The organism is Lelliottia sp. F153 (assembly GCF_002870005.1).
Lineage (GTDB): Bacteria > Pseudomonadota > Gammaproteobacteria > Enterobacterales > Enterobacteriaceae > Enterobacter > Enterobacter nimipressuralis.
On record NZ_PKFT01000001.1, the window covers coordinates 458,150 to 571,239 of the forward strand.

Annotated in this window: 109 protein-coding genes and 2 pseudogenes (2 of these 111 running past the window's edge); 42 read left to right on the forward strand and 69 right to left on the reverse strand. The window is 56.1% G+C overall.

Annotated features, from left to right (window positions below; genetic code table 11):
- From F153LOC_RS02180 to F153LOC_RS02205, 6 genes are all read left to right on the forward strand, one after another.
- A protein-coding gene (locus F153LOC_RS02180; protein WP_102103776.1) for an ABC transporter ATP-binding protein crosses the window boundary here: on the forward strand, positions 1-280 show its 3' portion. 413 nt of this gene lie to the left of the window's left edge; only the last 280 of its 693 coding nucleotides appear in the window; its start codon lies off the left edge, out of view; it ends in the stop codon at positions 278-280.
- Positions 277-1,245 carry an ABC transporter substrate-binding protein gene (locus F153LOC_RS02185; RefSeq protein WP_100780067.1) on the forward strand — a complete coding sequence of 323 codons (969 nt, stop codon included), beginning with the start codon at positions 277-279 and terminating at the stop codon, positions 1,243-1,245. The genes F153LOC_RS02180 and F153LOC_RS02185 overlap by 4 nt, the downstream gene beginning before the upstream one ends.
- A gap of 39 nt (positions 1,246-1,284) precedes the next feature.
- The gene (locus F153LOC_RS02190) at positions 1,285-2,940 is read left to right on the forward strand and encodes an iron ABC transporter permease (protein ID WP_102103775.1); all 1,656 of its coding nucleotides are present in this window, start codon (positions 1,285-1,287) and stop codon (positions 2,938-2,940) included.
- A gap of 72 nt (positions 2,941-3,012) precedes the next feature.
- Positions 3,013-3,858, forward strand: coding sequence for an N-hydroxyarylamine O-acetyltransferase (gene nhoA / locus F153LOC_RS02195; RefSeq protein WP_100780069.1), 846 nt, complete (start codon positions 3,013-3,015; stop codon positions 3,856-3,858).
- 323 nt (positions 3,859-4,181) lie between these two features.
- Positions 4,182-5,096, forward strand: coding sequence for a LysR substrate-binding domain-containing protein (locus F153LOC_RS02200; RefSeq protein WP_102103774.1), 915 nt, complete (start codon positions 4,182-4,184; stop codon positions 5,094-5,096).
- Positions 5,097-5,377: 281 nt separating this feature from the next.
- Positions 5,378-7,597, forward strand: coding sequence for an autotransporter outer membrane beta-barrel domain-containing protein (locus F153LOC_RS02205; RefSeq protein ID WP_158238449.1), 2,220 nt, complete (start codon positions 5,378-5,380; stop codon positions 7,595-7,597).
- 37 nt (positions 7,598-7,634) lie between these two features.
- Here the strand turns inward: F153LOC_RS02205 and narI are convergent, their stop codons facing one another.
- From narI to F153LOC_RS02235, 6 genes are all read right to left on the reverse strand, one after another.
- On the reverse strand, positions 7,635-8,315 hold the full coding sequence (narI, locus tag F153LOC_RS02210) for a respiratory nitrate reductase subunit gamma (RefSeq protein WP_102103772.1): 681 nt from the start codon (positions 8,313-8,315) through the stop codon (positions 7,635-7,637).
- A complete protein-coding gene (gene narW / locus F153LOC_RS02215) occupies positions 8,312-9,007 on the reverse strand; it encodes a nitrate reductase molybdenum cofactor assembly chaperone (protein ID WP_102103771.1) in 696 nt (231 codons plus the stop codon). The genes narI and narW overlap by 4 nt, the downstream gene beginning before the upstream one ends.
- The gene (gene narH / locus F153LOC_RS02220) at positions 9,007-10,551 is read right to left on the reverse strand and encodes a nitrate reductase subunit beta (RefSeq protein ID WP_100780080.1); all 1,545 of its coding nucleotides are present in this window, start codon (positions 10,549-10,551) and stop codon (positions 9,007-9,009) included. The genes narW and narH overlap by 1 nt, the downstream gene beginning before the upstream one ends.
- Positions 10,548-14,288, reverse strand: a complete 3,741-nt coding sequence (locus F153LOC_RS02225) for a nitrate reductase subunit alpha (RefSeq protein ID WP_102103770.1) — start codon at positions 14,286-14,288, stop codon at positions 10,548-10,550. Before F153LOC_RS02225 ends, narH begins: the two co-directional genes overlap by 4 nt.
- Positions 14,289-14,357: 69 nt before the next feature.
- Positions 14,358-15,749 carry a NarK family nitrate/nitrite MFS transporter gene (locus tag F153LOC_RS02230; protein ID WP_102103769.1) on the reverse strand — a complete coding sequence of 464 codons (1,392 nt, stop codon included), beginning with the start codon at positions 15,747-15,749 and terminating at the stop codon, positions 14,358-14,360.
- Between the two features lie 211 nt (positions 15,750-15,960).
- Positions 15,961-16,527: a TetR family transcriptional regulator gene (locus F153LOC_RS02235; RefSeq protein ID WP_102103768.1), complete on the reverse strand. Its 567-nt coding sequence runs from the start codon at positions 16,525-16,527 to the stop codon at positions 15,961-15,963.
- A gap of 115 nt (positions 16,528-16,642) precedes the next feature.
- Between F153LOC_RS02235 and F153LOC_RS02240 the strand changes: the two genes are divergently transcribed.
- On the forward strand, positions 16,643-18,130 hold the full coding sequence (locus tag F153LOC_RS02240; protein WP_102103767.1) for an MFS transporter: 1,488 nt from the start codon (positions 16,643-16,645) through the stop codon (positions 18,128-18,130).
- A gap of 45 nt (positions 18,131-18,175) precedes the next feature.
- Here F153LOC_RS02240 and F153LOC_RS02245 read toward each other — a convergent pair whose 3' ends face one another.
- The 8 genes and pseudogenes from F153LOC_RS02245 to F153LOC_RS02275 form a co-directional block, all read right to left on the reverse strand.
- Complete coding sequence (locus F153LOC_RS02245) at positions 18,176-19,402, reverse strand: Zn-dependent hydrolase (protein WP_102103766.1); 1,227 nt, start codon at positions 19,400-19,402, stop codon at positions 18,176-18,178.
- Positions 19,399-19,881 carry an L-2-amino-thiazoline-4-carboxylic acid hydrolase gene (locus tag F153LOC_RS02250; protein ID WP_100780087.1) on the reverse strand — a complete coding sequence of 161 codons (483 nt, stop codon included), beginning with the start codon at positions 19,879-19,881 and terminating at the stop codon, positions 19,399-19,401. The genes F153LOC_RS02245 and F153LOC_RS02250 overlap by 4 nt, the downstream gene beginning before the upstream one ends.
- Positions 19,882-19,898: 17 nt before the next feature.
- Positions 19,899-21,056 (reverse strand): branched-chain amino acid ABC transporter substrate-binding protein, encoded by a 1,158-nt coding sequence (locus F153LOC_RS02255; protein WP_102103765.1) that lies wholly within the window; start codon positions 21,054-21,056, stop codon positions 19,899-19,901.
- Positions 21,057-21,083: 27 nt separating this feature from the next.
- Complete coding sequence (locus F153LOC_RS02260) at positions 21,084-21,803, reverse strand: ABC transporter ATP-binding protein (protein WP_102103764.1); 720 nt, start codon at positions 21,801-21,803, stop codon at positions 21,084-21,086.
- Positions 21,796-22,020 (reverse strand): hypothetical protein, encoded by a 225-nt coding sequence (locus tag F153LOC_RS21850; RefSeq protein ID WP_369823756.1) that lies wholly within the window; start codon positions 22,018-22,020, stop codon positions 21,796-21,798. The genes F153LOC_RS02260 and F153LOC_RS21850 overlap by 8 nt, the downstream gene beginning before the upstream one ends.
- 9 nt (positions 22,021-22,029) lie before the next feature.
- Positions 22,030-22,563, reverse strand: a pseudogene (locus F153LOC_RS02265) (ABC transporter ATP-binding protein); the annotation flags it as partial.
- Positions 22,560-23,666: a branched-chain amino acid ABC transporter permease gene (locus F153LOC_RS02270; RefSeq protein WP_102103763.1), complete on the reverse strand. Its 1,107-nt coding sequence runs from the start codon at positions 23,664-23,666 to the stop codon at positions 22,560-22,562. The pseudogene F153LOC_RS02265 and the gene F153LOC_RS02270, both read right to left, overlap by 4 nt.
- Positions 23,667-23,674: 8 nt before the next feature.
- Positions 23,675-24,625, reverse strand: a complete 951-nt coding sequence (locus tag F153LOC_RS02275) for a branched-chain amino acid ABC transporter permease (RefSeq protein ID WP_102103762.1) — start codon at positions 24,623-24,625, stop codon at positions 23,675-23,677.
- Between the two features lie 171 nt (positions 24,626-24,796).
- On the opposite strand from F153LOC_RS02275, the gene F153LOC_RS02280 reads away from it, so the two are divergent.
- Positions 24,797-25,735: a LysR substrate-binding domain-containing protein gene (locus tag F153LOC_RS02280; RefSeq protein WP_102103761.1), complete on the forward strand. Its 939-nt coding sequence runs from the start codon at positions 24,797-24,799 to the stop codon at positions 25,733-25,735.
- Here F153LOC_RS02280 and F153LOC_RS02285 read toward each other — a convergent pair.
- The 3 genes from F153LOC_RS02285 to yddG form a co-directional block, all read right to left on the reverse strand.
- Entirely contained in the window at positions 25,725-26,165 is a 441-nt protein-coding gene (locus tag F153LOC_RS02285) for a GFA family protein (protein WP_100780095.1), read from the reverse strand. The genes F153LOC_RS02280 and F153LOC_RS02285 overlap by 11 nt on opposite strands.
- A 79-nt stretch (positions 26,166-26,244) precedes the next feature.
- Positions 26,245-27,318: a porin OmpC gene (gene ompC / locus F153LOC_RS02290; protein ID WP_100780096.1), complete on the reverse strand. Its 1,074-nt coding sequence runs from the start codon at positions 27,316-27,318 to the stop codon at positions 26,245-26,247.
- A gap of 623 nt (positions 27,319-27,941) precedes the next feature.
- Positions 27,942-28,820, reverse strand: coding sequence for an aromatic amino acid DMT transporter YddG (yddG, locus tag F153LOC_RS02295; RefSeq protein ID WP_102103760.1), 879 nt, complete (start codon positions 28,818-28,820; stop codon positions 27,942-27,944).
- Between the two features lie 222 nt (positions 28,821-29,042).
- Here yddG and fdnG point away from each other — a divergent pair, with 222 nt between their 5' ends.
- Genes fdnG through fdnI form a run of 3 tightly spaced genes read left to right on the forward strand, consistent with a single transcriptional unit; the run spans position 29,043 to position 33,635 of the window.
- Entirely contained in the window at positions 29,043-32,090 is a 3,048-nt protein-coding gene (fdnG, locus tag F153LOC_RS02305) for a formate dehydrogenase-N subunit alpha (protein ID WP_102103759.1), read from the forward strand.
- 11 nt (positions 32,091-32,101) lie between these two features.
- Positions 32,102-32,986, forward strand: a complete 885-nt coding sequence (gene fdxH / locus F153LOC_RS02310; protein ID WP_102103758.1) for a formate dehydrogenase subunit beta — start codon at positions 32,102-32,104, stop codon at positions 32,984-32,986.
- Positions 32,979-33,635 (forward strand): formate dehydrogenase-N subunit gamma, encoded by a 657-nt coding sequence (gene fdnI / locus F153LOC_RS02315; protein ID WP_100780102.1) that lies wholly within the window; start codon positions 32,979-32,981, stop codon positions 33,633-33,635. The genes fdxH and fdnI overlap by 8 nt, the downstream gene beginning before the upstream one ends.
- An 84-nt stretch (positions 33,636-33,719) precedes the next feature.
- On the opposite strand, the gene ppk2 is transcribed toward fdnI, so the two are convergent.
- Positions 33,720-34,538, reverse strand: a complete 819-nt coding sequence (gene ppk2, locus F153LOC_RS02320; protein WP_102103757.1) for a polyphosphate kinase 2 — start codon at positions 34,536-34,538, stop codon at positions 33,720-33,722.
- 143 nt (positions 34,539-34,681) lie between these two features.
- Here ppk2 and F153LOC_RS02325 point away from each other — a divergent pair, with 143 nt between their 5' ends.
- Positions 34,682-35,323 (forward strand): Qnr family pentapeptide repeat protein, encoded by a 642-nt coding sequence (locus F153LOC_RS02325; RefSeq protein ID WP_100780104.1) that lies wholly within the window; start codon positions 34,682-34,684, stop codon positions 35,321-35,323.
- A 120-nt stretch (positions 35,324-35,443) separates the two neighbouring features.
- Positions 35,444-36,619 (forward strand): MFS transporter AraJ, encoded by a 1,176-nt coding sequence (araJ, locus tag F153LOC_RS02330; protein WP_100780105.1) that lies wholly within the window; start codon positions 35,444-35,446, stop codon positions 36,617-36,619.
- Between the two features lie 6 nt (positions 36,620-36,625).
- On the opposite strand, the gene F153LOC_RS02335 is transcribed toward araJ, so the two are convergent.
- The 7 genes from F153LOC_RS02335 to F153LOC_RS02365 form a co-directional block, all read right to left on the reverse strand.
- Positions 36,626-37,717, reverse strand: a complete 1,092-nt coding sequence (locus F153LOC_RS02335; RefSeq protein ID WP_102103756.1) for an alkylhydroperoxidase domain protein — start codon at positions 37,715-37,717, stop codon at positions 36,626-36,628.
- A 9-nt stretch (positions 37,718-37,726) separates the two neighbouring features.
- Complete coding sequence (locus tag F153LOC_RS02340) at positions 37,727-38,716, reverse strand: putative FMN-dependent luciferase-like monooxygenase (protein WP_102103755.1); 990 nt, start codon at positions 38,714-38,716, stop codon at positions 37,727-37,729.
- Complete coding sequence (locus F153LOC_RS02345; protein WP_102103754.1) at positions 38,713-40,320, reverse strand: ABC transporter ATP-binding protein; 1,608 nt, start codon at positions 40,318-40,320, stop codon at positions 38,713-38,715. The genes F153LOC_RS02340 and F153LOC_RS02345 overlap by 4 nt, the downstream gene beginning before the upstream one ends.
- Complete coding sequence (locus F153LOC_RS02350) at positions 40,317-41,168, reverse strand: ABC transporter permease (RefSeq protein ID WP_102103753.1); 852 nt, start codon at positions 41,166-41,168, stop codon at positions 40,317-40,319. The genes F153LOC_RS02345 and F153LOC_RS02350 overlap by 4 nt, the downstream gene beginning before the upstream one ends.
- Positions 41,165-42,109: an ABC transporter permease gene (locus F153LOC_RS02355; RefSeq protein ID WP_102103752.1), complete on the reverse strand. Its 945-nt coding sequence runs from the start codon at positions 42,107-42,109 to the stop codon at positions 41,165-41,167. Before F153LOC_RS02355 ends, F153LOC_RS02350 begins: the two co-directional genes overlap by 4 nt.
- Positions 42,110-42,119: 10 nt before the next feature.
- The gene (locus tag F153LOC_RS02360) at positions 42,120-43,739 is read right to left on the reverse strand and encodes a TIGR04028 family ABC transporter substrate-binding protein (RefSeq protein WP_102103751.1); all 1,620 of its coding nucleotides are present in this window, start codon (positions 43,737-43,739) and stop codon (positions 42,120-42,122) included.
- A gap of 142 nt (positions 43,740-43,881) precedes the next feature.
- Entirely contained in the window at positions 43,882-45,084 is a 1,203-nt protein-coding gene (locus F153LOC_RS02365) for an NAD(P)/FAD-dependent oxidoreductase (protein WP_102103750.1), read from the reverse strand.
- Positions 45,085-45,295: 211 nt separating this feature from the next.
- Between F153LOC_RS02365 and F153LOC_RS02370 the strand changes: the two genes are divergently transcribed.
- The gene (locus F153LOC_RS02370; protein ID WP_100780116.1) at positions 45,296-45,805 is read left to right on the forward strand and encodes an Rrf2 family transcriptional regulator; all 510 of its coding nucleotides are present in this window, start codon (positions 45,296-45,298) and stop codon (positions 45,803-45,805) included.
- Between the two features lie 5 nt (positions 45,806-45,810).
- On the opposite strand, the gene adhP is transcribed toward F153LOC_RS02370, so the two are convergent.
- Positions 45,811-46,821: an alcohol dehydrogenase AdhP gene (adhP, locus tag F153LOC_RS02375; protein ID WP_102103749.1), complete on the reverse strand. Its 1,011-nt coding sequence runs from the start codon at positions 46,819-46,821 to the stop codon at positions 45,811-45,813.
- 272 nt (positions 46,822-47,093) lie between these two features.
- On the opposite strand from adhP, the gene F153LOC_RS02380 reads away from it, so the two are divergent.
- On the forward strand, positions 47,094-47,693 hold the full coding sequence (locus F153LOC_RS02380; RefSeq protein ID WP_102103748.1) for an inorganic diphosphatase: 600 nt from the start codon (positions 47,094-47,096) through the stop codon (positions 47,691-47,693).
- Between the two features lie 37 nt (positions 47,694-47,730).
- Here the strand turns inward: F153LOC_RS02380 and F153LOC_RS02385 are convergent, their stop codons facing one another.
- From F153LOC_RS02385 to F153LOC_RS02410, 6 genes are all read right to left on the reverse strand, one after another.
- Positions 47,731-49,440 carry an ABC-F family ATP-binding cassette domain-containing protein gene (locus tag F153LOC_RS02385; RefSeq protein WP_102103747.1) on the reverse strand — a complete coding sequence of 570 codons (1,710 nt, stop codon included), beginning with the start codon at positions 49,438-49,440 and terminating at the stop codon, positions 47,731-47,733.
- Between the two features lie 338 nt (positions 49,441-49,778).
- A complete protein-coding gene (locus F153LOC_RS02390; RefSeq protein ID WP_102103746.1) occupies positions 49,779-51,476 on the reverse strand; it encodes an NAD-dependent malic enzyme in 1,698 nt (565 codons plus the stop codon).
- Between the two features lie 175 nt (positions 51,477-51,651).
- Positions 51,652-51,789, reverse strand: a complete 138-nt coding sequence (sra, locus tag F153LOC_RS02395) for a stationary-phase-induced ribosome-associated protein (RefSeq protein WP_102103745.1) — start codon at positions 51,787-51,789, stop codon at positions 51,652-51,654.
- A gap of 96 nt (positions 51,790-51,885) precedes the next feature.
- Complete coding sequence (gene bdm, locus F153LOC_RS02400; protein ID WP_100780123.1) at positions 51,886-52,101, reverse strand: biofilm-dependent modulation protein; 216 nt, start codon at positions 52,099-52,101, stop codon at positions 51,886-51,888.
- Positions 52,102-52,240: 139 nt separating this feature from the next.
- Positions 52,241-52,762: a VOC family protein gene (locus tag F153LOC_RS02405; protein WP_102103744.1), complete on the reverse strand. Its 522-nt coding sequence runs from the start codon at positions 52,760-52,762 to the stop codon at positions 52,241-52,243.
- 51 nt (positions 52,763-52,813) lie between these two features.
- Positions 52,814-53,665 (reverse strand): Vmh family MBL fold metallo-hydrolase, encoded by an 852-nt coding sequence (locus F153LOC_RS02410; RefSeq protein ID WP_102103743.1) that lies wholly within the window; start codon positions 53,663-53,665, stop codon positions 52,814-52,816.
- Positions 53,666-53,777: 112 nt separating this feature from the next.
- Between F153LOC_RS02410 and F153LOC_RS02415 the strand changes: the two genes are divergently transcribed.
- The gene (locus F153LOC_RS02415) at positions 53,778-54,659 is read left to right on the forward strand and encodes a LysR family transcriptional regulator (RefSeq protein ID WP_102103742.1); all 882 of its coding nucleotides are present in this window, start codon (positions 53,778-53,780) and stop codon (positions 54,657-54,659) included.
- 87 nt (positions 54,660-54,746) lie between these two features.
- A complete protein-coding gene (locus F153LOC_RS02420; protein WP_100780129.1) occupies positions 54,747-55,175 on the forward strand; it encodes an OsmC family protein in 429 nt (142 codons plus the stop codon).
- Between the two features lie 26 nt (positions 55,176-55,201).
- Here F153LOC_RS02420 and F153LOC_RS02425 read toward each other — a convergent pair whose 3' ends face one another.
- Complete coding sequence (locus F153LOC_RS02425; RefSeq protein ID WP_233210344.1) at positions 55,202-56,020, reverse strand: mannuronate-specific alginate lyase; 819 nt, start codon at positions 56,018-56,020, stop codon at positions 55,202-55,204.
- A 234-nt stretch (positions 56,021-56,254) separates the two neighbouring features.
- Here F153LOC_RS02425 and F153LOC_RS02430 point away from each other — a divergent pair, with 234 nt between their 5' ends.
- From F153LOC_RS02430 to dsbG, 3 genes are all read left to right on the forward strand, one after another.
- Positions 56,255-57,736: a carboxylesterase gene (locus F153LOC_RS02430; RefSeq protein WP_102103740.1), complete on the forward strand. Its 1,482-nt coding sequence runs from the start codon at positions 56,255-56,257 to the stop codon at positions 57,734-57,736.
- A 182-nt stretch (positions 57,737-57,918) separates the two neighbouring features.
- Positions 57,919-59,133 (forward strand): diguanylate phosphodiesterase, encoded by a 1,215-nt coding sequence (locus F153LOC_RS02435; protein ID WP_102103739.1) that lies wholly within the window; start codon positions 57,919-57,921, stop codon positions 59,131-59,133.
- A 184-nt stretch (positions 59,134-59,317) separates the two neighbouring features.
- Complete coding sequence (gene dsbG / locus F153LOC_RS02440; RefSeq protein WP_369804785.1) at positions 59,318-60,061, forward strand: thiol:disulfide interchange protein DsbG; 744 nt, start codon at positions 59,318-59,320, stop codon at positions 60,059-60,061.
- A 7-nt stretch (positions 60,062-60,068) separates the two neighbouring features.
- Here dsbG and F153LOC_RS02445 read toward each other — a convergent pair whose 3' ends face one another.
- A complete protein-coding gene (locus tag F153LOC_RS02445; protein ID WP_102103737.1) occupies positions 60,069-61,373 on the reverse strand; it encodes a glycoside hydrolase family 10 protein in 1,305 nt (434 codons plus the stop codon).
- Between the two features lie 6 nt (positions 61,374-61,379).
- Positions 61,380-61,667 carry a VF530 family DNA-binding protein gene (locus tag F153LOC_RS02450; RefSeq protein ID WP_102103736.1) on the reverse strand — a complete coding sequence of 96 codons (288 nt, stop codon included), beginning with the start codon at positions 61,665-61,667 and terminating at the stop codon, positions 61,380-61,382.
- Positions 61,668-61,952: 285 nt separating this feature from the next.
- Between F153LOC_RS02450 and F153LOC_RS02455 the strand changes: the two genes are divergently transcribed.
- The 4 genes from F153LOC_RS02455 (at position 61,953) to F153LOC_RS02470 (ending at position 66,356) form a co-directional block, all read left to right on the forward strand.
- On the forward strand, positions 61,953-62,948 hold the full coding sequence (locus tag F153LOC_RS02455) for an alpha/beta fold hydrolase (protein WP_102103735.1): 996 nt from the start codon (positions 61,953-61,955) through the stop codon (positions 62,946-62,948).
- 44 nt (positions 62,949-62,992) lie between these two features.
- On the forward strand, positions 62,993-63,733 hold the full coding sequence (locus F153LOC_RS02460; RefSeq protein WP_025204193.1) for a response regulator: 741 nt from the start codon (positions 62,993-62,995) through the stop codon (positions 63,731-63,733).
- Positions 63,730-65,028: an ATP-binding protein gene (locus tag F153LOC_RS02465; RefSeq protein WP_102103734.1), complete on the forward strand. Its 1,299-nt coding sequence runs from the start codon at positions 63,730-63,732 to the stop codon at positions 65,026-65,028. Before F153LOC_RS02460 ends, F153LOC_RS02465 begins: the two co-directional genes overlap by 4 nt.
- A gap of 137 nt (positions 65,029-65,165) precedes the next feature.
- Positions 65,166-66,356, forward strand: coding sequence for a cytochrome c biogenesis protein/redoxin (locus tag F153LOC_RS02470; RefSeq protein WP_102103733.1), 1,191 nt, complete (start codon positions 65,166-65,168; stop codon positions 66,354-66,356).
- Between the two features lie 198 nt (positions 66,357-66,554).
- Here the strand turns inward: F153LOC_RS02470 and F153LOC_RS02480 are convergent, their stop codons facing one another.
- Positions 66,555-67,139: an NUDIX domain-containing protein gene (locus F153LOC_RS02480; RefSeq protein WP_100780147.1), complete on the reverse strand. Its 585-nt coding sequence runs from the start codon at positions 67,137-67,139 to the stop codon at positions 66,555-66,557.
- Positions 67,140-67,225: 86 nt separating this feature from the next.
- Between F153LOC_RS02480 and F153LOC_RS02485 the strand changes: the two genes are divergently transcribed.
- Complete coding sequence (locus F153LOC_RS02485; RefSeq protein WP_100780149.1) at positions 67,226-67,999, forward strand: DeoR/GlpR family DNA-binding transcription regulator; 774 nt, start codon at positions 67,226-67,228, stop codon at positions 67,997-67,999.
- A 53-nt stretch (positions 68,000-68,052) separates the two neighbouring features.
- Here the strand turns inward: F153LOC_RS02485 and F153LOC_RS02490 are convergent.
- Positions 68,053-68,313: pseudogene (locus F153LOC_RS02490) on the reverse strand (DUF4406 domain-containing protein); the annotation flags it as partial.
- A gap of 202 nt (positions 68,314-68,515) precedes the next feature.
- A complete protein-coding gene (gene arsH, locus F153LOC_RS02495; RefSeq protein WP_102103732.1) occupies positions 68,516-69,223 on the reverse strand; it encodes an arsenical resistance protein ArsH in 708 nt (235 codons plus the stop codon).
- Positions 69,224-69,310: 87 nt separating this feature from the next.
- Between arsH and F153LOC_RS02500 the strand changes: the two genes are divergently transcribed.
- The 4 genes from F153LOC_RS02500 (at position 69,311) to F153LOC_RS02515 (ending at position 72,105) form a co-directional block, all read left to right on the forward strand.
- On the forward strand, positions 69,311-69,631 hold the full coding sequence (locus F153LOC_RS02500; RefSeq protein ID WP_102103731.1) for a metalloregulator ArsR/SmtB family transcription factor: 321 nt from the start codon (positions 69,311-69,313) through the stop codon (positions 69,629-69,631).
- Between the two features lie 45 nt (positions 69,632-69,676).
- A complete protein-coding gene (locus F153LOC_RS02505) occupies positions 69,677-70,966 on the forward strand; it encodes an arsenic transporter (RefSeq protein WP_102103730.1) in 1,290 nt (429 codons plus the stop codon).
- A 12-nt stretch (positions 70,967-70,978) separates the two neighbouring features.
- Positions 70,979-71,407: a glutaredoxin-dependent arsenate reductase gene (gene arsC / locus F153LOC_RS02510; protein ID WP_102103729.1), complete on the forward strand. Its 429-nt coding sequence runs from the start codon at positions 70,979-70,981 to the stop codon at positions 71,405-71,407.
- Positions 71,408-71,580: 173 nt separating this feature from the next.
- Positions 71,581-72,105 carry a lipocalin family protein gene (locus F153LOC_RS02515; protein ID WP_102103728.1) on the forward strand — a complete coding sequence of 175 codons (525 nt, stop codon included), beginning with the start codon at positions 71,581-71,583 and terminating at the stop codon, positions 72,103-72,105.
- Positions 72,106-72,199: 94 nt separating this feature from the next.
- Here the strand turns inward: F153LOC_RS02515 and F153LOC_RS02520 are convergent, their stop codons facing one another.
- Genes F153LOC_RS02520 through budA form a run of 3 tightly spaced genes read right to left on the reverse strand, consistent with a single transcriptional unit; the run spans position 72,200 to position 75,462 of the window.
- On the reverse strand, positions 72,200-72,970 hold the full coding sequence (locus F153LOC_RS02520; RefSeq protein ID WP_102103727.1) for a (S)-acetoin forming diacetyl reductase: 771 nt from the start codon (positions 72,968-72,970) through the stop codon (positions 72,200-72,202).
- A gap of 19 nt (positions 72,971-72,989) precedes the next feature.
- The gene (alsS, locus tag F153LOC_RS02525; protein ID WP_369823747.1) at positions 72,990-74,669 is read right to left on the reverse strand and encodes an acetolactate synthase AlsS; all 1,680 of its coding nucleotides are present in this window, start codon (positions 74,667-74,669) and stop codon (positions 72,990-72,992) included.
- A 13-nt stretch (positions 74,670-74,682) separates the two neighbouring features.
- Positions 74,683-75,462 (reverse strand): acetolactate decarboxylase, encoded by a 780-nt coding sequence (gene budA / locus F153LOC_RS02530; protein WP_102103725.1) that lies wholly within the window; start codon positions 75,460-75,462, stop codon positions 74,683-74,685.
- A gap of 105 nt (positions 75,463-75,567) precedes the next feature.
- Between budA and F153LOC_RS02535 the strand changes: the two genes are divergently transcribed.
- A complete protein-coding gene (locus F153LOC_RS02535) occupies positions 75,568-76,449 on the forward strand; it encodes a LysR family transcriptional regulator (RefSeq protein WP_102103724.1) in 882 nt (293 codons plus the stop codon).
- A gap of 15 nt (positions 76,450-76,464) precedes the next feature.
- On the opposite strand, the gene F153LOC_RS02540 is transcribed toward F153LOC_RS02535, so the two are convergent.
- Positions 76,465-77,799 (reverse strand): PLP-dependent aminotransferase family protein, encoded by a 1,335-nt coding sequence (locus F153LOC_RS02540; protein ID WP_102103723.1) that lies wholly within the window; start codon positions 77,797-77,799, stop codon positions 76,465-76,467.
- 104 nt (positions 77,800-77,903) lie between these two features.
- Here F153LOC_RS02540 and F153LOC_RS02545 point away from each other — a divergent pair, with 104 nt between their 5' ends.
- On the forward strand, positions 77,904-78,794 hold the full coding sequence (locus tag F153LOC_RS02545; RefSeq protein WP_102103864.1) for a DMT family transporter: 891 nt from the start codon (positions 77,904-77,906) through the stop codon (positions 78,792-78,794).
- A gap of 38 nt (positions 78,795-78,832) precedes the next feature.
- Here the strand turns inward: F153LOC_RS02545 and F153LOC_RS02550 are convergent, their stop codons facing one another.
- The gene (locus F153LOC_RS02550) at positions 78,833-79,720 is read right to left on the reverse strand and encodes a LysR substrate-binding domain-containing protein (protein WP_102103722.1); all 888 of its coding nucleotides are present in this window, start codon (positions 79,718-79,720) and stop codon (positions 78,833-78,835) included.
- Positions 79,721-79,831: 111 nt separating this feature from the next.
- Between F153LOC_RS02550 and F153LOC_RS02555 the strand changes: the two genes are divergently transcribed.
- Both F153LOC_RS02555 and tam read left to right on the forward strand, forming a co-directional pair.
- Positions 79,832-80,407: a nuclear transport factor 2 family protein gene (locus F153LOC_RS02555; RefSeq protein WP_102103721.1), complete on the forward strand. Its 576-nt coding sequence runs from the start codon at positions 79,832-79,834 to the stop codon at positions 80,405-80,407.
- Between the two features lie 57 nt (positions 80,408-80,464).
- Positions 80,465-81,223 carry a trans-aconitate 2-methyltransferase gene (gene tam, locus F153LOC_RS02560; RefSeq protein WP_102103863.1) on the forward strand — a complete coding sequence of 253 codons (759 nt, stop codon included), beginning with the start codon at positions 80,465-80,467 and terminating at the stop codon, positions 81,221-81,223.
- A gap of 6 nt (positions 81,224-81,229) precedes the next feature.
- Here the strand turns inward: tam and F153LOC_RS02565 are convergent, their stop codons facing one another.
- Complete coding sequence (locus tag F153LOC_RS02565) at positions 81,230-81,670, reverse strand: GNAT family N-acetyltransferase (RefSeq protein WP_102103720.1); 441 nt, start codon at positions 81,668-81,670, stop codon at positions 81,230-81,232.
- Complete coding sequence (locus F153LOC_RS02570; protein WP_102103719.1) at positions 81,667-82,155, reverse strand: GNAT family N-acetyltransferase; 489 nt, start codon at positions 82,153-82,155, stop codon at positions 81,667-81,669. Before F153LOC_RS02570 ends, F153LOC_RS02565 begins: the two co-directional genes overlap by 4 nt.
- Positions 82,156-82,251: 96 nt before the next feature.
- Between F153LOC_RS02570 and F153LOC_RS02575 the strand changes: the two genes are divergently transcribed.
- The gene (locus F153LOC_RS02575; protein WP_100780878.1) at positions 82,252-82,800 is read left to right on the forward strand and encodes a GNAT family N-acetyltransferase; all 549 of its coding nucleotides are present in this window, start codon (positions 82,252-82,254) and stop codon (positions 82,798-82,800) included.
- A gap of 7 nt (positions 82,801-82,807) precedes the next feature.
- On the opposite strand, the gene F153LOC_RS02580 is transcribed toward F153LOC_RS02575, so the two are convergent.
- From F153LOC_RS02580 to sad, 10 genes are all read right to left on the reverse strand, one after another.
- Complete coding sequence (locus tag F153LOC_RS02580; RefSeq protein ID WP_100780169.1) at positions 82,808-83,722, reverse strand: bestrophin family protein; 915 nt, start codon at positions 83,720-83,722, stop codon at positions 82,808-82,810.
- 202 nt (positions 83,723-83,924) lie between these two features.
- Positions 83,925-85,376: a tagaturonate reductase gene (locus tag F153LOC_RS02585; RefSeq protein WP_102103718.1), complete on the reverse strand. Its 1,452-nt coding sequence runs from the start codon at positions 85,374-85,376 to the stop codon at positions 83,925-83,927.
- 116 nt (positions 85,377-85,492) lie between these two features.
- Positions 85,493-86,020: a GNAT family N-acetyltransferase gene (locus F153LOC_RS02590; protein WP_102103717.1), complete on the reverse strand. Its 528-nt coding sequence runs from the start codon at positions 86,018-86,020 to the stop codon at positions 85,493-85,495.
- A 65-nt stretch (positions 86,021-86,085) separates the two neighbouring features.
- Complete coding sequence (locus F153LOC_RS02595; protein WP_102103716.1) at positions 86,086-87,069, reverse strand: sensor domain-containing diguanylate cyclase; 984 nt, start codon at positions 87,067-87,069, stop codon at positions 86,086-86,088.
- A 52-nt stretch (positions 87,070-87,121) separates the two neighbouring features.
- Complete coding sequence (locus F153LOC_RS02600; RefSeq protein ID WP_102103862.1) at positions 87,122-88,114, reverse strand: diguanylate cyclase; 993 nt, start codon at positions 88,112-88,114, stop codon at positions 87,122-87,124.
- Between the two features lie 180 nt (positions 88,115-88,294).
- Positions 88,295-89,743, reverse strand: a complete 1,449-nt coding sequence (locus F153LOC_RS02605) for a diguanylate cyclase (RefSeq protein ID WP_102103715.1) — start codon at positions 89,741-89,743, stop codon at positions 88,295-88,297.
- Between the two features lie 108 nt (positions 89,744-89,851).
- The gene (locus tag F153LOC_RS02610) at positions 89,852-90,214 is read right to left on the reverse strand and encodes a DUF4186 domain-containing protein (protein ID WP_100780174.1); all 363 of its coding nucleotides are present in this window, start codon (positions 90,212-90,214) and stop codon (positions 89,852-89,854) included.
- Positions 90,214-91,140 (reverse strand): glutaminase B, encoded by a 927-nt coding sequence (gene glsB, locus F153LOC_RS02615; protein WP_100780175.1) that lies wholly within the window; start codon positions 91,138-91,140, stop codon positions 90,214-90,216. Before glsB ends, F153LOC_RS02610 begins: the two co-directional genes overlap by 1 nt.
- Before the next feature lie 63 nt (positions 91,141-91,203).
- Positions 91,204-92,781 carry a methyl-accepting chemotaxis protein gene (locus F153LOC_RS02620; protein ID WP_102103714.1) on the reverse strand — a complete coding sequence of 526 codons (1,578 nt, stop codon included), beginning with the start codon at positions 92,779-92,781 and terminating at the stop codon, positions 91,204-91,206.
- A 122-nt stretch (positions 92,782-92,903) separates the two neighbouring features.
- Entirely contained in the window at positions 92,904-94,292 is a 1,389-nt protein-coding gene (gene sad / locus F153LOC_RS02625) for a succinate-semialdehyde dehydrogenase (RefSeq protein WP_102103713.1), read from the reverse strand.
- 99 nt (positions 94,293-94,391) lie between these two features.
- On the opposite strand from sad, the gene F153LOC_RS02630 reads away from it, so the two are divergent.
- A complete protein-coding gene (locus F153LOC_RS02630; protein WP_102103712.1) occupies positions 94,392-95,270 on the forward strand; it encodes a LysR family transcriptional regulator in 879 nt (292 codons plus the stop codon).
- Here the strand turns inward: F153LOC_RS02630 and F153LOC_RS02635 are convergent.
- Both F153LOC_RS02635 and F153LOC_RS02640 read right to left on the reverse strand, forming a co-directional pair.
- Positions 95,224-95,706, reverse strand: a complete 483-nt coding sequence (locus F153LOC_RS02635; protein ID WP_102103711.1) for a GNAT family N-acetyltransferase — start codon at positions 95,704-95,706, stop codon at positions 95,224-95,226. The genes F153LOC_RS02630 and F153LOC_RS02635 overlap by 47 nt on opposite strands.
- 224 nt (positions 95,707-95,930) lie before the next feature.
- Positions 95,931-96,725: a PhzF family phenazine biosynthesis protein gene (locus tag F153LOC_RS02640; RefSeq protein WP_102103710.1), complete on the reverse strand. Its 795-nt coding sequence runs from the start codon at positions 96,723-96,725 to the stop codon at positions 95,931-95,933.
- A 173-nt stretch (positions 96,726-96,898) separates the two neighbouring features.
- Here F153LOC_RS02640 and F153LOC_RS02645 point away from each other — a divergent pair, with 173 nt between their 5' ends.
- Positions 96,899-98,095 carry a sugar transporter gene (locus F153LOC_RS02645; RefSeq protein WP_102103709.1) on the forward strand — a complete coding sequence of 399 codons (1,197 nt, stop codon included), beginning with the start codon at positions 96,899-96,901 and terminating at the stop codon, positions 98,093-98,095.
- Positions 98,096-98,153: 58 nt separating this feature from the next.
- Here F153LOC_RS02645 and F153LOC_RS02650 read toward each other — a convergent pair whose 3' ends face one another.
- Complete coding sequence (locus F153LOC_RS02650; protein ID WP_100780182.1) at positions 98,154-98,819, reverse strand: MarC family NAAT transporter; 666 nt, start codon at positions 98,817-98,819, stop codon at positions 98,154-98,156.
- 257 nt (positions 98,820-99,076) lie between these two features.
- On the opposite strand from F153LOC_RS02650, the gene marR reads away from it, so the two are divergent.
- The 3 genes from marR to marB are packed head-to-tail and all read left to right on the forward strand — an operon-like array spanning position 99,077 to position 100,162.
- Positions 99,077-99,511, forward strand: a complete 435-nt coding sequence (gene marR / locus F153LOC_RS02655) for a multiple antibiotic resistance transcriptional regulator MarR (RefSeq protein ID WP_100780183.1) — start codon at positions 99,077-99,079, stop codon at positions 99,509-99,511.
- A 17-nt stretch (positions 99,512-99,528) separates the two neighbouring features.
- Positions 99,529-99,912 (forward strand): MDR efflux pump AcrAB transcriptional activator MarA, encoded by a 384-nt coding sequence (gene marA, locus F153LOC_RS02660; RefSeq protein ID WP_142503360.1) that lies wholly within the window; start codon positions 99,529-99,531, stop codon positions 99,910-99,912.
- Positions 99,913-99,943: 31 nt separating this feature from the next.
- Positions 99,944-100,162, forward strand: a complete 219-nt coding sequence (marB, locus tag F153LOC_RS02665; protein WP_100780185.1) for a multiple antibiotic resistance protein MarB — start codon at positions 99,944-99,946, stop codon at positions 100,160-100,162.
- Between the two features lie 32 nt (positions 100,163-100,194).
- Here marB and eamA read toward each other — a convergent pair whose 3' ends face one another.
- Positions 100,195-101,094 (reverse strand): O-acetylserine/cysteine exporter, encoded by a 900-nt coding sequence (eamA, locus tag F153LOC_RS02670; protein ID WP_102103708.1) that lies wholly within the window; start codon positions 101,092-101,094, stop codon positions 100,195-100,197.
- A 189-nt stretch (positions 101,095-101,283) separates the two neighbouring features.
- Between eamA and ydeE the strand changes: the two genes are divergently transcribed.
- Positions 101,284-102,477: an efflux MFS transporter YdeE gene (gene ydeE / locus F153LOC_RS02675; RefSeq protein WP_102103707.1), complete on the forward strand. Its 1,194-nt coding sequence runs from the start codon at positions 101,284-101,286 to the stop codon at positions 102,475-102,477.
- A 58-nt stretch (positions 102,478-102,535) separates the two neighbouring features.
- On the opposite strand, the gene zinT is transcribed toward ydeE, so the two are convergent.
- The 8 genes from zinT to F153LOC_RS02715 form a co-directional block, all read right to left on the reverse strand.
- Entirely contained in the window at positions 102,536-103,177 is a 642-nt protein-coding gene (zinT, locus tag F153LOC_RS02680; RefSeq protein WP_102103706.1) for a metal-binding protein ZinT, read from the reverse strand.
- Between the two features lie 69 nt (positions 103,178-103,246).
- The gene (gene urtE / locus F153LOC_RS02685; RefSeq protein WP_100780189.1) at positions 103,247-103,945 is read right to left on the reverse strand and encodes an urea ABC transporter ATP-binding subunit UrtE; all 699 of its coding nucleotides are present in this window, start codon (positions 103,943-103,945) and stop codon (positions 103,247-103,249) included.
- Between the two features lie 10 nt (positions 103,946-103,955).
- Positions 103,956-104,753: an urea ABC transporter ATP-binding protein UrtD gene (urtD, locus tag F153LOC_RS02690; protein ID WP_102103705.1), complete on the reverse strand. Its 798-nt coding sequence runs from the start codon at positions 104,751-104,753 to the stop codon at positions 103,956-103,958.
- Entirely contained in the window at positions 104,753-105,826 is a 1,074-nt protein-coding gene (urtC, locus tag F153LOC_RS02695; RefSeq protein WP_102103704.1) for an urea ABC transporter permease subunit UrtC, read from the reverse strand. Before urtC ends, urtD begins: the two co-directional genes overlap by 1 nt.
- Entirely contained in the window at positions 105,826-107,400 is a 1,575-nt protein-coding gene (gene urtB / locus F153LOC_RS02700; protein WP_102103703.1) for an urea ABC transporter permease subunit UrtB, read from the reverse strand. The genes urtC and urtB overlap by 1 nt, the downstream gene beginning before the upstream one ends.
- A gap of 23 nt (positions 107,401-107,423) precedes the next feature.
- Complete coding sequence (gene urtA / locus F153LOC_RS02705) at positions 107,424-108,695, reverse strand: urea ABC transporter substrate-binding protein (RefSeq protein WP_102103702.1); 1,272 nt, start codon at positions 108,693-108,695, stop codon at positions 107,424-107,426.
- A 203-nt stretch (positions 108,696-108,898) separates the two neighbouring features.
- A complete protein-coding gene (locus F153LOC_RS02710) occupies positions 108,899-110,002 on the reverse strand; it encodes a cobalamin-independent methionine synthase II family protein (protein ID WP_102103701.1) in 1,104 nt (367 codons plus the stop codon).
- Positions 110,003-110,162: 160 nt separating this feature from the next.
- Positions 110,163-110,561, reverse strand: a complete 399-nt coding sequence (locus tag F153LOC_RS02715) for a rhodanese-like domain-containing protein (protein ID WP_102103700.1) — start codon at positions 110,559-110,561, stop codon at positions 110,163-110,165.
- 73 nt (positions 110,562-110,634) lie between these two features.
- Here F153LOC_RS02715 and ftrA point away from each other — a divergent pair, with 73 nt between their 5' ends.
- A complete protein-coding gene (ftrA, locus tag F153LOC_RS02720; protein WP_102103861.1) occupies positions 110,635-111,651 on the forward strand; it encodes a transcriptional regulator FtrA in 1,017 nt (338 codons plus the stop codon).
- A gap of 161 nt (positions 111,652-111,812) precedes the next feature.
- On the opposite strand, the gene F153LOC_RS02725 is transcribed toward ftrA, so the two are convergent.
- Positions 111,813-112,196 carry a hypothetical protein gene (locus F153LOC_RS02725; protein ID WP_102103860.1) on the reverse strand — a complete coding sequence of 128 codons (384 nt, stop codon included), beginning with the start codon at positions 112,194-112,196 and terminating at the stop codon, positions 111,813-111,815.
- Between the two features lie 240 nt (positions 112,197-112,436).
- On the opposite strand from F153LOC_RS02725, the gene F153LOC_RS02730 reads away from it, so the two are divergent.
- Positions 112,437-112,667, forward strand: a complete 231-nt coding sequence (locus tag F153LOC_RS02730) for a DUF2554 family protein (protein ID WP_102103699.1) — start codon at positions 112,437-112,439, stop codon at positions 112,665-112,667.
- On the opposite strand, the gene F153LOC_RS02735 is transcribed toward F153LOC_RS02730, so the two are convergent.
- Positions 112,668-113,090, reverse strand: the final stretch of a protein-coding gene (locus tag F153LOC_RS02735; protein WP_102103698.1) for a U32 family peptidase. The gene runs 1,542 nt beyond the window's last position; only the last 423 of its 1,965 coding nucleotides appear in the window; its start codon lies off the right edge, out of view — the gene reads right to left on this strand; its stop codon occupies positions 112,668-112,670.

Below are 113,090 nucleotides of genomic sequence, written 5' to 3' on the forward strand. Positions count from 1 at the left end.
GTTATCCGGCGGCCAGCAGCAGCGGGTAGCACTCGCCCGGGCGATCGTCGCCGAGCCGCGCGTGCTGCTGTTCGACGAACCGCTCTCCAATCTCGACAGCGAACTGCGCGAATCACTGTGTCATGAGATGGCAACGCTTCTGCGCCAGCTCGGGACGACGGCCATCTATGTTACCCACGACCGCCGGGAGGCTGAACTTCTGGCCGATCGCATCGTGCATTTATCTGCAGGCAGCGTCGCTGCCGATCGTTTGATTTCATCCTCAGGGGAGTTCGCATGAAAAGGTCATTTGCCGTTACTAAAGGAGTTTTTCTCGCCATGGCGCTATCTTCCGTCATGATGTCCAGCGCCCACGCGCTGACCGTCTACACCGCAGGGCCAGGATCGCTGGCCAAGAATCTGGCAACCGGATTTGAAAAGAAAACCGGGGTGAAAGTGGATATTTTCCAGGCGACCACCGGCAAAGTCATGGCGCGTCTGGAGGCCGAACAGGCCAATCCGCAGGCGGATATTTTGATCTCCGCCTCATGGGATACGGCAGAAGATCTGCACCAGCGCGGCTGGCTGTTACCGTACCAGAGCGCGAACGCGCAGCACGTGCCGGCTACTCTGAAATCCACGGATTATGTCGCCCAGGGCGTGTCGGCGCTTGGGATCGTCTGGAACACCAAAAGCGGTACCCCGGAGCCAAAAGAGTGGCAGGATCTGACCACCGATGCGTTCAAGGATAAAGTCACCACGCCCGACCCGGCGCTGTCAGGCGCGTCGCTCGACCTGCTGATCGGGCTGCAAAATGGCATGGGCGACAACGCCTGGACGCTGTTTGATAAGCTGAAAAAGAACGGCATGGTGGTCAGCGGCCCGAACGCACAGGCGGTGACGCCGGTGATGCAGGGGGCGAAAGCGGCGGTATTTGGCGCGGTTGACTATGTCTCTTACGGCAATATCAATCAGGGCGAATCGCTTAAAGTCATTTTCCCGTCCAGCGGCACGGTGATCGCGCCGCGTCCGATGATGATCCTTAAATCCACCGCCCATGCCGATGACGCCAAAGCGTTCGTCGATTACGTGCTGTCGCCGGAAGGCCAGACGATGGTGGCCGATGCCTGGCTGATGCCCGCGCGCGACGATGTTCAGGCTAAACGTCCGCTGCTCAACGAGCTGAAAATACTGCCGACAAAAAGCGAGGGTAGCAGCGAGCGCAGCGATATTCTCAAGCGCTTCAACACGCTTTTCTCCCTGTAATTCATTCGACGGGGGCAACCCCGTCTTCAGGATTGTCTCGTGAATCAACGATTTTTATCCGTGATGACGCTGGCGCTGCTGGTGATTCTGGTGGCGTTTCCGCTCGCGTTTATTCTCCTTCAGGCGGTATTTCCGCAGTTCAGTGCCGGAGCGTTTTCCGGCGCGTTTGGCGGAGTAAAGGCGCTGTTAGCTGAGCCGCAACTCCCCGGCATGCTCGGTGGCACGCTGCAGATTGCGCTCGGCGTGGCGCTGGTGAGCGCGCTTATCGGCTTTCCCCTCGGCGTGGCGCGCGGGCTGTTTAATCTGCCGCTGCCGCGCCTGTGGGATCTGCTGTTTCTGATCCCGTTTTTAACGCCGCCCTATATCGCGGCGCTCTCGTGGATGCTGGTGCTTCAGACCAACGGCTATTTGCAGCAACTCACCGGGATTTCCCTGAACGATCTGCTGTTCAGTAAAACCGGGATTGTGCTGGTGATGGCGCTGAATATTTTCCCGGTGGTTTACTTTGCCGTTTCGCGCAGTCTGCTCGCCAGCGGGCAGCGTCTGGCGCGGGTCGCCCGCGTTCATGGCGCCAGCGCGGGCAGGGCGTTCTGGCACATCACCTTGCCGATGCTTTCCCCGTCCCTGGCAGCCGGAATGCTGCTGGCTTTTGCCCTGGCGATAGAGGAGTTTGGCGTTCCGGCGGCGCTGGGAACGCGCGCGGGCGTAGTGATGCTGACCACCGATATCGAGAAAAAACTGGCCGACTGGCCAATCGATCTTTCGGGGGCGTCGATGCTGTCGGTGGTATTAGTCGCCATCGCCCTGTGCGCCTGGGGATTGCAGAAAAAGCTTACCGGTCAGCATGATGTCACCAGTATCACCGGTAAACCGACGGAAAACATGGGCGCGGAGGCGGGGCGCTGGACGCTGCCGATGGTGGCATTCATGGCGCTGGTAGGAATTATTGCGGTGGTGTTGCCCGGCGCATCGATGGTGTTATCGGGGATGTTGGGCACGTTATCGGGCGGCGTGACGCTCTCTAACGTGACGTTGTCACACTATGCCGCGCTGTTTAGCCAGCAGGGTGACGCCCTGGCAGCGCTGGGAACCAGCCTCTCCCTGGCATTCGGCGCGGCCTGCATCACCGGGCTGCTTGGCTTGTTGGCGTCGTGGCTGGTGGTGGTGCAGAAGATCACCGGGCGCGGCATGATCGATGCGCTCTCTCTGATGCCTGCGGCGCTGCCCGGTGTGGTGGTCGGCGTCGGGTTGATCCTATTGTGGAACCAGCCGTTCTGGGTGATTTCGCCCTACAACAGCTGGGCGATCCTGTTGCTCTCCTACTGCTGTTTACTTCTGCCGTGGCCCGTGCGCTATGTCGGGAGTGCGCTGCGCCAGCTGGGCGGCAATCTTGAATCCGCCGCGCGCGTGCATGGCGCGTCGGCGTTTCAGGCGCTGCGCTTTATCGTGCTGCCGCTGGTCTCCCCGGCGCTGCTGGCGGCGATGCTGATGGTCTTCGCCATTGCCTCGCGGGAGCTGGTAACGTCGCTACTGCTTGCACCAGCCGGTACGCAAACCGTCTCGGTGTTTATCTGGCGTCAGTTTGAACAGGGCTCCGTGGGGCAAGGGATGGCGATGGCGACACTGACGCTAGTGACCGGGCTGGTGCTGATGCTCACGGCGCTTCGCATCATGCAGCGCGGCGCGGCCCGATAAAAAGCACTTTTGCACCAGTGGGCAGGCAAAAATAGTTTATAAACAGGGAATATCTCTACAAGGAACTTCACTATGTCCCCATTTCTGAGCGCCTATTTTGCCCGTATCGGCTGGCAACAGCCGGTTTCCGTGGATATCGACACCCTGCGGGCGCTGCATTTGAGTCACAACTGCGCGATCCCGTTTGAAAATATTGACGTGGTCATGCCGCGTGAAATCCAGCTCGACGATCAGAGCGTCGCAGACAAACTGGTTTCGGCGCGGCGCGGCGGGTACTGCTTTGAGCAGAACGGGCTGTTCGAGCGCGTGCTGCGCGAGGTCGGTTTTGAGGTGCGCAGCGTGCTGGGCCGCGTGGTGCTGGCGAATCCGCCGCAGATGCCGCCGCGCACCCACCGTCTGCTGCTGGTTGAACTCAACGGCGAGCGCTGGATTGCGGACGTCGGATTCGGTGGACAGACGCTGACGGCGCCGATTCGCCTGATCGCCGCAGAAGAGCAGGCCACGCCACACGGCGTCTATCGCCTGATGAACGAGAACAACGACTGGGTGTTGCAGTTCCGCCATCATGAGCACTGGCAATCGATGTACCATTTTGACCTTGCGACGCAGTATTTCACCGATTACGTGATGGGCAATTTCTGGTCTGCTCACTGGCCGCAGTCGCACTTCCGCCACCACCTGCTGATGTGCCGACACCTGCCGGACGGCGGTAAACTGACTTTGACCAATTACCACTTTACCCACTGGCAGGGTACCCGTGTGGCGGAGCAGATTAACCTGCCGGACGCCAAAGCGCTGTATACGCTGATGCAGGAGCGATTTGGGCTGGGCGTGGATGATCCGAAACACGGTTTTTCACTGACCGAACTGACGGCGGTGATGGCCGGGTTTGATACCCATCCCGATGCGGGAAAATAGACTGAAAAGGGGCGAAAGCCCCTTTTATTTTCATTGACGGCGAACGCTATTCGATTATCCGAATAATATTTACGTATGATCAAGCATCCATATTTATTTTTAAATGACTTTAGAGAGTTGGATTAAAAATAAAATAAAGGTATGTCTTTTATGTCATTGCGATGCAAATAAAGCATCACCTGTGCAATTTACACTGCCGCAGAATTAAAATAATATCCCCACTCAATGCAAGGGCGTGAATTTAAAGGCGACGTATCAGCCTATAGCACCATACATCCGCTGCTATAATTTAACGCTTATCCGTTGCTGTGCTGAGGATTCAGATGCGTCATCTGCCGAAAATTAATCAGCTTAAAAATCTTCGTGCGGTTATTCAGCACGGGAGCATACGTTCGGCAGCGGAGGCGAATCATCAGACACAATCTGCGATGACCCGCAGCATACAGGAGCTGGAAAAAACACTGGGTGTGGTGCTGCTGGACAGAACCGCGCGCGGCGCTTTGCTTACCGAGGCTGGCCGCATTTTTGAACCGCGAATGAACCTCGTGCTCAACGAGCTGGAGCGCGCCGTTGATGAGCTTCGCCAGCAGGAGAGTGCGGCCCAGGGCGTGGTGATGTTTGGCTGCTCACATCTGCCAGCCTTCGGGATCATGCCGGGTATCATTGAGCGATTTCAGGCCCGTTACCCGCAGGCGACATTAACGGTGATCGAAGGGCAGCTGTCGGAGCTGTTGGCATCGCTGCGTCTGGGGCGGATGGACTTTTTTCTCGGTATCGTCACCCCCGATATTGCCCTGCAGGAGTTCAGCGAAGAGCTGCTGGGTAGGGCGAAATTTTGTGTTTTTGCCCACAAGGATCATCCCTTGTCACAGGCGCAGTCGCTTGCAGAACTGCGCAATGCGAAATGGTATCTCCCCATTGCCAGCGCCGGTTTTTTTAGCGCCATTGAGAGCGTGGTTTTTCCTGATGGCAAAGGCCCTGAAGCTTCTGTTCTGTATGGCGATTCCACCACCATTGCCGAACAGCTTATTTTGGGCGAGGGCTATCTTTCCGTGGGCCCGCAGGCCATGCTGGCGCTTCCGTGGCTGAAAGATAAGTTATGTCGGATAAATGTCGAGGAGATCCTGCCCGAAGGGAAATACAGTTTGATCTATCGCCAACAACAAACGCTCACACCCATTGCTAAATTACTGATGAATGATATCCGTCACGCATTTATAAAATATTTCCCTGGTTAGCTATAATTACTTCTCCTGCTGGCGTTTTACACCAGCACACTAAAGGTCAGATTATGTTTATTTATTTTCCCCGTCCGCGGTGGGTTAATGCTGCTTCGCGCATGCCGACTCTTTTATCTTTTTCGATAAACCTGCTTCTCCTGCTTATTATTATTCCGATATCGGTTTCTGTTCAGGCGATTGATAATATTACTGAAGGGCAAGTTATTACTGTTCCTGGTGATACAGGTTCACCGGCGACGGCGCTTAATTTTCATATTAACGGAACGTTAAATATAGGCGTGAGCGGGGGTGAAACGGGCATCGTACAAAGCTATAGCGGCTTTGTGGCGTCAACTGCGGATTCGGAAGGTCACGTGGTGGTGACTGGCGACGGTTCTCACTGGGATAACACCAGTTTCCTCTACGTCGGACATACGGGTAACGGAACTTTGCTCATTCGTGATGGCGGTTTGGTGACGAATCTCTCCACCGGCTTTATCGGTTTTAATGCCTTGTCATCGGGTACGGTCGAAGTCACCGGGCCGGGTTCCACCTGGAATACCGCCAATAGCCTGGGGATTGGCCGCGACGGGGCGGGTAGCTTGATCGTCGCTGATGGGGGCGTCGTCAATTCCCGCACGGTCACGCTTGGGCAAAACGCGGGGTCAAGCGGGGTGCTGATTATCGGAGGAGAGGCCTCGCGCGCGCCGGGCACCGTTGTCGGGGATCGGATTACTGCCGGAGAGGGTTCCGGCAACATTATTCTTAATCATAACGCCACGGACTACGTATTCGACAGCACCCTGAATGATGGGCTGGATAATGCTGAAGGCGCGGGCACCGGGTTGGTCGGGAATATCTCGATCGACGCTGTTAACGGCAGAACGCTGTTTAACCACGATCACGGTGATTTTACCGGGCTGCTACAGGCTCAGGAAAATGGCGTGATAAGCGTCAACGGCGATATGTCCGGTGCGACCGTGTCCCTGCTGTCGGGCGGCACGCTTGAGGGCATCGGGCGGGTCGGGAATACCACCAATGCAGGAACGATTTCGCCGGGCAACTCCATCGGCACCCTGACCATTGACGGGGATTATCATGGCGACGGTGGCAGAGTGCTGATGGAAAGTGTCCTAGGCGGCGATGATTCCCCCGCAGATCGGCTGCTGATTACCGGCAGCGCGTCGGGCAATACCACGGTTGAGATCGTGAATCTCGGTGGCGAAGGGGGATTCACGGAAAACGGTATTCCCCTGATTTTTGCCGCGCAGCAATCGGACGGCGAGGCATTTACGCTTCACGGTGATTTCACCACGACCGGCGGTGAACAGGCGGTGGTGCATGGCGCGTATGCCTACACGTTTCGCACGCTGGAGTATGGGCAGGGCCGCTGGTGGTATTTGACCTCGGATCTCGCCGATCCACAGTCACCTGTCGCGCCGGTGCCTGAAGTGCCCGATCCCGAAACCCCTGTGCCCAACCCGGTCACGCCGGGATTACCGGTGTTCCCTGTCATCCCTGAAACGCCGGATGAAAATGTGCCGCAGCGTTACCATCCTGGGGCGGCCCTCTATGAACAGTATCCGCAGATCCTCGCGGAACTGAATCGCGTTCCTACCCTGCAACAGCGCGTGGGGGATCGCTACTGGGTGGACGGCGTTGCGCCGCAAACAGAAAGTGCGCCTGGTTCCTGGGCGCGTATTGAAGGTACGCGTACGCACAGTGAGCCGGTCTCATCCACGACTGATGCTCAGCGTACAACCACGCTCTGGAAACTACAGACCGGGCTGGATGTGCCAGTGCATGAAAACTCGCACGGATTGCTGACGGGCGGCGTGAACTTTAGCTATGGCAAGGCGGATGCGGATATTCGCGCTTACTCTGGCAAAGGCAGTATCAACACCACCGGTTACGGCCCTGGGCTGACGCTGACCTGGTACGGCAATAACGGTTTTTATGTCGACGGGCAGCTGCAAATGATGTTTTTCGACAGCGATCTGGATTCCGATACGGTCGGCAAACCGCTGACATCGTCCAATAAAGGGAACGGCTATGCAGGCTCCGTCGAAACGGGCTGGCGTCTCGATTCCGACACCGGTTTTGCGGTTACGCCGCAGGCACAGCTGATCTGGTCGCGCGTGGATTTCGACAGTTTTGAAGACAGGTTCGACAGCAAGGTGTCACTCAGCGAGGGGAACAGTCTGCTTGCGCGTCTGGGTGTCAGCGGCGATCGTCGTGACGAATGGCAGGCGCAGGACAAAACCCGGACACGCTCGCTGCTGCAAGTTACGCTCGATGTGTATCAGGAGCTGGGCGATGGCCGCTCTGTGGATGTCGCCGAGGTCAACTTCGCATCGCGCGATGCGCGAACGCAAATTGCGACGGGCGTTGGCGGCACGCTGGCGTGGAATGACGGGCGCTATGAGGTGTACGGCAACCTGGGCGTTCAGGCGAGTCCGCATAATCCATCCGATAACTACGGGGCAGGCGGGAATATCGGGGTGCGCGTCAAATGGTAATGTCCCCGTCAGGAGTGACGGGGAGGGTTTAGTTTACTCAGCGGCGCGATCTCACCACCTGATAGCGCCGCGTAAGGTACTCCACCGGCGCGCTCCAGACGTGGACCAGCCGGGTGAACGGGAACAGCAGGAAGATGGTCATCCCAAGCACCAGATGGACGCGGAAGATGTAGGCCACGCCGTCGAGATGCGCGGAAGCACCGCCGTGGAAGGTGACGACCGCCTGCGCCCAGTCGACCAGTTTCAGCATTTCGCTGCCGTCGGGGTGTTGTGCGGAGAACGGAATCGTCGCCAGACCGAGAATACACTGCACCAGCAGCACGCAGAGGATCAGGATATCCGCCGTGGACGAGGTCGCGCGGATACGCGGATTAGTGAGGCGTCGCACCAGCAGTCCCGCGCCGCCGATCAGCGTCAGCACGCCGCAGACGCCGCCGAGGATCATCGCCATCAGCTGTTTTTGCGACATCGGCAGGAACCACGAATAGACCCAGTGCGGCGTCAGCATCCCGAAGGCGTGCCCGAAAAAGATCCCCAGAATGCCGATATGGAACAGATTCGACCACAGCACCATGCCGCGCTTATCGAGCATCTGGCTGGATGACGCGCGCCAGGTGTACTGCCCGTAGTCGTAGCGCAGCCAGCTTCCCAGCAGGAACACGGTCCCGCACAGATACGGGTAGATATCGTAAAAGAAGACGTTCAGAAAGTGCATCATTTCGGGCCTCCGGCGCTGACGTCCACGTACTGAGGCGCGACGTCCTGGCTAAAGCGTCGTTGATATTGCTGCATCGGCGAGCTGTCACACGCCGTGGTGTTGTCCTCGATAAACTTCACCTGTTCCTCTTCCCACACCGCATCCAGCGCCTGGCGGGTGTCATCGCGCTGTTCTGTTGCGACCTGATTAGTGACGCTGTCACTTGTTAGCTTGCTGGCGGCGAGCTGAAGCAGGGCGTCGAACAGCTGATACTGCGGGACATCGCGCTGTTTTAGCCGCCCGCCGATCAGGGCCAGAATCGGCGCAACGTTTTGCAGCCCCTCGCGCGCCTCATCGTCAGGAATAAGACTCAGATACTCCAGATAGAGCGGCAGATAATCCGGCAGTTCGCAGCAGTCGAGCTGTAAACCGGCTTTCTCGTACTGGCTCATCAGATCGACCATCGCCTGACCGCGATCGCGGGATTCGGCGTGAACATGCTCGAACAGCAGCAGCGAGGTGGCCCGTCCGCGCTCAAACACTTCACACCACTGGGCCTGTTTATCCAGCAGCGCCGCGCCAAGATGCTGCTGCGCAAACGGCAGCAGCGGCGGGGTATCTTGTGCGATCAGAGAAAGGGCTTCATCGCGGCTCTCCCATAGCACCTCGTCGGGGTATTCAATGAGCAGGGCGATAATTTTAAGAATTCGCATTACTCTCCCTCCCCGTGTTCACGCACCTCAGAGATATTAATGGCGTCGATGCGCTGGCTGTTGAACAGGTTGAATTTGGTGTCGGAGCCGTGACAGCCGTCACCGAAGGTAAAGCCGCAGCCATTTTTCTCCGGGAAGGCGTCACGCGCCATTTCACGGTGGCTGGTCGGGATCACGAAGCGGTCTTCGTAGTTGGCAATCGCCAGGTAGCGGTACATCTCTTCTACCTGTTCCACGCTCAGGCCCACTTCGTCGATGGCGCGCGTATCGGTCACCCCTTCAACGGTTTGCGAGCGTTTGTAGTGGCGCATCGCCATCATGCGTTTCAGGGCGCGCAGCACCGGGCCGGTATCGCCCGCGCTCAGCATATTCGCCAGATACTGCACCGGAATACGCAGGCTTTCGACGGCAGGCAGAATGCTGTCGGTCTGTGGAAGACCACCCGCATCGGCGTAGGACTGAATCGGTGACAGGGGCGGCACATACCAGACCATCGGCAGGGTACGGTATTCCGGGTGCAGCGGCAGGGCCAGCTTCCAGTCCATCGCCATTTTGTAGACCGGCGAGCGCTGCGCCGCGTCGATCACGTTTTGCGGAATGCCCTGTTTCAGCGCTTCCTCAATCACTGCCGGGTCGTTCGGGTTCAGGAACACGTCGCACTGACGCTCGTAAAGATCCGTTTCGTGCTCGGTGCTTGCCGCTTCTTCGATGCGGTCCGCGTCATACAACAGCACGCCAAGGTAACGAATGCGCCCGACGCAGGTTTCCGAGCACACTGTCGGTTGGCCGGATTCGATACGCGGGTAGCAGAAGATGCATTTTTCAGACTTGCCGCTCTTCCAGTTGAAGTAGATTTTTTTGTACGGACAGCCGCTGATGCACATGCGCCAGCCGCGGCATTTGTCCTGGTCGATCAGGACGATGCCGTCCTCTTCACGCTTGTAGATGGCGCCGCTCGGACAGGTGGCGACACAGCTCGGGTTGAGGCAGTGTTCGCACAGGCGCGGGAGGTACATCATGAAGGTGTTCTCGAACTGGCCGTACATCTCCTTTTGCATCTTGTCGAAGTTACGGTCGCGGGCGCGTTTCTCGAATTCGCCGCCGAGCAGCTCCTCCCAGTTCGGGCCGCCGACGATTTTGTCCATCCGTTTGCCGCTGATCAGTGAGCGCGGGCGAGCGGTAGGGAGATGATCGCCCTCCGGCGCGCGGTGCAGATCCTGATAGTCAAAGGTGAAGGGCTCGTAATAGTCGTCAATGCCCGGCAGCGACGGGTTGGCGAAGATTTTCGACAGCACGCCCACGCGCCCGCCGAGGCGCGGCGTGAGCTTTCCGGTGATGCCACGCACCCAGCCGCCTTGCCACTCCTCCTGATCTTCCCAGTTTTTCGGATAGCCAATGCCCGGTTTGGTTTCGACGTTGTTAAACCACGCGTACTCCATCCCTTCGCGCCCGGTCCAGACGTTTTTGCACGTCACCGAACAGGTATGACAGCCAATGCACTTGTCGAGATTCAGTACCATGCCGACCTGTGAGCGTATTTTCATTTTTTCGCCTCCTGTACCTGATCCCGACCTTCGCCATCCAGCCAGTTAATGTTTTTCATCTTGCGGATCATGATGAATTCGTCGCGGTTCGAGCCGACGGTGCCGTAGTAGTTAAAGCCGTAGGCCAGCTGCGCGTAGCCGCCAATCATGTGCGTGGGTTTTGGGCAGACGCGGGTGACGGAGTTGTGAATGCCGCCGCGACGTCCGGTCACTTCCGATCCCGGTATGTTCAGAATGCGCTCCTGGGCGTGATACATCATGGTCATCCCTGGCGGCACGCGCTGGCTCACCACCGCGCGGGCGGTGAGGGCGCCGTTGGCGTTAAAGGCTTCGATCCAGTCGTTGTCTTCAATGCCTAACTCTCTGGCGTCCGTTTCGCTGATCCAGACGATCGGCCCGCCGCGAGACAGGGTTTGCATCAGCAGGTTTTCGCTGTAGGTGGAGTGGATGCCCCATTTCTGGTGCGGCGTCAGGAAGTTCAGCGCTTTTTCCGGGAAGCCGTTCGGCGGAATTTCTCGCATGTGCGTCACGCTGCGTGTATCAATCGGCGGACGGTAGGCCACCAGGCTTTCACCAAAGGCGCGCATCCACTGATGATCCTGATACAGCTGCTGGCGACCAGAGAGGGTGCGCCACGGGATCAGCTCGTGAACGTTGGTGTACCCGGCATTGTAGGAGACGTGTTCGCTCTCAATGCCAGACCAGGTGGGGCTGGAGATGATTTTGCGCGGCTGGGCCTGGATATCGCGAAAACGAATTTTCTCGTCTTCTTTGTTGATCGCCAGATGAGTGTGAGTGCGCCCGGTAAATTCGCCGAGAGCTTTCCAGGCTTTTACCGCCACATGGCCGTTGGTTTCCGGGGCCAGCGCGAGGATCACCTCCGAGGCGTCAATGGCCGTATCAATCAGCGGTCGCCCTTTGGCCGATCCGTCGAGCTTGACGTAGTTCAGCTTGCCGAGGAAATCGACTTCATCCTGGGTGTTCCACGAAATGCCTTTTCCGCCGTTGCCGAGTTTGTCCATTAATGGCCCCAGCGACGTAAAGCGCTCGTAGGTTTCCGGATAGTTGCGCTCAACGACGGCAATATTCGGCGCGGTTTTGCCGGGAATCAGATCGCATTCGCCTTTGCGCCAGTCCTGAATATCAAAGGGCTGGGACAGCTCCGCCGGGGAGTCGTGCTGCAGAGGCTGCAACACCACGTCGGTTTCAGTGCCCAGATGGCCGACGCAGACGTCGGAAAAGACTTTGGCGATCCCTTTGTAGATTTCCCAGTCGCTGCGGGACTCCCACGCCGGATCGACGGCGGCAGAAAGGGGATGAATAAACGGGTGCATATCCGACGTATTCATGTCGTCTTTTTCATACCAGGTGGCGGTCGGCAGGACGATATCCGAGAAAAGACAGGTGCTGGACATCCGGAAATCGAGCGTCACCAGCAGGTCGAGCTTGCCTTCGATGGCCGCCGTTTGCCACTCCACCTCCTCCGGTTTAACGTCGTCCGTGGAGCCAAGATCGTCGCCCTGAATCCCGCTTTCGGTGCCGAGCAGATACTTGAGCATGTACTCATGGCCTTTCCCGGAGGAGCCGAGCAGGTTCGAGCGCCAGACAAACAAATTGCGTGGATGATTTTTACCGTTGTCCGGCTGTTCGCAGGCAAAGCGCAGATCGCCCGATTTCAGCGCCTGAACGGTGTAATCCTGCGCCGACATCCCGGCAGCATCGGCGCGCGCTTTGATGTGCAGCGGATTAAGCGAAAGCTGCGGCGCAGAGGGCAGCCAGCCCATTCGTTCGGCGCGAACGTTAAAGTCGATCAGGTGGCCGGTGAATTTGGCGCTATCCGCCAGCGGCGAGAGCAATTCCTGAGCGGTGAGTTTTTCATAGCGCCACTGGCTGGCGTGGTTGTAGAAGAAGGAGGTGCTGTTCATCTGACGCGGTGGGCGGTTCCAGTCGAGGGCAAACGCCAGCGGCAGCCAGCCGGTTTGCGGACGCAGCTTCTCCTGGCCGACATAGTGCGACCAGCCGCCGCCGCTTTTGCCGACACAGCCGCAGAAGACCAGCATATTGATCATCCCACGGTAGTTCATGTCCATGTGATACCAGTGGTTCACGCCCGCGCCGAGAATGATCATCGACCGTCCATGGGTTTTATGAGCGGTATCGGCGAATTCACGGGCGATCTGTTCGATATGGCGACGCGGTACGCCGGTGATTTGCTCGCCCCAGGCCGGGGAGTAGGCTTTGATTTCGGCGTAATCTTTTACCGCGTTGTCATCTTCCAGCCCGCGATCCAGTCCGTAGTTCGCCAGGATCAGATCGTAAACGCTGGCGACCTGTTGCTGACGGCCATCGGCGAGGGTGAGGGTTTTCGACGGCACTTTGCGGATCAGCACCGGGTCCTGCTTCACGCTGCGAAAGTGCGGGTTTTCATTGCCGCCGAAATAGGGGAACGCCACATTCGCGACCTGATCGTGGGTGATGAGCAGCGAGAGCGTCAGCTCAGTCTCCTGACCGGCAGCCAGCGGCTCCAGGTTCCATTTGCCTTTTTCACCCCAGCGGAAACCAATTGAGCCGTTAGGCGCTACCAGGCCACCGGCGATATCAAAGGCGACGGTTTTCCATTCCGGGTTATTTTCCTCACCCAGCCCGTCGGCCAGATCCGAGGCGCGCAGCATCCGGCCAGGGACCAGGCTGCCGTCGTCCCGCGCATCCAGCATCACCAGCATCGGCATGTCGGTGTAGCGGCGGCAGTAGTTGAGGAAATATTCGCTCGGGTTATCGAGGTGGAACTCTTTGAGGATCACATGGCCCATCGCCATTGCCAGAGCGCTGTCGGTGCCTTGCTTCGGTGCCAGCCACTGATCGCTCAGCTTGGCGACTTCCGAGAAGTCAGGGGTTATGGCGATGGTTTTGGTGCCTTTGTAACGCACTTCGGTGAAGAAGTGAGCGTCCGGTGTACGCGTCTGCGGCACGTTCGAGCCCCAGGCGATGATGTAGCTGGAGTTGTACCAGTCGGCCGACTCCGGCACATCGGTCTGCTCGCCCCAGGTCATTGGCGAGGCGGGCGGCAAATCGCAATACCAGTCGTAAAAACTCAGGCAGGTGCCGCCGAGGAGTGAGAGATAGCGCGTACCGGCGGCGTAAGAGACCATCGACATTGCCGGGATCGGCGAGAATCCGGCGACGCGATCCGGGCCGTAATGTTTGATTGTCCAGACGTTCGCGGCGGCGATCAGCTGGTTGAGTTCTTTCCAGTTAGAGCGGATAAATCCGCCGTGGCCGCGCGCTTTTTTGTAGCTGCTGGTTTTTTGCGGATCGCTCATGATGGCATTCCACGCCAGTACCGGGTCGCTGTGCTGGCCCAGCGCTTCGCGCCACAGTTCGATCAATTTCCGCCGCACCAGCGGGTATTTCAGGCGGTTGGCGCTGTAGAGATACCAGGAGTAACTCGCGCCGCGCGGGCAGCCGCGGGGTTCATGATTGGGCAGGTCAGGGCGGGTGCGGGGGTAGTCGGTCTGCTGCGTTTCCCAGGTCACCAGGCCGTTTTTGACATAGATTTTCCAGCTGCAGGAGCCGGTACAGTTAACGCCGTGGGTGGATCGCACGATTTTGTCGAACTGCCAGCGCTGGCGATAGCTGTCCTCCCAGTCGCGGTTGGTGTGCATCACCTGCCCATGGCCGTCGGCGAAGGTGTCGCCTTTTTGTTTGAAATAACGAAAGCGATCCAACAATTTACTCATGACGTTTCTCCTGACGGGGCGACGCCCACCCCGTGGTTACACTGCTCACAAAAGTGTTGAACGGAAGAGTTATGATTTGACGTGTTTCTGCCGACGGCCATACACCTGCCAGGTGACAAACACGCAGACGATATAGAACACCAAAAAGACCTTCATCGCGCCGACGGGGGAACCGGTCATCGCCAGCGAGGTACCGAAGGCTTTAGGAATGAAAAAGCCGCCGACCGCGCCGATGGCGGAGATAAACCCGAGCGCCGCCGCGGTATCAGACACCGCTTCCTGCTGGGCTTGCTCTTCCGTGCCGCCGCGCAGTTTGACGTTATAAATTGTGATCTGGCGGAAGATCACCGCGATCATCTGGAAGGTGGAGCCGCTGCCTAAACCGGCGGTCAGGAACAGGCCCATAAACACCAGATAAAAGGCGGTGAAATTGCCGGAACCGGAGCCGGGGAGGGTCAGGAACAGCAGGGCGCTGAAGGCGGCCATCAGGATAAAGTTCACCAGCGTTACGCGCACACCGCCGAGTTTGTCCGACACCACGCCACCCGCCGATCGCGCCAGCGCTCCGATCAACGGGCCAAAGAAGGCGAGGTGGAGAATGTTCACATCTGGAAACTGGGTTTTGGCGAGCATCGCAAAGCCTGCGGAAAAACCGATAAAAGAGCCAAACGTCGCCAGATAGAGCAGGCTTAGCAACCACAGGTGCGGCTGTTTCAGCACCGGCAACTGGCTGGCAATCGAGGCTTTCGAGCTGGCAATATCGTTCATGCCGAAAAAGGCGGCGAGAGTGGCAATAATCAGTAGCGGCACCCAGATCCACGCGGCGTTAGCCAGCGACAGCACAGAACCGTCATCCTGCGGTACGCCATGGACGCCGAGAAACGCAAACATCGGCAGGAAGATCACCGCCGGAGCCACCATCTGCATCACGCTGACGCCGAGATTACCCAGCCCGCCGTTAATGCCCAGCGCGCTGCCTTGCTTTGCTTTCGGGAAGAAAAAGCTGATGTTTCCCATGCTGGAGGCAAAGTTCGCACCGGCAAATCCGCACAGCAGGGCGATGATGATAAACACCCAGTAGGGCGTGGCGCTATTCTGCACGGCGATCCCCAGCCACACGCAGGGAATAATCAGAATAACGGTGCTTAATATTGTCCAGTAACGTCCGCCAAATATCGGCACCATAAAGGAATAGGGCACGCGTAATATTGCGCCAGAAAGAGAAGGTAAAGCGGTTAACATGAAAAGCTGATCGGTGGTGAAATTAAAGCCGACTTTATTGAGATTGACCGCAACCGCGCTGAATAACATCCACACGCAGAAGGCCAGTAGCAGACAAGCGACGGATATATAAAGATTTCGTCGCGCGATGTGTTTTCCTTTATTCTCCCAAAATGCCGCGTTTTCCGGTTTCCAGTTATTTAAAAGATAATGATTATTCTTCTCACTTTGTTGTGACATATCGCCCTCGTACTTACCCGTAAAAAACAGAAAAGAGAAGTGAAAACAGTCAGATGGTTGACGTTATACGATTAAGGTTTTTGGAATTTTTCAGATGCTTCTGAAAGGATAGATAAGAAAGCGAATCCCTGAGTTTACGAGAGGAGAGATGATTCGCTTTATGTGTTACTAATTGTAAAAAATCGCGGTTTTAAATACTCAATTGGGAGTATTAAAACAATTCCAGAGAAATTAATTTATCAAGATGTTTATTAAATGCGTCGTCATCCATTTCGGGCATATTTAACACGTAGATACCGTCCAGTCCGCAGACTAAACCTATCAACCGCCAGGCGATATTTTCGGGGCGGTCTGAGAGTGTAAATACCTTTTCTTCGGCACCCTGACGGATAATGGCGACGGTATCCTGATGCCACATTTCCATGGTCATCACATAGGCGCTTTTAATGTCCGGATCGCGGCTCGCGAGGATCTGCGCTTCCCGCCACAGACGAATATAAGGCTCGAACAGACCCTCATCGCTGCCGAGCATGGCGCGCAGACGATGGCGACAGTCGCCCACCACCTCGGCATCGAGCAGTTCGCGGATCAGACGCACGAAGGCCAATGCTTTCAGCTCTCCGGCGCTGGCGAAATGGTGATGGACCTGGCCGGAGGCAATACCCGCTTCGCCCGCAATGCGCCGCACCGTCATGGCGCTGAACCCTTCGTTTAAGGCGACGCGCATCGCGGCCTGCAGGATATCTTCCCGCCGTTCATCCTTGCTCAAATAGCTCATGTTCTCTCACTCTCAATGGCGACGAAACGAGTGTAACAAAAAGCTGGACACGCGTTCAACTTTCCGTAGGATCGCATCCTGGACACGTGTCCAGATTAGTGTGAAAGGGAAATTTATGTTTCAAAGGTGGTTAGCGTTAGTGATTATCGTGCTGGTGTATATTCCGGTCGCGATTGACGCAACGGTACTGCATGTGGCCGCGCCAACGCTGAGTATGACGCTCGGGGCCAGCGGTAACGAATTGCTGTGGATTATTGATATTTACTCGCTGGTGATGGCGGGCATGGTGCTGCCGATGGGCGCGCTCGGGGATCGTATCGGCTTTAAAAAGCTGCTGATGCTCGGCAGTATCCTGTTCGGACTGTCGTCACTGGCGGCTGCGTTTGCCCCGTCCGCGGCCTGGCTGATTGCCGCCCGTGCGACGCTGGCGATTGGTGCGGCGATGATTATCCCGGCGACGCTTGCGGGGATCCGCACGCTGTTTGTCGAAGCGCGTCATCGCAATATCGCGTTAGGTGTCTGGGCTGCGGTCGGTTCCGGCGGAGCGGCGTTTGGCCCGCTGGTGGGCGGCCTGCTGCTGGAGCACTTCTACTGGGGATCGGTATTTTTGATCAACGTGCCGATCGTGGTGATCGTGGTGGCACTGGCGGCGCGTTTTGTGCCGAAACAGCAGGGACGCCCGGAGCAGACGCTGAACATTTCGCACGCGCTAATGCTGATCGTGGCAATTCTGCTGCTGGTTTACAGCGCGAAAACAGCGCTGAAAGGCACACTTTCACCGGCTATCGTGGCGACAACGTTGCTCACCGGTGCGGTGATGCTGTTCATCTTCGTGCGTATTCAGCTGCGAGCCAGCAAACCGATGATCGACATGCGCCTGTTCTGCCATCGCATTATTTTGAGCGGTGTGGTGATGGCGATGACCGCAATGATCGCGCTGGTGGGCTTTGAACTGCTGATGGCGCAGGAGCTGCAGTTTGTGCACGGTTTTACGCCGTTTGAGGCGGGCATGTTTATGCTGCCGCTGATGGTCGCCAGCGGTTTCAGCGGGCCGATTGCGGGCGTGCTGGTCGGAAAACTCGGGTTGAGGCTGGTCGCGGCAGGCGGCATGGGGCTAAGCGCGGTGAGCTTTATCGGGCTGTCGATGCTCGATTTCAGCACTCAGCAGTGGCAGGCATGGAGCCTGATGGTGCTACTCGGTTTTAGCGCCGCGAGTGCGCTGCTGGCATCGACTTCCGCGATCATGGCCGCCGCGCCGAAGGAAAAAGCGGCCGCGGCAGGGGCTATCGAAACAATGTCTTACGAGTTAGGCGCGGGTCTTGGGATCGCGATTTTTGGCCTGATGCTTACCCGCAGCTTCTCGGCCTCTATCGAGCTGCCGCAAGGACTGAGCGCCACGCTTGCCGACAAAGCCTCTTCGTCGATTGGTGAAGCGGTCAAAGTTGCGCAAGAACTCACGCCGACGCTGGCAGACGCGACGATTGAAGCCGCTAAAGCCGCGTTTATCACCTCGCACAGCGTCGCCCTTGGCAGCGCCGGTGCCATGCTGATGATACTGGCGTGCGGGATATGGTTTAGTCTGGCGAGGGTGGAGCAGGCATAAAAAACACCCGGTAGCGTTGCGCTTACCGGGCTTTTTTTTCGCGAATTATTTCTCCTGTGCCGCACTCAGTACACTGTGCAACAGGACGTTCGCCCCTTTCTCAGACCAATCCGGCAGAATGTTTTCCGCTTCGTTGTGGCTGATGCCTTTTTCGCAGGGAATAAAGATCATGCTGGCCGGGGCGATTTTGCTGATGTAGCAGGAGTCGTGCCCGGCACCGGAGACCATCGGTTTTGATGAATAGCCGAGTGCTTCGACCGCTTTTTCACTGCGCATAAGACACTGCTCGTCGAAGGCGATAGGCGCGTAGTCGAAGATTCGTTCGACCTTTGCCGTAACCCCCCGTGTGGCCAGTCCTTGCGCCGCCTCACGCAGCGCGGCTTCCATCGCTTCCAGCACGTCGCTTTGCGGATGGCGGAACTCAACGCTGCACACCACGCGCGACGGGACGACGTTGCGCGAATTTGGGGTTATCTGCGCCATGCCGATGGTCGCGCGGCCGTCCGGTTTGTGCTGATAGCCAATCTCTTCGACCATCAGCGCCAGTTCAGCGAAGGCGGTTAACGCATCGCGACGGCTGTGCATCGGCGTCGTCCCTGCGTGCGCGGCAAAACCGTCCAGCGTCAGGGTAAACCAGCGCTGGCCCATCGCGGCGCGCACCAGTCCGATATCGATAGCCTCATCTTCAAGAATCGGTCCCTGTTCGATATGCAGCTCGTAGCAGGCGTGAACCGGAAACGCGCGCGCAGGCAGGGTGCCGCGATAGCCGATAGCCTCCAGCGCTTCGCCTACGGTTATGCCTGCGTTATCCGTACGGGCGAGGGCGTATTCTTCGCTAAATTGCCCGGACCAGACGCCGGATGCCAGCATCGCCGGGGCGAAACGCGCCCCTTCTTCGTTCGTCCAGTTCACCAGCACGATGTCGCGCTCGGTTTCCACGTGATGATCGTTGAGGGTGCGCAGAACTTCCAGCCCGGCCAGCACGCCGTAGATCCCGTCGTAATTTCCGCCCAGCGGCTGGGAATCCACATGCGAGCCGGTCATCACCGGTGGCAGGGCGCGGTTTTTCCCGACGCGGCGAATAAACATGTTGCCCATGCTGTCGACGTCGCAGGTAAAACCCGCTTCCCGCGTCCAGTCGCGCAGCAGGTTGCGGGCAATACGATCTTCATCGCTCAGCGCCAGACGCGTTACGCCACCGGCGGGCGTGCCGCCGATCTGCGCCATCATCCCAAGCGTGGACCAAAGCCGCTGCGCATCGATGTGGATCATGCTTTGTCCTTTTTTGTGTGGTAGCGGAAATCACAGCATTTCCCGCCCTGCATGATGGTGGTGGTGCGTGTCAGTTCGACGTCTGGCGCGTAGCCGACGATGAATTTCTCATCGCGGGCGCACGACAGCAGGTGACCGATCTCGCCCAGCCCCATTTCGTGATACATCTCGGCATACCGACAGCGGGTGACGTTATAGTTGTACTGCTGGTCGTCGGCGTCGATCACTTTCACGTCCAGCGCGTTGTCTTTCTCCCAGAGATATTGCAGGGCGATAAAACTCTTCACATCCGCGCCGTTCGGCTCCTGACGGGCAAAATGTGCCCCCGCGTCAATCGCCGCCTGTTCGATGGCTTCCCCAATTACCGCCTGGGCGCGGGCTTTCCCTATCTCGCGCACCAGGATTTCGTAAATGGGTTTAATAATTTCTGCTTCTATTTTGCGGCGGGCGAGAATGCCCAGCTCATTGTTATCACTCATCACATTGCCTCACTGCGTTACTTCGTTTTTGCGCCGCCCAGAACGGTTTGCGGCTGCCATTTGCCATCGACCACTTTGTAGACGGTAAAGGACGGGGATTTCAGGTTGCCCTGTGCGTCAAAGGCGATCTGTCCGGTGACGCCGGAATAGCTGATGGCGCGCAGGGCGGGCAGATATTCAGCCGGATCGACAGAGTTGGCTTTTTCCATGGCGGCAACCAGCACGCGGGTGGCGTCATAGGCGAACGGCGCATGCAGTTCGATATGGGTGTGGTAGCGCGACTGATACGCCTGCTCAAAGGCTTTACCGCCCGGCATCTGATCGACCGGCAGACCTGGCTCCAGCGCGACAACACCTTCGCCTTCTTTCTGTGCCAGCTGCAGGAACGTCTGGCTGACAAAACCGCCTGCGCCCATCAGCGTGGCGTTCATGCCCAGCTGTTTGATACGACGCGCCAGCGGAGCGGCCTGGCTATCGACACCGCCGAAGAACACCAGATCGGCGTTTTTGCTGCGAATGGCGGTTAAAACGGCGCTAAAGTCCACGGTTTTGTCATCAACGTATTGGCGGTCGACGATCTTCACGCCCTGCGCGTCCAGCGATTTGATAAATTCATCCGCCAGCCCCTGGCCGAACGCGGTACGGTCGTCGATCACCGCGATGCGCTTGGCTTTCAGTGTTTTCACCGCGTATTCGCCGGCGAACTGACCACCGTCATCGTCGTGGCCCATCACGCGGAAACTGGTGTCAAAACCCTGTTTGGTATAGGCGTGGCCGGTGGCGACGGGCGCTACCTGGGCGATACCGGCGTCGTGATACACCCGCGCTGCGGGAATACTGGTACCGGTATTCCAGTGGCCGACTACGCCCGCGACGCCGCTATCGACCAGACGCTGAGCGACAGCCACCGCGGTGCGCGGATCGGACTGGTCATCTTCGGACTGCAGTTTGAAGGTCACTGCTTTGCCGCCGATGGTCGGATGCTGTTTGTTGATATCGTCAATCGCCAGCTGCGCGCCGTTCTCCAGATCTTTGCCGATACGTGCCGACGGGCCGGTGAGCGGGCCTGCAAGGCCGATGACCACGGTTTCGCTTTCCGCCGCCCAAGACGCGGAAGAGGCAAAACCACTGAGCAGAAGAGCGGCGCTGAGCGCACTGATTTTTACGGTTTTCATTATATTTCCCTGGTGTTGGTTGGTGTGTTAAACGGGCATTTCGCCCAAATAAATCTGTGCAATCTGATCGTCATTGAGCATCGCTTTCGAGTCGCCGTGATGCACAATGCTGCCGCTGTCCATCACCCAGGCGCTATCCGTCACTTCCAGCGCCAGCCGGGCGTTTTGTTCGATCAGCAGCAGGGCCACGCCGCGCTCACGCAGCCCTTTAATAACCTGAAAAATGTTCTCGACCATCTTCGGCGCCAGTCCCATGGACGGCTCATCAAGAATCAGCAGGCGCGGCTGGCTGAGCAGGGCGCGGTTCAGCGCCAGCAGCTGCTGTTCACCGCCCGAAAGCAGCCCGGCGAGCTGATGTTGACGCTCACCGAGGCGCGGGAAACGGTCGAAAATCTCGTCCATTTCGGCTTTCACATTGGCCGTGTCACGACGCAGCCAGGCTCCCATTTGTAAATTCTCCAGCACCGTCATGCGCGCAAAGATGCCGCGACCTTCCGGAACCATCACCAGCCCGTCGCGAAGCAGTGCTTCGGCTTTGCGTTTACGCACCGGCTGGCCGTTAAACGCAATAGTGCCACCGAAGTTTTCCAGCCCGGTGATGGCGCGTACGGTTGAGCTTTTTCCCGCGCCGTTAGCGCCAATCAGCGTCGCCTGTTCGCCTTCCTGCAGGGTGAACGACACATCGCGTACCGCCTGAATGCCGCCGTAATGCACGTCCAGACGTTCGACTTTCAGTAACTCAGACATGGGCGTTGCCTCCAAGCCAGGCGGCGATCACCGCCGGGTCACGCCGAACGGTGTCGGGTGTGCCGACGGCCAGCGTTTTGCCGTAATCAAGCACCGTCAGGCGATCGCAGATCCCCATCACCAGCTTCACGTCGTGCTCAATCATCAGCAGGGTTTTGCCATCGTCACGAATGCGGATGAGCAGTTCGCCAAGGGCGTTTTTCTCAGCCGCATTCATGCCAGCGGCCGGTTCGTCGAGGGCCAGCAGCAGTGGATCGGTCGCCAGCGCGCGGGCGATTTCCAGCCGACGCTGATGCCCGTAGGCCAGATCGCAGGCGCGATAATGGGCGAATCTGGCGATACCGGTGTACTCCAGCCAGTGCCAGGCCAGCTCGCGGGTTTGCGCTTCTTCGGCGCGCGCCCGTTTGTGACGCGTAAGCGCGGCCCACAAGCCGTTGCGGGTGCGCACATGGCGCCCGACCATCACGTTTTCCAGTACCGACATCTCATTAAACAGGCGCACGTTCTGGAAAGTGCGGGCGATCCCGGCAGCCGTTACTTTGTCGATCTGCTTCGGAAAATAGGGCTTGTCGGCAATCGAAAACTCGCCGCTGTCCGCCGGATACAGACCGGTAATGAGGTTAAAACAGGTGGTTTTCCCTGCGCCGTTAGGGCCAATCAAACCGTAGATTTCGCCCTGATTGATGGAGAGCGAAACATCGTCCACGGCGGTCAGGCCGCCAAAGCGTTTAGACATATTGCGAACGGTGAGCAGGCTCATGCTTTAACCTCCTTGTGGCGAACCGGCCAGATCCCGGACGGGCGCAGCAGCATCACCAGCACCAGCGCCAGGCCGTAGAACAGCTGGCGCAGGATTTCCGGGTCGATCAATACGGTGCCGAACAGCGCCTGCTGAACGGGCGCGGCCTGGCTGCGGAGGATCTCCGGCAGGGCGGTGAGCAGCACTGCGCCGAGGATCACGCCGGGGATGTGGCCCATCCCGCCGAGCACCACCATCGCCAGCACGGCAATGGATTCCTGAAGGGTGAAGGATTCCGGCGAGACGAAGCCCTGGAATGCGCCAAACAGCGCTCCCGCCACGCCGCCAAAAGAGGCACCCATCGCAAAGGCCAGCAGTTTGTAGTTACGCACGTTGATGCCCATCGCGCGGGCCACTTCTTCGTCTTCGCGGATGGCGTGCCATGCGCGGCCAATGCGTGAATGTTGCAGGCGCAGGCAGACAAAAATGATCAGCACGATCACCAGCATCAGAAGGTAATACCACAGCCACAGGGCCGGGACTTTCATGCCGAACCAGTGGTATACACCGCTGAACTTCAGGCCAAACAGATTGAGCGTATCGACGCCGGTAATGCCTTTTGCGCCGTTGGTGATGTTCACCGGGCGGTCGAGGTTACGCATCAGAATACGGATGATCTCCCCAAAACCGAGGGTGACAATCGCCAGATAATCGCCGCGCAATTTGAGCGTGGGCGCGCCCAGAATAATCCCGCACACCGCCGCGACCAGCGCCGCCAGCGGAATAATCAGCAGGTAAGAGGTGTGCAGCCCGTCCGGGAACCAGACGGCGAGAAGGGGGAACGTCTCCAGCAGATGCGGGGACGCCAGCAGCGCCGCAAGGTACGCGCCGACGGCATAAAACGCGATGAAGCCCATATCCAGCAGGCCGGTGTACCCCACGACAATGTTCAGCCCGAGCGCCAGCATGATATACAGCAGAGCGAAATCGATAACGCGCACCCAGTAGTTGCCGCCGAGCTGGCTTGCCACCACGGGGGCAATCAGCAGGGCGAGGACGAACAGGGTCATGCCGGACCAGAAGCGGCGCTGCGAGGCGGGTGCCTGTAATGATGTTGTTGTCATAGTTTTCCCTACGCCCTGTGCGCCACGCGTTCGCCCAGCAGACCCGCCGGGCGGAACACCAGCACCAGAATCAGCACGATGAACGCAAAGACGTCCTGGTAGTTACTGCCAAACACGCCGTGGGTGAGTTCACCCAGATAGCCCGCGCCCAGCGATTCAATGATCCCAAGCAGGATCCCGCCGATCATCGCACCGCGAATATTGCCGATTCCGCCCAGAACAGCGGCGGTGAACGCTTTAATGCCGGGCAAAAAGCCCATCGAGAAACTGGCGTTGCCGTAGTTGCTCGCCATCATTACACCTGCGAGCGCGGCGAAGATGCCGCCGATGGCGAAAGTCAGCGTGATAATGGCGTTGGGATTGACCCCCATCAGCGTGGCCACGCGCGGGTTTTCGGCCACCGCGCGCATCCCGCGCCCGAGACGGGTGTATTCCACGAGCAGCCACAGGCCGATCATCACCGCCAGTGCCAGCGATACCGTGACAATGCCGGTGACGGTAATGATCGCCGGGGGATGGTTCGCACTGCCGGAGGTGACGGCAATCGCGTCCATCGGCAGAATTTGCGGGAACATCAGCGGGTTGCGGCTCCAGATAATCATCGCCACGGTTTGCAGTAACACCGAAACGCCGATCCCGGAGATCAGCGGCGCCAGACGCGGCGCGTTGCGCAGGCGTCGATAGGCGAAGCGTTCAACGGCCATCGCCAGCAGGGCGCAGACCGCCATGGCGACAACCAGCGCGAAGCCGAGCTGTAGCAGCTGAGGCATTTGCGGGAAGGCGCTGTTCAGCGCGTTCAGGGCCGACAGCGTGGTAAGCGCGCCGACCATCAATATGTCGCCGTGGGCAAAGTTAATAATGCGCAAAATGCCATACACCATGGTATAGCCCAGCGCGATCAGCGCGTAGATGCTGCCCAGCATCACGCCATTAATCAGTTGTTGTATCAGTGTGTCCAACGTTATTACCCGACAGATTGCTCTTTCAGCGGGTAACATCCAATAATTGAATTAAATTGTAAAATACGCATATATTATTTCTTATGATAATTCGAGATTGATTTATCGCGATGATTTTAAAGAGAATAGTGAAACGTCATCTGAGCGAAATTACGGCCCTAAAATCAACATATGAATAAAACAGAACAATCACTGCTGCTGCCTGCTTATGCCGAAAGCCGTCTGGCGAACGATCCGCCCCTGCGTGCCGTGCGCGCCTTTGAGGCGATTGCCCGGCTGGGGAGCGTGACGCTGGCCGCACAGGAGATGGCGATCTCGCCGTCTGCCGTTAGCCATCAGCTCAAGGTGCTGGAAGGGTATCTGCAAATGCCGCTCACAGAGCGCCAGGGGCGCAGGCTGGTCCTGAGCCAGCAGGGACGCGACTATTACCGCTCTATTCGCGCGGCGTTCAACGTGCTGCGTCAGGCGACGGAGCACCTGGTGGAGCAGGCCCAGACCCGTCAGGTGACCATCAGCCTGATTCCGCTGTTCGGCATGGGCTGGTTTATTCCGCGCCTGCCTGCGTTTATGCGCGCCAATCCGCAGACGGAAATTAACGTGGTGTATGCCAACCATCGCAACTATCTGAGCGATGCGTCGGATATGTCGATTCGTTTTGGTAACGGCCAGTGGGCGGGGTATCAGAGTGAAAAACTGATTTCAGGCCAGATGGTGCCGGTGTGCAGCCGGGCGTTTTTACGCGTTCACGGCCATATGGATACGCCGGAACAGCTGCTCCAGATGCCTCTGCTGCACGATGAAGAGCGCAGCACCTGGCAGCAGTGGTTTATCCAGCAGGGCGTTAAACGGCCTGCGCGCAAGAGCGGCCCGCTGTTTGAGGATGGCTTACTGACGCTGGCGGGTGTGCAGGCCGGTCTGGGCTGCGCGTTGATGCGCGAGCCGCTGATCGCGCCCTATCTGGAGAGTGGCGAGCTGGTGAAAATCTTTGATGCGCCAATCGATGACGGGCGCGATTATTACCTGTGCGTCCGTCAGGATTCGGATATGACCGAAGATGGCAAGTTGCTGCAAGCCTGGCTCAGGCGCGCGGCGGTCAGCGCTACGGTGTAAACGAGCAGTTTTTGTCCAGTGCTTCGATCTCGGTGCCACTGAATCGAGCGTATTGTCCGGTGAGACGCCAGAATGCGGGCTGCGTTTCGGTGTAGATCTCGGCGGCCAGAACCAGGCGACGGCGTTCATCTTCACTCAGTTCAAGCAGCGTCCAGGGGACAAAATAGCGGCCAGTGGGGGTAAGCTCAAACCACAGCGGGCAGCCGCAGCCGGGGCAGAACCAGCGTTCGCCGCGCACAGACGACGAGAAGTGCGAAGGGGAGATCGAACCGTCTTCCACGATGGGTTCGCCCTGAGTTTCCAGATACATCGCGATGCCGCCCGACCATTTCTGACACATCGTACAGTGACAGGCATAGACGTCGAGGGCCTCGATGTTGACGCTAAAGTGGCTCATTCCACACAGGCAGCGTCCGGTATAGAGGTGCATGGCGTACTCCTTTATCACGCCAGTGGACTGCGACAAAAAAAGCCAGCCACGAGGGCTGGCTTTTTTAACAGACAAACACTTAGAACTGGTAAGTCAGACCCAGTGCAACGATGTTGTCAGTGCTCACACCAGCAGCTTTGGTGAAGGCATTGTCGTCAACCAGGTTGATTTTGTAGTCAACGTAGGTGGACATGTTTTTGTTGAAGTAGTAAACGGTACCCACTTCAATGTATTTCACCAGATCCTGGTCACCGTAAGAACCGATGTCCTTACCTTTGGACTGCAGGTATGCCAGGGAAGGACGCAGACCGAAGTCGAACTGGTACTGAGCAACCGCTTCGAAGTTCTGAGTTTTGTTCGCAATGTAACCGTCACCGAAGTTGGTCATGTTGCGGGTTTCAGAGTAGGTGGTTGCCAGGTATATGTTGTTCGCATCGTATTTCAGGCCAGCAGCCCAAACTTCTGCGTTTTCGCCGCCTGCGTTCAGGTTGCTTGCAGCGCGAACCTGGTTGTCAGTACGGTCAGATTTCGCATAGGTCGCACCCACGCCGAAACCGTCGATTTCATAGGTAGAAGACAGACCCCAGCCATCGCCGTTCGCGGTGGTGATATCACGGTCGTCGTTTTTACCCTGGTACTGTGCAGCAAAGTTCAGACCATCAACCAGACCGAAGAAGTCTGCGTTACGGTAGGTTGCAACACCCGTAGTACGGCCAGTCATGAAGCCGTCAGTCTGAGTCCAGGTATCTCCGCCGTATTCTGGCAGAACGTCGGTCCATGCGCCGATGTCGTATGCTACGCCGTAGTTACGACCGTAGTCGAAAGAACCAAATTCGTTGAATTTCAGGCCCGCGAACGCCAGACGAGTTTTGTTGCCTTTGTCGCCGTTGGATTCGTCGTTGTTGCCTTTGAACTCATATTCCCACTGACCGTAACCGGTCATCTGGTCGTTGATCTGAGTTTCGCCTTTGAAGCCCAGACGCACGTAAGTTTTGTCGCCGTCGTTGCCAGCGTCGTCAGAGAAGTAGTGCAGACCTGTTACTTTACCGTACAGATCCAGTTTGTTACCGTCTTTGTTAAAGACTTCAGCCGCGTTTACCGCGCCTGCTGCCAACAGAGTAGTCACTGCCACTGCAACTAATTTAAGTTTCATTTTAATAATCCTTATAATTTTCTTTTGGGCATTTCCTGAGCCATTAATAAACGATTTCTAAACGAGGTCGTTCGTCAATGGCATGCTATTTTTAGAAATGTTGTAGCCGCATTTCAATAATAAGTTTCAATTTATTGCTGATAATTTCAATTAGTGTGACCGGTGTCTGATAAAACGGCCAATATTCCGCAGATTTGATTATTTATTATTCGGTAATTGAGTATTTTCTAATATTTATAGTTATTGCCAATATAATTATCGATGGTTTTAATTTCATTGCGGAATTAACCGTAATTATAGATGAATTACCGCAATTTAATGAAGGGTGATAACGAAGAATCAAACAGTTATGAGACATTTGCTGTGAGAACAGGCGAGCATTACTGAAATATTCAGTCATAAACTATTGCGTGTTCGGCTATATCCAGGGCGATTAATAGGCGTTTATTAATCTCAGTGCGGTGTCAGTTTATGTCAATAATAATGTAAGAAGACGTTACGAGCGCGGGGAATATAAACAGAGTTTAAATGTAAACACTATGTGAAAAATAGATAATCTGACGCAAGATCACATTTTATTTATGCAGATAAAACAGAAGGGGGAGATTTCCCCCTGAATGGAATTATTTTCGGGTGGCGTACCAGCACAGCAGCGAGCCTGCGCAGACCATCAGCGCCCCTTGCCAGAAGGAAAAAGAGAGCGGGGCGTTAAGCAGAACAGCCGCCAGCGCCGCGGACAGCACCGGGGTGAAATAAGAGACGGTGGCGAGCACAGAAACATTGCCATGCAGAATGCCGATATTCCACGCCGCATAGCCAAATCCGAGGGCAATTCCGCACATAAGAAGTTTGATCACCACCGGCACGCTGAATATCATTTCCGGCTGATCGCTGAACAGATATTTCAGCCACAGCGCCAGCGCGGTGAGTAACACGAACAGCGTAATGCCGTTCTGTCCTTTAGCGTATTTGCTGGTAACAGTGCAGTATGCCGCCCAGATAAACGCGCCAGCAAACGCCAGCCCATAGCTCAGCGGGTTGGAGATCACATTGGCGGTTATTTCGTCGATATGCAGACCCTTCTCACCGCCTAATACCCAGCAGACACCGAACAAGGCCAGCAATAATCCCGGCACAATCCACAGAGTCGATTTCTGCCCATTGAACAAAATGGCAAACACAATCGTCAGGCTCGGCCAGAGATAATTCACCATCCCCACTTCGATAGCCTGATGACGGGTACTGGCGTAGCCCAGCGAAAGGGCGAGACATATTTCATAGCTCACAAACAGCACGCTGCCGGCAATAAGATAGCGCGGTGAGAAGCGTCTGATAGTCGGGAATCCCACGGTGACTAAACAGAGTAAACCGCTGAGGGTGTAGATCATTGCCGCACCACCGACAGGCCCCAGTCCTTCGCTCACACCGCGAATTAATCCCACCATGGTGCTCCACAGCACAATCGCGGCCAGCCCAATCAATGTTGCTCTTTTTCTGTCCATTGCTTTCCCAAACGCCAACGAAATTCAGGGGCAAATTTATAGCACTCTTTTCCGCGTTTTCGCGAATCAATCTACGAACCGCTAATCCCAAAGGGTTAAGCAAAGCCGCCAGAGCGGACTATTTAGGGGGCGAAGATCGAGGAGATTGATTTGACGCAAAAAAATCAGGGGCTTTGCTGCTAGTTTGCGGCGCGAAGTCTCCTACAGATAACGAGGACAGCAATGGACGTCAGCCGCAGAAAGTTTTTTAAAATCTGCGCGGGCGGTATGGCCGGAACAACAGCTGCTGCGTTGGGCTTTATGCCTAAACTCGCGCTGGCTCAGTCGCGTAACTATAAACTGCTGCGCGCCAAAGAGATCCGTAACACCTGCACATACTGCTCCGTGGGATGCGGGCTATTAATGTATAGCCTGGGCGATGGCGCGAAAAACGCCAAAGAAGCGATTTACCATATTGAAGGGGATCCGGATCATCCGGTGAGCCGTGGGGCACTTTGCCCGAAAGGCGCGGGTCTGCTGGATTATGTCCACAGCGACAACCGCCTGCGTTACCCGGAATACCGCGCGCCTGGCTCTGATAAATGGCAGCGCATCTCCTGGGACGATGCCTTTACCCGCATCGCCAAATTAATGAAAGACGACCGTGACGCCCATTTCGTTGAAAAGAACGAGCAGGGCGTGACCGTGAACCGCTGGCTTTCCACCGGGATGCTCTGCGCATCTGCGGCAAGTAATGAAACCGGCATGCTGACGCAAAAATTTGTGCGCTCACTTGGCATGCTGGCCGTCGATAACCAGGCGCGCGTCTGACACGGACCAACGGTAGCAAGTCTTGCTCCAACATTTGGTCGCGGTGCGATGACCAACCACTGGGTTGATATCAAAAACGCCAACGTCGTGGTGGTGATGGGCGGTAACGCCGCTGAAGCCCATCCAGTGGGATTCCGCTGGGCGATGGAAGCGAAAAATAACAACGATGCGACGCTGATCGTCGTCGATCCGCGCTTTACGCGTACGGCATCGGTGGCAGATATCTATGCGCCGATTCGTTCCGGTACGGACATCACGTTCCTGTCTGGCGTGCTGCTGTATCTGATTGAAAACAACAAGATCAACGCCGAATACGTTAAACACTACACCAACGCGAATCTGCTGGTGCGGGACGATTTTGCCTTTGATGACGGGCTTTTCAGCGGCTATGACGCAGAAAAACGTCAGTACGACAAATCCTCCTGGAACTATCAGTTCGATGAAAACGGTTTTGCGAAACGCGATGAAACCCTCACCGATCCGCGCTGCGTGTGGAACTTGCTGAAACAGCACGTTTCTCGCTACACGCCGGACGTGGTGGAAAACATCTGCGGAACGCCGAAAGCGGACTTCCTGAAAGTGTGTGAAGTGCTGGCCTCGACCAGTGCGGCCGATCGCACCACCACGTTCCTGTATGCGCTGGGCTGGACGCAGCACACCGTTGGTGCGCAGAACATCCGTACCATGGCGATGATTCAGCTGTTGCTCGGCAACATGGGGATGGCGGGCGGTGGCGTGAATGCCTTGCGCGGACACTCCAATATTCAGGGGTTAACGGATCTGGGGCTGCTCTCCACCAGCCTAAGCGGCTATCTGACGCTGCCGTCGGAAAAACAGACCGATCTGCAGACCTATCTCGCGGCCAACACGCCAAAAGCGACACTGCCGGAGCAGGTGAACTACTGGAGCAACTATCCGAAGTTCTTCGTCAGCCTGATGAAGTCTTTCTACGGCGATGCGGCGCAGAAAGAGAACGACTGGGGCTTTGAGTGGTTGCCGAAATGGGACCAGGCCTACGACGTCATCAAGTATTTCAACATGATGGATAAGGGCAACGTCACAGGCTACATCTGCCAGGGCTTTAACCCGTTGGCCTCTTTCCCGGATAAAAACAAGGTCGTGCGCAGCCTCAGTAAGCTGAAGTACATGGTGGTGATCGATCCGCTGGTGACGGAAACCTCCAACTTCTGGCAGAACCACGGCGAGATGAACGACGTTGATACCGCGTCGATTCAGACCGAAGTCTTCCGTCTGCCGTCGACCTGTTTCGCGGAAGAAGATGGCTCCATCGCCAACTCTGGCCGCTGGCTGCAGTGGCACTGGAAAGGCCAGGATGCACCGGGCGAAGCGCGTAATGACGGCGAAATTCTGGCCGGTATTTACCATCGTCTGCGCGAGATGTACGCCCAGTCAGGTGGTAAAGGGGCGATACCGCTGCTGAAAATGCGCTGGGATTACAAGCAGCCGGATCACCCGGAATCGGAAGAAGTCGCGAAAGAGAACAACGGCTATGCGCTGGAAGATCTGTATGACGCCAACGGCAATCTGCTGGCGAAAAAAGGTCAACTGCTGAACAGCTTTGCGCTGCTGCGCGATGACGGTTCAACGGCCTCCTCCTGCTGGATCTACACAGGAAGCTGGACTGAGCAGGGCAACCAGATGGCCAACCGCGATAACGCCGATCCGTCAGGACTGGGCAATACGCTCGGCTGGGCCTGGGCGTGGCCGCTCAACCGTCGCGTGCTCTACAACCGTGCATCGGCGGATATCAACGGCAAGCCGTGGGATCCGAAACGCAAACTGATCGCGTGGAACGGCACGAAGTGGGCGGGGAACGATATCCCGGACTTCAACACCGCGCCGCCGGGCAGTGCGACCGGGCCGTTTATCATGCAGCCAGAAGGGCTGGGGCGTCTGTTTGCGCTCGATAAGCTGGCAGAAGGGCCGTTCCCGGAGCACTACGAGCCGATGGAGACGCCGCTCGGCACCAACCCGCTGCATCCGAACGTGGTTTCCAGCCCGGTGGTTCGCCTGTATGAAGACGACGCGCTGCGCCTGGGTAAGAAAGATAAGTTCCCGTACGTCGGGACCACCTATCGTCTGACCGAGCATTTCCACACCTGGACCAAACACGCGCGGCTCAACGCCATCGCGCAGCCGGAACAGTTTGTCGAAATCAGTGAAACCCTGGCGCGCTCGAAAGGCATCACCAACGGCGATCGCGTGAAGGTGAGCAGCAAACGCGGCTTTATTCGCGCGGTGGCGGTGGTTACGCGTCGTCTGCAGACGTTGCACGTCAACGGCCAGCAGGTCGAGACCGTGGGCATTCCGCTGCACTGGGGCTTTGAAGGGGTGGCGCAAAAAGGCTATCTCGCCAACACCCTGACGCCAAACGTCGGCGATTCCAACTCGCAAACGCCGGAATATAAAGCGTTTCTGGTCAACATCGAGAAAGCGTAAGGAGCGATTCAATGGCTATGGAAACACAAGACATTATCAAACGCTCCGCGACCAACGGCATGACTCCCGCGCCTCGTGCGCGGGACTATAAAGCGGAAGTCGCCAAGCTGATTGATGTCTCTTCCTGCGTGGGCTGCAAAGCCTGCCAGGTGGCCTGTTCGGAGTGGAACGACATCCGCGATGACGTCGGGCACTGCGTGGGCGTTTACGATAATCCGGCGGATCTCAGCGCCAAATCCTGGACGGTAATGCGTTTTAGCGAAACCGATCAGAACGGCAAGCTGGAGTGGTTGATTCGTAAAGACGGCTGTATGCACTGCGAGGATCCGGGCTGCCTGAAGGCATGCCCGTCCGCCGGGGCGATTATTCAGTACGCCAACGGGATCGTCGATTTTCAGCAGGATAACTGCATCGGCTGCGGCTACTGTATCGCCGGCTGTCCGTTCAACGTGCCGCGTCTGAACAAAGAGGATAACCGGGTATACAAATGCACCCTCTGCGTGGACCGGGTCAGCGTCGGGCAGGAGCCTGCCTGCGTGAAAACCTGTCCGACCGGGGCAATTCATTTCGGTACCAAGAAAGAGATGCTCGAGGTGGCGCAGGAGCGCGTCAATAAGCTCAAAGCACGCGGATATGACCACGCGGGGATTTATAACCCGCAGGGCGTCGGCGGGACGCATGTGATGTACGTTCTGCATCACAACGACCAGCCAGAGCTGTATCACAATCTGCCTAAAGATCCGGCGATTGATACCTCCATCAACCTGTGGAAAGGAGCGCTCAAACCGCTCGCGGCGGCCGGGTTTATCGCCACCTTTGCCGGTTTGATTTATCACTACATCGGTATCGGGCCAAACAAAGAGGTGGATGACGACGAGGATGAACATCATGAGTAAGTCGAAGATGATTGTGCGCACGAAGTTTGTCGACCGCGCCTGTCACTGGACGGTGGTCATTTGCTTCTTTCTGGTGGCGGTGTCCGGGATCTCTTTCTTCTTCCCGACGCTGCAGTGGCTGACCGAAACCTTCGGGACGCCGCAGATGGGCCGTATTCTGCACCCGTTCTTTGGCGTGCTGATTTTCGTGGTGCTGATGTTTATGTTCGTGCGCTTTGTGCATCACAACATCCCGGATAAGCAGGATATTCCGTGGGTGAAAGGGATTGTCGAAGTGCTGAAAGGCAACGAGCACAAAGTCGCGAAAGTGGGCAAGTACAACGCCGGACAGAAAATGATGTTCTGGACCATCATGAGCATGATTTTTGTGCTGCTGGTGACCGGGGTGATTATCTGGCGTCCCTATTTTGCCCATTACTTCCCGATTCAGGTGATTCGCTACAGCCTGCTGATCCATGCAACCGTCGCCATCATTCTGATCCATGCCATCCTGATTCATATGTATATGGCTTTCTGGGTAAAAGGATCGATTAAAGGGATGATCGAAGGGAAGGTAAGCCGCCGCTGGGCGCAAAAACACCATCCGCGCTGGTATCGTGATGTCGAAAGACTGGAAGCGAAAAAAGAGAGCACGGAAGGGATGAAGTAACCTCATGCGCCGTCGGAATTTGCCGGCGGCGCTGCGTTTGTGCAGTCCTGGGGCCGGTGTTTTATCGGTTGCCCCGCGCGCTTTTCAGAACCGCTCCGCAATATAGCGGAACGGATAATCCGTCGGTTTTACTTTACCCACTTTACGCTTCGGCAGTTTTACCGGCTCGACGGGCAGGGTTTTGTAGGGGATCTGCGACAGCAGATGCGAGATGACATTCAGTCGCACCCGTTTTTTATCCTCAGATCGAGCGACAAACCACGGCGCCCAGGCGGTATCGGTGGCAGCAAACATCGCATCGCGCGCTTCGGTGTATTTATCCCACAGTCTGAACGATTTGATGTCCATCGGTGACAGCTTCCAGGTTTTGCGCCCGTCATCAATACGATCCCGCAGGCGGCGCTCCTGCTCTTTGGGCGTCACTTCGAGCCAGTATTTGATCAGAATGATCCCCGCATCCACCATCGCCCGTTCCATTGTCGGCGTGCCATCCAGAAACTTTTGCACCTGTTCAGGCGTACAAAAGCCCATGACGCGTTCAACGCCCGCACGGTTGTACCAGCTGCGATCGAAAATCACGATTTCTCCCGCCGAGGGCAGATGCGGCACGTAGCGCTGGAAATAGAGCTGACTTTTCTCTTTCTCTGTCGGCGCGGGCAGCGCAACGACACGGAACACCCGGGGGCTGACGCGCTCGGTGATGGCTTTAATCGTTCCGCCTTTGCCTGCACCGTCGCGGCCTTCAAACACCACGCAGACTTTTAGCCCTTTACTGACGACCCACTGCTGAAGCTTGACCAGCTCAACGTGCAGACGCCGCAGCTCCTTTTCGTATTCCTTCTCTTTCAGCGGTTCGCGTTTCACATTTTCCGCCGGGCTTTTCGCTTTCTTGATGTTTCCCATGGCAATCCTCTTCGACAGAAGGGAGGGTAAGAACACTTTGAAGTGTAATCGTGCTCGCAAATCCTCGCGGGAATTATTTACACAACGCCATGGGATCGGGTTAGAATACGGCGTTACTGTATATAAACACAGGTGGTCGTAAAATGCTGACGCTGGACGGGGTAAGAATTGGCAAAAACCAGTTTACGGGCGAGAAAATTGAGAACGGGACATTTCGCCACTGCGACTTTTCTGGCGTCGATCTGACCGGCACGGAATTTATCGGCTGTCAGTTTTACGATCGCGAAAGCCAGCAGGGCGGGAATTTTTCTCGCGCCACGCTGAAAGACGCCATTTTCAAAAATTGCGATTTAACGATGGCAGACTTCAGGAACGCCAGCGCGCTGGGGATTGAAATCCGCGAGTGCCGCGCGCAGGGCGCAGACTTTCGCGGCACCAGCTTTATGAACATGATCACCTCTCGCAGCTGGTTTTGCAGCGCGTATATCACCAAAAGCAATCTCAGCTACGCCAACTTTTCCAAAGTGGTGCTCGAAAAATGCGAGCTATGGGAAAACCGCTGGAACGGCGCGCAGATCCTCGGCGCAACGTTTAGCGGCTCCGATCTGTCGGGTGGGGAGTTTTCGTCATTCGACTGGCGGGCGGTTAACGTCACTCATTGCGATCTGACCAATTCTGAACTCGGCGATCTGGACGTGCGCGGCGTCGATTTGCAGGGGGTGAAGCTCGACAGCTATCAGGTTGCGCAAATTATGGAGCGCCTGGGAGTCGCGATTATCGGTTAAGGATATTCACAAGCCAGACCGAATGAATGGATTAACGTGTCAGAGCGCCAATTGGAACTGGCTCACCATACCAGTTTGTTCAATAATGGCTGTTGCAAATTTTTAACAAATGGCTGTGGTATGAAAAAAACCGTTTTTTCACTGGCGCTGGGCACTTTTGGACTAGGCATGGCCGAGTTTGGCATCATGGGCGTACTGACCGAGCTGGCGCACGATACCGGCATTTCGATCCCCTCTGCCGGGAGCATGATTTCGTACTACGCCTTTGGCGTGGTCATTGGTGCGCCGATCATCGCGCTGTTTTCAAATAAGTTCTCGTTAAAAACGGTTCTGCTTTTTCTGGTCGCCCTGTGCGTGGTCGGAAACGCCATTTTTACCTTCTCAACGTCCTATTTCTGGCTGGCTATCGGGCGGCTGGTGTCCGGCTTTCCGCACGGGGCCTTCTTCGGCGTCGGGGCGATTATCCTTTCAAAGATAGCGCCGCCCGGAAAAGTCACCCTCGCCGTATCGGGGATGATTGCCGGAATGACGGTCGCCAACCTGGTGGGCGTTCCGCTCGGCACCTGGCTTGGGCATGAATATAACTGGCGCTACACCTTCTTTCTGATTGCGGCGTTTGACGCGCTGGTGATCCTGTCGGTCATTTTCTGGGTGCCGACTCTGTACGATAAAACCGAAACCCGACTCACGGAGCAGTTTCACTTTTTGAAGAAACCGGAACCCTGGCTGATTTTTGCCGCGACGATGTTCGGTAATGCCGGTGTCTTCGCATGGTTCAGCTTTGTGAAGCCGTTTATGGTTAATGTCTCCGGATTCTCTGCCGGGTTTATGACCGTCATCATGATGCTGATGGGGCTGGGCATGGTGCTCGGTAATCTGCTCAGCGGCAAACTTTCCGGTCGTTACAGCCCGCTGCGCATTGCGGCGACCACCGATCTGGTGATCGTGGTGTCGCTGTTGATGCTGTTTGCCTTCGGTGAAAATCAGGCTGCGTCTCTGGTGATGGGCTTTATCTGCTGCGCGGGGCTGTTCGCGCTGTCGGCACCGCTGCAAATTATGCTGCTGCAAAATGCGCAGGGCGGCGAGCTGCTGGGTGCGGCGGGCGGGCAGGTGGCCTTTAATCTTGGCAGTGCGATTGGGGCGTATTTCGGCGGGATGATGATCGTTCTCGGCTACAGCTGGAGCTACGTGACGTTACCGGCGGCGCTCCTCTCATTCGCCGCCATGTCATCGCTGCTGCTGTATGGCCGTCAGAAAGCCAAACGGGCGGAGGCTAACGCCAGCGCGTTAGCCTGATTTACGTTACGGAAGGTAAGGTTCGCCGAGGGTCAGCATTAGGCGGTTGGCCCAGGCGAAGAACGCCGCAGATTGCACCAGATCGAGCTGTTCAAGCGTGTCCAGAGAGTGCTTCTCCAGTGCCGCGAGATGCGCGGGTGTCACAGCAGGTGGCGTCACGGACAGCGCCGCCGCAAAATCAATTTCCGCCTGCCAGCGCGCCGATTGCCCCTCGCTCAGGGACTGTCCCGGCCGCACGGCCAGCAGCGCGTCTATGGCATTATTGTCCTTCGACAGTTGGCTCGCCTTACGCGCATGGACAGATGCGCAGTAAATGCAGCCGTTGATCTTGCTGGTCACCGTTGCCGCCAGTTCACGCTCCGCGCGCGGCAGACCGCCTGGCGTGTAAAAAATCCCTTTATCGGTCAGCGTGCGCTGTTCCAGAACCGGCAAATTGCGCCCCAGCAGGCGGAAATAGTCTGAGTCCGTATGGCCAAATTTCGCAAGAATAGCCTGCTCGTCGGCGTTGAACTCTGCCAGCGGTTTTGACGCCAGCCACGGCTCCCAGCCCAGCTCCTGCTGCGTGAACTGTACCGGCGCCGGTTTGCCGCTTTTTGTCTCAGGCGTGCTGTGCCAGATCCCTGCCACCACCGGGGTGTCGCTTGCCGCCACGGTTTTGTCATTCAGCAGGCGCAACCCGGCGACGAGACGGCTCTGAAAACTCACAAACGCAATCAGCTGAGCCAGCGTCACAATGGCTTCTTTGCTCCATCCCGCCTGCGTCAGCGCGCTTAGTGCGCCGGGCGTGGCTTCGACCGGGGAAAACGTCAGCAGACGCGCAAAGGTCAGCGCGGGCGTCAGGCGTGCGGAAGTCGGATCAGCTAGCCCGAAACCGGCGTAGTGGGCGGCCAGCGCATCGACGCGGTGCCATTTTGCCACTTTAGCGGCCACCGCCGCCCGTTCATCAAGCGGGAACGCCGCATCCTGCTGGCTAAAAAGTGTTTCATAGCTACCCTGGGCATGACGGGTGGCGGCATCGCGCGTGGCGCGAGCCGTTGCCAGCGGCGAACCGGGGGCGATCTCCGCTAATTCGGCAACAATATCCTGACTTAAAGACATAGGGACTCCTTAAAGAATATGAGGGGCGATATGTTCAGCAATAAGCTCAATCGAACGTAAGGTGTCCCGATGGGACGGCTCAACGGAATGGACCTGGAATGAAATATCCGTCGCCCGTTTGAGGACGGAATCCTGAGCAAGGGAGTCCAGCACGGTGTGCGGTGCGCCGATATGGGCGTCGAACTGGCGAATATAATCTGTGACACTGTCACCGGTTACGGTATGACCCGCCGCTCGGTGCGCCTCTGCCTGTCGGGTTAACCCGGGCGTTGCGACGTTCAGAGCATACGCATCGCTGTCGGCCACAAACGCCGTGCGCGAGGCCAGAATTCGCGGCGCCACTCCCGAGGGCAGCGCGGCGAGATAGGCATCCACAATCGGGTTCTGGATCTGGTCGAGAGTAAGCCCTGGCTGGTCAGCCGGGCGAGGCTGAGTGCGGGAGAGCATCAGCCCGTGCCCGGCCCGGGCGGCGCGCACGGCGCCTTCAACGGAAAAGGTCGCAATCCACACGCGCTCTGACAGCTGCGGCGCAGGTGGATAGAGATGGTTATCCGGATGCGTCAGGGAATCACCGCGCCAGGCGCTCTGAATCAGGTGCAGATGGTCGGCAAACGTCGCGCCGCGCTCGTCGAACGTCAGGCCGAAAGGCAGAAACGAGGTCGGCGTGCCGCCGGAGCCAAAACCGACTTCAAGGCGACCGTCCGCCAGCAGATCGAGGACCGCCGCGTCTTCCGCCACGCGCAGCGGGTTTTCCATCGGCAGGGTAATAATCGCCGTGCCCAGACGGATGCTTTGGGTCTGGGCCGCAACGTGAGCGAGGAACACCAGCGGCGACGGCAGGCCGCCTTCGCGCTCGTGGAAATGGTGCTGAGCAATCCAGGCCGTATGAAAACCGTGGCGCTCGGCATGGCGGATCTGTTCTGTTGCCAGACGATAGCGCTCTTTCGCAGGCGCGTCGTCGAGCAGGCGGGTAAAGAATCCCAGGCGTTTACGCGTCATGCGTACTCCTTCGTAACGGGTGAAAAATGGGGGATGGCGTCGATCAACTCGCGGGTATAGCTGCTCTGTGGCGAGGAGAAGAGCGCCTCCACCGTGCCATGTTCAACAACCTGACCGCTGCGCAGCACTGTCACGCTGTGCGCAATGCGGCGAACGGTCGCCAGATCGTGGGTGATAAACAGATAGGTCAGTCCCAACTGCTGCTGGAGTTGTTGCAGCAGGGCGAGGATTTGCGCCTGCACCGTGACATCCAGCGCCGAGGTCGCTTCGTCCAATACCAGAATGGTTGGCTCCAGAATCAGCGCACGTGCGATGGCCACGCGTTGACGCTGACCGCCGGACAGCTCGCGAGCGGTACGACTCAGCAGCTCAAGCGGCAGGGCTACGCGGGTGGTCACCGCCTCGACGCGGGATTTGCGCTCCGCTCGGGCGAGCTTATTGAAGTTTTTCAGCGGCTCTTCGATGATCTCAAACAGCGTTTGCCGTGGGTCGAGGGAGGCAAACGGATTCTGGTAGACGAACTGAATTTTCTGCCGCAGCTGGCGGCGTGCCTCCACGCTGAGCTGGGTCGCATCGATATCATCGAGGGTAACGCGCCCGCTGTCCGCCTGCTCAAACCCCAGTAATATGCGGGCCAGAGTGGTTTTCCCCGATCCCGACTCCCCGACCAGCGCGTGCGTGCTGCCGCGCTGCACATCAAAACTGACGTTATCCAGCGCCTGTAAAGTGTGGCCTTTACTGAGAGTGAACTGCTTGCTGATGGCCTGAGCGCGAATGGCAGGAGAGGCCAGCCGAAGGCCTGAGACCGGCGCAATGGTCAAGCGCGAACCCTGCAAATCGCTCAGCAACTGGCGGGTATAGGCGTGCTGCGGGGCGCGCACCACGTCGGCGGTTGCCCCCTGTTCCTGAACTTCACCGTGCCGAAAGACCAGTAAGCGATCGGCACGCTGGGCAGCCAGGGCCAGATCGTGGGTGACGAACAGCACCGCCGTTCCCGATTCGCGGCGCAGGATATCCAGCAGATCGAGAATGCGTTTTTGTACCGTCACATCCAGCGCACTGGTCGGTTCATCGGCGATAATCACATCCGGGCGCAACGCGATGGCGATGGCGATCAGCACCCGCTGCTTCATCCCACCGGAAAGCTGATGCGGATATTGCTTCATCCGCTGCGCCGGGTGGCTTAGCCCGACTTTGGTCAGCAGCGCCAGCACCTGATTTTCTTGCTCGGTCTTTGTGATTTTCTGGTGAATAGTCAGCACTTCGCCCACCTGGGCGCCGATGGTTTTGACCGGATTCAGGGAGTTGCCAGGGTCCTGCGGCACCAGGCTGATACGCGCTCCGCGCAGGTTGTTGAGCCGTTTTGCTGACCACTGACTGATCTCTTCGCCGTTCAGCACAATTTTGCCGCTGTCGCGATGGGCGTTGTCCGCCAGCAAGCCGATAATCGCCTGCGCGGTGGTGGTTTTCCCGGAGCCAGACTCGCCCACAAAGGCCAGCATTTCGCCGCGTTTCAGGGTGAAACTGACGTTGTGGACCACTTCACGCCACTGGCGACCGATGCGGTAGCTTAAGGTCAGATTTTCCACGGACAGAACGGTCATGAGCGGCCTCCGCTTAACTGTTGGCTGATACGGTTGGTGGCAAGCACCACGGCGATCACTACGATGCCGGGGAAGGTGGTCAGCCACCAGGAGGTGGAGAGATAGTTACGCCCTTCGGCAATCAGCAGCCCCCATTCCGGGACGGGCGGCGGGGTGCCGTATCCGAGGAAACTTAACGTCGAAAGGGCGAGGATCGCCTGACCAAACTGCAGGGTCGCAAAGGCCAGCACCGCCGTCAGGGAGTTCGGTAAAATGTGACGCCACAGCACTGCCCAGAAGGTGCCGCCGCTGCCGTAGGCCGCTTCGACGTAATCTGCGTGACGAATACGCACCACTTCGCCGCGCGCCAGGCGGGCAAAACTGGCAATCGACGCCACACCGACGGCAATAGCCGCGTTAACCGTGCCGAAACCGAGCAAAATAATCACCGTCAGGGAGAGCAGCAGCGAGGGAATCGACAGCAGCACATCGACAAAACGCATCAGCACCGACTCCACCCGCCCGGCGAAGGCACCGGCGATAACCCCCATTGCCGTGCCAGCCACTAATCCCATCGCCACAGCCGCCAGGGCGGCGCTGAGTGAGTGGGATGCGCCATAGACAATGCGCGCGTAGACGTCACGACCAAGTTGATCGGTTCCCAGCCAGTGTCCCGCCTGGGGAGCTAAGCGCTGAGCGCCTGCGATCCCTTCAATCGGGCTGTAGTGGGTGAGCAAACCCGGCGCCAGTGCGGCCAGGGCGGCGACGATAATCACGCCCCACGCCAGCCATAACCCGGGCTGAATGTCGACGGTGCTAAGGGCCGGGACGCGTTTTCGCGCCGCGGCGGCATAGTCCACCAGACTCATGATGCACCTCCGGTGACGGTTTGCAGACGAGGATCAAACAGCGGCATCAGCAGATCCACCAGCAGGTTTATCAGCACAAAGCCCAGGGCCGAGATCATCACCACCGCCTGTAATACGGCGATATCCTGGTTGTTGACGGCCTGCTGCGTCAGCTGGCCCAGACCGCTGCGGCCAAATACGGTTTCGGTAATCAGCGCCCCGGCAATCAGTTCGCCGAGCAAAATCCCGGCGATATTCAGCACCGGCAGCAGCGCATTGCCCGTGACGTGACGCCACAGCACCCCGGTTTCGCTCAGCCCCTTGGCGCGCGCGACGGCGACGAACGGCTGAGCGGACACCTGATCGAGACTGCGCATCAGAATTTGCGCCAGCGGGGCGGAGATCGGAATGGCGACAGTAACGATCGGCAGGATCAACCCCTGCAATGGCGACGGGTTAATCACCGGAATCAGCCGTAGCTGGAAGGAGAACAGCTGGATGAGCGCGATGCCGAGCCAGAAGGTCGGCAGCGAGATAAACAGTACCGGCACGGACTGAATGGCGTTACTCACCCAGCGCAGCCCCGGCAGACGTGCGGCAAACGCCAGCACGAAGGACAGTATTACGGCAAGCAGGAACGCAGGCAGGGCGAGACTCAGGGTGTCCGGCAAATTGCTCGCGATCAGTTCGCTCACCGGCACGCCCGCCTGCAATGAAAAACCAAAATCGCCGCGCAGCATGGCAAACAGCGTGTGGAAATACTGCTGCCAGAGCGGGCTGTCTGCACCGTAGGCGACGCGCATCTCTTCAATTTGCGCCGGGCTTAAGCCCAGATCCGGGTTCTGAAATTTAATCAGCACCGCATCCCCCGGCAGCACCTGAAGCAGCACGAAGGAGAGGGTAAAGGCGGCCCACAGGACCAGCAGCCCCATTCCGGCCCGTCGCAGCAGATAATGGCTCATCATCGCCCCCTTAGTGTTTCTCAATCCACGCGCCGTAGAACGACGGACGTCCTACCGCTTCGAAGTTCACCCCTTTCAGCCATGGCGCACCGGCGAAGACCTGCGGCTCTTCAAAAATCGGAATTACGTAGGCGTTATCCAGCAGATAGCGCTGGGCATCACCCGTCAGCTGCAGGCGTTTTTGCGGATCGACTTCGGCGGAGATGTTCACCAGCAGTTCGTTGAGTTTGTCGTCGCGGAAGCTTTTCACCTTGTCGCTGGAGCCGCCTTTTTGCAGCAGCGCGTCGCGGTTGGCCGGATAGAACATGCTTTTCACCACATCCGGATCGGCGCGGCCGACTTCCGACACCGTCAGCGGCGTTTTCAGCGGGTCGAGGTTATCCAGCGTGCGACTGCCCGCATCACCCGCCTTGACGCTCAGCGCCACGCCGACCTGACGCCACTGCTGGGCCACCAGTTGCAGCACCTCTTTGTTTTGCGGCTGCGGCAGGGATTCATAGACCGTCAGCGCCAGTCGCTGTCCGTCTTTGGCGCGGATACCGTCGCCGCCGGTTTTCCAGCCTGCATCATCGAGCAACGCGTTGGCTTTCGCCGCGTCAAAGGTCAGCTTGTCGCTGAGATCGACAAAGCCGGCGGCAGAATCGGCAATCACCGATTTCGCCTGCGGGTAATTTGGTGAGAAGAGGGTTTCAACGACCTGTTTCGCATTGGTGGCATGGAGCAGCGCCTGACGTACGCGAAGGTCAGACACCAGCGGGTTGTCCGGGCGGAAGCTGATACTGTCGTTCACGCCGCGCGTTGGGGCAGCGTAGATTTTATAGCCCTGTTCGGTGGCCTGTTTTTCGTCGTAGGCTTGCACCTGACGGATAAAGTCAGCCTGGCCCGCCAGCAGCGCGCCGACGCGCACGCTGTCTTCCGGCGTGACGATAAATGTAATGCCATCCAGATTTGCCGGGCCTTGCTGGGCGAGATTTTTCGGGCCCCACTGGTACGCTTTTCGCGCCTCAAGGGTCACTTCCCGGCCCAGTTTTTCATCTTTCACCACGAACGGGCCGGAGCCGATGATGTGGCGCGCGTCGCCCAGCTCTTCAAAGTTGCGCTTCAGGGTGCTGAGTGACACCAGCCCAGAACCAATAGTGGCGGTGCCCTGTAAGAATCCTGGCGACGGTTTTTTGAAGTAGAACTTCACTGTCTGCGGATCGATCACTTCGCTGCGATCGTAGTTGTTGATCACTTCAGAAACCGGCAGGCGCTGGGCTTTGTTGCCCAATCCGTAAGTGTCGAAGTTTTTGGCCACCGCGTTGGCGTCGAGCGGCGTGCCGTCGGAGAACGTCACCCCAGGGCGGATTTTAAAGGTGTATTCAGTTTTGTCGGCGTTGGTGGACCAGCTTTCGGCAATCCACGGCTCCACCTCCAGCGTTTTCGGGTTCTGCCAGGTGAGCTTGTCGGTGATCTGATTCAGAATGCCGCCGTTCGGGTAGAAGCCGCCCGCCGGGGGGTAAAGATTGGTGTGCGCCTGTTGTTCCAGATAGACAAGCGTGCCGCCTTTAACCGGTGTGTCGGCGGCGTGTGCAGCCGTCGCCGCGAGGATCAGCGCCGTCAGCAGCGGCAGGCGAAAAGGGGTTTGCATGGTGAATTCCTTTGTTATCTTCGTTTTAGCGTCGGATTCATCATCGGGCGCGGCTGAAAACAAAGGAACAAAGGAATTGAGATAAGGATTGCCGGAAATCGGAAATATACAAGCCGCCCCCGGTCAGGAGCGGATGAACTCTTTACACAAACTTCGCCAGTGGGTCCGCTGCCGCAAAGGCAACTGCACGATCGGCTGCTGGTGGATAGATCAGTTCGTTGGTGATGGCAATTTTGAGTTTTTTCGCCTCTTCACGGACCAGTTTCACCTCTTGCTCCCAGCCCTCGGTGTACACCGCGCCCCAGGCGCCGAGATCGAGGCAGGTGACATAATTCACCTGGCGGTACGGGTAGGGCTCGACGTTCAACAGACTGGCAGCGGCGTTGTGTCCGGCAAATTTTCCGAGCTGGATCGCATGCTGACAGGTCATCAGCGCCGTATTCCCCATATCATCCGTTTTCGCGTGGGCGGTATCGCCGGTGGCGAAGACGTCCGGGTGCGCAGGGATTTGCAGCAGTTCGTTCACCCGCAGACGCGCCTGAGCGTCACGCTCGCCGTCAATCTGAGTCGTCAACGGATGAGCCTGCACGCCAGCGGTCCAGACCACGGTGGACGCGTCAATGCGTTCGCCACTCTTGAGAATGACGCCTTGCGCATCGACCGCCTCGATTTCGCTGTTCAGACGCCATTCCACGCCCAGTTCTTCGCTGGCATTCGCAATCACATCGCGCAACGCTTCGCTGTAACGACCGCCGATAACCGCGCCGCGCTCAACTACGATGACTTTAGTCTGCGTATCAACACCAAAACGGGCACGCAAACGCGCCGGTAATTCGGTTGCCAGCTCAATGCCGGTAAACCCGCCCCCACAGACCACCACCGTGTTACGCGCCGGGGTAGAGGGCTGATGAACCAGGGCATCGAGGTGTTTTTCGAACACCTGAGCAGATTCAAGCTGATCGATATCAAAAGCAAATTCAGTCAGACCGGCCACCGCCGGGCGTTTGGCCTGGCTGCCGGTGGCCAGTACCAGGCGGTCATACGTTATGAGGGAAGTGTTGCCCTGGCTGTCGCGATACCACACGGATTTCTCTTTTGTATCAATGCGTTCTGCACTTCCCTGAATGTACTCAACGTCAAGTTCGGCGAACAGTTCCGTCAGGGGAGCCACCAGTCCGGTGACGTTCTCTTCATAGAAACGCGGGCGAACGCGCAGCTCAGGTTGCGGAGCCAGCACGCTAATACGCAGATCGGTGCTCCCGTTCAGCTCCGCCAGGCGCGCTGCGCTCACCGCTGCCCACATACCGGAAAAACCACTGCCCACAATTAAAATATGCTTTTTCATTTTCGATCCTTTTGCTCATCAGGCTTTGTGTCTGACCTGACTGCAACTATACTTGTCGGAGTTAACTCCGACAACTTTTTTCTGAGTTAGCGAGCAAGTGAATGTAAGATGAGATAAAAATCAGAGAGTTAACTGGGGAAGGAGTCATGGGCTGTTTTTCTGCTTACGAACGCGGCTATAATAACCACGAATAATGAGAGCGGAGTTAATCATGGCCTTTTACAGTTCCGGTGTGGAGTACGCCATTCATAGTCTGATGTGCATGGTAGATGCCAAAGGCAACGAGCGAGAGTTGAGCGTCCGGGAGATGGCGGAACTGCAGGGTGTGCCTTACGACTATCTGGGCAAAATCTTCACCCGTCTTTCGCGGGCGGGACTGGTCAACAGCACGGAAGGCAAGGGCGGCGGGTTTAAACTCGCGCGTCCGGCAGAACTCATTTCAGTGCTGGATGTGGTGCATGCCATTGATGGCGAGAAGAATATGTTTGAATGTCGGGAAGTGCGCCAGCGGTTGGCGGTGTTTGATGAAGCTCCACCGGCCTGGGTTTGCGACGGGCCATGCGGCGTGCGTTCGGTGATGGACAGCGCCCAACAGCGGATGGAAGAAGAACTGGCGCGCCACACCATTCTCGATCTGGCGCGCAAAATGTACCGTAAAGCACCCGATACATTCCTGATTGAAGTACAGGACTGGATTACGGATCGCCGCAGCCCGTCCTGAATCCATTAAGAACGGAAATCAATCACCATACGGCCACGGATCTGGCCTTGTTCCATCTCTTTGAAAATCGCGTTGATGTCGCCGAGCGGACGCATCGTGACTTTCGGTACCACTTTGCCTTCGGCGGCAAACTGGAAGGCTTCGACCAGATCCTGACGGGTCCCCACCAGCGAACCGACCACCTGAATTCCATCCAGTACCAGACGTGGAATATCCAGACTCATGGCTTCTGGCGGCAGACCGACAGCCACCACACGACCACCGGCACGTACCGCATCGACCGCAGAGTTAAACGCGGCTTTCGCCACCGCGGTGACGACCGCAGAATGCGCTCCACCGGTTTTTTCCTGAATCACTTTCGCCGCATCTTCGTTGCGGGAGTTGATCGTCAGATCGGCACCCATGTCGGCGGCCAGTTTCAGCTGCGCATCATTCACGTCGATGGCAATGACTTTGGCATTAAAGACGTTTTTCGCGTATTGCAGCGCCAGGTTGCCCAGCCCACCCAGACCGTAGATCGCAATCCACTGGCCCGGTTTGATGTGGGAAATTTTTACCGCTTTATAGGTGGTAACGCCAGCGCAGGTGATGCTGCTGGCCGCTGCGGATTCCAGGCCGTCCGGCACTTTTACCGCATAATCGGCGGTCACGATGCACTCTTCAGCCATCCCGCCATCAACGGAATACCCGGCGTTTTTCACGTCGCGACACAGGGTTTCGTTGCCAGAGTTACAGTATTCGCAGTGACCGCAGCCCTGGAAGAACCAGGCCACGCTTGCGCGATCGCCCACTTTCAGTGAGGTGACGCCAGGACCGATTTCTTTGACGATGCCAATCCCTTCATGGCCGAGGATCACCCCGGTTTTATCGCCAAAATCGCCGTTCTTCACGTGAAGATCCGTGTGGCAGACGCCACAGCATTCCATCTTCAGCAGCGCTTCGCCGTGTTGCAGCGCGCGCAGGGTTTTATCGGTGACATTAACCTGATGATCTTGAGTAACGACAGCAGCCTTCATATGTATCTCCATGTTCATGTTCGGTATCTGCATAGCCAGTAAGAAAGATGAGAATCGTTCTTACTCCCTAAGGATTAATGCTTTGGCGGTTTTATACAAGGGCGGGGCAACATAATGTAATAATTTCGTTGTCATTCAGGCGATTAAAGCATCAATAAACCATTCAAGCCCTGAATACAGGTGGGGATGAGAAACTGACAAAAAAACGTCATGGTTCTGTCATCTGGAAAACGTAACGTGTTGGCTTCCCAATAACCGAAGAGTTAAAAGACATGAAGCTGTTCAAAACCTTACTGGCCGTTAGCGTTCTTATTTCCGCCTCTGCGCATGCGCAAAATATACTGGAATTCCCACAGCCGGAAAATAATCCGGAAGAGTTTTATGCCGTCACCGAAATCCCGGCGGGCGGTATCATCAAATATGAAACCGATGCCAAAACCGGTTTTATTATTGCCGATCGTTTCCAGTCGATGCCGGTGGCTTATCCGGCTAACTATGGCTCCCTGACGCAGTCCCTTGCGGGCGATGGCGATCCGTTGGACGTGATTTTCTACACCCGCGCGCCGATGGCACCGGGTACGCTTATCAAACTGCGTGCGATTGGCGTGCTGAAGATGGTGGATGGCGGGGATAAAGACGACAAAATTGTGGCTGTCCCGGCGAGCAAAATCGACCCGACCTACGACGACATTAAGGAGCTGAGCGATCTGCCGAAAATCGAAGTGCAGCGTCTCGAATCCTTTTTCCGCGTCTATAAAGAGCTGCCGGAAGGGCGTAAAAAAGTGGAGCTGAATGGCTTTAACGATGCCGCGACCGCGAAGCAGGAAATCAAACAGGCGTGGGACGCCTGGAAAGCGAAAAAACCGCAATAATAAACTGGCCCGGCTGAACGTGCAGCCGGGCGCAGGGTTACAGCTGTGCTTCTAGCCGGGCAATCTCCTCGCGCCACTGTTGCTGAAGTTGAGGTTTTTGATGCTTCGACTTACGCGCCATATCCTCAGCCAGCAGCGTCTCCAGCGCCACCAGTCTTTCGAGCAGATCGTCAAACTCTGTCGGCGCTGATTGCGCTGTATTGGCTGCGACGTCAGATGGGGGTAATCCGCCGCTATCCCGCAGACGGGCAAACACCGCTTCGGCGTCATGCCATTCGCTAAGTCTGCCGTCCTCAATCAACCAGAAGCGGTTACAGCTCTGGCTGATGAGCTGCCTGTCGTGACTCACCAGCAGCACGCCGCCTTCGAACTGTTGCAGCGTTTCGGCCAGCGCCTCTTTGCCTTCCATATCCAGGTGGTTGGTCGGCTCATCAAGCATCAGCAGGCTGTAACGGGCGAGCGTCAGGCCGACAAACAGCAGGCGAGAACGTTCGCCGCCGCTGAGGGTACTGACTTTCTGCCCGTGGCGCACCCACGGAAAACCGGCGCTGATGAGTGCCATTTTGCGCACCTGCGGGTCTGGCGCGAACGGCTCCAGCGCCTCAAGCAGCGGGGCATCGTCCGGCAGCTGGTGCAGCGTCTGGTCGTAGTAGCCCAGGGTCAGGCGGGGATGGATTTTCAGTTCATCCGTCGACTGTTCTGTGACAAATTGCCGCCAGATAAGCTTCATTAGCGAGGATTTCCCGCAGCCGTTACGGCCCATAATCGCCACGCGGTCGCCGCTCTTAAGCCTCGCGATATCCACGTCAAACAGCGCGGGCAAGGCGGGCGCCGGAGGGACGGGAAGATGCGTCATCTCCAGCAACCGGTCGGCACGCAGCGCATCGCCACGCAATGTTAACGTCCACGGGCTGCCCGCCGTGAGATCGGTCTGACTCTCTTTCAGGCGTTCGACCTGTTTTTCCATCTGTTTCGCTTTGCGGGCGAGATCTTCGTTGTCGTAGACCTTGCCCCAGGTCGCCAGCCGTTTGGCGCTGGCCGCAACGCGGTCGATCTCTTTTTGCTCGGCCTTATGCCGCTGGGCATCGCTTTCATCTTTTGCCGCCAGCGCCTGACGGGCGGCGGAGCAAGAGAGGGCGAAGCTGTGCAGCGTTTTATCGCGCAAAATCCAGCTGCCGTTGGTGACGGCATCGAGCAGCTGTCGGTCATGGGACACCAGCACAAAGCTGCCGGACCAGTTCTGTAAAAACTGCTCCAGCCAGAGCATGGTTGGCAGATCGAGGTGGTTGCTGGGTTCATCCAGCAGGAGCAGGTCGGGATCGCTGATTAACGCTCGCGCCAGCAGCAGCCGTGTGTGCTGCCCGCCGCTCAGGGTCGACGACTGTAAGGCCATATCCTGCGCGGTAAAACCCATACCGCCAAGCAATGTTTCGGCTCGCCAGCGGAGGCTGTCGCGTTCCGCTGCGGGCAGTTGCGCCAGCACGGCGTCGAGCATTGACAGAGGATAAATCGACTCCGGCAGATGCTGTTCCACGCGCGCCATCAGGCAGTGGCCGGCGAGCGCCACCGTGCCGACAGAAGGGGACTCGGTGCCATCGAGGATCTTCAGCAGGGTACTTTTACCGCAGCCGTTATCGCCCAGCAGACCAATGCGGTCGCCTTTTTTCAGGGTAAAGGAGAGCGAGTCGAAAAGGGTGTTAAACGCTGTTTCAACGCGGAGAGATTGTGCAGTTAGTAATGTGCTCATTGTTGCTTACTCAAGTGTTACAGGCATGGAAATGCCTCGTCAAACATCGCTGACGATAACTCAGTAAGCCCGAGGGAAGGGATTCAGGTGTGGGTGTCTTCGCTCAAGCCGAAGTTATCGCAGCACGATACCGATAACGCTTGAGCTGGTGCGATCACCAAATGTATGTGAAACATTGAAAATTTCACTATACAGCATAATTAGCCTCCTTATTTATTCAGTGGGTTTATGGATGAAGGGAGTGTAGCGGGGTTTTACAGGCCCGGCAAGCAGAGCGCCACCGGGCCTGGCGTTTGCCGGGAGGCGTTGTGCTACCCGGCGACTTACAGAGGGAAGGTTTAAATCGAGGTACGACGATAGTTCCGGTATTCCGGCATCCAGAAGTTGTCGTCGATGGCCTGCTGCAATGCATCGGCGGAGGTTTTCACCGCCACACCCTGTTGCTGCGCCATTTTGCCGACCGCAAAGGCAATCGCCCGCGATACGGTATGGATATCCTTCAGTTCTGGCAGCACCAGACCTTCGCCGTTGGTCACCAGCGGAGAGTGCTTGGCCAGGGTTTCGCTGGCAGACATCAGCATTTCGTCCGTAATGCGCGACGCACCGGATGCGATCACACCCAGACCAATTCCCGGGAAGATATAGGAGTTGTTGCACTGCGCGATGGGGTAGATTTTGTCTTTCCACACCACCGGATCGAACGGGCTGCCGGTCGCGACCAGCGCATTGCCTTCGGTCCAGGCGATGATGTCCTGCGGCGTGGCTTCGACGCGAGAGGTCGGGTTAGAGAGCGGCATCACGATAGGGCGCGGGCAGTGTTTGTGCATTTCGCGGATGATCTCTTCCGTGAACAGCCCGGTTTGCCCCGAAACGCCGATCAGAATATCCGGCTTCACGTTGCGCACCACGTCCAGCAGGGAGAGCACTTCGTTATCCGTGTCCCAGTTTTTCAGGTTTTCGCGTTTCTGCACCAGTTTGGTCTGGAACGGCAGCAGGTTTGGCATTCCGTCGGTCAGCAGACCGAAGCGATCGACCATAAACACGCGCGAACGGGCCAGCTCTTCGCTTAAGCCTTCGCGCTGGGTTTGCGCGATGATCTGTTCTGCGATCCCACAGCCGGCAGAGCCTGCACCGAGGAAAACAATTTTCTGGTAGCTCAGCTGGCTGCCTGCCGCGCGGCTCGCGGCGATCAGCGTGCCGACGGTCACCGCTGCGGTGCCCTGAATGTCGTCGTTAAAAGAGCAGATCTCATCGCGATAGCGGTTGAGCAGCGGCATGGCGTTTTTCTGCGCGAAGTCTTCGAACTGCAGCAGCACGTCTGGCCAGCGGTGTTTTACGGCCTGGATGAAGTCGTCGACGAACTGATAATACTCATCGTCCGTTACGCGCGGATGGCGCCAGCCCATATACAGCGGATCGTTCAGCAGCTGTTGGTTATTGGTGCCGACATCCAGCACCACCGGCAGCGTATACGCCGGGCTGATGCCCCCGCAGGCGGTATAGAGCGAAAGTTTGCCGATAGGAATACCCATCCCGCCGATACCCTGGTCGCCGAGGCCCAGAATACGCTCGCCGTCCGTCACCACGATCACTTTTATGTTGTGGTTCGGCACGTTTTGCAGAATGTCATCCATGTTGTGGCGGTTCTGGTAGGAGATAAACACGCCGCGCGAACGACGGTAGATCTCGGAGAAGCGCTCACAGGCCGCCCCGACGGTCGGGGTGTAAATCACCGGCATCATCTCTTCGAGGTGATTTTGCACGAGACGGTAGAAGAGGGTTTCGTTGGTGTCCTGGATGTTACGCAGGTAGATGTGTTTGTCGATTTCGGTTTTGAAGCCCTGGTACTGGATCCAGGCGCGTTCGGCTTGCTCTTCGATGGTTTCGACCACTTCCGGCAGGAGGCCAAGCAGGTTAAAACTGCTGCGCTCTTCCGCGCTGAAGGCGCTGCCTTTATTCAGCAGCGGGAACTCCAGCAGAACCGGCCCCGCATAGGGGATATAAAGGGAACGATGATGTTTTGCTTTGTTGTCCATGTCACTCACTCGATTTTTTGAATATCCGTCCCTGGCACTGCGTATTGTCATCTTTCTGGCTTGCTGGCAGGGCGACGTCGACTGGCATTATAAAGGAGCTAAATGTTAATTACCGCAACACACAAACAAAAACACCATCGGTTTTGCCGATGGTGTCGTGATTCATTGACGTGAATTATTTGTCTGCGTGGCGTTTTCTGCCGTGCGTGTGGGTGACTACCGTTTCGTTGCTGCCCTCGATCACCACTTTACGTTGGTTAGACAGCTTGTAGTTCAGTCCCAGAATGTGACGTGCCTGACGGTTCGATTTCATGTTAACTCCTCAATCCTGTTGATAGTTTTAAGGACCAGTTTGCTCTCGCAAACGAAATGTAACCCCTTAGGTTGCAGATCCAGCATAGCAGGTATTTTACAGGGGGCGATGTTGACCACTCACCACATAGTTAATGGTCTGCTGGTAGATATCACTGAGGATGTCATTATCTGAGGCCTCGACCCAGCGGGTGAGTTCCATCAAAATGTCATCTTCAGTGACCGCGCCATGCTCGGCGCGCAGGCCCTGTTCAATCGCATTCACCAGGGCCGGTTGTGCGGAATGAGTATTTGCTGAGTAATGTGTAAACATGCTGCCTCCGTGTCGTTATCTGTTTAATAATCCGGTACGCAATTCATAATTCACATTCAGAATGGCAAATATTCTTCCCGCTGTGGTTCAGATTCATCCTGGAAATAAAAATATCATATTTAACGTTTTTTTCGTTAAATCAGGGTTTCCAGCGACGCAGATTCGTATATTTTTCGTAGGGCATCGGGGACGGCCATGATATCAATTCAACCACGCTTCCCCAGGGGGTTTTGCCGTAGCAAAAAGCATTGCCTTCGCCACGTTCAGCGGGGAATGAAAGGGGTTTTGGCTCGGTAAACATCTCGCCGCCAGCGGCGGTAAAGCACGCTATGGCACGTGCAAAATCATCGACATAGACAGCGAAGTGTTGCAGGCCAAAATCACTGGGACGGGCAGCGGATTGCTGTTCTGGGCCGTGCATTTCAAACAGTTCAATGCCTGGGCCATGAGGCATTGCCAGCATCCTGATAGCGCGGACTTTGGTCCCTGGAAATAGCCTCAAGGTATTTTCCTGGGCTTCGTCATCAATATTTTCACTGCCAGGATCTGCTGAACGATATATCACTTTTGCTGCGAACGCTTTCTCAAAAAATAACGTGGCTTGTTCAATGTCAGGAACCGTAATACCAATGTGGTCAATTCCTCTTACTGAGGGTTGCATAATCATCTCCTGCTATAAAAAGAATAAATATAGCAGGAGACCGTTAGCCTGTTACCACTTCATTTCGCCGGTATTGACCTTCGCGCTCAGTTCCAGGGAGCTGACTTCGGCAAGGTCCGGCCACTGTTTTTTCATGGTATCGATCACGCCAGTAGACGCTTTATGCGCGGCGAGAGCCTGCTCAAACTGCTGCAGGTAGGTGCGGGTAAAATCGATGGCGGCGGTACCGGCAGGCGGGGTACCGAGGTAATGACCTGGGATAACCCGCTCGGGTTTGTGCGCGGCCATTTCATCCAGGGTGGACAACCACTGCTGGCGGCTGGCTTTGGTTTGCGTGTCTGCCGTCCAGAGGTGAATGCCGGACGAAACGCCCGTACCGCCGAGAATGGCTTTGGCCGACGGGATCCACACGTAGGCGGCGTAGCTGTCTGCCTGCTCGATATCGATTTTCTCGCCGTCCACCATAAAGGTGGTTGAGGCAATCACCTGCGGGACAATCAGTTCCGACGGCGCGCCGTCCTTCATCTGCGGCCCCCAGAAGGCCAGTTTGGCATCTTTGGTGGCCTTGATGTGATCCACCACCGCCTGGGTCGCTACCACTTTGGCATTCGGGAAGGCTTTCACCAGCGGCTGCAGACCAAAGTAGAAGTCCGGATCGCCGGAGGTGATCACAATCTTGCTGAGGGTTTTACCGCTGCGGCGCACTTTTTCGACCAGCTGCTCGCCATCCTTGACGCTGAACTGCGCATCGAACAGCACCGCCTCTTTCGGCCCGGAAACCAGCGTCGAAGAGACGGCGAAGATACCTTTCTCCTGTGGGTTATAGGTATCCAGCGTTAAGGGCGCGGCAAAAACAGCGGGTGTGAACAGGGCGCACAGCAGGGCAAGGCGATTGAGCTTCATCATTTTGTCTCGGTAGTGTCGGAAGTCTCTATTGTACGGTTCTCTCGATTTGCCAGAATTCCTGAAACAAGACATGCTTAGTTTCATAAATCGAGCAGATGGAGTCATAACAATGGATCGCGTGATTGCCGCCCAGGTCTATAACCGTATTTGCGAGCTGGGGAGTCTGAGTGCTGCGGCCCGCGCGCTGGGCATTTCTCGCCCGATGGTAAGCCGTTATCTGGAGCAGATGGAGAAATGGGCCGGAACGCGGCTGGTGCACCGCTCCACGCGTAAGCTGACCCTGACGCCTGCCGGGGAAAAGGTGCTGCAGAAAACCCGCAATCTCACACGGCTGTCGCAGGAGATTGAGGATCAGTCGTCCCGCGAAACGCCGTCCGGTACGCTGCGCGTAGCCTGCGCCCACTTCACGGCGATGCAGATTGTCGCCCCGATGCTGCCGAATTTTCTGACGCGTCATGCCAAAGTGCGCGTCGAGATGGACGTTAATAATCATCCCGTCAGCCTGGTGGGTGAGCGCATCGACGTGGCGATCCGCATTACCGACAACCCGGAACCTGGAATGATCGCCCGCCGTCTGGGTGAGTGCCGCTCGGTGCTTTGCGCCTCGCCAGAGTATCTGGCTGACCACGGCACGCCGCAAAGCCTTGAAGATCTCGCGCAACACAACTGCCTGCATTACAGCTTCTTCGCCGGGCAGTCGTGGAATTTTATCACCGACGCGGGAGAGGTCGTTTCCGTTGCGGTGAGCGGCAATCTGAGCGCCAGTATTTCGTCGCTGCTGATGGAGGCCGCCATCCACCACTGCGGGATCGCAATGCTGCCGGCGTGGGAAGCGCAGCCCGCGCTGGAGAGCGGCAAGCTGGTTCCCGTCCTCAGCACATTCACGCCGAAACCGATCGGCATTTTTGGGATCTATCAGTCAAGGGATTATCAGCCTGCGGCCCAGCGCTTATTCCTGGATGCACTGAGCGAGTCGTTGATGACGAAGTGAGCAAATGCCTAAGAGTGTTCCGTGTTCCTCTCACATTGGTGTTGACGTTCTATACTTAATCCTTTGTAAGCCAAAAGGAGAGCAATAATGACGATTCATAAGCACGGTTCGGCACACTGGTCTGGCGATATTAAACGCGGCAAAGGAACGGTTTCTACGGAAAGCGGCGTCCTGAATCAACAACCTTACGGCTTTAATACCCGTTTCGAAGGCGAAAAAGGGACTAACCCGGAAGAGCTGATTGGCGCAGCGCATGCCGCCTGTTTCTCAATGGCGCTGTCACTGATGCTGGGAGAGGCGGGTTACACCGCGGATTCCATCGATACCACGGCGGATGTATCGCTGGATAAAACTGACGGCGGCTTTGCGATCACCAAAATCGCGCTGCAAAGCAAGGTAACCGTACCTGGCATTGAGCCACAGCAGTTCGACGGCATTATCCAGAAGGCGAAAGCCGGATGTCCGGTCTCTCAGGTTCTGAAAGCGGAAATCACGCTGGATTATAAACTGAACTAATCTCTGCAACGCCGGGCGCTGCCCGGCTATTGTGCGTAGATGAGCGTTAACTGACCGCCAAGACGGCGGTTTTTTATTGGGCGCAGTCTGTCTCTTCGCGCAAGCGTGACGCTGTCACATTTCGTCAGGTCACAATACGGCTCTAACCACTCATCGTGGCTATCGTGCGTCAGGACATACCCCGCGAGCCTTTTGAGTGCACCACGGTTTTGCTGGGTGATATCCACCTGATTAGCTTTCGCAAAGCTTGCGATCATCACCAGCGGCTGAAGGGCATAGTGATGATAGGCCACGGCGCGTGGGCCGCGCTTTTGTTCGTTGGGTAATATGCCATTCGCGGTAATCTGGCTTGCCGCGATGCGGTACTCTTTCAACGACCAGTCGAAGAGATCCCAGCGATCGAGCGCGACCGACGCCGCCATCACTGACCATGCGGCCCAGTAGCTGTGATTATTGGTTTTAGAAAGGGGCAGACCGTCCCAGTCCTCTCTCACCTGATCGGCAAGCAACGACAACCAACGCGTCGTCGCACCATCGTCTTTTGCCGGTGCGTTCAGTTCAATCCAGCTGGTGGCGAGCGTCGCCAGTGCCCATTTACGCATCGACCGCCCGGTGTGGTTGGTTTGCGTCGAGGTTAACGCCCCGGCGTTTGCCCAGCTCGTAAAGCCATGCAGAACACACTCCCGCGTTTTCTCATCGCCGCTCTGTTTATAGCGCCAGACCATTTCGGCGATCCCGCGTTCAAAATCGGTTATCGGTTTTGTCTGGGCGCGAAAGTCGCTTTCCGCCTGCGGGTTTAGCGTCGCACGAGCGCTGTCCGATCCGTCGTATTTACTGCGAAACACAAGATTGGCGGTGTACGGCGCGGGGAGAGGAACACATTTGCCTTGCAGTCTGTGCGGCTGGGCTTTGACAAAACCGGGGGGCGGCACGAGCGGCGCCGAAAAAACAGACATGGGCAGAAGCAGCAGAAGGTGTGTCAGACGCATCAAATGACTGTACGCCAGAATTGCACTTTTGGCATCGTGCGTTATCTCTTTTAAGATAGGTCCTTATTTTTTACAGAAAGAGAGACGGGAATGGCTAATCTGCCGTGGCGGATACGGGGGCGTATGTGGGCATTGATGAAACGTGCCGCTATGGTGCTGGGAATTGTGCTGATCGTGCTGCTGGCGGTGCGGGTCTATAAGACCGAAACTGGCCCGGCGCTGCATCCCTGGCATACCTGGACGGCGCACGAGATGTCTGTGCAGGAGGTTGAACGCGCCAGTTTCAGTGATTATCTGACGCGCGAAACGGCGATTTTCCACGATCTGCAAACGGACGTGACGGACAAACTGGATAAAGCGGATCAGACGCCGCTGAACCGCTATTATCGTCACAGCCCTATGTGGCCGGGCCAATTTCCCGATGACGGCAATCGTTCGTTTGTGCTGATGCCGGAAGGTAAACCGCAAGGCGCCGTTGTGCTGTTGCACGGGCTGACGGATTCGCCCTATAGCGTACGCAGTATCGCCGTTGATTATCAACAGCGCGGGTTTGTGGCCATTGCGCCACGCTTGCCCGGACACGGTACGGCACCGGGTGCGCTTACCAATGTCGACTGGGAAGCGTGGCTGGCCGTGGCGCGTATGGCGGTTCGCGAAGCTACGCGTCTTGCGGGCAGCGATGTGCCTCTGCATCTGGTGGGTTATTCCAACGGCGGGGCGCTGGCGATGAAATATGCCCTCGACGCCAATGACGATCCCCGTCTTCGCAAACCGCAACAGCTGATCCTGCTGTCTCCGATGATCCGCGTCCACGCGTTTGCGCGTTTTGCCGGTCTGGCGGGTTTACCCGCGCTGTTACCGTCGTTTGCCAAAGCGGCGTGGCTCAGCGTTCTGCCCGAATATAATCCGTTTAAATACAACTCCTTTCCGGTGAATGCCGCGCGCCAGTCCTGGCAGTTAACGCAGGCTTTGCAAAAGCAGCTTAACAATCAGGCGCGCCAGAACAAACTGTCCTCGTTCCCGCCGGTGCTGGCATTCCAGTCGGTGATGGACTCCACTGTCAGCACGCGCGGGGTGGTCGATTCGCTGTTTAATTTGCTGCCGGAGAACGGAAGCGAGCTGGTTATATTCGATATCAATCAGGCAAGCACGCTGCGCCCGCTGTTCAGGCCGGGTTCGTATGTGGCGGTGAATGGGCTGCTGCCGACTGCACCGCGCCGCTTCGCAATCACGGTGGTGACCAATGCCTCGGCGCAGACGTTAAACACTGAAGCCCGCACCACGGCGCCCGGGGCGGTGAATGATACGGTTCAACCACTCACGACGCCGTATCCGCGCGATCTCTACTCCTTATCGCATGTGGCGATTCCGTTCCCGCCAACGGACGATCTGTACGGCAGCGAGCCTGTGAATCCGCACCATTACGGTATCAACCTGGGAAATATTGCCCTGCGCGGGGAAACCTCGGTGCTGGTGGTAGGGATGGATTCGCTGATGCGCGTGACCTCAAATCCGTTTTATAGCTACATGCTGGAGAGGATTAATCAGCGAATTATCCCAGCAAAGGGATAAACGGAAAATATCCCCTGGCGGGGATAAAAGAGGGCGAAGTGACAATTACTACATTTGTGGTGGTTATGTTTGCACTAAAAAATCTGAAAATGATTTGTTGAGGCAATATTATTAGTCGGCGGCTATAAATTATGATAAACAATCGCTTAAAGGCGAAATTATCATGGCGAGACTGACTTACCGTGCTGACTACACTCATTTATCGAAGCCAGTTAAATTCATCCTGTGAACCATTCGAGCTCATTTCACTGGTCGAAAAAGCAAAACAGCGTAATGCCGGGCTAAACATTACCGGCATTCTGCTGTTTAACGGCGCGGAGTTTCTGCAAATCCTTGAGGGGAAAGAAGAGAACGTCGTTACGCTTTTCCAGAAAATCCGGGCTGACAAACGGCATAACGGCGTCGTGGAACTGATGCGCGACTACGGGCCACGCCGTCGCTTTGAAAACGTTGGCATGCTGCTGTTCGACCTGCAGGTAGATACGCCAAAATCCGTGCTGCAATCGGTGCTGCGCTACAGCAAACTCGAAAGCTACCTCACTTCTGAAGATCGGGTATTTAAATTCATTCAGCGCTTTATCACGCATAAAAAGCAGCCTGGTGCGAACGATGCATTTCGCCCCGAAAGCTGGAAACTGGAATCAGAACTGGCGCCTTTTGGACGAGGCGTCGAAGGGTTAATGACAAACCAGATATGCCAGTTTGCTTTCCAGCCGATTGTTGAGCCATCAGAGGGGAAAATCACCTCCCTGGAGGCGCTGATTCGCGGCAATGACGGGGGAAGCCCAGAGCGATTCTTTAATGCCATTCATCCTGACAAACTCTATGAAATCGATCTTCAGACCAAAGCCTATGTCTTTGCGCTAGCAGAAAAAATCGGCATTGGCAGTCATAAGATCGCCATCAATCTGCTGCCAGGCTCACTAATCAATGTGCCCGATGCGGTAAGTTTCCTGCTGGAAAATATCGCGAAACACCACCTTTTGCCTGAGCAAGTGGTGGTGGAAGTGACGGAAAACGAGATGATTTCCGGCTTTAAACAGTTTAATAGCGCCATCAAACAACTGCGGGCGGCGGGGATCGGTCTGGCTATCGACGATTTCGGTTCGGGATATGCCGGGCTGTCGCTGCTCACCAAATTCCAGCCGGATAAGATCAAAATTGATCGGGAAATTGTCAGTGATATTCACCTCAGCGGTCCGAAGCAGGCGATCGTGAAATCGATTGTCAGCTGCTGTACCGATCTGGAAATTACGCTGGTGGCTGAAGGTATCGAAAAGATGGAAGAGTGGTGCTGGCTGGAATCGGCCGGGATCAGACGTTTCCAGGGCTTCCTGTTTTCCCGTCCGCAGCTCAACGGTGTCGGGGACATTCACTGGCCACTGATGACGCATTAACGCGTGATGAAATTTTTCTCTCCGCATATATAAACGCCTGGTTGTAAGCAGGGGACTGGCGCTTATTGGTTCAGGAAAAAAGTGACAAAGACAAAACCTTACACACCAGGTAAGGGGATATCCATCGTTATGGTCTATTATCGGTGCGTCTTCTTTTTACAGGTGTGTTATGCGCAATCTTCTTATGACCACATGGTTTATTCCCGCGCTGGCCATGGCAGCCAGCGATATTCCGCCGATTGTGAAGCAGTTTGGCGAGCAGCAGGGCATTCATAATATCAAAGAAATTGATGCTACCGGCGGAGTAAAAAGCTGGATCGGGCAGTATCAGGACATGGGCGTCACGCTGTTTATGACGCCTGACGGGAAGCATATTATCTCTGGTTATCTTTATGATGATAAAGGGAAAAATATCAGCGAAGCCTATTTCCAGAAAGAGATTTACATCCCGTTAGGCCGTCAGATGTGGGATACGCTCAACAAAACGCAGCCGTTGAAAGAGGGCGCACAGACGGCTCCCCGGAAGGTGTATGTTTTTGCCGATCCGTTCTGCCCGTACTGCAAAAAATTCTGGGCCGAAGCCCAGCCGTGGGTAAAAGCCGGGAAAGTGCAGTTAAATACGCTGCTGGTGGCGTTTTTGAATCCGAAAAGTGGCCCAAATGCGACAGCCATTCTGAATGCAGCCGATCCGGTCGCGGCGTGGAAAGAGTATGAGCTTTCCGGCGGTAAAATTCTGCCGGAGCTGAAGGGCACCTCATCGCGGGACACCTTCAATATGCTCCAGCAGCACCAGAAATTGATGGATGAGCTGGGCGCAAACGCTACGCCCGCAATCTATTACATGAATGACCGAAACGAGTTGCAGCAGGTGGTCGGGATGCCCGATCAGAAGCAATTACTGGAAATGTTCGGTCCAAAACCCGACTAGCCGGGGTTCACGAACCCCAGCGAGTTTTGATGTAGCTGACCGCTTCCTGCGCCTGCGGCTGATTAAGATAGTCCTCTCTGAACAGAATCGTACCGTCGATGTGCGGTACCGATTCGTTCAAATCGAGCTGTTTTTTCAGCTCCGGCACACCGCCATTAACGGTCCAGTCTGGCTCATTTTTAGATCTTTCACCCACTTTATACAACGCGACACCAATATAAAGGCGCGTGTTGGTCGGCTTAACGACGTCTGCCCACCATTTTGCCAGCACATCATAACGCGCGGCTTTGCGTGAGAAGGGCCAGTAAACCTGAGGCGCAATATAATCCAGGAGACCTTGCTTCACCCAAAGACGGGTATCGGCAAAGGCTTCGTCATAGGCTGCCGCACCGGACGTTTCAGATCCTAACGGATCGTGGGAGCGATTACGCCAGACGCCCGCAGGGCTGACGCCAAATTCGACGCCGGGATTCAGCTGCTTGATCGAGCGCGAAACTTGTTCAATCAGCTGTTGGGTATTGTGTCGGCGCCAGTCGGCTTTGGACGCAAACCCGGCACCATATTTCTGGAACGTCTGATAGTCATTGAGCGTCGAGCCTGGCGTTTCGGTGTAGAAATAGTCATCGAACTGCACACCATCGACCGGATAACGTGAAACGACTTCGGCCACAATACTGGTGATCCAGTCGCGGGCTTCAGGAATACCCGGGTCGAGCACGTAGCGATCGCTGGCGGTGCGGATCCAGTCGCGATGCAAAACAAACACGCTGGCCGGATTGAGCGAAATCGTGCGATTCAGTTCCGCGACTGTGCTCGGTTTAGTATTGGTCGTGACCCGGTAAGGGTTAAACCAGGCGTGGACTTTCATACCGCGTTTGTGTGCCTCGTCGAGCATAAACATCAGCGGGTCGTAGCCTGGATCTTGTCCGACGTGTCCGGTGAGCGTGTCAGACCAGGGTAAAATCTTTGACGGCCACAGCGCCGTGCCATCCGGTTTGACCTGGAAAAATACCGTGTTAATACCGAGGCTTTTCAGTTTATCGAGCTTATCGGTCAGCGCTTTTTGCTGCACGCTGTTGCGGGTAGCCGGGTTGCTGATATTCACGGAGGAGACCGGCGGCCAGTCGAGACGGGACACGGTCGCCAGCCAAATGCCGCGCATCGGGCCATGGTCACGTGATTTATCAGGCAGTGGATGTTTGGTCACCGGCGGAAGCGGGGTGACTAAGGAAACCGGCGGTTTGGATGAGCAGCTGGCGAGCAGCAGCGCGAGAAGAATAAGTGCGCCAGAACGTTTAACGTGAAAGGGCATCTGATGTTAACTCTTTTTCAGTCGGCTGTTAGCCCAAGGGTCATCATGAAGCGGGTCAGATTCTTGAGGTGCCGCATCGTCCAGCGAGTCCAGATACAGGGCTTCAACTTCAGCACGTGCCCAGGGAGTACGACGCAAAAACTTCAGACTCGATTTAACGCTAGGGTCGCTTTTGAAACAGTTAATGTTGATCAGTTTGCCCAACTGAACCCAACCGTAACGGGCAACCAGTGCGTTGACTTGCATTTCAAGCGTTACGCCATGCAAAGGATCTTTGGAAATATGAGCTGCCATAGTGAAGTCCGGTTTCTGCTGTGAGTCGTCATGGAGTGCAAGGGAAGGGTACAAGAAAGTCGGGTTATCGGCAAACAATCCAGGGGCTTTTCGCATTGGCGAAGCCGACGATTATGTTCGTTATCGCGTCTCGCTTTAAGACGCAATGACCTGTTATTTGTATCACACTGTATCAACGTCTCTGATACATACACAGGCTTGCAATAAAGGCCCATTCGCACATATCCGTTATACAAACCGATGTTGTTATATCCCCGTGAATCGTACTCAATCGGAGATAAGAACATGTTCAGCAAACTCGCATACTCAACTCTGGCGTTAACCGTTTCTCTTGGTACCGTCATATCCTGTCAGGCCGAAGCAACCGGTACTGATTTCGCGACGGCTTTTGATCATCCTCAGCAGATTAACGCCGGCGACCTTAACGTCGGTTATGTCGACATCGGGCCGAAAAATGGTCAACCGATCATTTTATTACACGGCTGGCCCTACGATATTCATAGTTATGCGCAAGTCGCTCCCGCGCTTGCAGCTAAAGGATATCGGGTGATTGTGCCGTCTCTACGTGGCTACGGAACTACCCGTTTCCTCTCAGATAAAACGCCGCGTAACGGCCAGCCTTCGGCCATGGCGAAAGACGTTGTGAACCTGATGGATGCCCTGAACATCAAGCAGGCCGTTTTTGCAGGATACGACTGGGGTGCCCGTACGGCGGACATCGTCGCGGCGCTGTGGCCAGAACGCGTTAAATCGCTGGTCTCCGTCAGTGGATACCTGATCAGTAGCCAGCAGATTGGCAAACAGCCCTTACCGCCGAAAGCAGAAGTTCAGTGGTGGTATCAGTTCTATTTCGCCACTGAACGTGGCGCTGAAGGCTATGCCAAAAACACCCATGACTTCGCCCGTTTGATCTGGTCACAGGCATCACCTGACTGGAAATTTAGCGATGCAACGTTTGACGCCAGTGCAAAATCCCTTGATAACCCGGACCATGTCGCGGTGACGCTCAGTAACTATCGCTGGCGTTTAGGGCAAGAAAAAGGGGAGCGCAAATACGACAGCTATGAGCAAAAACTGGCAACGCTTCCGAATATTACCGTCCCGACGATCACCATCGAAGGCGGAAACAACGGGGCGCCGCATCCTGCTCCACAAGCCTACGCCGGGAAATTCACCGGTAAATATGAACACCGTACCTTTGGCAAAACCGTAGGTCACAATCCACCGCAGGAAGATCCGCAGGATTTCGTTAATGCAGTTGTTGACGCTGATAAACTCTGAAACGTGCTATTTTCAATACGTTACCCTTCAGTCTGGAGATTACTGTGGAGCATATTGATCATATCCTTGTCGTCGATGACGACAGGGATATTCGTGAGCTGATTGTTGATTATCTCGTTAAGTCCGGATATCGCGCCTCTGGCGCGGCAAATGGCAAAGAGATGCGAGTTGTGCTTGATAAACAGCATATCGATCTTGTGGTGCTGGATGTCATGATGCCCGGCGATGACGGATTAACGTTGTGTCGTCAGCTCCGAAGCGGTAAACATAAAGACTTGCCCATTCTGATGCTCACGGCGCGTAACGAGGAAACAGACCGGATCCTGGGGCTAGAGATGGGCGCAGACGATTACGTCGTGAAGCCTTTTGTTGCACGCGAATTACTCGCGCGGATAAAAGCCATTTTACGTCGTTTCCGCACAATGCCCCCCAATTTACAGGTGACAGAGGCCGGGCGACTGGTCACGTTCGGTGAATGGCAGCTGGACACCGTGGCCCGTCATTTAATCGACAGTGAAGGGATGGTGGTGGCGCTCAGCGGGGCGGAATATCGTTTACTGCGCGTGTTCCTCGATCACCCTCAGCGCGTCCTCACCCGGGATCAACTGCTCAATCTGACCCAGGGGCGCGATGCCGAGCTGTTTGAACGATCGATTGATCTGCTGGTGAGCCGGGTTCGTCAGCGTCTGAATGAAGATGCCCGCACGCCGGCCTATATAAAGACCGTACGCAGTGAAGGCTATGTTTTTACAATGCCGGTGACCATAAAAGAGGCCAATGAATGACGCTTTGGCCACGCTCGTTGTTGTCCCGGCTGTTGGTCATTGTGCTGGCTGGACTCTTACTGGCCAATACCCTCAGCCTGACGCTGGTGATGGTTGAACGCATGCACAGCGCCCGCACCGTAATGCTGGGTAATCTGGAAAACGATGTTGCCACCAGCGTGGCCATTCTTGACAGGCTTCCCGCTCAGGAGCGGGAAGCCTGGTTGCCGCGGCTTGAGCGCGGTAACTATCGCTATATTCTTGGGCCAGGAGAACCGGGCGCACCGCCTGAGGATAAGCGTTCACGCGATGCCATTCGAACGCTAAAAGAGACCCTTGCGGCTGATCATCCGCTCACGTTTACCGCCGTTCCCGGTCCCATTTCTCATATTCAGGCGCATCTCACCTTACGCGATGGCGCACCGTTAACGATCGATCTGACACCACGCATGCCACCAGTCGCCAGCTGGTTACCTGTCGTGCTGGTATTGCAGCTGCTGCTGCTTGCGGCCTGCGCCTTGATCGCCGTTCGTCAGGTGATTCGACCTTTTTTACAGTTTACCCGTGCGGTTGAAGCGCTTGACCCGGCGGCAAACACACCAATGAAGGAGGAGGGGCCGGTAGAAGTGCAAAGAGCCGCGCATGCCTTTAACGCGATGCAGGCGCGCATTCAATCCTATCTCCGCGAACGCGCGCAGATCCTGGCATCTATTTCTCACGATCTGCAGACGCCCATCACGCGCATGAAATTGCGCGTCGAGATGACCGATCAACCCGAGTTACGCGACAAGTTATTGAACGACCTCGATAACATGACCCGTCTGGTGCGGGAGGGGATTGCCTATGCCCGGTCATCAGAATCCCTGAAGGAAACCTCGCTAAAGCTGGAGCTCAATGCCTGGGTAAACAGCATTGCCTGTGATTATCAGGACATTGGTAAAAACGTGCAGTTTCAGGCAAACGACACCCGCCTGCCGATAGTGACTCGGCCGCAGGCACTTCGCCGGGTGATGACCAATCTCCTGGATAACGCGCTTAAGTTTGGTGGCTATGCCGTTATTGAGATTGATGATTCTTCTGCCGGATACATTGCTATCCATATTCTGGATGGCGGGCCGGGGATACCCGATGCTGAGCTCGACGCGGTATTACAGCCTTTTTATCGGGTAGAAACATCGCGTAACCGTGATACCGGCGGAACCGGCCTGGGACTGGCGATTGCCGCGCAGCTGACCGCACAGCTTGACGGGAAACTGCGGCTGGCCAACCGGCCTGAAGGCGGGCTGAAGGTCACGGTAACACTACCGCGTCGCTAATTGTACGGTTTTGTATCCGGTTGCGTTAGCGATACGAGAGCAGACAAATCGCCCCTTTTTGCACACATCCCAAACACATCCTTACGATGAAATACCCTCACTGCAGCGTCGCAGGCCATCTGTAATGTGAGGTTTTTATGTTTTTGATAATCGCTTTTCTGGGCGGGATGATAAGCCTGCTCAGTCCATGTACGCTCCCGGTGATTCCTCTTCTGTTAGCCGGTTTTCAGGGGCAGCGAAGACATATCCTGGCTCTGCTGGCAGGGATGATCGTGATGTTTACCGTGGTGGCGATGGTTGTCACTGTTGCCAGCGAATGGATCACGGATGCCACGATAATAGGGCGCTGGCTGGCACTCATTATTCTGGCTACGGCCGCGCTGGCCTTAATTTTCCCGTCATTCGCCCAGCGTATAGCCGCGCCTGCGGTCAACGCGGGCAATATCCTCAACACCCGTAGCGGACTAACGCGTGGAATGTTTTCCGCTTTCCTCGCCGGACTTGCCGTCGGTCTGCTCTGGTCTCCCTGTGCCGGACCGATCCTCGGGGCTATTTTCAGTATCAATATTGCGGGTCATTCGGCCATCACCACCGGCGCGCTGTTGGCGGCGTATGGCAGCGGATGTGCGCTTATGCTGAGCCTGCTGATGGCCGGTGGTCGGAAACTAATGGCACCGCTGCGGGCCAAATCAGCGCTGATGGAGAGATTGCGCAAGGGGGCGGGTGTGGTGATGTTAGCGGCTGTTGTATTCAACGCCACGGGGATGAACTCGTTGCTGAAAGGTGCAAATGGAGTGGCAGACCGTCTTGAAACGACGCTTCTAACCCTGGCTAAGCCCGCCACTTCCCCAGTAAAACTGCGGCCGGTGGTAATGACCGAAGCCATGAGTCAGTTGCCTTCGTTAAGTGGAGGAACCGGGTGGATTAATGGTGACCCTGTCACGTCTGAATCATTGCGGGGTAAAGTAGTACTGATTGATTTCTGGACCTGGGACTGTATCAACTGCCAGCATACGCTCCCGCATGTCCGCGACTGGGCCACGCGATATCAGTCCCAGGGTCTGGTGGTAATCGGCGTGCATACGCCTGAATATCCGTGGGAAAAACCGCTCTCGTCAGTGAAAAACGCGGTGAAGAAATGGGAACTGCCGTATCGGGTCGTGACGGATGATAACTACCAGATCTGGAACGCCTTCGGAAACCAGTACTGGCCGGCACATTACTATTTCGATGCCAAAGGGCAGTTACGTTATACCTCTTTTGGCGAAGGTAACTATGAACAGCAGGAAAAAGTTATCCAGCAACTGCTTAAAGAGGCCCGGTCATAACGTTGCTCAGGGCTGGCGTTGAGCAATGACACGTCATCCAGGGGAATTCTGGTGAGCAATTCAGCGGCGGGGCCGAATACGTTCGGCTCCGCGTCGCAGGTGAAGGGAAGGGTTCCAGTCGGCCATCTTTGCATCTCCGTTATGCATGCTTAACACCCGCAGACACCTGCATTGCGGCAGGTATCTGTCCTACGGCATTTACAGAATGCCTTTCAGGGCAACATGATAAAGCAGCATGATGGTTTTCCCGTCGACAATCCTGCCCGTTTCAATGCCGCGCAGTGCCTCTTCCAGCGTCATTTCCAGTACGTCGATATCCTCACCCTCCGCTTTGAGTCCACCGCCTTCACTGGTTTTGTCTTTCAACTGGTATTCGGCGAGATAAAAATAGAGTTTTTCAGTGACGGAGCCTGGGCTCATGTAAGCTTCAAAAATTTTCTCAACGCGGGAAACGCTATAGCCGGTCTCTTCCTCCGCTTCTGCTTTAATCCGGCTTTCCGGATCCATGTTATCGAGCAAGCCCGCAGCAGCTTCAATAAGGTCATCTTCGTGCCCGTTAATAAAGACAGGGAAGCGGAACTGGCGGGTCAGGATCACTGTCTTTTTATCCCGGTTATAAAGCAGGATGGTGGCTCCGTTTCCCCGGTCGTAAACTTCGCGATTTTGCCGCTGCCATTCACCATCGCGCCGCTGCAGATCAAAGGTATATTTTTTCAGGATGTACCAGTTATCTGACAGTGTTTCACTTTCTATGATGCGTACATCTGCACGTTTTGATTGCACGTTTGTTCCTCCTTACGTAGAGTAATTATCATAAACAGCACTATCGTGCAGTTTCAAGTCTAATCGTGCAATATCAGGAATTCCTTATGCTCACAACACAGCGAAAACAATTGATCCTTGAAAAGCTCGAGGCTGAAGGTCAGGTCCAGTCGAAAGCGCTCAGCACGCTCTTCGCGGTGTCTGAAGACACCATTCGGCGTGATTTACGCGAGCTGGCGGCAGAAGGGCGTTTACAACGAGTTCACGGCGGAGCGCTGCCGTCATCCTCGGCCATTGCTCCGTTTGCTGAGCGTAAATCGGTAAAGATGGATGCCAAGAAAAATGTCGCCCGTAAAGGTGCGCAGCTGATTTCTGACGGCCAGGTGGTGATCATTGACGGCGGCACGACCACTTCAGAGCTGATTACATTTTTCCCTCCTGATTTGAAGATAACCGTGGTCACGCACAGCCCAGGCATTGCGCTGGGACTTGTCGAACATCCCTCCATTGAGGTTATTCTGATCGGTGGTCGTCTGTATAAACACTCTATTGTTTCGGTCGGCGCGGCTGCCATCGAAGGCATCGAAAAAATCCATGCGGACCTGTTCTTTATGGGAGTGACCGGCATCCATCCTGATGCGGGCCTGACGACCGGTGATTTTGAAGAGGCGAGCATCAAACGTGCATTTTCCGGCAGAGCCGCCGAAACGGTTGTGTTGGCTTCCCCCGAAAAAATCAATACCGCGTCATCTTTTGTGATTGGCGATCTTTCGCTGGTGAATACCATTGTCGTTGAAGACGATACCGATAGAGCCTGGATTAACGCCGTAAAAGAAAAGGGGATTTCCGTAGTGATGACCTCTGAACGGGAAGATGCCTAAGAAAAGCCTTTATGGTCCGGCCTGTCGATACGCCGACAGGCCAGCAGGCAACATCAAACCTGTGGGATATCCTCGAGCGCAGTGTAAATCTTAAGCCCCAGCGTTTGCGCCACCTCAATGTCCATATCGGCACCTTTGGACGCGCCAGCAATCCGGTAGATAGCATCACATTTTGCAATGAGTCGGTGCGCGACGGGATAGAGCATCGCTTCACTGATTTCATCATCCATCGATTTCGAGCCAGCCATTTTTGCCAACGGTAAGGCCAGCCATTCGCCAATAACCGGAACGTGGCCACGTTGATAGACGGCTAACATTAGAGGGAGTTAAGACAGTTGCAGAAGAGTAGAGTTGGTCTGGTAATGCGTTTGTTTTATTAGATCTCGCATTTAACATAATATACATTATGCGTACCAATCATATAACTACTCAAATCTGCCACTCACATCAGGCTGATTATGAACAACCGGAGTCGCGTTCACTCCGGTCTTTTCCGCATCTCTCTGAAATCTGTTCTCAGATTTTTGCCTGATTCACTCGCGCCGACAGCGCCTGGTGATTCTCTTTTCTTTCGCTGTATCGGTCGGACAGATAACCTGCGTGTTTTTTAAGAATCAGCGTGATTTTATAAAGCTCTTCTGTGACATCCACAATTCGATCGTACCAGGCTGACGGTTTCATCCGTCCTTCTTCATCAAACTCCTGCCACGCCTTCGGCACTGAGGATTGATTTGGAATGGTGAACATCCGCATCCAGCGACCAAGGATTCGCATCTGGTTGACGGTATTGAATGATTGCGAGCCTCCGCAAACCTGCATCACGGCCAGCGTTTTTCCCTGGGACGGCCGAACCGCGCCTTCACTCAGCGGTATCCAGTCAATCTGCGCTTTCATCACCGAACTCATTGCGCCATGCCTTTCGGGAGAACTCCAGACCATCCCGTCACACCATCTGACCAGCGCCCGCAATTCGAGCACTTTCGGATGGGTTTCTGGTGCGTCGTCCGGCAATGGCAGACCCGATGGATTAAATATCTTCACTTCGGCGCCCATTTCGGTCAATAACCGCCCCGCTTCTTCTGCGGCAAACCGGCTGTAGGAACGTTCTCGAATGGATCCGTAGAGAATCAGAATGCGTGGCGGCGTTGTTGGGTCACTGCCTGAAATTTTGCTGGTGACCGTATCATCAAAGAATTGTGGTTCGATGGCGGGTAAATGTTTCATGAAATGGCTCCGTTCTTAAACGCTGTACTTTTAAAGTTATCATATATGGATTAGCATATGTGTCGTCAAATCTTATCGAGGTGCTACATGCTACAGCCTGTTCAGCTTTTTAAATTACTCTCTGATGAAACCCGTTCAACGATCGTGATGTTGCTCAGGGAGTCCGGAGAGCTTTGCGTATGCGATATCTGTGCGGCAACGGCAGAGTCTCAGCCCAAAATTTCACGCCATATGGCGTTATTACGTGAGGCCGGGCTGGTTTCCGATCGTCGTGAAGGGAAATGGGTCCACTATCGCCTTTCGCCACATATGCCCGCGTGGGCGGCGGCGATTATTGACTCAGCCTGGAACTGTGAGCGTGAAAACATTCGCAACACGCTCAACAACGCTTCACCGGCTGCATGCTGAAATGCGTTTACATATTCGTCTGAATAGATATGAATGGAGTAACTGATGTTATTGGCCGGTGCAATTTTTCTGCTTACCCTCGTTCTGGTTATCTGGCAACCACGGGGTCTGGGCATTGGCTGGAGCGCCATGCTGGGTGCAGGTCTGGCTTTACTGACGGGGGTCGTTCATCCTGAAGATATCCCGGTAGTCTGGCAAATCGTCTGGAACGCCACCGCCACGTTTATCGCCGTGATCATCATCAGTCTTCTTCTTGATGAGTCCGGGTTCTTTGAATGGGCCGCGCTGCATGTTGCCCGCTGGGGAAATGGCCGTGGCCGCCTGCTGTTCACCTGGATTATCCTGCTGGGTGCGATGGTGGCCGCGCTGTTCGCCAACGACGGTGCCGCGCTGATTTTGACCCCGATTGTAATCGCGATGCTCCTCGCGCTGGGTTTCAGCAAAGGCGCCACGATGGCCTTTGTCATGGCGGCTGGATTTATCGCCGATACGGCCAGCCTGCCGCTGATCGTGTCAAACCTGGTGAATATCGTATCGGCAGATTTCTTTCAACTGGGCTTTGCGCAATATGCCGCAGTAATGGTCCCGGTCAACCTTGCGGCGATTGCTACAACATTGGTTATGCTCCATGTGTTCTTTCGCAAAGAGATCCCTGCCGTTTATGACGTCTCTCTGTTGAAACAACCGAAAATGGCCATCCGCGATGGCGCGACCTTTAAAATGGGCTGGCTGGTTCTGGTGCTGCTGTTAGTCGGATTCTTTGGTCTCGAGCCGCTCGGCGTGCCGGTGAGCCTGGTTGCTGCCGTCGGTGCGCTGCTTCTGTTTGCCGTCGCGAAAAAAGGGCATGCCATAAATACCGGCAACGTGCTGCGTGGCGCGCCCTGGCAGATCGTGATCTTTTCGTTGGGCATGTACCTCGTCGTCTACGGTTTGCGCAATGCGGGCCTGACGCACGCCCTCTCTGCTCTGCTCAACAAACTGGCCGATCACGGTTTGTGGGCTGCGACACTCGTGACCGGATTCCTGACGGCATTTCTCTCCTCCGTGATGAATAATATGCCAACCGTTCTGGTGGGTGCCCTGTCGATCGATGGCAGTACCGCGACCGGCGTCATCAAAGAGGCGATGATCTATGCCAACGTTATCGGCAGCGATCTGGGCCCCAAAATCACCCCGATTGGCAGTCTGGCAACGCTGCTGTGGCTACACGTTCTGGCGCAGAAAAATATGACCATCACCTGGGGATATTACTTCCGGGTCGGGATCGTCATGACCATCCCAGTGCTATTTGTGACGCTGGCCGCGCTGGCGCTTCGCCTGTCTTTCACTGTGTAATGAGGTACTGATATGAGCAACATCACTATTTACCACAACCCTGCCTGCGGCACGTCGCGAAATACCCTTGAAATGATCCGCAACAGCGGGACGGAACCCAAGATTATCCTCTATCTGGATACACCGCCCACGCGGGAAGAGCTGGTGAAACTGATTGCAGATATGGGGATCAGGGTTCGGGCGCTATTACGCAAAAATGTCGAACCCTATGAGCAATTAGGGTTGGCAGACGACTCTTTCAGCGATGACCAGTTGATTGATTTCATGTTACAGCACCCTATTCTCATCAACCGGCCCATTGTCGTTACCCCTCTGGGGACGCGTTTATGCAGGCCATCAGAGGTGGTGCTGGATATTTTGACGGAAGAGCAGCGCGGTGCGTTCAGGAAAGAAGATGGTGAACCTGTTGTGGATGAACACGGAAAACAGATCAAGAAATAACGACTGTTCAAGGAAGCGCTCAGTTTTTCAGGTCCGTAGAGAATAACCTGAGCAACCTTCGCTTTTCACTGTCAGCCGTCTTATCAGGAAATACTCAATTTTTTGTGATAATCATTCTGACCTGTTGTTTACACTACACTTAACTCCCGGTTACTAAAAAGAAAGGAGTTCGCATGAAACTATGGCCTGTGATGACGGGTATCGCTGTGGCGCTCACGCTGGTTGCATGTAAATCACCGACCCCACCAAAGGGCGTGAAACCTGTCAGCGACTTTAACGCCAGCCGTTACCTCGGTAAATGGTATGAAATCGCGCGCCTGGAAAACCGCTTTGAAAAAGGGATGGAACAGGTTACAGCGACGTACGGTCTGCGTAGCGACGGGGGAATTACCGTACTCAACCGTGGATATGATCCGATTAAGAACAGGTGGAAAGAAAGTGAAGGGAAAGCGTACTTCACCGGAGCGCCCACCACTGCAGCGCTGAAAGTCTCGTTCTTTGGCCCGTTTTACGGCGGCTATAACGTGATTAAACTGGATAAGGATTACCAGCACGCACTGGTCAGCGGCCCGAATCGCGACTATTTATGGATCCTCTCTCGCTCAACAACCCTTCCAGAGACGGTCAAGCAGGACTTCCTCGCGACGGCGCGTGAGCTGGGCTTCCCGGTGGAACAGCTGGTCTGGGTCAAGCATTAAGGATTAGCAGATAGCGGGCGACAGAGAAAACCGCGGATAAAAAAGCCCCTGCAATGATGCAGGGGAAACACATGTCAGAGCTTATCGTTATTTTTTAGTTAAACACCATTCCGCCGTCAATCAGCAAAGACTGACCGGTCATGTAGTTAGAATCAGGCCCTGCGAGGTAAGAGACGCAGGCGGCGACATCTTCCGGTTCGGACAAGCGGCCAAGCGTGATTCGTTTGGCGAAGGTTTCAGTGCCGTAGCCGGCTGGTTTGCCTGCGGCCTCGGAAATCTGACGGTCAATCTCTTCCCACATCGGCGTTTTCACAATACCCGGGCAGTAGGCGTTAACGGTGATGCCGAGCGGAGCCAGGTCTCGCGCGGCGGTCTGCGTTAAGCCGCGTACGGCAAATTTACTGGAACTGTAGACCGCAAGCTCGGGATTTCCCGTATGGCCCGCCTGGGAGCAGGCGTTGATGATCTTGCCGCCGTGCCCCTCTTTGCGAAAAGCGTCAATCGCCGCCTGAATCCCCCAGATCACCCCTTTCACGTTGATGTTATAAACCCTGTCGACAATCTCAGGCGTGATCGACTCGATAGGCGTAGACGGCGCGATCCCGGCGTTATTGACGATCACATCGAAGCCACCCAGCGCCGTTCGGGCTTTCTCTACTGCCGCAAACACCTGCTCGCGGTTCGATACATCCACCTTCACGGCAACGGCTTTGCCACCGTTACGGGTGATTTCATCGGCGACCGCTTTTGCCGTATCGGCGTTGTAATCGGCAATAGCTACGGCAAAACCATCTTTCACCAGGCGAAGCGCAATCGCTTTACCAATTCCCTGACCGGAGCCTGTTACGAGAGCAACTTTATGCATGTCTTTGTCCTTAAGTAGTTCACAAAATCTGACTGAGATGGAGCTGGCCCATCAGCAGCGGGTTGTCGCTATAGTCGACGGGAATGGCCACCACGGCAGGGCCGTCGACCTCCATCGCCGTTCGTAGCGTGGGTTCCAGCGCGTCGGCACTCTCCACGGCAAAGCCTTTCGCGCCAAAGGCATCGGCATAGGCTTTGAAATCCACCGGGCCGAAGTTCACGCCGGAAAGTCGCTGGTATTTTTTCTCTTCCTGGATAGCCACCATGTTGTAGCCGTTATCGACCCAGATGATGTGCAGAATGTTGGCTTTGAGGCGCACGGCGGTTTCCAGCTCCATGCTCGACTGCAGGAATCCCCCGTCACCGGATACCGACACGACTTTGCGGCCAGGGTTGACCAGCCAGGCGCCAATCGCCCACGGCAGCGCAACGCCCATGGTCTGCTGCCCGTTTGAAATCATCACCTGACGCGCACGGAAGCTGTAGAGATAGCGGGCAATCCAGATGTGGAAACTGCCCATGTCGACGGTGAGCGTCACGTCGTTGTTAACGATGTCCTGCATGGCCCGCACGATGCGCAGCGGATGCAGGGCGAACTGATTAAGCGATGCGCCACGTCTGTCGAGCAAATCACGCTGATGGCGGCGATCGAGGAGAACTTCAGTGGCGCGCGGACTCAGCTCCAGCGTATGACTGATCCGGCTGGCGAGCCGGTTTAGCGTACCGGCAATATCCCCGACCAGTTCGAGGTCCGGGACGTAATTGCGCTCTTCATAGGCCGGAAGCACATCAATATGCACCAGGGTGGCGTCGCCGCTATTCCACATAGACGGCTCGTATTCCACCGGGCTGTATCCCACGCAAATAATCAGATCCGCCAGATGTAACAGCCTGTCGCCCGCCTGATTATTAAACAGGCCGACGCGTCCGGCGAAGCGGGTGAAGTGCTGTTGATTCACGGCTCCGGCCGCCTGATAGGTGCTGGTGACCGGAATACCGCTTTTTTCCAGCAGCGTATGCAGTGCCGCGCTGTTCGCGGGCTGGCTGGCCATCAGGCCCAGCAAAATGACCGGATTTTTGGCGTTTTCGATGAGCTTCGCGACGTCATTAATCGCCGCGTCTGGGGCCGGGCCCATCAGTGCCGATGTGCTGGCAGGCAAAATCGCGCCGGTGGCCGGCAGATCGACAATATCCTGCGGCAGGCTTACAAACGCCCCGCCCGGTCTGCCCTGCTCAGCGGCGCGAAAGGCGTTGGATACCACCTCGGCAATGGCATCCGAAGAACTCACCTCCACGGCATATTTGGTGACCGGGCTGAACATGCTGACGGTGTCCATGCTCTGATGGACCAGTTTGGCTTTATCTGCCCGTTTCACAGCCCCGCCCAGGGCAACAACGGGGTCACCTTCGCTGTTGGCCGTGGCGATACCGGTGATCAGGTTCGAACAGCCCGGACCGGAGGTGACAAGGGCCACGCCTGCTTTACCGGTCAATCGCCCTACCGCTGCCGCCATAAACGCCGCATTTGCCTCGTGACGCACGGGAATGATGTTGATGGAGGAATCCAGCAGTGAATCAAAGACTTTATCGATTTTTGCGCCGGGAATACCAAAAACCTGTTTCACGCCCTGCGCTTCCAGCTGGCCGACGATCATATCGGCACCATGCGCCCACTGACGAGCCTGTTTATCACTGTTCACGATGATTCTCCTGTTAGTTTTCGACGGAACGGATCGCTGCATCGAGGTCGCCCGGGTGGAGATTAGCCTGCAAAAATGCGCTGTCGGCAGGCAGGTCAATCATCAGCTTGTGAATTTCACCGAACGTGAGTACGCCCTGCTCAAGCTGGTAATCGAGCAGATGCCCGCCGCCCTGACGATCGTCAGTGATGAAGTGTTCGTGGTAACCCGCCACGTTAATGCCCTGCATATGCTGTGGGGTACGGAATCCGACCAGAACCCCCTTGCGCTGGTTAAAACGGAACACCGGCTGGTCGTCGAGCACGTCGGTCATCGCGCGATAAGGCGGCGTCTGACGAGGAACGGTACGGGTGTGTGCGTGGCGGAAGTTGCCGTCAATACGCAGGGCGCAAAACAGATTATCCGATGGAATTTGCTGGTCTATCACGTCATGGATCTGCTGGCGGCTGACCGGCTCATCAAATGTTTTCTTATATTGCGGCTGGAACCAGGTCATCACGGCAAACGGCGTTTTTTGCTCCGGCTTTGCCGCGCGGGCGCTACCGTCGGTGCGCAGTTGGTAGACCTGGCTGCTAAAGGCAATCATTTCGCCATCCAGCTCGTTGAACGTGCCGAGGCCAAAATCGCCGTGCGTGAGCAGGCTGGCGATGGTGGTTTCCCCTTCATACACGCCGCTCAACAGGGCGCTCATTAGCGATGTCTGATAGATCACGTTGTCAGGGTGTTGCGCCGAGAATCCTCTAAGGGTTTCGCACAAACTCGCCTCACAATCGCATGCAGATGAATGCGTCATCATGCGTTTCCTCTTCAACTTTATTTATAAAGGTTAAATAAATGTTGACCCGATTCAGCAGAGAGTTCCAATATAGAAAGCATGCGGGTTTGAGACGTTTTTGATATGGAACTTCGTTATCTACGGTATTTCGTCGCGGTTGCGCGCGAACGACACTTCACCAAAGCGGCTAAAGCACTGGGGATGTCGCAGCCTCCGCTGAGCCAGCAGATCAAGCGGCTCGAGGAGGAAGTGGGCACCCCGCTGTTCAGGCGCCTGACGCGGGGCGTGGAACTCACCGAGGCGGGAGAAGCGTTCTATGAGGACGCCTGCAAAATCCTCGCGATGAGCGATGCCGCGCTGGAGAAAGCCAGGGGCATTGCGCGCGGGCTAAGCGGGAATTTGTCAATTGGGATCACCAGTTCTGATGCGTTTCATCCGCAGATCTTTGCGCTAATTCATCAGTATCAGCTTCAGAACCCGGCGGTGACGGTTCACCAGGTCGAAGCCAATATGTCCTCGCTGATGACGATGCTGGCGGAGGGGGAACTGGATATCGCCTTTGTGCGTTTACCGTGCGAGAGCAGCAAGCAATTTGAGCTGAAATTACTCGACCGGGAACCGATGGTGGTGGCGTTACACCGTACGCATCCCCTTTCGGGGTGCGACGCGCTGGCGCTGGACCAGCTTCGGGATACGCCGATGATTTTATTTCCGCAGGAGGTTGCGCCAGCCCTGTTCGAGCGCGTTTACGGCTGCTGCGAGCGGGCCGGAATTGATATGCACCATACGCTGCAATCCTCGCAGCTTTCGTCATCCCTGAGCATGGTCGCCGCAGGGGGCGGGTTCGCCCTGGTGCCACAATCGATGGCCGCCATTTCGCCGACCGATGTGACCTACCATGCCCTGACCACACCGGAACTCTTTACGGATATCGCCCTCTGCTGGCGTCGTTTCGAACGCTCGCGGACGGTGAAACGTTTGTTAGCGATGCTGAAAGTGGATTGAGTTCCGGTCTTCTGTTCAGCGGCTTTGCTCTAACGCTATCGCTTCACGCACCTTGACCAGTGCGGTGCGCAGATGCTCAATTGACACCGACCCCAGCGCGATGCGGATGGCCTGGGGGATGGTCTGCGCCGTACAGAACGGCTCAGCCGTTGAAACGGAAATATGTTTGTCCATAAGATCTTTTACCACCCGGTCGGCGCGCGCCTCTTCAGCTAGGGGAAGCCAGGCGAAATAGGAATTTGGATGAGTAATGCACGCCAGTTCGCCTAAAGACTCCCTGAGTACCGCCTGCCGTTCGCGCGCATCGCGTCTTTTCAGCGTTTCAAAACGCGACACCGTACCGTCCTGAATCCAGTTACACACCAAAGTTGTCATGATGGATGGCGTATTCCAGCTGGTCGCCCGAACCGCGCGTTCCAGGGCCGGACGGTACGATTCAGGGCAGATCACCGCGCCCACCCGTAGCCCGGTCGCCACGTTCTTTGAAAATCCGGTGACGTAAACCGTGCGTTCCGGTGCATAAACCGCGACCGGCGGCGGTGGCCTGCCAATCAAATAGGCATACGCCGTGTCTTCAATAATGATGAGATCGTGAGCGCGGGCGATTTCGGCCAGCACTTTTCGCTGCTCGCGATTCATCACCCAGCCCAAAGGGTTGTGCAACGTGGGCATGGTGTACACCGCCCGAACTGGGCGTTTTTGGCAAATCTGCTGTAATGCGTTCAGGTCCGGGCCGTCAGCCAGCGACGGGACAGGGATCAGCTCCATATGATATAACGTGGCCAGCGCTTTAAACCCGGAATAGGTCAGCGCGTCCACAGCCACCACATCGCCGGGGCGCAGCAGCCCCATCACCGTGACAGTCAACCCGTGCTGGGCGCCATTGACGATGACGACATTGTCCGGCGCAGGGCGAAATCCCTGACAGGAGAAATGCCCGGCAATAATCTCGCGATCGGTCAGCCTCCCGGCATGGGGCTGATAGCGCAAGTGCGATTCGATATCACCGGCGTTCGATACCTGGCGTAACGCCTCGCGCAGCAGCTCTCCCTGCCCCGCTAACGCGGGATAGTTAAAGTTCAAATCCAGCACATCAGATGCCACGGCCTGTTGATCGACGCCGTGGCCGTAAGGAACAGAAATCTCACGGACAAACGTCCCTCGCCCGGTTTCGCCACTCACCAGCCCCATCGCCTCCAGCTCCGTATAGACGCGGGTCGCCGTCGCCAGAGAGATTTTTTCCCGCTGTGACAGGTGGCGATGGGTCGGCAGCCGGGTGCCCGGGGTGAGCGTCCCCGCCCGAATCAACGCTGCGAAGGTATCCACTATCGCTTTATACCGGGCTTTCATCGAATGTATCCATGACAATTTTTTGATTGTATCGGATTCATGAGACTACCATCGGCTTCACAGATGCTCAAGCCTGCGGGCATGATGAAAATAAAGAGGTGTATGTGGTCAATTCCGTGGTGCATAAAACTGATTCCAACGCGATGTCCGGCTGGCTGAACGGGCTGCTGGGCGTCATCATTTTCAGCGGTTCGCTACCCGCCACACGTGTGGCGGTGCTGGATATGAATCCTTTTTTCCTGACGTTTCTGCGGGCGTCCATTGCCGGTCTTTTCGCCATGATGCTGATCGTCGGGTTTAAGGAAAAACGCCCGCAGTTGTCGCACATTTTGCCTCTCGTCGTGGTCGCGCTTGGGGTGGTGATCGGCTTTCCGCTGCTGACGGCGCTGGCGCTTCAGCATGTCACCTCGGCGCACTCGATTGTTTTTCTCGGCCTGCTGCCGCTCAGCACCGCGATTTTTGGCGTACTGCGCGGCGGCGAACGGCCCAAAAAAACCTTCTGGATCTTCTCTGTGCTGGGCAGCGTACTGGTGATGGGCTTTGCCCTCTCACAAAGCGCGGCAGTCTCCCTTGTTGGCGATCTGCTGATGCTCGCTGCGGTGATCGTCTGCGGTCTGGGTTACGCCGAAGGCGCCAGGCTGACCCGTGTGCTCGGAGGCTGGCAGGTCATCAGCTGGGCGCTGTTGATTTCTCTGCCTTTTATGCTGACAGCCACAGTGATGACGCAGCCGGCCTCCTTCAGCCACATCGGGTATTCCGCCTGGCTGGCGCTGGGATACGTCTCTCTTTTCAGCATGCTGATTGGCTTTATTTTCTGGTACAAAGGCCTTGCGCAGGGCGGGATCGCCGCCGTCGGTCAGCTGCAGTTGTTACAGCCGTTCTTCGGCCTGGGGCTGTCGGCGACGCTCCTGCACGAAAGCGTCAGTCCGTTGATGATCGTTATCACCGCAGGCGTCATTCTGTGCGTCATCGGTTCGCGGAAATGGGGCAAATGACGCGCTCCAGAATGTCCATGATGGAGGCATGGGGCAGATCAGCGAGCAGCGCCCTGTGCCGCTAACGACAGAAATGCGTTCACCGCGCCGCTTGTCTCCGTGTCACGGCTAATCAGCAGCAAATTGGCCGTTAACGCCGGGGCATTCAGACGGCGATAAACCAGGCCGGGAATATTCACCTGCTGCAGCGGTGCGGGAACCAGCGCAAGCCCCATTCCGGCGGCAGCATGGGCCAGGACGCTCAGGGTGCTGTCAGAACGGTGCGCGATCTGCAGCCTGCTTTGCAGCTGCTGGCTCAGCATGAGATACAGATTTTCATGCGTATCATGGGCGTCGTAGAGGATCAGCGGCTGCCCGGCAAGCATCTCGACGGTAAAGAGCGGACGCTCAGCCAGCGGGTGTTCGTCCGACAATGCCACCAGAATGTCCCAGTCCCCTATCCTCTGCACCCTGATTCCGGCGGTCAGGGTTTTGCTGTGATCCGGCGTGTAGCCGATATCCTGCCGCCCGGCGAGAATGGCTTCCACCTGCTGCTGCGCCGGGACCTCCTGCAAAATCATCTCCACATCCGGATAGCGTTGGCGAAAATGACGCAAATCACGCATCAGTTTTCCGCTAAATACGGCATTCCCGGCAAACCCGATTCGCACCGTGCCGGTCTCTCCGCGCAGGGAGCGCGCAACGGCGTGTCGGGCAAACTCGGCCTGCTCCAGCGTGCGTCGCGCCTCGGTCTGGAACAGTTTTCCCGCTTCGGTCAGCTCGACGCTTCGGCTGGTCCGAACCAACAACGCGCCGCCGAGTTCCTCCTCCAGCGCGCGGATCTGCATACTCAACGCCGGCTGGACGATGTTCAGGCTCTGAGCGGCGCGGCCAAAATGCTTCTCTTCCGCCACGGCCAGAAAATAGCGTAACTGGCGTAAATCCATGTCGCACCTCCATCAATCATTAAATCTGATTAATCCGTCATTATATTGTATTGGATGTTATCGAACGCAGGGTGAATACTCCATGCATCTTTCATTAGCGGAGCACGAAAAATGGAAAACAGAACTGAAGATCGCCTGCAGATTACCGACCTGATCAACGGCTGGATCCACCGGGATTTGAACGAATGGGAACAGCTGCGTTCACTCTTTCACCCTGACGGCACGATCGAAGTCACCTGGTTTGAGGGGCTTTTCGGTGATTTTGTGACGGGTTCAGAGCGTATGGGCGCATCGGATATCCGCACCAAACATCTGATGGGCAGCCCGATTATTACCTTCAAGGGTGACAAAGCGATCGTGGAAACGAACGCCATTATTATCGCCGAAAACGTCAAACTGAACGTGGGCTGCAACGGACATAACCGTTTCTACGACCTGATGGAGAAACGCGACGGCGTCTGGAAATTGTTCCATCGTCAGAGCATTTACGACATGGGCACCTTTACGTTCCCGATGGGAATGGTGGAGATAGACGCGACGACTGCCGAGAAATACCCGCGTGAATACGCTGCTCTCGCCTACGTGCTGGAAAAGAGCGGATTCCCGGTTAAACGTGTTTTTGCCACGCGCGGCAGTGAATTAGAGCGAAAAATGAAAGCTGACGGCCAGGCCTGGTTAAACGCCTGAACATAACCATCGCCAATCATCTACACTTGCTGAAACCCGCAAACTGGAGATGCGATGATGGCCGACTGGAACCCTTCTTTATATCTGCAATACGGCGCGGAACGCACTCGTCCCGCCGCCGAACTGCTGGCAAGAGTGGCGCTGAACGAGGTGACGGATGTGTTGGATTTGGGCTGTGGCCCGGCAAACAGCACCGCACTTTTGCATCAGCGCTGGCCATCGGCACGCATTGTTGGCGTGGATAATTCACCGGCCATGCTGGAACAGGCGCGGGTTGCGTTGCCCGAATGTCAGTTTATTGAAGCCAATATTCAAACCTATCGCCCGGCGCATTCGGTTGATCTTGTCTATGCCAACGCGTCGCTGCAGTGGATTTCCGATCACTACGAGCTGCTCCCGCACCTGGTTTCTCTGCTCAAAATGAACGGCGTGCTGGCGATTCAGATGCCTGATAATCGCGATGAGCCATCGCACGTTTTGATGCGTGAAGTAGCTTACGAGCAAGGTTTCCCGGACCGCAGCCGCGATCCGCTGCCCGGCGTTCATGCCTATTTTGATATTTTGACGGACGCGGGTTGCGACGTGGATATCTGGCGCACCACCTACTATCACAAAATGAGTTCGCATCAGGCGATCGTTGACTGGGTGAGTGCCACCGGATTGCGCCCCTGGTTGCAGGAGCTGAGCGAACACGAGCAGCGGAACTATCTGGAGCGCTATCTTGAACTTCTGGAGCAGCAGTATCCGCTGCAGGAAAACGGGCAGATTTTGCTGGCTTTCCCGCGCCTGTTTATCGTTGCCCGTCGTGAACCTTAAAAGAACTTATAGCGACAGGCGATAACGTACAAAATCGTCCGCCTCACTAAACTTGTCATACAGTTTTCGCGCAGGGTTGTTTTGACGCGTCACCCAGTACAGCGTTGACCACCCTTCGCGCTTTCCTTCCGCCTGGAGGGCCTCTATCAGCGCCTTTCCGGCACCGCTCCCACGCACATTTGCATCGACAAACAGATCTTCCAGATAGCATACGGGTGCGGTTGAAAATGTCCCTTCATGCAGCACACACAGGGCGAAACCCACGACTTTCCCGTCCATTTCCGCGACCCGACAGAGCAGCGCAGAATGCGGGCTCAGCGCCCTTTCCCATGTCGACGCGGTCACGGACTCATCGAGTTTGCATTCGTAAAACGCCGTGTAGCCATCCCACAGCGGCCGCCAGTCGGCATAATCCTCTGCACGCAACGCCCTTACGGTTATCGTCATAGGGTCTCCTCGCCGGTTAAATCGATCGTCATGTGAATACAACGCAGCTGGGCATCGGCCATTCTTGAATAATGAAATCCCTCGCTAACCGTTACAAAGCCTTGTTTCTGATAGAAAGTCTGCGCGTTAGGCGTTGAGGAGAGCGTTAATTGCGAAATACCGCGTGCGCATGCATCTGCTTTAATCGCCGCGATGATCCGCCCCGCCAGCCCTATTCCGGCTGCTTCGGGGACGGTAAAGATCGCTTCCACGCTGCTGGCGGCCAGATCGAGATAGCCGCTTGCCACGATTTCTCCCTTCTCATCGTCGACCACGTAAAAGGGATTATCGATTATCACCTGACGGTAGCTTTCCGGCATTGCCTCCGGCGTCCAGCGGGCGATCACGTCACTATCATAGCTACTCTGGCAGCCTGCACGGATGGCCAGATTGCGAACGAGCCAGAGTCTTTCTGCCTCTTCCGGTGCGGCCAGTCTTAACGTCATATTTTCCTCGGCTATTCAGTCATAGCAGAATGTGGTAATCATGAAAATAGCAGAAGGCAAACAAAAACATAACGACAAATAATGGAGATCCGAATCGTGAAAACGCCCACGTTAACCACTGAACGTCTGTTACTCAAACCGCTGGAAGCGGAAGATGCGCTGCAAATCCAGACATTATATCCACGCTGGGAGATCGTTCGTTATATGGTGGCGAGCGTACCCTGGCCCTATCCGTCCGATGGCGCAGAAACATACGTGAACAACGTTGCCCTGCCGGATGTGGAAAATGGCGTGGCGTGGTTCTGGACGATTCGTTGCAAAGATAATCCCGATCAACTGATTGGCCTGATCTGCCTGTACGACGTCGAGGATAATAATCGGGGATTCTGGCTGGCGCCCGAATGGCAGGGTCAGGGCTATATGCGCGAAGCGAGCATTGCCGCGACGGACTTCTGGTTTAATACGCTGAACAAACCGCTTCTGCGTGCGCCAAAAGCAGCCGTCAACCAGCGCTCTCAGCGGATCTCTACCAGCAGTGGAATGCGCCTGGTGAGAACGGAAAAGAAAGCCTATGTCAGCGGCGAGCTGGACTCGGAGTTATGGGAAATCACCCGCGAGGAGTGGAACGCCTTGCAGCGTTCCTGAATGTTCATTACGTGAGCTGGTAATGCTTGTCCGGTAAGACGCGGGCGGGGATTTCCGGCTCATCGTTCATTTGCAGCAGATCGATCTCCATCGCATTGCAGATGGCATCCAGCGGCAGGTCGTTATTTTCCACGCCGAAGGGCTCTTCCAGCTCTTCAGCCAGCGCATCGAGGGAGATAAAGGTGTAAGAGATCAGCACCGAGACAAACGGCGTCATGTAGTGCAGATCGACCACCAGGGCGAACGGCAGCATAATGCAGAACAGATAGACCGTGCGGTGCAGAATCAGGGTGTAGGCAAACGGCACCGGCGTATTGGCAATCCGCTCGCACCCGGCTAACACCACGGACATGTCGTTCAGACGATTGTTGAGGCTGTGGAACAGAATATCTGACAGCTGCCCTTCCCGACGGCGTACCGCCAGCCACTCGCCCATGATCAGCAAAATACGGTTCGACGGCGAGTTTGAATCCATCACCGCGCGTAAATGTGACGCAGAAAGATAGCGTGAAAGCTGCTCCGCCTGCGGCTGGCGTCTGAGCGTCATGCGCAGGCAATGGGCGAAGGCGATCTGCAGACGCACGAACTCGCTGAGATGCGGATCGTCCGGGAGCGTGTTTTTCACCTCGCGAAATAGCGAGCGTGACGCTATCATCAGTTGCCCCCAAAGCTGGCGAGCCTCAACGTAGCGCGAATAACAGGCGTTATTGCGAAACCCGAGGAAGATAGCGATCGCCACGCCGAGAATGCTGAACGGCGCAACGGTCAGTTTGATCCCAAGGGAAGAGTACCAGGGTAACATCACGATAACAGCGATGGATAACAGGAAGTTAAGGAATAACCGGGTAAAGATTTTAGACAGGACGGAGCCGTGCCAGACAAAAATCAGGCGCAGCCAGTGCTGTTGAGGACGAACAATCATAGTCAGCTTCAGGTCAATAAAGAGCGCGACTATTAAACGTGATCGCCGTCACGGTTGCAAGCTTGTTACAGGATTGCTGCCCCTTTTTAACTGCGAGACAAAAAGCGCACGGTGCCGAAGCGTGTTATAAAAAAACGGAGTGAATAGTATGTTGTAACTAATGATGCTTTAAATAAAACCCGGCCGGAGCCGGGCGAGAGGATTAGCACAGCGGTTTGACTGCCGCGCGCATCCCCTTCAGAAGAATCGCATCCAGATCGAGCGTAACCTGTTCTACCAATCCGCTCACTTTCGTCAGATCCTGCTCCCAGTGCTCGCTCACGCTGAGAATCGCTTTCACCAGTTCGCTGGTACTGATCTGCTTGTCATGATGCTGCGCCCACAGCTGCTGATAGCGCTCCAGCCAGTGCAGATCGTCCTGCACCGGATAGTTTTCACCCTCACGCTCTGCACGATAAAACGCGATCAACGCGGCCAGCGCAAAGGTGAGACGCGCAGGTAATTTCCCGGTCGCCTTCTGCCCTGCCAGCAGCTGCGGCAGGATACGGGTACGGTATTTTGTCATCCCGTTCAGGGCAATCGACAGCAACTGGTGTTTGATGTACGGGTTACGGAAACGCCCTGTCACCGCGCTGGCGAAGGATTCCAGCTCATCTTTTGGTAAATCCAGCACCGGGATGATCTCCTGGTAGATGGCCTTTTCCACAAATGCGCAGATTTCTGCGTCGTTCATCGCGTCGCCGACGGTGTCCAGCCCCGCCTGGAAGGCTACAGGAACCAGCGCCGTGTGCGCGCCATTAAGGATTGCGACTTTGCGCTCTTTGTACGGTTTGATGTCGTCCACAATCAGGACGTTAAGCGGGAATTTATCGAGGCGCAGTTCGGCCGTCAGAGATTTAGGCCCCTGAATCACAAACAGATAGAAGTGTTCTGCGGTATCGAGGAAGCCATCGTGGTAGCCCAGTTCCGTTTCAAGCGCGGCCACTTCGTCACGCGGGTAGCCGGTGACAATTCGGTCCACGAGGGTGGAGCAGAAACTGTTGGCATCAACCAGCCACTGGGTGAATGCCGCTGGCAGCGCCCACTCCTGGGCATATTTCAGCACCAGTTCACGCAGCGCATCGCCGTTATAATCAATCAGTTCGCACGGAATAATCACCCAGCCTTTGTCGGCCGCGCCATTGAAATGGCTGAAACGCTCGAACAGTAAACGGGTGAGTTTTGCCGGATAGCTCACGGCAGGCGCATCGTCGAATTTGTCATCGGCGTGATAGCTGATGCCCGCTTCGGTAGTGTTAGAGAACACAAAGCGCATATCCGGATTGTGTGCGAGTTTAAGGAATTCGTCGTACTGGCTGTAAACACTGATTTCACGATTTACGGAGCGGATCAGACGCGCGTCGCTCACAGCCTCGCCCTTCTCATTCAGGCCGCGAATGATCGTGGTGTACAGACCATCCTGAGTGCTCAGTGAAGGCGGGAAATCGCTCTGGATAGGACGAACAATTACCACCCCGGAATTCAGATCGGTGTGCTCATTCAGCAGGTCGATCTGCCAGTCGATGAACGCACGTAAAAAGTTACCTTCACCAAACTGGATGATACGTTCAGGATAGAGAGCACCGGGAAAATCACGACGATTGAGTGTGTTCACAAGGGGTTCCTTTTTTAATTAGTCATACAGCCCGATAAGATTGGTCCAATAACTTATCAAACTTTTCGACCATGAAACCCTGTTTTGATCAATTCATAAAGCAATTGTGAAAAATATTATAAAAACTTATAGAACACCGATGTCGCAGTCATTTCGCCGTCCGGCATCAGGGCGTAGCGCGGGATCTCACCGACCTTTTGCCAGCCCGCACGCTGATAGAATGTCTCAGCGCCGCTGCCCGTAGCCGTGTCCAGTACCAGCACGGTTTTACCCTCTTCCACCGCCACCCCTTCCAGGGCTTCCATCAAGAGCATCGCAACACCGCGACGGCGGGCTTTTTCGTGGACCAGCAGCTTGGCTACATCCGCGCGGTGCGGCTGGTTCTCCGGTTGATCGGTAATGAGTTGCACGGTACCCAAAAATTCGCCACCTTCGTCGCGACAGGCCAGCACGGTGCGCTCCCGGCGGGCCACGCTTTCCGCCACGCCGAGCCAGAACTGACGCGCTTTTTCAGCCGAAAAAGGCAGCATAAAACTCACCGACGCCCCGCCGTTAACGCAGTTTTCGAGGATGTCAGCCAGTGAGTCGAGATGCGAGAGAATATCGTCACGTGAAAGGGTGTGAATGTGCAGAGAGGCGGTCATGGGATTTCCTTGTGAAGAGACCGCCTCAGATTGCCTTTAACAATTATTTAACGCAAGCACGCCATTCATAGGCTTTTATTATGCCCGCTGTCTGCACTGTATCGCTGTTTCATGGCGAGGATTTTGTCGTGAGCGGTCTGTAGCCAGCGCTGCAAATCATCCTGCTGATGGTCGAATTCACAGATTCCCCAGGAGAATGTCAGGCTCCAGGGATGCAGCCCCCGCTGGTTGTATTCCGCGACCTGCTCATTGAGATACTGCATCGCAATCCAGGCCCCCTGCTCATCCGTATCGGCAAACAGAACCGCGAATTCATCGCTACCGTAACGCACCAGCAGATCCGCCTCACGGAATGAGGTGCGCATCAGCTCGGTCATGGCTTTCAGGGCCGCATCGCCTTCTGCCTGCCCGAAGCGTTCGTTGATTTGTCTGAAGCGGTCCAGATCCATCCAGGCGAGCGTCAGTGGCTCTGCACGACGCCGGGCACCGGATAAGGCAAACGCTGCTAACTGATTAAATCCACGCCGGTTAAACAGCCCTGTCAGCTCATCCGTCGTCGCCGCACAGGCGGCAGCGAACTCGTCTTCCGCCAGCGCTGCCAGGTCGCTCAGGGCGTTAAGATCGGCCGCAACAAAATCGCGGGGGACATAGTCCATCAAACACAGCGTGCCGACGATAGCGCCGTCGGGCAGACGCAGTGGATACCCTGCGTAAAAACGTACGCCAGGCTGGCCTTTTACCAGCGGATTATCGGCAAAACGGGGATCATGGCGCGGGTCAGACACCACCAGCGGTGCATTGTTAAACAGCGTATGCCCACAGAAAGAGAGATTGCGCGGCAGAACGGCGGCCATGGCATTGTCTAAAGAGAGCGCCACCAGCGAGCGTTCGTCGATCAAGTTCACCCTCGCCACCGGCACGGCAAACAGGCGTTTTGCCAGCCGGGTGATGCGATCGTAGGGTTGATGGTTGTTCGACTCCAAAAGCCTGGAATCACGCAGGGACAGCAGACGGTCTGATTCATTGGCAGGGATCGCGGGCGCTTTCATGATGTCTCCTGACACGCAGCTTTTTAATAGCTTAGCCTAAAGAAACGACTTGTCAGTGCGCAAAAATTCGATTTTTACCGCCGCGCTTAGCCTGGTAAAGCGCAGTGTCTGCCGCCTGCAGCCAGTCCGTTACGTTTGACATCTCGCGGGTCGCCCCCGCGATGCCAATACTGAGGGTGCAATTGACGGTTTCATGCGCCACATCTTGCATAATGGCGGCGGCCTCCATGATCCGCGACGCCACCACGTGCGCCTCATCGATGCTGGTATCCGGAAGCAGGATCACAAACTCATCGCCGCCCAGCCGCGCCGGGGTGTCTGTCTGACGTGTGGCAATGTGTAAAATCTCCGAGACCGAGGCGAGCAACGCATCCCCGACTTTATGCCCGAAACGATCGTTCACTTCTTTAAAATTATCGATATCAATGAACATCAGCGCCGATTCCCGGCAGGCCTGCTGAAGTTTATTCAGCTCGTGTTCGATGCGCTTTTCCAGCAGGCGCCGGTTCGCGATATCCAGCAGCGGATCCATCATCGCGATCCGCTCCAGCTCGCGGGATTTGATCCGCAGACGAATGGCAATACTGTCCGTCAGCACGCTAAGCGCAATGATGTAGATGGCAATCAGGGGCAAGGTGGCAAACATGGTCTGTTGCGAAACGGTGATAATAATCGCCATGCCCTGCAACAGCCAGGCGGCGAGAAACACCGCCAGCATGGCTATCGCCGCGCGCTTCATCAGGGCAAAACCACCTGCGGAGAGACGATCGGCCAGCAGGATCGTGGCAATCACCACCGAGGGCAGCGGATTCACGGCAATCATCGCGATCCAGAACCCTCCTGCCCCCGCATCGATCACCAGATTTTGATGTTCTGCGGCCAGCGGCGTAGAAGAGCGGCTGGCGCGCAGCCAGGCGACGGTCGGCCAGACAAACGCGTTTAGCGCCAGCAAAAGCATTAGCCATACTGAACGTTGATGTTCAATCAGGACAGAAAGAATAGGAATAAAGCAGAGAAAAGTGCCCAGGATACGCATCAGATACATACGTTTAACAAAACGACTCCCTGGTAAGCGATGGTTTTTACTCAGTTTATCAGTTCCGTTCATTACGCGATTTTTCCGATGTGTTATCACCGGTATCTTATTGAGCTTAAAAATACGTAGCAAGCAATTTATCAGCAAAGTGATAACATCAGGGCCGCATTCTGCCTGGGATGGATACGTTTACATCTGTTCCGTACTTTTTTGCGGTTCGACGACGCGCAGATCGTCTGGATGACGCGCACTGGTACGATTTCGCCCAGCTTTTTTCGAACGATAGAGATACTCGTCGGCTTCGGCTAACAGCTTATTAAAGACCTCCGTGAGTTGCCAGGATTCTGCTTTCGCACTGCCAAGCCCAATACTCACCGTCAAAAACAGCGTGTGCTGACCCCAGCTGAAGGGATGCGAAGCAACAGATTCTCTGATACGTTCTGCCAGCTCAACGCCCTGACGGGCATCAACGGTATTGGCCACGACCGCAAACTCTTCCCCGCCCATGCGCGCCACTAGCCCGTCCTCGCCCACCACCTGCTGCACCTGCCCGGCAAAAGAGGCCAGCACCCGGTCGCCACACTCATGTCCATAGTTGTCATTAATGCTTTTGAAGTAGTCGATATCGAGCAGCATCACGGTCAGAAAACGGGAATGACGATGGGACTCCTCGTGTTTCAGCGCTTCATACAAACCTGAGCGCGAATAGACGCGCGTCAGGAAGTCATAATCGGCGCGCAATGACACCTGATGAATCAGAGAGTTAATCGCCGCCACGCTCACGGAGACCATCACCGGGCAAATTGCCATGGTCGCGATGCCCAGACGCGCAGAGAACATCATCGGCGTCGAAAGCGGCGTCGCCACGGCAATATTAATAATCGAGTTCGCCACCAGGATGATCTCCACCCCGCCGGTGACAAAGGTCAGCAGACAGGTCGCGGGAAGCGAATAACGCACCGCACACCAGATCAGCGCTGGCAGCGGAAAGGCCAGGCTGCCCGCCCCGCCGATCACCACCGAGGCCAGGACAGAGACGATCAGTGCCACCACGGGCATAAAGTGTTCTACCCGCACCGAGTTCTTGATCTCAGGGATTTTAACGGTCAACAAGCACGGCAGAATCAGCACGCCGGTCGAGAACTGCTCGCTAAACCAGTCGGCAAAGAGCGGCCAGAAAGTTTGACTGTCGATCCCAACGGAACCCATCGCCCCCACCAGCGCGCACAGCAGCGCAGCGATAAGGCAAAAGTTAAACAGGCGTAAGGCATTAATAGGGTCCGGAACCGTGCGGCCCCGACGTCTGTCTCGTGTCACCAGCAGCGCCACGGTCACGATAAACACCATATTGGAGAGGTTGATCACCACCGAGGCCATCCCCCAGTTGGTGGTCACCGCGTCATACATCAGCATCGCGACATAGGACACCGCGTAATAATGCAGACGGTTAAGATATGCGTAACGGGCAAACACCCCGGCCATTACGCCATTCAGCGGCCAGAACAGTGAGAGCGCTTCCACCAGACGCAGTTCCGCGCCAATAAAATAGAACAGCGTGGTCAGAATAAAAATACTGACCGCATTGCGAAGCGGATTATCGGGCAGAAAAGGCTTAAAGGATGTCAAAGAAGAAGGCATCAAATATCAATCCATATAATTGCTTAGCGCAATTATTTCGCGGTCATCAGCAGAATAATAAAAGATTAGCACGTATCTATAACATACATAGCCGGCATGCATAACCCATCAAGGTTGGGCGTTCATTTGCAGCACCAGCCAGTGGTGGATGACCGTCACAATGTAACGCTGCTGATCGGCATTTAACGCCTCGCCCTGGGGAATATGGTGCCATTTAGCGAGACAACCGCGACAGCAGGTTGCCGTAGCATGCTGGGCGATAAAGACCGGATGCCCGCGCATCGGGGTCTGCTTGCCGTCGTTGACGGGCATGGCCGCCGCCAGACGACGGGCAACGAAATCCGCGGCGTGTTGATCGATAGTTTCCGCCCCTTTGTCCCAGCAGTACTGCCGCTCTTTCGCACCCAGTTTGAAGCGAGAACGAAACGTTGAACGCCCCAGCCGGGCAAACAGATCGTCAAGGGTGTTCATCAGTAGACGGACCGCCCCAGCCGCTGGGTGAGTTGCTCTAGCACCGCCACGCCTGCCAGCGAGTTCCCGGCGTCATCCAGCTCCGGGCTCCAGACCGCAATCGCCATTTCGTGAGGGACAATGGCCACCACCCCGCCGCCAACGCCTGATTTAGCGGGCAGCCCGACGCGCCAGGCAAATTCCCCGGCGTTCTGATACATCCCGCTTGTCGCCATCAGCGCATTGACCTGACGCGCCTGCATCGGCGTCACAACTGCCTGATTATGCAGCGAGGAGAAGCCTTGGTCGGCCAGAAACAGGAAAGTACGCGCGAGTTCCACGCAGCTCATTTTCAGCGCGCAGTAGTGGAAATAGTTTTGCAGCACGGTAGCCACATCGTTGTGGAAATTACCGAAAGACTTCATCAGCCAGGCGATGGCGGCGTTTCGCGCCGAATGTTCAAACTCAGAGCGAGCAACGTTAGCGTCGTAACTCAGATCCGAAACGCCGCTCAGCTGGCGCACAATCTCCAGCATCCGCTGACGCGGCGCGCTAAGACGGCTCTGCAGCATGTCGCAGACCACCAGCGCCCCGGCGTTGATGAAAGGATTGCGCGGTTTGCCCTGTTCGATTTCCAGCTGGAGCAGCGAGTTAAACGGCTGTCCGGAAGGATCTTTCCCCACCCGCTGCCAGATCTCGTCTTCGTCATACTGTCGCATCGCCGCAACCAGGCTTAACACTTTGGAGATCGACTGAATCGAAAAGCGCTCGGCGGCATCGCCAGCCTGATAAAGCTCACCTTTCACGGTGCAAATGGCGATACCCAGCTTATTGCCACTGACGCACGCCAGCGCCGGAATGTAATCGGCAACCTTTCCCTGCCCGATTAACGGACGAACCTGCGCCAGAATCTCTTCCAGCATCTGATTATCGATGACCGCAGCCACATGTTGCTCCTTGCCTGGAGGCCAAAAACGGGCTGCGAGTATAACAGAGGCGAATGTGTCGCGTCAGGCGGGAAGTCGAAAACGCGAAACCGCCTGCATCAGCAAATACGACTCATCGTGTAAGCGACGCGACGCCTGCGAGGCGGTGGTCACCAGTACATCCGTCTGTTGCGACACCTGATTCAGCGCCTGCAGCTGGCGCGTCATCTGATGAATACTCTCCCCCTGACTCATCGTGGCAGCAGAAATATCGTCAAGCAGACCGCTCAGATTTGCCACCAGCCCGGTCACCTGTTGCAGGTTGTTCTCAAGCTTCACCACCGCTTTCGACCCGTCTTCAATTCCCTGTAACGAGTGATTAATCAGCTCCTGAATGGTTTGCGTCGAGTGACTGCTTTTTCTCGCCAGCAATCCCACTTCACGCGCAACAACCGCAAAACCGCGCCCCTGATTGCCCGCATGGGCGGCTTCAATAGCGGCGTTCAGCGCCAGAATGTTGGTCTGAAACGCCACGTTGTCGATCATCGAGACGATCCCGCGCATCTCTGACGATCGTTCTACGATCGCCTGCATGGAGGCATTAACGGTCGACATCATGATATCGCCCCCCGCCGCCGTCTTGCGCGCCTCATCCGCACGCGAGCTGGCGAGCTTCGCGTACCCCGTATTGCCCTCCACGTGGTTTTCCAGCGTGGCGATGTGCGCCGTCACGTCGCTCAACTCCTGGGCCTGCCGCGCGGATTGCTGATACAGCTTCTGATTGCCCTCCGCCAATTCGCCGATGTTTTCCACCATTGCGGTCGTGGCTTCACTCACCTGCGTCACCAGCTGCTGTAATCCGCGCTGCATGGTACTAATACTGGCGCTCAACTGCCCGATTTCGCGGTTAAAACTGTTTACAGTCGGCGCGGCACCCGAGAGATCTCCGGCGGCGAGCTGGTTGATATGAGCGATAAGCCTGCGCAGCGGGGAAATCACCCAGCGCGACATGCCAAACCACACCGCCACCGCAATCAGCAGCAGGACCACTGGCGCCAGCAGGAACAGCGACTGCAAATCAGCGAGGCGATCCATCAGCGACTGGCGCCCTTCTCCTGCTCGTTGCTCGCTCAGCTGCTGATAGCGCGCGTAGTTATCATTAAAGTCGGTCTGAAACGCCTGGGCGGGGACGGCAAAAAAGGCGTCAATGGAGTGGGTCTTTACCAGCCCTTCCGCCTGCTCATTGATGGCGCCGTAGAATAACTGATAGCTATTAATCAGCGCCTCGTCTTTGGGCGGATTCAGCGCCAGCCAGCCCTTCCACGCTTCCTGGGAAGCATTAAGCGCCTTTTGCGCTTCATCCATCAGACTGTTCCAGCTCCCTTCAGAGCCGGTCTCTTTATCCTGCATAAAATAGACGCCCGAGCGATTGAGCAGATCGCTTGCCGCCAGCAGGGAGACACGCGCCAGATCCAGTTTGCTTTGCTGCTGTTGCGCCAGCTGATTTTGTTGTTCATTGCGCTGGGCATCACGAAGCGAGGCGGTCAGGAGAATTGACGAGGAGAGCTGCAGGGCGGAGAAAAGCCCGATAATACAAAAGATGCCCGCCAGGAGACCAAACTGACGCTTCGCAATACGGCTGAAAATTTGCGTTAGGTTCATAATATTCTTCTGTAACAGTACGTTAGACGCGTGGGAGTCTACGAAACGCAAATGACAGAACCATGACACAAAAATGACAAAGGCCTTCGCGGTGAAGGCCTTTTAAGCAAGTTTAATAATACCTACACGCGGTCTTTCCATACGGTCTGGATATTGCAGAACTCATGCAAACCGAAGTGAGATAACTCACGACCAAAGCCGCTTTTCTTCACGCCGCCAAAGGCCACGCGCGCATCGCTGGCGCTGAAGCCATTGATGAACACCCCGCCGCACTCCAGCTGGCGAGCAAACGCCTCGGCACGTTGCGCATCGGCGGTAAACACGGTCGCCGACAGACCAAAATCACTGTCGTTTGCAAGCATCAGGGCATGTTCCGCGTCTTTCGCCACGGTGATCGCGGCGACCGGGCCGAACAGCTCCTGACGAAACGCGGTCATCTCTGGGGTGACGTTGCCTAATACGGTCGCCGGATAGTAATTCCCCGCACCGGCCACTTTCTCTCCGCCGAGTAAAAGCGTTGCGCCCTCGTTAAGCGTCGCCTGTACCTGCTGATGCAGTTCATCACGCAGATCGAACCGCGCCATCGGCCCCAGATAGTTCTCTTCGTTATCGGGCGCGCCCATCTTCAGGGCCGCAGCAGCCGCGACAAAGCGTTCGGTAAACTGCTCTGCGATGCCCTCTTCGACAATAAAGCGTTTAGCGGCCGCACACACCTGTCCGGTATTCTGATAGCGCCCGGCAACGGCCGCTTTCACGGCCAGATCCAGATCCGCATCGTTCAGCACAATAAAGGGATCGGACCCACCCAGCTCCAGCACGCATTTTTTGAGGGCCGCAGCCGCCTGTGCGCCAATTGCCGCCCCGGCACGTACGCTCCCGGTGACGGTAATCGCAGCGATGCGACGATCGTTAATCGCCTGGCTGACGCCGTCGTTCGTGGCGTTGACCCAGCCAAACACCCCTGGCGCAAAACCGGCATCCGCGAACATCTCGCCGATAAGCGTCGCCGACCCCAGAACGTTCGGCGCGTGTTTCAGCAGATAGCTGTTACCGGCGAGCAGAATCGGTACCGCCCCGCGCAGCACCTGCCACAGCGGGAAGTTCCACGGCATCACCGCCAGCACCGGTCCCAGCGGGCGATACTCGATCACCGCTTTTTGATTTTCAACCTGCGTCGGTTCCGCAGCCAGCATCGCCGGGCCGTGCTCGGCGTACCAGTCGCACAGACCGGCAGATTTCGTCACTTCGGCGCGTGCCTGCAAAATAGGTTTACCCATCTCACGGGACATCATTTGCGCCATCTCTTCTGCGCGCGCCCGCAGTGCGGTAGCAAGATCGCGCAGTTTCTGCGCCCGGTGAGTAACGCTTTCATTGCGCCACTGACGGAAACCGCGATCCGCCAGCGCGATCGCCTGCTCTACCTCGGCGGCGGTGGCCCACGTATAGGTCGCGAGGGTTTCGCCGTTAGCCGGATTAACTGACAGCGCATGGGTAGCCGGTGAATGAGTCATAGTCTTCTCCACGTAATAAGGGTTGATTGATTGTGGCTCACTCTGCTATTTCTTAAAAATGAATAATACTGACTCACTTATTCACGAATAGAGAATGCTATGGATTTAACTCAGCTCGAAATGTTTAACGCCGTCGCCCAGACCGGGAGCATCACCCAGGCGGCACAGAAGGTGCATCGTGTTCCGTCCAACCTGACCACCCGAATCCGTCAGCTGGAGGCGGATCTTGGCGTTGAGCTGTTTATCCGTGAAAACCAGCGTTTGCGCCTCTCACCCGCCGGGCATAACTTTCTGCGCTACAGCAAGCAGATCCTCGCCCTGGTCGACGAGGCGCGGATGGTGGTCGCCGGGGATGAACCGCAGGGGCTGTTCGCTCTGGGGGCGCTGGAGAGCACCGCCGCGGTGCGCATTCCTGAATCCCTGGCGCAGTTTAACCAACGCTATCCGCGCATTCAGTTCGCCCTGTCCACCGGACCTTCCGGCACGATGATCGATGGCGTACTGGAGGGCACGTTGAGCGCAGCGTTTGTCGACGGGCCGCTCTCGCATCCGGAGCTGGACGGGATGCCGGTCTATCAGGAAGAGATGATGCTGGTTGCCGCCGCCGGGCATGAAAAGGTGTCGCGCGCCACGCAGGTGAGCGGTCGGGACGTGTACGCGTTTCGCGCTAATTGCTCCTACAGACGGCATCTGGAGAGCTGGTTTCACGCAGATCGCGCCACGCCGGGGCGGATCCATGAGATGGAGTCGTACCACGGTATGCTGGCCTGTGTGATTGCGGGCGCAGGTATTGCGCTGATGCCCCGCTCGATGCTGGAGAGCATGCCGGGGCATCTTCAGGTGGAGGCGTGGCCGCTGGCAGAAAACTGGCGCTGGCTCACGACCTGGCTGGTGTGGCGACGCGGTGCAATGACGCGTCAGCTTGAAGCGTTTATAGCACTGCTAAACGAACGTCAGCCACCAGCACCTTCTCCATAAACAGGCTTAGCGGATCTTCGTCGTAGGGCGGAAACGCCGGGCGCGCCTGATAACCGCAGCGCTCATACAGCTGAATAGCCGCGTGCTGCTTGATACCGGTTTCGAGGCGTAACGTGTGACAGTGGCGGCTCAGGGCTTCGTCCTCCAGCGCCGCCAGCAGTTTTTCCCCAAGCCTTTGTCCGCGATGGGTGGGATCGATATACACCCGTTTCATCTCCCCGCTGCCGTCGCCGTTGAGCACGATCGCCCCGCAGCCCACGGCATTCAGCTGGTTATCACGGATCACCATCATTAAAAGCGACCCCGCCGCCAGCTGGGTGAGATCGACCAGATGGTTGCTTTCCGCCGGGTAAAGCTCAGTTTGATAGCTGTCCAGGGCGGCGATCAGCGCCAGAATATCCGGATGAGAGGCAGATTCAGAGGTAATGGAATACATGGCAGGCTCCTTTTGTTGTTTGTTATCAACATAGCTGCCACCTCGGTTCAGGTGTTCATACTTTTAACTTATCTCTGCACCTCGTTTGAGGATTACCTGATAAAGGGTGCCAAAAATGCGGGGCACTGTAATTATATACAGTCATTGTGTTTAAACCGCGATAACATCTCCCCCTACTGGCAGCATGCCCGCAGACTGCGGGCATGTAGACGTAAAATCGGAGACTACTGGCGCAGGAAGATTTTTCCTTTGAGATACAGCGTGGCTTGCCCGCCAATCAGAACCCGGTCGCCCTGTAGCTCACAGCGTAGATCCCCGCCTCTGGCCGACACCTGGCGCGCCTGCATCTGCGTTTTGCCGAGCTTTTCGCTCCAGTAGGGGATCAGCATACTGTGGGTGGACCCCGTCACCGGATCTTCTGGCACGCCTTCGCCAGGGCAGAAGAAGCGGCTGACGAAATCCGCTTCGTCGCCGGGCGCCGTAATGCAGACCATTTTGTCGAGCGGGATCATGGATGAGATATCCGGGCTGATGGACTCAACCTGCTGCTGGTTTTCCAGCACCACCATATAGTCTCGCGCCACGCGAACCTCTTTCGCGCTGGTGATCCCAAGGGAGTAAAACAGCAGCGCAGGAGGGTTATCGACGGACTCACTCGCCCAGGCCGGGAAGTTGAGCGTCAGCCAGTCGCCGTTGCGCTTCACGGTCAGTTTGCCGACAAAACGGGTAGTGAAGGTAATTTCCGTATGCGGATAGTCGAGATATTCGAAGATCACATGCGACGCCGCCAGCGTGGCATGCCCGCACAGGTCAATCTCATCAAGTGTCGTAAACCAGCGCAGCTCAAAACCCTCGTCCGTACGCACGAAGAACGCCGTCTCCGACTGATTATGTTGCTTCGCCATGCTGAGCAACGTCTCGTCCGGAAGCCACTCCTCCAGCGGACACACTGCGGCGGCGTTGCCACCAAAGGCTTTATCGCTGAAGGCATCCACCAGATAAAAATCAATTTCTTGCATCGTCGTACCGCCTGTTTTTATTGTGCTGTTCTTTATATTCAAGGAAAACAACGCCCTTCGCTACAGGACGTATAAGCAAAATATTGAGATCTGCATCACATAATGATTGTCTTTTAGCCAGTTAAGGCTTTAAGATCGCCCTCTCATCTTTTCAGCAACGAACCCCAAATCTTATGCCTTCGAACACAGTTTCACGCAAGGTCGCGTGGCTACGTGTGGTCACGCTTGCCATTGCCGCGTTTATATTCAATACCACGGAATTTGTTCCCGTGGGTCTGCTTTCCGATATCGCTCAAAGTTTCCAGATGGAAACTGCGCAGGTCGGGATCATGCTGACCATCTACGCGTGGGTGGTGGCGCTGATGTCCCTGCCGTTTATGCTGCTGACCAGCCAGATGGAGCGACGCAAGCTGTTGATTGGCCTGTTTGTGCTGTTTATCGCCAGCCATGTGCTGTCGTTCCTCGCCTGGAACTTTACCGTGCTGGTGATAAGCCGCATCGGTATTGCGTTCGCTCACGCCATTTTCTGGTCGATTACCGCCTCGCTGGCCATTCGTCTGGCACCTGCAGGTAAACGCGCGCAGGCGCTGAGCCTGCTGGCGACCGGCACCGCGCTGGCGATGGTGCTCGGCCTGCCTATCGGGCGCATCGTCGGGCAGTATTTCGGCTGGAGAACCACCTTCGTTGCCATCGGTATGGGCGCATTGATCACCCTGCTGTGCCTGATCAAACTCCTGCCGAAATTACCGAGTGAACACTCCGGCTCGCTTAAAAGCCTGCCGGTGCTGTTCCGCCGCCCGGCGCTGATGAGTATTTATCTGCTGACGGTCATTGTCGTTACCGCCCACTACACGGCCTACAGCTATATTGAACCTTTTGTGCAGGTTGTCGCGGGCTTTAGCGCTAATTTTGCAACGGTGCTTCTGCTGCTCCTCGGCGGGGCTGGCATTATCGGCAGTATCCTGTTTGGCAAACTGGGCAATCAGCACGCGTCGCTGCTGGTGAGCGGCGCTATCGGTGCACTGATGCTGTGTCTGGTGTTACTGATGCCGGCAGCGGGTAGCGAAACAAATCTGGCGATACTGAGTATTTGCTGGGGCGTGGCGATGATGATTATTGGCCTCGGTATGCAGGTTAAAGTCCTGGCGCTGGCACCGGATGCCACCGATGTAGCGATGTCGCTCTTCTCCGGGATCTTCAATCTCGGCATCGGCGCGGGTGCGCTGGTGGGAAATCAGATCAGCCTGCATTTTTCTATGTCAGCGATTGGCTATCTGGGGGCGATTCCGGCGCTGGCGGCGTTGATCTGGTCGATTCTGATCTTCCGCAAGTGGCCGGTGGCGCTGGAAGAGCAGACGCATCACGGGTGATGTTTGCCGAAGAGAGTAGCAATTGCCCGGGCCTACAGATTGTGTAGGCCCGGCTGTGTTAGTGGTAGGTCTTAATAATTTCCAGTACGCCGTTAATAATAAACTGCACACCCATACAGACGAGCAGGAAGCCCATCAGACGAGAAATCGCCTCGATACCACCTTTACCCACCCAACGCATGATCGCGCCGGAACTGCGCAAACATCCCCACAAAATGACGCCGATAATGGCAAAGATCAGCGGTGGCGCCACCATGACGACCCACGCGGAGAAGGTTGTGCCATCACGTACCGTTGACGCGGAGCTGATGATCATCGCTATCGTCCCTGGCCCTGCCGTGCTTGGCATGGCGAGCGGTACAAATGCGATATTAGCGGAAGGCTCAGACTCCATCTCTTCCGATTTACTTTTGGCTTCCGGCGATTCATGGGCTTTATGCGCCGGGAACAGCATGCGGAAACCGATAAAGGCGACGATTAAGCCCCCTGCAATTCGTAACCCGGGAATCGAAATCCCGAAGGTGTTCATCACCACCTGTCCGGCGTAATAGGCCACCATCATGATGATGAAAACATACACCGACGCCATCAACGACTGGTGGTTACGTTCGGCGCTGTTCATGTTGCCCGCCAGCCCTAAAAACAACGCCACGGTTGTTAACGGGTTCGCCAGCGGCAACAGCACCACCAGCCCAAGTCCTATTGCCTGAATTAATTCCACCATAGTGCGTCGTCGTCCTTATCCATAATCAACACTGACAGTATACGGTGAAATGGCCTGACACAGCCACGCAGACAACGTAAGCAGTGTTTTCCGCTGAATTACGATAACCCTGCGTTATGTTTATGATTTAAAAGGACTCAAAAAAAGTTCATGAAACGTTTTAGCAAATCGTGGCATCGGCGGATACATTCGGTTGACTTATACTTGCCTAAGCAATAATATCTGCCGTGATTAAACTACTTGCCAGGGCAACCATTGTGAAAAGCACCAGTGATCTCTTTAACGAAATTATTCCACTGGGCCGTCTTATTCATATGGTGAACCAGAAAAAAGATCGCCTGCTCAACGACTATCTGTCTCCGATGGACATCACTGCGACCCAGTTCAAAGTGCTGTGCTCCATTCGCTGCGAAGTGTGCATCACCCCGGTTGAGCTGAAAAAGGTGCTCTCTGTCGACCTTGGCGCGCTCACGCGCATGCTCGATCGTCTTGTCTGCAAAGGATGGATTGAAAGGCGACCTAACCCCAATGACAAGCGCGGCGTACTGGTGCAGCTCACCAGCGATGGTGCGGCCATGTGCGAACGCTGTCATGAGTTAGTAGGACAAACACTGCACCAGGAACTAACAAAAAACTTAACGGCGGATGAAGTGGTCACTCTTGAGCATTTGCTGAAGAAAATCCTGCCGTAAACAGAAGAGGTATGACGATGTCCAGACGCAATAATGACGCCATCACTATTCATAGCATTTTGGACTGGATCGAAGATAACCTGGAATCGCCGCTCTCACTTGAGAAGGTGTCTGAGCGTTCAGGTTACTCAAAATGGCACCTGCAACGGATGTTCAAAAAAGAGACCGGTCATTCTTTAGGGCAATACATCCGCAGCCGTAAGCTGACGGAAATTGCGCAGAAGCTGAAAGAGAGCAACGAGCCGATTCTGTATCTGGCTGAGCGTTATGGGTTTGAATCGCAACAAACCCTGACCCGCACGTTCAAGAACTATTTCGACGTGCCGCCGCACAAGTACCGAATCACCAGTATGCCCGGCGAATCCCGCTATCTGCATCCGCTAACACATTGTAATTGCTAATCGCCTGTAATAAGACGTAACCGAGGAAATCATGAAACGTATCGCCTCCGCCGCCCTCACCTTACTGGTGCTGGTCTCCGGCCAGACTTTTGCGGAGCAAACCACTCACGCTAATCAGCAGAACAGCCGCACTACGATGGTTCTGCCTACCGCACACGATCAATCACCGTTTGATTTCAATCATATGGGTGCGGGTAGCGACAAATCCGACGAATTAGGCGTGCCTTATTACAATCAGCACGACCTCTGATTCGTTTTTGCCCCGCGTTTGCGGGGCTTTTTTCATCCCCTGATGCGCGTCGCCCGACGCAGCCGCAATCCAAAGACATTGATGTACAGCCCGGCCATGATCAGCACCGCGCCGATCAGTTGCAGCATCGTCAGTTTTTCGCCCAGCAGAACTGCCGCACTCGCCAGCCCGACCACCGGCACCAGCAGCGACAACGGCGCCACACGCCAGGTTTCATAACGCCCGAGCAGCGTACCCCAGATGCCATACCCGACGATCGTCGCGACGAAAGCCAGATACACCAGCGACAAAATGGTGGTGAGATCGATCTCAATCAGGCTTTTCAGCATCAGCGCCGGGCCGTCAAAAATCAGCGATGCCACCATAAACGGGATGACCGGGATCAGCGCGCTCCAGACAACCAGCGACATCACCGCCGGGCGCGCCTCGTGCTGCATAATCAGCTTGTTGAAGATATTTCCGCACGCCCAGCTCAGCCCTGCGGCCAGTGTGAGCATAAAGCCCAGCATCGCCACGTGCTGACCGTTCAGACTCGCTTCGGCGAGCACCAGCACGCCAAATACCGCAAGCGTAATCCCCGCCAGCTGTTTGCCCTGTAAACGCTCACCAAAGACAAACGCGCCAAGAATGATGGTGAAGAAAGCCTGCGCCTGTAACACCAGCGACGCCAGCCCGGCTGGCATCCCAAACTTGATGGCGCAGAAGAGAAAAGCAAACTGACCAAAGCTGATGGTCAGGCCGTAGCCGAGCAGCAGACGAAACGGGATTTTTGGACGGGCAACAAAAAACAGCGCCGGGAAGGCCACCAGTAAAAAGCGCAAACCGGCGAGCATCAGCGGAGGCATATTGTGCAGCCCGACTTTAATCACCACAAAATTCAGTCCCCATACCACAACCACCAGCAACGCCAGCAGTCCGTCTTTGCGCGTCATACCCTGCCCCTGATTTATTAAATTTTTGTAAACAGATTCAAGGTAACGAAAAAAGCGAGTGAGGAAAAGATCATTAATTCTGGCAGTCAGACAAAGCACTTACGGAAAAATTGGGTGGTATACAACTCCCCTTATGGCGTGATAATCATTGAGACATAAAAAAAGCATAAGCATATGTCGGGCAGGAAAATGAAATCATCACTCAGGCGCTCAACCGCAGCGTTGTTGGCATCGTCATTACTGTTAACCATCGGTCGGGGGGCCACGCTGCCCTTTATGACCATCTACCTCACGCGCGTTTACCAGATGAGCGTGGCGAATATCGGCTATGCCCTAACCATCGCCCTGACCATTGGCGTGGTGTTCAGCATGGGATTTGGCATCCTGGCGGATAAGTTCGATAAAAAGCGCTACATGCTGCTGTCGATTCTGGCGTTTATCGCCGGTTTCGTGGCCATTCCGCTGGTGAATAATGTCACCCTGGTGGTGCTGTTCTTTGCGGTGATTAACTGCGCGTACTCTGTGTTCTCAACGGTCCTCAAAGCCTGGTTTGCAGATGTACTGACGCCGGGAGAGAAAGCGCGCGTCTTCTCTCTCAACTACAGTTTTCTGAATATCGGCTGGACGGTCGGGCCGCCGATTGGCACGCTGCTGGTGATGTACAGCCTGCAACTGCCGTTCTGGCTGGCAGCCTTCTGCGCCGCGCTGCCGCTGGTGTTTATTCAGGTGTATGTGCAAAAGAGCATTGCGGCAGACAGTGACAACGTCACCGTTCCGTGGCAACCCTCGGTGCTGCTTCGCGACCGGGCGCTGTTCTGGTATACGCTCTCTGGTCTGCTGGCCTCTTACGTCGGCGGCTCGTTCGCCAGCTGTATCTCCCAGTATGTGCTGGCGGCGGATTACACCAGTGAATTCGCAGAAAAAGTGGTGGCCGTGGTGCTGCCTGCCAACGCCGCGATGGTGGTCTCTCTGCAATATTTTATCGGCCGCAGGCTGAAGGCCAGCAATATTCGTCCGCTGATGGCGCTCGGGACACTCTTCTTCCTGCTCGGGCTGGGCGGGTTTATGCTCTCGGGCACCAATTTGATCTATTGGGGAATTGCCTCGGCGGTGTTTACCATCGGCGAGATTATCTATGCACCGGGCGAATACCTGTTGATCGATAACATCGCGCCGCCGGGGATGAAAGCGAGCTATTTCTCGGCGCAGGCGCTAGGCTGGCTGGGCGCGGCGGCGAACCCGATGATTACCGGGCTTATTCTGACCCACCTGCCGCACTGGTCGCTGTTTGTGATTATGATGGTCGCGATTGTGGTGGCCTGGCTGATGATCCTGCGTGGGATGAGCATGAAGCCCTGGGCTGAGCGAGTGGAAACGGCGTAGCGTGTTGCCGGGCAGCGTTGCGCGTGCCCGGCGTTTAACAGCGTGACTTGCAGGAACCTTAGTGGTGCAACATCTCCTCCACCACCTGCTTTTTAAACATCTCATTCGGATAATAGGTCGGCCAGTTATCCATCTCTTTCAGCAGCGCCTCATGGGAGGTATCGCCCATAAAGAGATGGAAATGCGCCGAGGCACGCGGGCCGATAGTGTGGTCGCTGAACTGCACAAATTTTGGTGCTTTAGAGCTGGCGTCTTTACACTCAAACAGGTAACGCACGCCCTTCTTGCCTGATGCGTAGGTCAGGATTTTGAACCCGCTATAGTCATAATGACAACTCGCCACCGTTTTGCCGATGTGGAACTCCATCACGTTATTTTCAATGCCGATGGTGTCTACGTCCGTGGCGTATCCTTTGCGGTAGTATGCTTTCACCTCGTCAAAGGTTTTACTTCCCTCTTTTTCCGCTTTCTTTTTGAAAACCGGATCCAGTGAACCATCCAGCAGGAAAGGATAAACGGACTGCCAGGTACCGTCCCAGTCGGAGAGCTTGCGGTCTTTAACGTCTTTATCCTCGAATACCCCGTTCGCCGCTTGTTGTTCCGCTTCGGTCATCTGGTGACCGTGCGAGTGGGCAAACAGATGGCCGCTGACCAGCAGCGCCCCCAGAGTCATTGCAAATTTTCCAATATGTGCTGCCAAAACGCGATCCTCACTCCATGTTATGAGAGCGCGAATGTTATAATATAACATTTCAAAAAACAATAACCCTCAGATCGCCACTAAGCCGCGAACGCCCTCCTGCTCCATGTTCTCCCCGCGCCCGCGCTGAATGATGCTTCCGCGCGACATCAGCAGGTAGTTATCCGCCAGTTCCGCGGCAAAATCATAGAACTGCTCCACCAGTAAAATCGCCATATCGCCCCGGCTGGCGAGCTGGCGGATCACCACGCCAATCTCTTTAATCACTGACGGCTGAATGCCTTCTGTTGGCTCATCGAGGATCAGCAGCTGCGGACGGCTTGCCAGCGCGCGGCCAATTGCCAGCTGTTGCTGTTGCCCGCCAGAGAGATCGCCCCCGCGACGGTGCTTCATCTCTTTAAGCACCGGAAACAGCTGCCAGATATCCTCCGGGACGCTTTTCGCCTCTCGTGCGGAAAAACGCGACATCCCCAGCAGCAGGTTTTCCTCCACCGTCAGACGCGGAAAAATCTCACGCCCCTGCGGTACGTACGCCACGCCAGACTGAACGCGATGGTGCGGCCTGGCGTGAGTGATGGTTTTGCCCTGCCAGACAATCTCCCCGCTGCGCGCCGGAATCAGCCCCATCAGGCATTTGAGTAAGGTCGTTTTTCCCACGCCGTTGCGCCCGAGCAAGCAGGTGACCTCCCCGCCGGGCGCATCAAAACTCACGCCGCGTAAAATGTGGCTGCCGCCATAATATTGATTCAGTTCGTTTACCTGTAGCATGACGGCTCCTTTAGCGTCCCAGATAGACTTCAATCACCTGCTCGTTGGCCTGCACCTCACGCAGCGAGCCTTCCGCCAGCACTCGCCCCTGATGCAGAACGGTGACGTGATCGGCGATGGTTTCAACAAAGCCCATGTCGTGCTCGACCACCATCAGGGAGTGTTTCCCGGCAAGCGTGCGAAACAGCTCTGCCGAATATTCGGTTTCCGCATCGGTCATCCCGGCGGCAGGCTCATCGAGCAGCAGCAAATGCGGCTCCTGCACCAGCAGCATGCCGATTTCCAGAAACTGCTTTTGCCCGTGAGAGAGCATCCCGGCGCGCCGGTCGCGCTCTGCGCTCAGGCGCAGCAGCGTTAACATCTCGTGGATACGGTCGCTCTGCTCTGACGTCAAACGCACGCGCAGGCTGGCCCACACGGATTTGTCGCCTTTCATTGCCAGCTCCAGGTTTTCCCACACCGTCAGGGCTTCGAACACGGTCGGTTTCTGGAATTTGCGCCCGATCCCCTGACGTGCAATCGCCGCCGGATCGAGACCCGTTAAATCTATCGACTGATCGTAAATCGCCCGCCCGCTTTGTGGCCGCGTTTTGCCTGTAATCACGTCCATCAGCGTGGTTTTCCCCGCGCCGTTCGGCCCAATGACGCAACGCAATTCACCCACGCCAATGTTGAGCGACAGATCCGTCAGCGCCTGAAAACCGTCGAAATTGACGTTAATCGACTCCAGCTGGAGCACCGGGTCGGTCTGATCGCGAAAGCGGTCGCCGGGCAACTGCCGGGTAAAGAGTCCTTCGGCTGGCTGCATTATTTCTCTCCCTTACGAAAAAGCCCGTAGACGCCGCGCGGTAAAAAGAGCGTGACGGCGATAAAAATTCCGCCGAGAAACAGCTGCCAGTATTCCGGCATCGCCACGGTAAAATAGCTTTTCGCACCGTTGACCAGCGCCGCGCCAATCACCGGGCCGACCAGCGTTCCTCGCCCACCGAGAGCCACCCAAATCGCGGCTTCAATAGAGTTAGTTGGCGACATTTCGCCGGGATTGATAATCCCCACCTGCGGGACGTACAGCGCCCCGGCCAGCCCACACAGCACCGCCGAAAGCGTCCAGACCAGCAGTTTGAAACCACGCGGATCGTAGCCGCAAAACGTCAGGCGGTTTTCCGCATCGCGCACCGCCGTCAGGATGCGACCAAATTTGCTTTTCGCCAGCGCAAAACCGATGGCAAGCGAGGCCACCAGCAGGACAACGGTCGCCAGGAACAGGGCGATACGCGTGGTGGTTGCCGTCACCGAAAAGCCCAGCAGCGTGGTAAACCCGGTAAAGCCGTTGTTGCCACCAAAGCCGGTTTCATTGCGAAAGAACAGGAGCATGCCCGCGTAGGTCAGCGCCTGGGTCATGATCGAAAAATAGACCCCTTTGATTTTTGAGCGAAAGGCAAACCAGCCGAAGATCAGCGCCAGCAGGCCAGGGATCATCACCACCAGCAGCATCGCCCAGGCAAAATGCTGTGTGCCCCACCAGAACCACGGCAGTTCGCTCCAGGAGAGAAACGACATAAACGCCGGGAGGCTTTCGCCCGATGCCTGACGCATCAGGTACATCCCCATCGCATACCCGCCGAGAGCAAAGAAAATACCGTGCCCCAGAGACAGCATTCCGGCATAACCCCAGACCAGGTCGAGGGCGACGGCAACGATCGCATAGCAGAGGATCTTCCCGACAAGCGTCAGCATCCAGGTCGAAACCGCCAGCGGATGGCTGGCCGGCAGCAGCGCCAGAAACGGCAGGACCAGCAAAATGGCAAGTATCAGGCTGCCAAAAAGCGGGATAAAGCGTGGCGCTTTTCGCGCCAGGGTTAACGTCAGCGGCTGGCTCATCAGTCTGTCACCCTCCCTTTAAGTGCAAACAACCCCTGAGGACGTTTCTGAATAAACAGAATGATCGCCACCAGAATCAGGATTTTGCCGAGCACGGCACCCATTTGCGGTTCAAGAATTTTGTTGAAGATCCCGAGGCCAAATGCTGCGGCCACGCTGCCTGCCAGTTGGCCGACACCGCCCAGCACCACCACGAGGAACGAATCGATGATGTAACCCTGCCCGAGTTCCGGCCCGACGTTACCGAGCTGCGACAGCGCCACGCCTCCTAATCCCGCGATCCCCGATCCCAGACCAAACGCCAGCATATCGACGCGCCCGGTCGGCACGCCGCAGCAGGCGGCCATACTGCGGTTTTGCGTCACCGCCCGTACGTTTAGCCCCAGGCGGGTTTTGTTGAGGATAAGCCAGGTGAAGAACAGGACCAGCAGTACAAATCCCAGCACCACCAGACGGTTCCACGGCAGGATCAGATTGGCAAACACCTGCACGCCCCCCGACAGCCACGTCGGGTTAGCCACTTCCAGGTTCTGCGCGCCGAAGGTCATGCGCACAATCTGGATAATCATCAGGCTGATGCCCCAGGTCGCGAGCAGCGTTTCCAGCGGTCGACCGTAGAGATGGCGAATAATCGTGCGCTCCAGCGCCATACCGATCCCGGCAGTCACCAGGAAGGCCACCGGCAGCGCCACCACCGGATAAAATGCCAGCCACTGGGGCATAAACTGCGCCATCATTTGCTGAACCATCCACGTGCAGTAGGCGCCCAGCATCAGCATTTCGCCGTGCGCCATATTGATCACCCCCAGCAAGCCGTAGGTGATCGCAAGTCCCAGCGCCGCCAGCAGCAGTACGGACCCCAGCGACAGCCCCATAAAGGCCTGCCCCAGCAGATCGCTTATCAGCAGACGATGCTGGATTTTGCTCAGGCTGTTTTCCGCCGCCTCGCGCACGCGGGCGTCGGGTTCCGTTTGGGGCTGGGTATAAGGCAACAGACGGGTCTGGGTTTCCGGATCGGCTGAGTGCCCCAGCAGCTCAACCGCCTGCAAACGCACCTCCGCCTGCGGGCTGACCAGCTGGAGATTTGCCAGCGCCACTTCCAGCGCCTGATGCACGCCGTCATCCTTCTCGACGAGCAGACGTTGCTGCAACATATTCAGCATGTCCGGCGTGGCATCGCGCTGCAACTGAAGCGCGGCACGCGCTCTTTGCGTGACGTTGTCACTGGCGAGCAGGTGCGTGGACAGTGCCGTCGACGCCAACACCCGCAGGCGGTTGGTCAGACGGACCGCTTTCGGCTCACCCGCCACCGTCGACGCATCACCCAGCGCGACCATCTCGCCGTTGACGCGAGCAAAAGCGTGCTTCTGCCCGTCAGCAAACAGGTTCTCTTTCTGTAGGGCCTGCAACAGCGGCAGGCGTTTGACATCCGGCGCGACGGCCCAGTGTTCCAGCAGTGCGGTTTGCTGGCTGCGGCTTGCGGCGACAAAGTTGTCCGCATCCGACGCCTGCGCCATCCCTGGCAGCAGACCGGCAAGCCAGACTATTGCGACGAACATTCGCATTACGCTCATGGCTTTTCTCCGTGCGATTAGGCTTAGTTACTGGCGGTTTTCATCGGCTGGTCGGGCTTTTTATCATTGCCCTGAATGAACGGACTCCACGGCTGAGCGCGGACGGTTTTATCGGTCTGCCAGACGACGTTGAACTGGCCATCGCCTTCGATTTCACCAATCATCACCGGCTTATGCAGATGGTGGTTGGTTTCATCCATGGTCAGCATAAAGCCTGACGGCGCTTTGAAGGATTGTCCGGCCATGGCGGCACGCACTTTGTCCACGTCGGTGGTTCCGGCTTTCTCCACCGCCTGCGCCCACATATGAATGCCCACGTAGGTGGCTTCCATCGGATCGTTAGTCACTACCGTATCGGCGTTCGGCAGTTTGTGCGCTTTGGCGTAGGCTTTATACGCGGCGACGAACGTCTGGTTGGTCGGGTTATCGACAGACTCGAAGTAGTTCCAGGCGGCGAGGTTACCAACCAGCGGTTTAGCGTCGATGCCGCGCAGTTCCTCTTCACCCACGGAGAACGCCACCACCGGCACATCCGTCGCTTTCACGCCCTGGTTTGCCAGCTCTTTATAGAATGGAACGTTGGAGTCGCCGTTGATGGTGGAGACCACCGCCGTTTTGCCGCCAGCGGAGAATTTCTTGATATTGGCAACGATAGTCTGGTAATCGCTGTGACCAAACGGGGTGTAGACCTCTTCAATATCTTTATCCTGGACCCCTTTGGAATGCAGGAAAGCCCGCAGGATTTTGTTGGTGGTGCGTGGGTAAACGTAGTCGGTCCCCAGCAGGAAGAAGCGTTTGGCACTCCCGCCATCCTCACCCATCAGATACTCGACCGCCGGAATGGCCTGCTGGTTGGGTGCCGCACCGGTATAAAACACGTTTGGCGACATCTCTTCACCCTCATACTGCACCGGATAGAACAGCAGCCCGTTCAGCTCCTCGAAGACCGGTAATACCGATTTGCGCGACACGGAAGTCCAGCAGCCAAAGACCGCTGCGACTTTATCCTGGCTTAACAGCTGACGCGCTTTTTCCGCAAACAGCGGCCAGTTCGAGGCCGGATCTACCACCACCGGTTCGAGCTTTTTACCCAGCACGCCGCCTTTGGCGTTGATTTCATCAATGGTCATCAGCGCCACGTCTTTCAGCGGCGTCTCTGAGATCGCCATCGTGCCGGAGAGCGAGTGCATGATCCCGATTTTAATCGTATCGGCAGCCTGCACGCCGAAACTCATCCCCATTGCGACCACGGAAGCAGACAGTGCGAAAGCTTTGATTAAGGTACGACGGTGCATATTTTCACTCCTGAAAAACAAGCTGTGCGAAAACGTCCGGTACAACCAGGACGCAGAATCAAACGTGTCATTTTCAGGAGAGCAAAAAGGATGCCAGGATGGAAAATCGCGGAATTTCAGGGGAGTAAAGGCAGTAAACGGCGGGAAACGACTCAGAATGGCACAGCGCTGCATTAATAAAGTGCAATGCTGTGCCCGAAGAATTACCAGACTTCGTCAGCGATCTGCGTCACCAGACGCACTTTGTCCCACTGCTGAGTTTCCGTCAGGGTGTTGCCCTCTTCGGTCGAGGCAAAACCGCACTGCGGGCTGAGGCAAATCTGCTCTTTTGCCACGTATTGCGCCGCCTCTTCCAGGCGCGCTTTTACCCCTTCCGGGTTTTCCAGTTCGCCATTTTTGGTGGTGATCAGGCCCAGCACCACCTGCTGCTTGCCGGGACGAACAAAGCGTAACGGCGCGAAATCACCGCTGCGGTCGTTGTCATATTCGAGGAAGAACGCGTCCACGTTGACGGAACCAAACAGCACTTCGGCCACCGGCTCATAACCACCTTCGGAGATCCAGGTCGAGCGGAAATTGCCGCGACAGACATGCAGACCGATGGTCAGATCGTCTGGTTTGCCTTCCAGCGCTTTGTTCAGCACGCGGGCATAGGTACGGGCCAGCTGATCCGCATCGTCCCCGCGCGCTTTGATCTGGCGGCGCTGATCGTCAGAACAGAGATAGGCCCAGACCGTGTCGTCCAGCTGCAGATACCGGCAGCCCGCTTCGTAAAACGCATGGATCGCATCACGCCAGGTGGTCGCCAGATCGTCGAAATAGGCGTCCAGTTCCGGGTAAACCGTCGCGTCGATATCTTTACGCCCGCCACGGAAATGCAGCACGCTCGGGCTTGGAATGGTCATTTTCGGCTGGGCGTTGCCGCTGATGCTTTTCAGATAGCGGAAATCTTCCAGCATCGGATGGTCGCCAAAGCCCAGTTTGCCGGTAACGCGCACGCCGTGGGCCTTGGTCTGCACGCCGTTAAACTGGATACCCTGGTTTGAATCGTAGCGTTCCACGCCCTGTAAACCGTCGAAGAAATCAAAGTGCCACCAGGCGCGACGAAACTCACCGTCCGTCACCACGTGCAGGCCGCAGGCGCACTGCTGCTCTACCACCTTACGGATGGCGTCGTTTTCAACGGCACGCAGCTGACCGGCGTCAATCTCACCGCTGGCGAATTTCGCTCGCGCCTCTTTAATCGCATCGGGACGTAAAAAACTGCCTACCACATCTGCACGGTACGGGGCGTGTTGTCGTTGCATGATTCTCTCCTTTGCTGCCAGCATTTGATTGCCAACAGTGATAATTCAGTAATTGAACTTTTAGACTTCTGGATGGCTATATGTCCAAAAAGATGTCATAACCCCTGCGTTGCAGCAAACGAGAAAATTTCATGGCAGATGAATTTTTTTCATCTTCGGGTCAGTCATCCGTGGCAAAGGCGAAGTTTTCATCTTCCCAACCTGTAATGCCGCCGATCATGATTTTGACCGGCAAGCCGAGACGGGAAAGCTTCAGCGCCGCCCGGTCTGCGCCGTTGCAGTGCGGTCCGGCGCAGTACACCACAAACAGGGTATCCTGCGGCCACTGCGCCATGGTTTCGGCGTTCATCGCCGACCAGGGCAAATGGATCGCCCCCGGCAAATGGCGGCGGGCAAATTGCTCCGGGCGGCCCACGACGTGCAGCAATACAAAGTCCTGCTGATGGTTGGCTATGGCGTGGTGCACGTCGGCGCAGTCCGTTTCCACGCTCAGACGGCGCAGAAAATGGGCGACAGACTCTTGTGGGTCGGCAGCGGGAAACTCAGTGACATAACTCATGGTACTTCCTCCTGTATGGCGTTTGTGTTAACAGTACGTTATCCAAAAATTGAGTCAGTGAATGCCTGCGGTTATGCCAGAAAACAGCAAAATGATGACAAACTTACGACAGGTCCCGCGCCCGCGGGTGGTTGCCCTGGCGTACGACGGTCTGTGTACTTTCGAGTTTGGCGTGGCGGTCGAGATTTTCGGCCTGCCGCGCCCTGAAATGGGCGATGACTGGTATCGGTTTAGCGTGGCTTCCGTGGAGCAAGGCGAGCTGCGGGCGACGGGCGGGATCAGAATGGTGGCAGACGGTGATTTAACACTTCTGGAACAGGCCGACCTGATTATCGTCCCCGGCTGGCGCGGTGTAGAGGAAACCGTTCCGCCCGCACTGTGCGAGGCGCTTCGCCGTGCCCACGCGCGCGGCTGCAATTTGCTCTCAATCTGTTCCGGCGTATTCGTGCTGGCCGCAGCGGGCGTGCTTGACGGGCGAAAAGCCACCACGCACTGGCGCTATACAGAGACACTGAAAACGCGCTTTCCGGCGATCGAGGTGATTGAAGATGTGCTTTATCAGGATGAAGGGACAATTCTCACCTCGGCGGGCAGCGCCGCCGGAATCGATCTGTGCCTGCACGTCGTCCGGCGTGATTATGGCATGGACGCCGCGAACCGCGTGGCGCACCGTCTGGTGATTCAGCCGCACCGCGATGGCGCACAAACGCAGCAGGTGAGCCGTCCGGTCGCGGTATTGCGGGAGAGCCAGCGATTCGGGCAGCTGTTTGATTTTCTGCATCAGCAGCTGACGGTGAACCACTGCGTGAGTTCCCTGGCGCGTCGTGTGGGAATGAGTGAGCGAACCTTTCTGCGCCGTTTTGCGAATGCCACAGGAACCACGCCCGCGCGCTGGCTACTGAACGAACGGCTGCTGCGGGCAAAGGAGTTTCTGGAAAATAGCCGCTTAAGTATCGACAGCATCGCAGAGCAAACCGGGTTCGGCCATTCCGCCACCCTGCGCCACCATTTTCGCCAGCAGTATGATCTTTCGCCTGCGCAATACAGAAAACAATATTTATCCCGCCAGTGTCATGCAGATATTCGCTGAATTTAACGCAAAAAAAACCGCCATAATCTGGCGGTAAATGCTTGCATGGATAGATTTGTATTTTGGTATCTACGTCCGGTATTCCATAACCGGTAGCGGATCGCACAGTAAATTACCATTCGCGACATAAACGAATATTAAACAAACGTCATCCGGCATTATCACGACTGGACATTATTCGCTGCTGTACTAATTTGCAGATATTTCATCAGCCCCTGACTGGCGCTTTGAATGGCGTTATCGTTAACCGCTTCAAGGTAAAATGCGCGTGATACGCCATAGGGCGCCTCTTCAGCAGGATAGACGTCATATTCGAAGTTTTTGCTTTTCGCTATGTTGTGGCATTCCAGATGCCACTGCTGGCCCTTCACCTGCGTGCTGTTGCAGGATACGCGGCCATAATCGCTGGTGAGATATGAACTGACTCGGGTTTCAGCAGCTTGCAGATAATCGGGTTTATCGTGGAAGTGCGCGTAACCCATATAGGCAGCGCCAACAATTGCGACAGCAATACCGAAGGCGGAAAGAGAGAATGCTTTTGTCATTTGATCGACCTGGTCCATAGTCAAAACATTATTATATCGGATTCTTCTCAATCTTCTAGCGCCTATTATTCAGAGGGCATCACCTCGCTAAAATACCCTTAAAAGGCCAGGTCTTTTATTAGACTTGACACAAATCAGTTGTAAAAACTGACAAACTCTTTTCGTTAGTTTGAATATCCGAATAATAACCCGACGCAACTATTGGCATAGTAGCCGCAAATATTACGCGGTGGTGATGAAATGGTTAAAACGTGTTTATCAATCGTACTGCTGACCTGCGCGTTGTTTTCGGGTCAGTTAATGGCGGGGCATAAAGGGCATGAATATCTGTTGGTACAGAATGCCGACCATCAGTTGCGTCATAGCGCGGACAGCGACGAACTGCGGTATGTGGCGGAGGAGTCCGCGGAGGGTTTGCGCGAACACCATCACTGGCAAAAATCGCGCAAACCGGAGACCCATTTTCGCTGATTAAATCCCTTTACGCTTCGGCAGGGTTTTCATCAGATCTTCCGGGCTGACAGATGCCACCACGCTACCCGGCTGTGGCATCTTAAAGATGTGATTTTTCATCTTACCAATGACGTGCATTTCGCACGGACGGCAGTCAAATTTCAGCGTTAACACTTCGTCTCCGTTCACCAGCTGCATCGGCGTTGCTTTCCAGCTTTTGATGCTGCCTTTCGCCTGTTTCGGACACAGGTTAAAGGCGAAGCGCAGGCAGTGTTTGGTGATCATCACCGGCACATCGCCCTTCTCTTCATGCGCTTCATAGGCCGCGTCGATCAGCTGCACGCCATAGCGATGGTAGAACGCCCGCGCTTTATGGTTGTAGACGTTAGCAAGGAACGACAGGTGGGTGTCCGGATAGACCGGCGCAGGCACAGAGACCGC

What these genes read in the sequence shown, in the direction of transcription:
- urtC (WP_102103704.1), bottom strand. Translation starts at nt 105,826, where the DNA reads ATGAGCCAGCCGCTGACGTTAACCCTGGCGCGAAAAGCGCCACGCTTT.
- sad (WP_102103713.1), bottom strand. Translation starts at nt 94,292, where the DNA reads ATGACTCATTCACCGGCTACCCATGCGCTGTCAGTTAATCCGGCTAAC.
- F153LOC_RS02260 (WP_102103764.1), bottom strand. Translation starts at nt 21,803, where the DNA reads ATGTCTGAGTTACTGAAAGTCGAACGTCTGGACGTGCATTACGGCGGC.
- marB (WP_100780185.1), top strand. Translation starts at nt 99,944, where the DNA reads ATGAAACGTATCGCCTCCGCCGCCCTCACCTTACTGGTGCTGGTCTCC.
- F153LOC_RS02280 (WP_102103761.1), top strand. Translation starts at nt 24,797, where the DNA reads ATGAATAAAACAGAACAATCACTGCTGCTGCCTGCTTATGCCGAAAGC.
- dsbG (WP_369804785.1), top strand. Translation starts at nt 59,318, where the DNA reads ATGACCACATGGTTTATTCCCGCGCTGGCCATGGCAGCCAGCGATATT.
- F153LOC_RS02710 (WP_102103701.1), bottom strand. Translation starts at nt 110,002, where the DNA reads ATGCAACGACAACACGCCCCGTACCGTGCAGATGTGGTAGGCAGTTTT.
- F153LOC_RS02645 (WP_102103709.1), top strand. Translation starts at nt 96,899, where the DNA reads ATGCCTTCGAACACAGTTTCACGCAAGGTCGCGTGGCTACGTGTGGTC.
- ppk2 (WP_102103757.1), bottom strand. Translation starts at nt 34,538, where the DNA reads ATGGGAAACATCAAGAAAGCGAAAAGCCCGGCGGAAAATGTGAAACGC.
- F153LOC_RS02430 (WP_102103740.1), top strand. Translation starts at nt 56,255, where the DNA reads ATGGCTAATCTGCCGTGGCGGATACGGGGGCGTATGTGGGCATTGATG.
- narW (WP_102103771.1), bottom strand. Translation starts at nt 9,007, where the DNA reads ATGCGAATTCTTAAAATTATCGCCCTGCTCATTGAATACCCCGACGAG.
- F153LOC_RS02405 (WP_102103744.1), bottom strand. Translation starts at nt 52,762, where the DNA reads ATGCAACCCTCAGTAAGAGGAATTGACCACATTGGTATTACGGTTCCT.
- narH (WP_100780080.1), bottom strand. Translation starts at nt 10,551, where the DNA reads ATGAAAATACGCTCACAGGTCGGCATGGTACTGAATCTCGACAAGTGC.
- F153LOC_RS02730 (WP_102103699.1), top strand. Translation starts at nt 112,437, where the DNA reads ATGGTTAAAACGTGTTTATCAATCGTACTGCTGACCTGCGCGTTGTTT.
- F153LOC_RS02270 (WP_102103763.1), bottom strand. Translation starts at nt 23,666, where the DNA reads ATGACAACAACATCATTACAGGCACCCGCCTCGCAGCGCCGCTTCTGG.
- F153LOC_RS02600 (WP_102103862.1), bottom strand. Translation starts at nt 88,114, where the DNA reads ATGTATCTGATGCGTATCCTGGGCACTTTTCTCTGCTTTATTCCTATT.
- narI (WP_102103772.1), bottom strand. Translation starts at nt 8,315, where the DNA reads ATGATGCACTTTCTGAACGTCTTCTTTTACGATATCTACCCGTATCTG.
- arsC (WP_102103729.1), top strand. Translation starts at nt 70,979, where the DNA reads ATGAGCAACATCACTATTTACCACAACCCTGCCTGCGGCACGTCGCGA.
- F153LOC_RS02605 (WP_102103715.1), bottom strand. Translation starts at nt 89,743, where the DNA reads ATGCCTTCTTCTTTGACATCCTTTAAGCCTTTTCTGCCCGATAATCCG.
- yddG (WP_102103760.1), bottom strand. Translation starts at nt 28,820, where the DNA reads ATGGACAGAAAAAGAGCAACATTGATTGGGCTGGCCGCGATTGTGCTG.
- F153LOC_RS02390 (WP_102103746.1), bottom strand. Translation starts at nt 51,476, where the DNA reads ATGGACAACAAAGCAAAACATCATCGTTCCCTTTATATCCCCTATGCG.
- F153LOC_RS02370 (WP_100780116.1), top strand. Translation starts at nt 45,296, where the DNA reads ATGGCCTTTTACAGTTCCGGTGTGGAGTACGCCATTCATAGTCTGATG.
- F153LOC_RS02535 (WP_102103724.1), top strand. Translation starts at nt 75,568, where the DNA reads ATGGAACTTCGTTATCTACGGTATTTCGTCGCGGTTGCGCGCGAACGA.
- F153LOC_RS02445 (WP_102103737.1), bottom strand. Translation starts at nt 61,373, where the DNA reads ATGCCCTTTCACGTTAAACGTTCTGGCGCACTTATTCTTCTCGCGCTG.
- ftrA (WP_102103861.1), top strand. Translation starts at nt 110,635, where the DNA reads ATGCCAGAAAACAGCAAAATGATGACAAACTTACGACAGGTCCCGCGC.
- budA (WP_102103725.1), bottom strand. Translation starts at nt 75,462, where the DNA reads ATGACGCATTCATCTGCATGCGATTGTGAGGCGAGTTTGTGCGAAACC.
- F153LOC_RS02570 (WP_102103719.1), bottom strand. Translation starts at nt 82,155, where the DNA reads ATGACGTTAAGACTGGCCGCACCGGAAGAGGCAGAAAGACTCTGGCTC.
- F153LOC_RS02500 (WP_102103731.1), top strand. Translation starts at nt 69,311, where the DNA reads ATGCTACAGCCTGTTCAGCTTTTTAAATTACTCTCTGATGAAACCCGT.
- F153LOC_RS02335 (WP_102103756.1), bottom strand. Translation starts at nt 37,717, where the DNA reads ATGTCTTTAAGTCAGGATATTGTTGCCGAATTAGCGGAGATCGCCCCC.
- F153LOC_RS02465 (WP_102103734.1), top strand. Translation starts at nt 63,730, where the DNA reads ATGACGCTTTGGCCACGCTCGTTGTTGTCCCGGCTGTTGGTCATTGTG.
- F153LOC_RS02580 (WP_100780169.1), bottom strand. Translation starts at nt 83,722, where the DNA reads ATGATTGTTCGTCCTCAACAGCACTGGCTGCGCCTGATTTTTGTCTGG.
- F153LOC_RS02255 (WP_102103765.1), bottom strand. Translation starts at nt 21,056, where the DNA reads ATGAAAACCGTAAAAATCAGTGCGCTCAGCGCCGCTCTTCTGCTCAGT.
- arsH (WP_102103732.1), bottom strand. Translation starts at nt 69,223, where the DNA reads ATGAAACATTTACCCGCCATCGAACCACAATTCTTTGATGATACGGTC.
- F153LOC_RS02505 (WP_102103730.1), top strand. Translation starts at nt 69,677, where the DNA reads ATGTTATTGGCCGGTGCAATTTTTCTGCTTACCCTCGTTCTGGTTATC.
- F153LOC_RS02610 (WP_100780174.1), bottom strand. Translation starts at nt 90,214, where the DNA reads ATGAACACCCTTGACGATCTGTTTGCCCGGCTGGGGCGTTCAACGTTT.
- adhP (WP_102103749.1), bottom strand. Translation starts at nt 46,821, where the DNA reads ATGAAGGCTGCTGTCGTTACTCAAGATCATCAGGTTAATGTCACCGAT.
- tam (WP_102103863.1), top strand. Translation starts at nt 80,465, where the DNA reads ATGGCCGACTGGAACCCTTCTTTATATCTGCAATACGGCGCGGAACGC.
- F153LOC_RS02410 (WP_102103743.1), bottom strand. Translation starts at nt 53,665, where the DNA reads ATGAAGCTCAATCGCCTTGCCCTGCTGTGCGCCCTGTTCACACCCGCT.
- F153LOC_RS21850 (WP_369823756.1), bottom strand. Translation starts at nt 22,020, where the DNA reads ATGAATGCGGCTGAGAAAAACGCCCTTGGCGAACTGCTCATCCGCATT.
- F153LOC_RS02325 (WP_100780104.1), top strand. Translation starts at nt 34,682, where the DNA reads ATGCTGACGCTGGACGGGGTAAGAATTGGCAAAAACCAGTTTACGGGC.
- F153LOC_RS02630 (WP_102103712.1), top strand. Translation starts at nt 94,392, where the DNA reads ATGGATTTAACTCAGCTCGAAATGTTTAACGCCGTCGCCCAGACCGGG.
- F153LOC_RS02345 (WP_102103754.1), bottom strand. Translation starts at nt 40,320, where the DNA reads ATGACCGTTCTGTCCGTGGAAAATCTGACCTTAAGCTACCGCATCGGT.
- sra (WP_102103745.1), bottom strand. Translation starts at nt 51,789, where the DNA reads ATGAAATCGAACCGTCAGGCACGTCACATTCTGGGACTGAACTACAAG.
- F153LOC_RS02415 (WP_102103742.1), top strand. Translation starts at nt 53,778, where the DNA reads ATGGATCGCGTGATTGCCGCCCAGGTCTATAACCGTATTTGCGAGCTG.
- F153LOC_RS02540 (WP_102103723.1), bottom strand. Translation starts at nt 77,799, where the DNA reads ATGAAAGCCCGGTATAAAGCGATAGTGGATACCTTCGCAGCGTTGATT.
- F153LOC_RS02200 (WP_102103774.1), top strand. Translation starts at nt 4,182, where the DNA reads ATGCGTCATCTGCCGAAAATTAATCAGCTTAAAAATCTTCGTGCGGTT.
- F153LOC_RS02355 (WP_102103752.1), bottom strand. Translation starts at nt 42,109, where the DNA reads ATGAGCCATTATCTGCTGCGACGGGCCGGAATGGGGCTGCTGGTCCTG.
- F153LOC_RS02350 (WP_102103753.1), bottom strand. Translation starts at nt 41,168, where the DNA reads ATGAGTCTGGTGGACTATGCCGCCGCGGCGCGAAAACGCGTCCCGGCC.
- F153LOC_RS02650 (WP_100780182.1), bottom strand. Translation starts at nt 98,819, where the DNA reads ATGGTGGAATTAATTCAGGCAATAGGACTTGGGCTGGTGGTGCTGTTG.
- F153LOC_RS02455 (WP_102103735.1), top strand. Translation starts at nt 61,953, where the DNA reads ATGTTCAGCAAACTCGCATACTCAACTCTGGCGTTAACCGTTTCTCTT.
- F153LOC_RS02550 (WP_102103722.1), bottom strand. Translation starts at nt 79,720, where the DNA reads ATGGATTTACGCCAGTTACGCTATTTTCTGGCCGTGGCGGAAGAGAAG.
- urtE (WP_100780189.1), bottom strand. Translation starts at nt 103,945, where the DNA reads ATGCTACAGGTAAACGAACTGAATCAATATTATGGCGGCAGCCACATT.
- eamA (WP_102103708.1), bottom strand. Translation starts at nt 101,094, where the DNA reads ATGACGCGCAAAGACGGACTGCTGGCGTTGCTGGTGGTTGTGGTATGG.
- F153LOC_RS02640 (WP_102103710.1), bottom strand. Translation starts at nt 96,725, where the DNA reads ATGCAAGAAATTGATTTTTATCTGGTGGATGCCTTCAGCGATAAAGCC.
- F153LOC_RS02485 (WP_100780149.1), top strand. Translation starts at nt 67,226, where the DNA reads ATGCTCACAACACAGCGAAAACAATTGATCCTTGAAAAGCTCGAGGCT.
- F153LOC_RS02380 (WP_102103748.1), top strand. Translation starts at nt 47,094, where the DNA reads ATGAAGCTGTTCAAAACCTTACTGGCCGTTAGCGTTCTTATTTCCGCC.
- nhoA (WP_100780069.1), top strand. Translation starts at nt 3,013, where the DNA reads ATGTCCCCATTTCTGAGCGCCTATTTTGCCCGTATCGGCTGGCAACAG.
- F153LOC_RS02235 (WP_102103768.1), bottom strand. Translation starts at nt 16,527, where the DNA reads ATGAGCTATTTGAGCAAGGATGAACGGCGGGAAGATATCCTGCAGGCC.
- F153LOC_RS02230 (WP_102103769.1), bottom strand. Translation starts at nt 15,749, where the DNA reads ATGTCACAACAAAGTGAGAAGAATAATCATTATCTTTTAAATAACTGG.
- F153LOC_RS02225 (WP_102103770.1), bottom strand. Translation starts at nt 14,288, where the DNA reads ATGAGTAAATTGTTGGATCGCTTTCGTTATTTCAAACAAAAAGGCGAC.
- F153LOC_RS02620 (WP_102103714.1), bottom strand. Translation starts at nt 92,781, where the DNA reads ATGAACCTAACGCAAATTTTCAGCCGTATTGCGAAGCGTCAGTTTGGT.
- F153LOC_RS02635 (WP_102103711.1), bottom strand. Translation starts at nt 95,706, where the DNA reads ATGTATTCCATTACCTCTGAATCTGCCTCTCATCCGGATATTCTGGCG.
- urtB (WP_102103703.1), bottom strand. Translation starts at nt 107,400, where the DNA reads ATGAGCGTAATGCGAATGTTCGTCGCAATAGTCTGGCTTGCCGGTCTG.
- fdxH (WP_102103758.1), top strand. Translation starts at nt 32,102, where the DNA reads ATGGCTATGGAAACACAAGACATTATCAAACGCTCCGCGACCAACGGC.
- F153LOC_RS02470 (WP_102103733.1), top strand. Translation starts at nt 65,166, where the DNA reads ATGTTTTTGATAATCGCTTTTCTGGGCGGGATGATAAGCCTGCTCAGT.
- urtD (WP_102103705.1), bottom strand. Translation starts at nt 104,753, where the DNA reads ATGCAGCCAGCCGAAGGACTCTTTACCCGGCAGTTGCCCGGCGACCGC.
- bdm (WP_100780123.1), bottom strand. Translation starts at nt 52,101, where the DNA reads ATGTTTACACATTACTCAGCAAATACTCATTCCGCACAACCGGCCCTG.
- F153LOC_RS02515 (WP_102103728.1), top strand. Translation starts at nt 71,581, where the DNA reads ATGAAACTATGGCCTGTGATGACGGGTATCGCTGTGGCGCTCACGCTG.
- F153LOC_RS02360 (WP_102103751.1), bottom strand. Translation starts at nt 43,739, where the DNA reads ATGCAAACCCCTTTTCGCCTGCCGCTGCTGACGGCGCTGATCCTCGCG.
- F153LOC_RS02450 (WP_102103736.1), bottom strand. Translation starts at nt 61,667, where the DNA reads ATGGCAGCTCATATTTCCAAAGATCCTTTGCATGGCGTAACGCTTGAA.
- F153LOC_RS02365 (WP_102103750.1), bottom strand. Translation starts at nt 45,084, where the DNA reads ATGAAAAAGCATATTTTAATTGTGGGCAGTGGTTTTTCCGGTATGTGG.
- F153LOC_RS02715 (WP_102103700.1), bottom strand. Translation starts at nt 110,561, where the DNA reads ATGAGTTATGTCACTGAGTTTCCCGCTGCCGACCCACAAGAGTCTGTC.
- araJ (WP_100780105.1), top strand. Translation starts at nt 35,444, where the DNA reads ATGAAAAAAACCGTTTTTTCACTGGCGCTGGGCACTTTTGGACTAGGC.
- F153LOC_RS02420 (WP_100780129.1), top strand. Translation starts at nt 54,747, where the DNA reads ATGACGATTCATAAGCACGGTTCGGCACACTGGTCTGGCGATATTAAA.
- fdnI (WP_100780102.1), top strand. Translation starts at nt 32,979, where the DNA reads ATGAGTAAGTCGAAGATGATTGTGCGCACGAAGTTTGTCGACCGCGCC.
- F153LOC_RS02285 (WP_100780095.1), bottom strand. Translation starts at nt 26,165, where the DNA reads ATGCACCTCTATACCGGACGCTGCCTGTGTGGAATGAGCCACTTTAGC.
- ydeE (WP_102103707.1), top strand. Translation starts at nt 101,284, where the DNA reads ATGAAATCATCACTCAGGCGCTCAACCGCAGCGTTGTTGGCATCGTCA.
- ompC (WP_100780096.1), bottom strand. Translation starts at nt 27,318, where the DNA reads ATGAAACTTAAATTAGTTGCAGTGGCAGTGACTACTCTGTTGGCAGCA.
- F153LOC_RS02555 (WP_102103721.1), top strand. Translation starts at nt 79,832, where the DNA reads ATGGAAAACAGAACTGAAGATCGCCTGCAGATTACCGACCTGATCAAC.
- urtA (WP_102103702.1), bottom strand. Translation starts at nt 108,695, where the DNA reads ATGCACCGTCGTACCTTAATCAAAGCTTTCGCACTGTCTGCTTCCGTG.
- F153LOC_RS02245 (WP_102103766.1), bottom strand. Translation starts at nt 19,402, where the DNA reads ATGATCCACATCGATGCGCAGCGGCTTTGGTCCACGCTTGGGATGATG.
- F153LOC_RS02340 (WP_102103755.1), bottom strand. Translation starts at nt 38,716, where the DNA reads ATGACGCGTAAACGCCTGGGATTCTTTACCCGCCTGCTCGACGACGCG.
- F153LOC_RS02240 (WP_102103767.1), top strand. Translation starts at nt 16,643, where the DNA reads ATGTTTCAAAGGTGGTTAGCGTTAGTGATTATCGTGCTGGTGTATATT.
- F153LOC_RS02565 (WP_102103720.1), bottom strand. Translation starts at nt 81,670, where the DNA reads ATGACGATAACCGTAAGGGCGTTGCGTGCAGAGGATTATGCCGACTGG.
- marA (WP_142503360.1), top strand. Translation starts at nt 99,529, where the DNA reads ATGTCCAGACGCAATAATGACGCCATCACTATTCATAGCATTTTGGAC.
- F153LOC_RS02590 (WP_102103717.1), bottom strand. Translation starts at nt 86,020, where the DNA reads ATGACCGCCTCTCTGCACATTCACACCCTTTCACGTGACGATATTCTC.
- F153LOC_RS02595 (WP_102103716.1), bottom strand. Translation starts at nt 87,069, where the DNA reads ATGAAAGCGCCCGCGATCCCTGCCAATGAATCAGACCGTCTGCTGTCC.
- F153LOC_RS02520 (WP_102103727.1), bottom strand. Translation starts at nt 72,970, where the DNA reads ATGCATAAAGTTGCTCTCGTAACAGGCTCCGGTCAGGGAATTGGTAAA.
- F153LOC_RS02250 (WP_100780087.1), bottom strand. Translation starts at nt 19,881, where the DNA reads ATGAGTGATAACAATGAGCTGGGCATTCTCGCCCGCCGCAAAATAGAA.
- F153LOC_RS02385 (WP_102103747.1), bottom strand. Translation starts at nt 49,440, where the DNA reads ATGAGCACATTACTAACTGCACAATCTCTCCGCGTTGAAACAGCGTTT.
- F153LOC_RS02725 (WP_102103860.1), bottom strand. Translation starts at nt 112,196, where the DNA reads ATGACAAAAGCATTCTCTCTTTCCGCCTTCGGTATTGCTGTCGCAATT.
- F153LOC_RS02185 (WP_100780067.1), top strand. Translation starts at nt 277, where the DNA reads ATGAAAAGGTCATTTGCCGTTACTAAAGGAGTTTTTCTCGCCATGGCG.